Origin of the sequence: Nocardia sp. NPDC051030 (assembly GCF_040683015.1) — a bacterium.
GTDB lineage: Bacteria > Actinomycetota > Actinomycetes > Mycobacteriales > Mycobacteriaceae > Nocardia.
This window is the reverse complement of sequence record NZ_JBFBCD010000007.1, coordinates 270,510-385,852: the sequence shown is the minus strand read 5'-3', so window position 1 is coordinate 385,852 and position 115,343 is coordinate 270,510. Positions and strand designations below refer to the sequence as shown.

74 protein-coding genes and 1 tRNA gene (2 of these 75 cut by a window edge) are annotated in these 115,343 nt (G+C 66.9%); 35 read left to right on the top strand and 40 right to left on the bottom strand.

What is annotated here, in order from left to right; translation table 11 throughout:
- The 6 genes from AB0N05_RS25290 to orn form a co-directional block, all read right to left on the bottom strand.
- Positions 1-2,163 carry the 5' end (the start) of a type I polyketide synthase gene (locus AB0N05_RS25290; protein WP_364698312.1) on the bottom strand. Its footprint begins 3,993 nt before the window's first position, so only the first 2,163 of its 6,156 coding nucleotides appear in the window; its start codon is at positions 2,161-2,163; its stop codon lies beyond the left edge, outside the window.
- 7 nt (positions 2,164-2,170) lie between these two features.
- The gene (locus AB0N05_RS25285) at positions 2,171-18,037 is read right to left on the bottom strand and encodes a type I polyketide synthase (protein WP_364698311.1); all 15,867 of its coding nucleotides are present in this window, start codon (positions 18,035-18,037) and stop codon (positions 2,171-2,173) included.
- The gene (locus tag AB0N05_RS25280) at positions 18,034-28,905 is read right to left on the bottom strand and encodes a type I polyketide synthase (RefSeq protein ID WP_364698310.1); all 10,872 of its coding nucleotides are present in this window, start codon (positions 28,903-28,905) and stop codon (positions 18,034-18,036) included. The genes AB0N05_RS25285 and AB0N05_RS25280 overlap by 4 nt, the downstream gene beginning before the upstream one ends.
- A gap of 24 nt (positions 28,906-28,929) precedes the next feature.
- Positions 28,930-42,828, bottom strand: coding sequence for an SDR family NAD(P)-dependent oxidoreductase (locus AB0N05_RS25275; RefSeq protein WP_364698309.1), 13,899 nt, complete (start codon positions 42,826-42,828; stop codon positions 28,930-28,932).
- Positions 42,829-43,531: 703 nt separating this feature from the next.
- Positions 43,532-43,604: transfer RNA gene (locus AB0N05_RS25270), tRNA-His, on the bottom strand.
- A gap of 73 nt (positions 43,605-43,677) precedes the next feature.
- The gene (gene orn / locus AB0N05_RS25265; RefSeq protein WP_364698308.1) at positions 43,678-44,286 is read right to left on the bottom strand and encodes an oligoribonuclease; all 609 of its coding nucleotides are present in this window, start codon (positions 44,284-44,286) and stop codon (positions 43,678-43,680) included.
- 179 nt (positions 44,287-44,465) lie between these two features.
- Here orn and AB0N05_RS25260 point away from each other — a divergent pair, with 179 nt between their 5' ends.
- A complete protein-coding gene (locus tag AB0N05_RS25260; RefSeq protein ID WP_364698307.1) occupies positions 44,466-46,217 on the top strand; it encodes a helicase HerA-like domain-containing protein in 1,752 nt (583 codons plus the stop codon).
- Positions 46,218-46,265: 48 nt separating this feature from the next.
- Here the strand turns inward: AB0N05_RS25260 and lysA are convergent, their stop codons facing one another.
- Together lysA and cmrA are read right to left on the bottom strand one after the other, a co-directional pair.
- The gene (gene lysA / locus AB0N05_RS25255) at positions 46,266-47,612 is read right to left on the bottom strand and encodes a diaminopimelate decarboxylase (protein WP_364698306.1); all 1,347 of its coding nucleotides are present in this window, start codon (positions 47,610-47,612) and stop codon (positions 46,266-46,268) included.
- Positions 47,613-47,829: 217 nt separating this feature from the next.
- Positions 47,830-48,627: a mycolate reductase gene (gene cmrA, locus AB0N05_RS25250; RefSeq protein ID WP_364698305.1), complete on the bottom strand. Its 798-nt coding sequence runs from the start codon at positions 48,625-48,627 to the stop codon at positions 47,830-47,832.
- A 126-nt stretch (positions 48,628-48,753) separates the two neighbouring features.
- Here cmrA and AB0N05_RS25245 point away from each other — a divergent pair, with 126 nt between their 5' ends.
- The 4 genes from AB0N05_RS25245 (at position 48,754) to AB0N05_RS25230 (ending at position 52,550) form a co-directional block, all read left to right on the top strand.
- Complete coding sequence (locus AB0N05_RS25245; RefSeq protein ID WP_364698304.1) at positions 48,754-49,353, top strand: PadR family transcriptional regulator; 600 nt, start codon at positions 48,754-48,756, stop codon at positions 49,351-49,353.
- Entirely contained in the window at positions 49,350-51,377 is a 2,028-nt protein-coding gene (locus tag AB0N05_RS25240; protein ID WP_364698303.1) for an NADPH-dependent 2,4-dienoyl-CoA reductase, read from the top strand. The genes AB0N05_RS25245 and AB0N05_RS25240 overlap by 4 nt, the downstream gene beginning before the upstream one ends.
- Entirely contained in the window at positions 51,377-51,970 is a 594-nt protein-coding gene (locus tag AB0N05_RS25235) for a VOC family protein (protein ID WP_364698302.1), read from the top strand. Before AB0N05_RS25240 ends, AB0N05_RS25235 begins: the two co-directional genes overlap by 1 nt.
- 148 nt (positions 51,971-52,118) lie before the next feature.
- Complete coding sequence (locus tag AB0N05_RS25230) at positions 52,119-52,550, top strand: DUF4189 domain-containing protein (protein WP_364698301.1); 432 nt, start codon at positions 52,119-52,121, stop codon at positions 52,548-52,550.
- A 74-nt stretch (positions 52,551-52,624) separates the two neighbouring features.
- Here the strand turns inward: AB0N05_RS25230 and msrA are convergent, their stop codons facing one another.
- The 5 genes from msrA to AB0N05_RS25205 all read right to left on the bottom strand — a co-directional run bounded on the left by msrA (position 52,625) and on the right by AB0N05_RS25205 (position 57,181).
- Positions 52,625-53,140 carry a peptide-methionine (S)-S-oxide reductase MsrA gene (gene msrA, locus AB0N05_RS25225; protein ID WP_364698300.1) on the bottom strand — a complete coding sequence of 172 codons (516 nt, stop codon included), beginning with the start codon at positions 53,138-53,140 and terminating at the stop codon, positions 52,625-52,627.
- Positions 53,137-53,592 (bottom strand): peptide-methionine (R)-S-oxide reductase MsrB, encoded by a 456-nt coding sequence (gene msrB / locus AB0N05_RS25220; RefSeq protein WP_364698299.1) that lies wholly within the window; start codon positions 53,590-53,592, stop codon positions 53,137-53,139. Before msrB ends, msrA begins: the two co-directional genes overlap by 4 nt.
- 117 nt (positions 53,593-53,709) lie before the next feature.
- Entirely contained in the window at positions 53,710-55,137 is a 1,428-nt protein-coding gene (locus tag AB0N05_RS25215) for an MFS transporter (protein WP_364698298.1), read from the bottom strand.
- A 116-nt stretch (positions 55,138-55,253) separates the two neighbouring features.
- Positions 55,254-55,847, bottom strand: coding sequence for a GNAT family N-acetyltransferase (locus tag AB0N05_RS25210; protein WP_364698297.1), 594 nt, complete (start codon positions 55,845-55,847; stop codon positions 55,254-55,256).
- Positions 55,844-57,181 carry a hypothetical protein gene (locus tag AB0N05_RS25205; protein WP_364698296.1) on the bottom strand — a complete coding sequence of 446 codons (1,338 nt, stop codon included), beginning with the start codon at positions 57,179-57,181 and terminating at the stop codon, positions 55,844-55,846. The genes AB0N05_RS25210 and AB0N05_RS25205 overlap by 4 nt, the downstream gene beginning before the upstream one ends.
- A 249-nt stretch (positions 57,182-57,430) precedes the next feature.
- Here AB0N05_RS25205 and AB0N05_RS25200 point away from each other — a divergent pair, with 249 nt between their 5' ends.
- From AB0N05_RS25200 to AB0N05_RS25190, 3 genes are all read left to right on the top strand, one after another.
- Positions 57,431-58,006 carry a hypothetical protein gene (locus AB0N05_RS25200; protein WP_364698295.1) on the top strand — a complete coding sequence of 192 codons (576 nt, stop codon included), beginning with the start codon at positions 57,431-57,433 and terminating at the stop codon, positions 58,004-58,006.
- Between the two features lie 557 nt (positions 58,007-58,563).
- Positions 58,564-59,514 carry a helix-turn-helix transcriptional regulator gene (locus AB0N05_RS25195; protein ID WP_364698294.1) on the top strand — a complete coding sequence of 317 codons (951 nt, stop codon included), beginning with the start codon at positions 58,564-58,566 and terminating at the stop codon, positions 59,512-59,514.
- 46 nt (positions 59,515-59,560) lie between these two features.
- Positions 59,561-60,910, top strand: a complete 1,350-nt coding sequence (locus AB0N05_RS25190; RefSeq protein WP_364698293.1) for an MFS transporter — start codon at positions 59,561-59,563, stop codon at positions 60,908-60,910.
- A 4-nt stretch (positions 60,911-60,914) separates the two neighbouring features.
- Here AB0N05_RS25190 and AB0N05_RS25185 read toward each other — a convergent pair whose 3' ends face one another.
- Positions 60,915-61,523, bottom strand: a complete 609-nt coding sequence (locus tag AB0N05_RS25185; protein ID WP_364698292.1) for a TetR family transcriptional regulator — start codon at positions 61,521-61,523, stop codon at positions 60,915-60,917.
- A 138-nt stretch (positions 61,524-61,661) separates the two neighbouring features.
- Between AB0N05_RS25185 and AB0N05_RS25180 the strand changes: the two genes are divergently transcribed.
- From AB0N05_RS25180 to AB0N05_RS25170, 3 genes are read left to right on the top strand one after another with little or no spacing between them, the layout of a single operon-like run.
- Positions 61,662-62,723, top strand: coding sequence for a ferredoxin reductase (locus tag AB0N05_RS25180; protein ID WP_364698291.1), 1,062 nt, complete (start codon positions 61,662-61,664; stop codon positions 62,721-62,723).
- A 12-nt stretch (positions 62,724-62,735) separates the two neighbouring features.
- Complete coding sequence (locus AB0N05_RS25175; RefSeq protein ID WP_364698290.1) at positions 62,736-63,884, top strand: acyl-CoA desaturase; 1,149 nt, start codon at positions 62,736-62,738, stop codon at positions 63,882-63,884.
- Positions 63,885-64,232, top strand: coding sequence for a hypothetical protein (locus tag AB0N05_RS25170; protein ID WP_364698289.1), 348 nt, complete (start codon positions 63,885-63,887; stop codon positions 64,230-64,232).
- Between the two features lie 111 nt (positions 64,233-64,343).
- Here AB0N05_RS25170 and AB0N05_RS25165 read toward each other — a convergent pair whose 3' ends face one another.
- Positions 64,344-64,940 (bottom strand): DUF4254 domain-containing protein, encoded by a 597-nt coding sequence (locus AB0N05_RS25165; RefSeq protein WP_364698288.1) that lies wholly within the window; start codon positions 64,938-64,940, stop codon positions 64,344-64,346.
- A 507-nt stretch (positions 64,941-65,447) separates the two neighbouring features.
- Here AB0N05_RS25165 and AB0N05_RS25160 point away from each other — a divergent pair.
- Positions 65,448-65,732, top strand: coding sequence for a hypothetical protein (locus AB0N05_RS25160; protein WP_364698287.1), 285 nt, complete (start codon positions 65,448-65,450; stop codon positions 65,730-65,732).
- Positions 65,733-66,103: 371 nt separating this feature from the next.
- Here AB0N05_RS25160 and AB0N05_RS25155 read toward each other — a convergent pair whose 3' ends face one another.
- From AB0N05_RS25155 to AB0N05_RS25140, 4 genes are read right to left on the bottom strand one after another with little or no spacing between them, the layout of a single operon-like run.
- A complete protein-coding gene (locus AB0N05_RS25155; RefSeq protein WP_364698286.1) occupies positions 66,104-66,679 on the bottom strand; it encodes an ATP/GTP-binding protein in 576 nt (191 codons plus the stop codon).
- A 4-nt stretch (positions 66,680-66,683) separates the two neighbouring features.
- The gene (locus AB0N05_RS25150; protein WP_364698285.1) at positions 66,684-67,079 is read right to left on the bottom strand and encodes a DUF742 domain-containing protein; all 396 of its coding nucleotides are present in this window, start codon (positions 67,077-67,079) and stop codon (positions 66,684-66,686) included.
- A gap of 29 nt (positions 67,080-67,108) precedes the next feature.
- Positions 67,109-67,537 carry a roadblock/LC7 domain-containing protein gene (locus AB0N05_RS25145; RefSeq protein ID WP_364698284.1) on the bottom strand — a complete coding sequence of 143 codons (429 nt, stop codon included), beginning with the start codon at positions 67,535-67,537 and terminating at the stop codon, positions 67,109-67,111.
- The gene (locus tag AB0N05_RS25140; RefSeq protein WP_364698283.1) at positions 67,534-70,029 is read right to left on the bottom strand and encodes a nitrate- and nitrite sensing domain-containing protein; all 2,496 of its coding nucleotides are present in this window, start codon (positions 70,027-70,029) and stop codon (positions 67,534-67,536) included. Before AB0N05_RS25140 ends, AB0N05_RS25145 begins: the two co-directional genes overlap by 4 nt.
- A gap of 315 nt (positions 70,030-70,344) precedes the next feature.
- On the opposite strand from AB0N05_RS25140, the gene AB0N05_RS25135 reads away from it, so the two are divergent.
- Complete coding sequence (locus AB0N05_RS25135) at positions 70,345-71,004, top strand: DUF4389 domain-containing protein (RefSeq protein WP_364698282.1); 660 nt, start codon at positions 70,345-70,347, stop codon at positions 71,002-71,004.
- 7 nt (positions 71,005-71,011) lie between these two features.
- On the opposite strand, the gene AB0N05_RS25130 is transcribed toward AB0N05_RS25135, so the two are convergent.
- The 3 genes from AB0N05_RS25130 to AB0N05_RS25120 form a co-directional block, all read right to left on the bottom strand.
- Positions 71,012-71,887 carry an ATP-binding cassette domain-containing protein gene (locus AB0N05_RS25130; RefSeq protein WP_364698408.1) on the bottom strand — a complete coding sequence of 292 codons (876 nt, stop codon included), beginning with the start codon at positions 71,885-71,887 and terminating at the stop codon, positions 71,012-71,014.
- A 104-nt stretch (positions 71,888-71,991) separates the two neighbouring features.
- On the bottom strand, positions 71,992-72,819 hold the full coding sequence (locus AB0N05_RS25125; RefSeq protein ID WP_364698281.1) for an ABC-2 family transporter protein: 828 nt from the start codon (positions 72,817-72,819) through the stop codon (positions 71,992-71,994).
- On the bottom strand, positions 72,812-73,615 hold the full coding sequence (locus tag AB0N05_RS25120) for an ABC-2 family transporter protein (protein WP_364698280.1): 804 nt from the start codon (positions 73,613-73,615) through the stop codon (positions 72,812-72,814). The genes AB0N05_RS25125 and AB0N05_RS25120 overlap by 8 nt, the downstream gene beginning before the upstream one ends.
- 239 nt (positions 73,616-73,854) lie before the next feature.
- Here AB0N05_RS25120 and ectB point away from each other — a divergent pair, with 239 nt between their 5' ends.
- Positions 73,855-75,117, top strand: coding sequence for a diaminobutyrate--2-oxoglutarate transaminase (gene ectB, locus AB0N05_RS25115; protein ID WP_364698279.1), 1,263 nt, complete (start codon positions 73,855-73,857; stop codon positions 75,115-75,117).
- Between the two features lie 161 nt (positions 75,118-75,278).
- Here ectB and AB0N05_RS25110 read toward each other — a convergent pair whose 3' ends face one another.
- Positions 75,279-77,663: a protein kinase gene (locus AB0N05_RS25110; protein WP_364698278.1), complete on the bottom strand. Its 2,385-nt coding sequence runs from the start codon at positions 77,661-77,663 to the stop codon at positions 75,279-75,281.
- Positions 77,664-77,827: 164 nt separating this feature from the next.
- On the opposite strand from AB0N05_RS25110, the gene AB0N05_RS25105 reads away from it, so the two are divergent.
- From AB0N05_RS25105 to AB0N05_RS25090, 4 genes are read left to right on the top strand one after another with little or no spacing between them, the layout of a single operon-like run.
- A complete protein-coding gene (locus AB0N05_RS25105; protein ID WP_364698277.1) occupies positions 77,828-78,640 on the top strand; it encodes an ABC transporter permease subunit in 813 nt (270 codons plus the stop codon).
- A complete protein-coding gene (locus tag AB0N05_RS25100; protein ID WP_364698276.1) occupies positions 78,613-79,386 on the top strand; it encodes an ABC transporter ATP-binding protein in 774 nt (257 codons plus the stop codon). Before AB0N05_RS25105 ends, AB0N05_RS25100 begins: the two co-directional genes overlap by 28 nt.
- Entirely contained in the window at positions 79,383-80,378 is a 996-nt protein-coding gene (locus AB0N05_RS25095) for an ABC transporter substrate-binding protein (RefSeq protein WP_364698275.1), read from the top strand. Before AB0N05_RS25100 ends, AB0N05_RS25095 begins: the two co-directional genes overlap by 4 nt.
- Before the next feature lie 11 nt (positions 80,379-80,389).
- Positions 80,390-81,535: an LLM class flavin-dependent oxidoreductase gene (locus AB0N05_RS25090; RefSeq protein WP_364698274.1), complete on the top strand. Its 1,146-nt coding sequence runs from the start codon at positions 80,390-80,392 to the stop codon at positions 81,533-81,535.
- Positions 81,536-81,816: 281 nt separating this feature from the next.
- Here the strand turns inward: AB0N05_RS25090 and AB0N05_RS25085 are convergent, their stop codons facing one another.
- Both AB0N05_RS25085 and AB0N05_RS25080 read right to left on the bottom strand, forming a co-directional pair.
- Entirely contained in the window at positions 81,817-82,461 is a 645-nt protein-coding gene (locus AB0N05_RS25085) for a cysteine hydrolase (RefSeq protein WP_364698273.1), read from the bottom strand.
- 4 nt (positions 82,462-82,465) lie between these two features.
- The gene (locus AB0N05_RS25080; RefSeq protein ID WP_364698272.1) at positions 82,466-82,792 is read right to left on the bottom strand and encodes a hypothetical protein; all 327 of its coding nucleotides are present in this window, start codon (positions 82,790-82,792) and stop codon (positions 82,466-82,468) included.
- Positions 82,793-82,901: 109 nt separating this feature from the next.
- On the opposite strand from AB0N05_RS25080, the gene AB0N05_RS25075 reads away from it, so the two are divergent.
- Together AB0N05_RS25075 and AB0N05_RS25070 are read left to right on the top strand one after the other, a co-directional pair.
- Positions 82,902-83,234, top strand: a complete 333-nt coding sequence (locus tag AB0N05_RS25075; protein WP_364698271.1) for a helix-turn-helix domain-containing protein — start codon at positions 82,902-82,904, stop codon at positions 83,232-83,234.
- A 68-nt stretch (positions 83,235-83,302) separates the two neighbouring features.
- Positions 83,303-84,991, top strand: coding sequence for a bifunctional metallophosphatase/5'-nucleotidase (locus AB0N05_RS25070; RefSeq protein ID WP_364698270.1), 1,689 nt, complete (start codon positions 83,303-83,305; stop codon positions 84,989-84,991).
- Here AB0N05_RS25070 and AB0N05_RS25065 read toward each other — a convergent pair whose 3' ends face one another.
- Positions 84,992-86,251 (bottom strand): oxygenase MpaB family protein, encoded by a 1,260-nt coding sequence (locus tag AB0N05_RS25065; RefSeq protein ID WP_364698269.1) that lies wholly within the window; start codon positions 86,249-86,251, stop codon positions 84,992-84,994.
- Between the two features lie 62 nt (positions 86,252-86,313).
- On the opposite strand from AB0N05_RS25065, the gene AB0N05_RS25060 reads away from it, so the two are divergent.
- Both AB0N05_RS25060 and AB0N05_RS25055 read left to right on the top strand, forming a co-directional pair.
- The gene (locus AB0N05_RS25060; protein WP_364698268.1) at positions 86,314-86,922 is read left to right on the top strand and encodes a TetR/AcrR family transcriptional regulator; all 609 of its coding nucleotides are present in this window, start codon (positions 86,314-86,316) and stop codon (positions 86,920-86,922) included.
- A 1,361-nt stretch (positions 86,923-88,283) separates the two neighbouring features.
- Entirely contained in the window at positions 88,284-88,847 is a 564-nt protein-coding gene (locus AB0N05_RS25055; protein ID WP_364698267.1) for an HD domain-containing protein, read from the top strand.
- On the opposite strand, the gene AB0N05_RS25050 is transcribed toward AB0N05_RS25055, so the two are convergent.
- Positions 88,844-89,614, bottom strand: a complete 771-nt coding sequence (locus tag AB0N05_RS25050) for an alpha/beta hydrolase (protein WP_364698266.1) — start codon at positions 89,612-89,614, stop codon at positions 88,844-88,846. The genes AB0N05_RS25055 and AB0N05_RS25050 overlap by 4 nt on opposite strands.
- 150 nt (positions 89,615-89,764) lie before the next feature.
- Between AB0N05_RS25050 and AB0N05_RS25045 the strand changes: the two genes are divergently transcribed.
- The 7 genes from AB0N05_RS25045 (at position 89,765) to AB0N05_RS25015 (ending at position 96,783) form a co-directional block, all read left to right on the top strand.
- Positions 89,765-90,673: a LysR family transcriptional regulator gene (locus AB0N05_RS25045; protein ID WP_364698265.1), complete on the top strand. Its 909-nt coding sequence runs from the start codon at positions 89,765-89,767 to the stop codon at positions 90,671-90,673.
- Positions 90,674-90,784: 111 nt separating this feature from the next.
- Positions 90,785-92,041 carry an oxygenase MpaB family protein gene (locus tag AB0N05_RS25040; protein WP_364698264.1) on the top strand — a complete coding sequence of 419 codons (1,257 nt, stop codon included), beginning with the start codon at positions 90,785-90,787 and terminating at the stop codon, positions 92,039-92,041.
- Between the two features lie 62 nt (positions 92,042-92,103).
- The gene (locus AB0N05_RS25035) at positions 92,104-93,486 is read left to right on the top strand and encodes a lipase family protein (RefSeq protein ID WP_364698263.1); all 1,383 of its coding nucleotides are present in this window, start codon (positions 92,104-92,106) and stop codon (positions 93,484-93,486) included.
- 137 nt (positions 93,487-93,623) lie between these two features.
- Positions 93,624-93,899 carry a hypothetical protein gene (locus AB0N05_RS25030; protein WP_364698262.1) on the top strand — a complete coding sequence of 92 codons (276 nt, stop codon included), beginning with the start codon at positions 93,624-93,626 and terminating at the stop codon, positions 93,897-93,899.
- Between the two features lie 176 nt (positions 93,900-94,075).
- Positions 94,076-95,695, top strand: a complete 1,620-nt coding sequence (locus tag AB0N05_RS25025; protein WP_364698261.1) for a hypothetical protein — start codon at positions 94,076-94,078, stop codon at positions 95,693-95,695.
- A 36-nt stretch (positions 95,696-95,731) separates the two neighbouring features.
- Positions 95,732-96,244 carry a DUF3558 family protein gene (locus tag AB0N05_RS25020; RefSeq protein WP_364698260.1) on the top strand — a complete coding sequence of 171 codons (513 nt, stop codon included), beginning with the start codon at positions 95,732-95,734 and terminating at the stop codon, positions 96,242-96,244.
- 5 nt (positions 96,245-96,249) lie between these two features.
- Entirely contained in the window at positions 96,250-96,783 is a 534-nt protein-coding gene (locus AB0N05_RS25015; protein ID WP_364698259.1) for a DUF3558 domain-containing protein, read from the top strand.
- A 183-nt stretch (positions 96,784-96,966) separates the two neighbouring features.
- Here AB0N05_RS25015 and AB0N05_RS25010 read toward each other — a convergent pair whose 3' ends face one another.
- The 7 genes from AB0N05_RS25010 to AB0N05_RS24980 all read right to left on the bottom strand — a co-directional run bounded on the left by AB0N05_RS25010 (position 96,967) and on the right by AB0N05_RS24980 (position 106,802).
- Complete coding sequence (locus tag AB0N05_RS25010; protein ID WP_364698258.1) at positions 96,967-98,403, bottom strand: DHA2 family efflux MFS transporter permease subunit; 1,437 nt, start codon at positions 98,401-98,403, stop codon at positions 96,967-96,969.
- 159 nt (positions 98,404-98,562) lie between these two features.
- A complete protein-coding gene (locus AB0N05_RS25005) occupies positions 98,563-100,158 on the bottom strand; it encodes an alpha/beta hydrolase (protein ID WP_364698257.1) in 1,596 nt (531 codons plus the stop codon).
- Positions 100,159-100,238: 80 nt separating this feature from the next.
- Positions 100,239-101,453 (bottom strand): FAD-dependent monooxygenase, encoded by a 1,215-nt coding sequence (locus AB0N05_RS25000; protein ID WP_364698256.1) that lies wholly within the window; start codon positions 101,451-101,453, stop codon positions 100,239-100,241.
- Between the two features lie 162 nt (positions 101,454-101,615).
- Positions 101,616-104,927, bottom strand: coding sequence for a BTAD domain-containing putative transcriptional regulator (locus tag AB0N05_RS24995; protein ID WP_364698255.1), 3,312 nt, complete (start codon positions 104,925-104,927; stop codon positions 101,616-101,618).
- Between the two features lie 276 nt (positions 104,928-105,203).
- Positions 105,204-105,974, bottom strand: a complete 771-nt coding sequence (locus AB0N05_RS24990; protein WP_364698254.1) for a glucose 1-dehydrogenase — start codon at positions 105,972-105,974, stop codon at positions 105,204-105,206.
- A 95-nt stretch (positions 105,975-106,069) separates the two neighbouring features.
- Positions 106,070-106,495, bottom strand: coding sequence for a DUF6636 domain-containing protein (locus tag AB0N05_RS24985; RefSeq protein WP_364698253.1), 426 nt, complete (start codon positions 106,493-106,495; stop codon positions 106,070-106,072).
- Positions 106,496-106,568: 73 nt separating this feature from the next.
- A complete protein-coding gene (locus AB0N05_RS24980) occupies positions 106,569-106,802 on the bottom strand; it encodes a hypothetical protein (protein ID WP_364698252.1) in 234 nt (77 codons plus the stop codon).
- 378 nt (positions 106,803-107,180) lie between these two features.
- Here AB0N05_RS24980 and AB0N05_RS24975 point away from each other — a divergent pair, with 378 nt between their 5' ends.
- Positions 107,181-108,032: an alpha/beta hydrolase gene (locus tag AB0N05_RS24975; RefSeq protein WP_364698251.1), complete on the top strand. Its 852-nt coding sequence runs from the start codon at positions 107,181-107,183 to the stop codon at positions 108,030-108,032.
- A gap of 64 nt (positions 108,033-108,096) precedes the next feature.
- Here the strand turns inward: AB0N05_RS24975 and cynS are convergent, their stop codons facing one another.
- Entirely contained in the window at positions 108,097-108,567 is a 471-nt protein-coding gene (gene cynS, locus AB0N05_RS24970) for a cyanase (RefSeq protein WP_364698250.1), read from the bottom strand.
- A 41-nt stretch (positions 108,568-108,608) separates the two neighbouring features.
- Positions 108,609-109,223: a carbonic anhydrase gene (locus AB0N05_RS24965; protein WP_364698249.1), complete on the bottom strand. Its 615-nt coding sequence runs from the start codon at positions 109,221-109,223 to the stop codon at positions 108,609-108,611.
- 124 nt (positions 109,224-109,347) lie between these two features.
- On the opposite strand from AB0N05_RS24965, the gene cynR reads away from it, so the two are divergent.
- The 4 genes from cynR (at position 109,348) to AB0N05_RS24945 (ending at position 112,151) form a co-directional block, all read left to right on the top strand.
- Positions 109,348-110,229 carry a transcriptional regulator CynR gene (gene cynR / locus AB0N05_RS24960; RefSeq protein ID WP_364698248.1) on the top strand — a complete coding sequence of 294 codons (882 nt, stop codon included), beginning with the start codon at positions 109,348-109,350 and terminating at the stop codon, positions 110,227-110,229.
- 121 nt (positions 110,230-110,350) lie between these two features.
- Entirely contained in the window at positions 110,351-110,632 is a 282-nt protein-coding gene (locus AB0N05_RS24955) for a hypothetical protein (RefSeq protein WP_364698247.1), read from the top strand.
- Positions 110,633-110,723: 91 nt separating this feature from the next.
- Positions 110,724-111,317, top strand: a complete 594-nt coding sequence (locus AB0N05_RS24950; protein ID WP_364698246.1) for a hypothetical protein — start codon at positions 110,724-110,726, stop codon at positions 111,315-111,317.
- A 381-nt stretch (positions 111,318-111,698) separates the two neighbouring features.
- Complete coding sequence (locus AB0N05_RS24945) at positions 111,699-112,151, top strand: hypothetical protein (protein WP_364698245.1); 453 nt, start codon at positions 111,699-111,701, stop codon at positions 112,149-112,151.
- Between the two features lie 18 nt (positions 112,152-112,169).
- Here the strand turns inward: AB0N05_RS24945 and AB0N05_RS24940 are convergent, their stop codons facing one another.
- Complete coding sequence (locus AB0N05_RS24940) at positions 112,170-112,586, bottom strand: DoxX family protein (RefSeq protein ID WP_364698244.1); 417 nt, start codon at positions 112,584-112,586, stop codon at positions 112,170-112,172.
- A 103-nt stretch (positions 112,587-112,689) separates the two neighbouring features.
- On the opposite strand from AB0N05_RS24940, the gene AB0N05_RS24935 reads away from it, so the two are divergent.
- A complete protein-coding gene (locus AB0N05_RS24935) occupies positions 112,690-113,172 on the top strand; it encodes a DUF4189 domain-containing protein (protein ID WP_364698243.1) in 483 nt (160 codons plus the stop codon).
- A 315-nt stretch (positions 113,173-113,487) separates the two neighbouring features.
- On the opposite strand, the gene AB0N05_RS24930 is transcribed toward AB0N05_RS24935, so the two are convergent.
- The 3 genes from AB0N05_RS24930 to AB0N05_RS24920 all read right to left on the bottom strand — a co-directional run.
- Positions 113,488-114,042 carry a hypothetical protein gene (locus AB0N05_RS24930; protein WP_364698242.1) on the bottom strand — a complete coding sequence of 185 codons (555 nt, stop codon included), beginning with the start codon at positions 114,040-114,042 and terminating at the stop codon, positions 113,488-113,490.
- A gap of 19 nt (positions 114,043-114,061) precedes the next feature.
- Positions 114,062-114,457 (bottom strand): hypothetical protein, encoded by a 396-nt coding sequence (locus tag AB0N05_RS24925; protein WP_364698241.1) that lies wholly within the window; start codon positions 114,455-114,457, stop codon positions 114,062-114,064.
- 199 nt (positions 114,458-114,656) lie between these two features.
- On the bottom strand, positions 114,657-115,343 hold the 3' portion of the coding sequence (locus tag AB0N05_RS24920; RefSeq protein ID WP_364698240.1) for a cutinase family protein. Its footprint extends 234 nt past the window's final position; 687 of the gene's 921 nt are visible here — the last part of the coding sequence; its start codon lies beyond the right edge, outside the window — the gene reads right to left on this strand; it ends in the stop codon at positions 114,657-114,659.

The window sequence follows — 115,343 nt, the reverse complement described above, 5'->3', positions numbered from 1 at the left end:
GACCACCACCGAGGTGGGGCTGTTCACCGCCGCGATCGATACGCCGTCGGTCAACAGCGGGGCCACGGCGGATTCCGGCGCTCCCACCGCGAGCATCGCTCCACCCGCGGGGAGCGCTTGCATCAACCGGCCGCGCGCCGCCACCAAGGTGCAGGCGTCCGAGAGCGACAGCACCCCGGCGATATGCGCGGCGGCGATTTCGCCGATCGAGTGGCCCGCCACCAGGTTGGGGCGCAGACCCCACGCCTCGAGCAGGCGATACAGCGCGACCTCGAAGGCGAACAGTCCGGCCTGCGCGAAGACCGTCTGGTTGATCAGGTCCGTCGCGGTCAGCGCCTCGTCGAGCGAAATCGGCTGGTCCAGAATCGGATTCAGCTCCGCGACGACCTTGTCGAACGTTTCCGCGAAAACCGGGTGCGTACGCAGCTGCTCGGCCATACCGGCCCACTGCGCACCCTGACCCGAGAAGACGAACCCCGTCGAGCCCGAAGCCACGCGACCCGACACCACACCGGGTAGGGAGTCTCCGCGACCCAATGCCTCGAGACCTGCCAACAGTTCGTCGCGATCGGCGCCGAGGACCACCGCTCGATGGCCGAGAGTGGCGCGCGTGGCGGCAAGGGAGTATCCGACATCGTGTGCTGCGACGGCGTTTTCGCGGCTGGATTGTCTAAAGATGTAGGACCCCAAGCGAACGGCCTGATTGCCGAGCGCACGGGAACTGGCAGCCGACAGCACCCAGGGCAGGACCGCCCCGATGGGCTCGGCCGGGGCCGTCGCGGCGGCGGGCGCCTGTTCGAGGGCGGGAGCCTCTTCGAGAATGACGTGTGCGTTGGTGCCGCTGATGCCGAATGACGACACGCCCGCGCGCCGTGGGCGATCGAGCAGCGGCCACGGCACCGGTTCGGTCAGCAGCCGCACCTCGCCCGCGGACCAGTCGACCTTGGTCGACGGCCGGTCCACATGCAGTGTGCGCGGCAGTGTTCCGTGCCGCATGGCCATCACCATCTTGATCACGCCGCCCACGCCCGCGGCGGCCTGTGCGTGTCCGATGTTCGATTTCAGCGATCCGAGCCACAGCGGCCGTTCCGGCGCGCGATCGCGGCCGTAGGTGCCCAGCAATGCCTGCGCTTCGATCGGGTCGCCCAAAGTTGTTCCGGTGCCGTGTCCGTCGACCGCGTCGACGTCGGCGGCGGAGATTCCGGCACTGGCCAATGCCTGCTCGATGACGCGCCGCTGTGCGGGGCCGTTGGGCGCGGTCAGCCCATTGGAGGCGCCATCGGAGTTCACCGCCGAACCGGCCAGCACGGCGAGAATTCGATGGCCGTTGCGTTGCGCGTCGGACAGTCGTTCCAGCACCAGCACACCGGCGCCCTCCGCCCAGCCGACGCCATCGGCGCTGTCGGAGAACGACTTACAGCGGCCGTCGATGGCCAGTCCGCGTTGCCGACTGAACTCCACCAACGTATCCGGGCCCGCCATCACGGTCACACCGCCCGCCAGGGCCAACTCGCACTCGCCCGAGCGCAGTGCGGCGGCCGCCGAATGCATGGCCACCAGCGAGGACGAACATGCGGTATCGACGGTGACCGACGGTCCCTGGAGTCCGAAGGTGTAGGAGACCCGGCCCGAGGCCAGCGATCCCGCGTTCGTATTGGCCGGGTAGTCGTGGTACATCATGCCGACCCAGACGCCGGTCGCGCTGCCGCGCAGGGTCGCCGGGTCGATTCCGGCGCGTTCGAAGGCCTCCCAGGAGGTTTCGAGCAGGAGGAACTGCTGTGGATCCATGGTGGCGGCTTCGTTCGGGCTGATGCCGAAGAGCGTGGGATCGAAATCGCCTGCGGTGTGCAGGAATCCGCCCGAGCGGGTGTGGGAGCGGCCGGGTTGCTCGCCGGTGGGGTCGTAGATGCGTTCGATATCCCAGCCGCGGTTGGCGGGGAGATCGCTGGTGGCGTCGACGCCATCGGAGACCAGTCGCCACAGGTCTTCCGGTGACTCGACGCCGCCGGGGTATCGGCAGGCCATGCCCACGATCGCGATGGGCTCCCGCAGGGCCGCGTCGAGCTGACGATTGCGCGTCCGCAATCGATCGGTTTCCTTCAGTGAGGCCCGTAGCGCGGCGGCGAGTTTTGCTGTGCCCTCAGGCGTTTCGGCGTTCGTCATATCGCTGTCAGTCCTCGGAGTTGTAAGCCAAATTGATCAAGTCGTCGAGATCGAGTTCGTCTATGGACTCGTCCGCACTGGGCTCTGCTGTTTCTTCGGGGCGTTCGGGCCCGTGAGTGAGTCGCATGAGCGCCTCCAGTAGCCCGGCTTCGCGGAGCTGGGTCAGCGAAATCGTCTGGAGCGCATTGCGAATCTCGTCTTCCGACGCATCCGTCAACGCATCTGCCGACGCGTCGGGGTGGTCGTCGCCGGTGAACTCTTCGGCCAGGTATTCGGCCAGCACCTGCGGTGACGGGTAATCGAATACCAGCGTCGCTGGTAACGCCAAGCCGGTAGCGGTTTTGAGGGAGTTCCGGAATTCGATGGCGGTGATCGAATCGAAGCCCAGCTCATTGAAGGCCCGGTCGGCCGCAATGGCCTTCGCGTTCTGGTGACCCAGCACCGCGGCAACCTGGTCACGAACCAGATCGACGAGCACACCGAGGCGCTCGCCCTCGGGTGTGTCGGCCAGCCGGGCGCGCAGTGCGGCCGGGGCGGCCGATACCGGGCGAGCGGGGACGAGCCCGGACAGCAGGGCCGTCGCGAACCCCGCGCCGCGCAGTCCCTCCTTGTCGAGCCTGGCGAGAACGGGTGCCGCCGTATCGATTTCGGCGGCGGCGTCGAACAGCGCCAAGCCCTGCTCCGCCGACAGCGGCAGCATCCCCGAACGGGCCATGCGGCGCCGGTCGAGGTCACCGAGCTCGTCGCCCATGCCGCCGTCGCCGCTCCACAGCCCCCACGCGAGGGACTGCCCGCGACGCCCGGATGCCCGGCGGTGCGTCGCCACCGCGTCCAGGCAGGCATTGGCCGCGGCATAGTTGCCCTGCCCCGGATTGCCGAGCGCTCCGGCCGCCGAGCTGAACAGCGCGAACGCCTTCAGCGGCAGTTCGGCGGTCAGCTCGTGCAGGTGCAGGGCGGCATCGACCTTGGGCCGCAATACCGCATCCATCCGATCCGGGGTCAGCGCGGCGACGGCGCCATCGTCGAGCACACCGGCCGTGTGGAACACGCCGGTGAGCGGACGGCTCGCGGGGATGGCGGACAGGACCTCGGCGAGCGCGGCACGATCGGCGACATCGCAGGCGACGAAGTCGATGTCGGCACCACCACCGCGTAGCTCGGCCGCCAGCTCGGCCGCGCCGGGCGCGGACTCGCCACGCCGACTCAGCAGCAGCAGGTGCCGGACACCGCGGGTGTTCACCAGGTGCCGGGCGAACAATCCGCCCAGGAAGCCACTGGCGCCGGTGATGAGCACGGTCTCGTCCGGACCGAACGCGACGCCCGGGGCCACCGTGGCGGTCGCGCGCGCCGTGGTCGTCGCTCGGACCAGTCGCGCGCTGTGCACTTGCCCGCCGCGCACGGCCACCTGCGGTTCCCCGGAGGCCAGGATCCCGCCCAACGGCGCAGCGACGTCGGAATCGGTGTCCACCAGGACGATTCGACCCGTGCTCTCCGCCTGAGCGGAGCGAACCAGACCGGCCACCGCGGCACCGGCGAGGTTCGTAATGTCCTCCCCGGCAATGGAAACCGCGCCGCTGGTCCGGATCGCCAGCGCCGACCGGCTGGATCGGTGGTCGGCGATCCAGGTCTGAAGCACGTGCAGCACAGTGTGAGTCGCGGCGCGAACGGCGTCGGGATCATTCCCCGCCGGGGCATCCAGCACTACCGCGTCCGGGACCTCGTCACCGAGATCCGCCCACGACACGGTGCGTATCTCGCTGTCGGACACCGATATCGGTGTCCACTCGACCTGGTACAGCGCATTGTCGACCGAGGATGTGATTGCCGCGAGCTGTGCGGCATCGATGGGCCGGGCGGCCAGTCGGCGCACCGTCGCCACCGGAGCGCCGGTCGGATCGGTGAGGTCCACCCGCACCGTATGGTCGCCGAGGCGGGTCGCGCGAACGCGCAAGGCGTCGGCTCCCGTCGCGTGCACGGTGACCCCGGACCATTCGAACGGCAATACCGGCCCGGCCTCGTCGGCGTGCCCCGAGTCGCCGATGAGCAGGGCATGCAGGGCGGAGTCGAGCAGTGCGGGATGGAGTCCGTATTCTGCGGCTTCCCGTGGGTCGGGCAGCGCGACCTCGGCGAACACTTCGTCGCCGCGCTGCCATGCCGCTCGCAAACCTTGGAAGGCGGGCCCGTACTCGTACCCACCGGCGCGGAGGTCGTCATAGACGCCGCCGACCGGCAGCGGCTGCGCGCCGATCGGAGGCCACGCGGTGAGGTCCGCAGCCGCCCGGTGTTCTTCGGGATCAGCAGCCGCGTCACCGGCGGTGAGCGTGCCTTCGGCGTGCAGCGTCCACGACGATCCCGGGCCGCTCTCGCCTTCGGGGCAGGAGTAGATCCGCACCGTGCGCTGACCCGTCTCGTCCTCGGCGCCGACGACACCGCGCACCGCGACCCCGACCGCATCCGGCAGTACCAGCGGCGCGTGCAGGACGAAGTCCGCCAGGGTCGAAAGGCTCACCTCGCTACCGGCCCGCAGGGCGAGTTCGACCAGACCGGCTCCCGGGAACAGCACGGTGCCGAGCACGCCGTGATCGGCCAGCCAGGGATGCGTCTGGACCGACAGGCGGCCGGTCAGCATCACACCGCCGGTGTCCGGTTGTGCGATCACCGTGGGAACCAGCGGGTGTCCGGTGGTAGCGAGGCCCATCGATCGGGCATCACCCCTACCGGTGGATCCCTCGGGCATCCAATACCGGCTTCGCTGGAAGGCATAGGTGGGCAGGGGGATTCGCCGGGCTCCGGTGCCGTCGTACAACGCGGCCCAGTCCAGGTCGGCACCGGAGACGAACAATCCGGCCGCCCCATGCGACACCGACACGGCGTCGGCCTTGCCGCGGCGTGCCAGCGGCACCACCGTGGCGGCCGGGTGCTCGCCGTCGAGGGTTTGCACGATCATCGGGGTCAAGACCGCGTCGGGGCCGATCTCGGCGAACCGGGAGACACCCGAATCCACCATCGCGGCAACAGCATCCGCGAACCGCACCGTCTCCCGCACCTGACCGACCCAGTACGACGGATCACACATCTCGTCGCCGACCCGCGCACCCGTCACCGTCGACACCAAGGCGATACTCGGTCGCTCGAACGTCAGATTCTCGATCGCCGTGGTGAATTCGGCCAGCATCGGTTCCATCAATGCCGAATGGAACGCATGCGAAACCCGCAAACGATTCGTCCGCCAACCCTTCTCGGCGCACACGTCGGCAATAGCCGCGACCGCGTCCGCGGCACCGGCGATCACCACCGACGAGGGACCGTTCACCGCCGCCACCGACACCTCGCCCGACAACAATGGCAGCACATCGCCTTCGGCGGCACCGATCGCGACCATCGCCCCACCGGCGGGCAGGGCTTGCATCAACCGGCCGCGCGCGGCCACCAGCACACACGCGTCGGTCAGCGACAAGACTCCGGCTACATGTGCCGCGGCGACCTCACCGATGGAGTGACCAGCCACCACATCGGCACGCAGACCCCAGGATTCGAGCAGCCGGAACAATGCCACCTCGAAGGCGAACAACCCCGCCTGCGCGAACACCGTCCGGTCGACGAGCTCCTCGGAGGTCAACGCCGCCTCCAGCGAAACCGGCTGTGCCAGCAGCGGATTCAGCTCGTCCACGATGGCGTCGAAATGGTCCGCGAACACCGGGTACGCCTTGCGCAACTCGGTCGCCATCCCGGCCCACTGCGCGCCCTGCCCCGAGAACACCAGCGCCGTCGAGCCCGCCACCGCTCGACCCGATACCACGCCGGGCGCGTCCGTGCCCGCGGCCGCTGCAAGCACGCCCGCGGTCAGGTCCGCACGGCCCTCGGCCAGCACGACGGCCCGATGGGTGAACACGCCGCGCGTCGACGCCAGCGAGAAGCCGACATCGATCGGATCATGCTCTGCCACCGGCGCATCTACCTGCGCGGCCAGTCGGGCCGCCTGGCCGACCAGCGCCGCGTCACTGCGCGCCGACAGCACCCACGGCAGCAGTCCTCCCGCCGGAATCGCCTGCACCGGAAGCTGTTCCGCCGCAGGTTCGGGCATCGGCGCCTGTTCGATGATGACGTGCGCATTGGTACCGCTGATACCGAACGACGACACGGCCGCCCGCCGCGCCCGACCGACCTCCGGCCACGGCACCGCCTCGGTCAGCAACCGCACGTGGCCCTCGGTCCAGTCGACCTTGGTGCTGGGATGATCCGCGTGCAGCGTCCGCGGCAGCAGCCCGTGCCGCATGGCCATCACCATCTTGATCACACCGCCCACACCCGCCGCGGCCTGCGCGTGACCGATATTCGACTTCAGCGACCCCAGCCACAGCGGACGGTCCGCGGCGCGCTCCTGTCCGTAAGTGGCAAGCAGCGCTTGGGCTTCGATCGGATCGCCCAGGGTCGTTCCGGTGCCGTGCGCCTCCACCGCGTCGACCTCGACGGGTGCGAGACCGGCATTGGCCAGGGCTTGGCGGATCACCCGCCGCTGCGACGGACCGTTCGGCGCGGCCAGACCATTCGACGCACCATCCTGGTTCACCGCCGAACCGGCGATGACCGCGAGGACTTCATGCCCATTGCGGCGCGCATCGGACAACCGCTCCAGGACCAGGACGCCGACACCTTCGGCCCAGCCCACCCCATCGGCGGTGTCGGAGAACGACTTACACCGCCCGTCCGGCGACAACCCGCGCTGGCGACCGAACTCGAGGAACATATCCGGCGTCCCCATGACCGCGGCGCCACCCGCCAGGGCCAGATCGCACTCGCCCGAGCGCAAGGACTGCCCGGCCAGGTGCATGGCCACCAGCGACGACGAACACGCCGTATCCACCGTCACCGACGGCCCCTCCAGGCCGAACACATACGACACCCGGCCCGAGACCAAACTGCCCGCGGAACCGCTGCCGGTACCGGTGGCCCGGGCGTAGTCGTGATACATCAGACCGGTGAACACGCCGGTCGAGCTGCCACGCAGCGCCGCCGGATCCATGCCCGCGCGTTCGAAAGCCTCCCAGGAGACCTCCAGCAGCAACCGCTGCTGAGGGTCCATCATCGTGGCCTCGTTCGGGCTGATCCCGAAGAAATCGGCATCGAATTCCGCTGCGGAGTACAGGAATCCACCGCTGCGCGTATAGGTCTTACCCGCCTTGCCGGGTTCGGGATCGTAGATGCCCTCGAGGTCCCAGCCTCGATCCACCGGCATGCCCCCGGTGGTATCGCCGCCCTCGACGACCAGCTGCCACAGGTCCTCCGGCGACGCGACCCCGCCCGGATAACGGCAGGCCATCGCCACCACGGCGATCGGCTCGTCGTCGGTCCGAACCCGACGCACCGCGCGCTCCTCGACTGCGGCGCTGCCGGTGAGTTGCGCACCGATGAATTCGGCGACGCCCTGCGGGGTCGGGTAATCGAAGATCAGCGTGGCCGGTAGTTGCAGCCCGGTCGCGGTGTTGAGCTTGTTACGGAATTCGATGGCGCTCAACGAGTCGAACCCGAGCTGCTGGAAGGCCTGCTGCGGTGCGACGGCCGCACTGGAGGCGTGGCCGAGGATCCCGGCCGCCACGGTGCGGACGAAATCGACCAGCGCACCGTCGCGATCGGCTTGCGAGAGGCCCGCCAGCTGTTGCAGGAGTGCCTGACCCGCCGGGGTCCGGTTGACCCGGCGCGCCGGTGTCGGGACGAGTCCCCGGACCAGGGGCGGAATCTGGTCGCCCCGGGTGCGCAGCACCGACGGATCGATCCGCAGCGCCACCATTTGCGGGCTCTCGGCGGCTACCGCCGCGTCGAACAGTGCCAGCCCCTCGGTCTCGGACAGCGGCGGGAAGCCCTGCCTGCGCATCCGATCGAAGTCATCCTCGGACAGCTCCGCACCGAGCCCGCTCGACCGCTCCCACATGCCGTAGTCGAGCGCGGTCGCGGGCAATCCCAGGGAGTGCCTATGCGCGGCGAGGGCGTCCAGGAAGACGTTCGCCGCAGCATAATTCGCCTGACCCGCGGCCAGCACCAACCCGCCCGCGGAGGACAACAGCACGAACAATGACAACGACTTGTCACGCGTGAGCTCGTGCAGATGCCACGCGGCATCCACCTTGGGGCGGAACACGGCGTCGATGCGATCCGCCGACATCGATTCGATCACACCGTTATCGGCGATTCCCGCCGCGTGCACCACGCCCACCAGTGGATGCTCCTCGGCGATGCCCGCCAGCAGCGCCGTCAATGCCGACCGATCCGACACGTCGCACGCCGCCACGGTGACCTCGGCACCGAGTTCGGCCAGTTCGTCACGCAAGGCGACGGCACCGGGGGCATGCGGGCCGCGCCGGGATGTCAAAAGGAGTTGGCGCACACCGTATTCGGTCACCAGATGGCGGGCGATCACCGCACCGAGACCGCCGGTGCCACCGGTCACCAGCACAGTGCCGGACTCGATCGACTTGGCACTCGTGCCCGGTGTCCGGCGGGTCAACCGCGGCACGAGCACGGTCGAGCCGCGCAGTGCGGCCTCGGGTTCCCCGGCAATGGCCGCCAAGGTGTCCGCGGCGACAGCGCCGCCGCCCTGCTCCACATCCAGCAGCTGGAATCGACCCGGATGTTCGGCCTGCGCGGCACGCAGCAGACCCCATACCGGCGCTTGGTCCAGGCCGACGAGCTCGGAATCGCCCACTGTCACAGCCTGTTCGGTGACGACCACCAAACGGGAAGCGGCGAAGCGAGTTTCGGTCAGCCACCGCTGAACGGTGTCGAGCACACCGCGCAGCACCTGCCGCGCCGCGTCTGTCGGCGAGCCGTCGTGGCGCGGGCATTCGAGCAGCACCAGATCGGGAACGACCGGTTCCGGGGCCTCGTCCAGATCGGTGATCAAGGCCGCGAGGTCGCGGTAATGCCGCATCGCACCGGTATCGCCGCGGTCGGCACCGAGAATCGCGATGCGGTCCGGTTCGATACTGTCCGACGACAACTGCGCCGCAACCCATTCCACGGCGAACAAGACGTCCGGCACCCGGTCGGCGCTCAGGCGTTCGACCGACACCGGCCGAGATACCAACGCGCCCACCGACACGACGGGTCGACCCTGCTCATCGGCGATCTGTACCGCGAAGTCGTCGCCCACGGGAACACTGCGTACCCGCACGGTGGCGGCCCCGGCCGAGTGCAGTACCACCCGGTTCCAGGCGAACGGCAATACCGCCTCACCGGCCTTGCGACCGTGCAGGATTCCCGCATGCAGGGCCGCGTCGAACAGCGCGGGATGGATCCCGAAACCGTCGGCGTCCTGCGGATCCGGCAGCGCGACCTCGGCGAACAGTTCCTCGCCACGTCGCCACGCCGCCCGCAGCCCCTGGAAGAACGGACCGTACCCGTATCCGAGCGCGAACAGATCGTCATAGGCGCCGTCGACATCCAGCGGCTGCGCGCCGACCGGAGGCCAGGTGGCCAAGTCGAAATCGGCGGCCACGTCATGAGATACAGCGTCCACAGCGAGGATTCCCTCGGCGTGCAGCATCCACGGACCCTCAGCCGCCTGCCGCGAATGCACCCGCAGCCCTCGACGACCGGCGTCATCCGCGTCAGCCACCACGACCTGCACCGCGACGCTGCCCTCGGCGGGCAGGGTCAGCGGGGTGTGCAGGATGAGTTCGTCGACGACGTCGCAGCCCAGCAGGCCGCCGACGTGGGCGGCCAGCTCGACGAATCCGGTACCCGGCAGCAGCACCGTGCCGTGCACGCTGTGGTCGGCCAGCCATTCCACCGAGTCCAGGGACCACCGGCCGGTGAAGCTCACCTGACCCGAATCCGGATGCGGCACAACAGCACCCAGCAGCGGATGGTCCACCGTCTCGAGCCCGGCGTCGGTCACTCCGCCCAGTTCGGTACCCATCCACGACTGCGCGAGCAGTTTCCGGGCATCGAGCCAGTACCTCTCGTACTGGAAGGCATAGGTAGGCAGGTCGATTCGCCGCGCGGAGGTACCGGCGTAGAACCCGGCCCAGTCCACCTCGGCACCGGACACGAACAATCCGGCCACTCCGGTCAGCACGGTGGCGGCATCGGCACGGTCTCGCCGTACCAGCGCCACCGCGCCCTCGGTGATCTGCGCGACCATCGGGGTCAGTACCGCGTCGGGACCGATCTCGGCGAACCTCGACACACCCGAATCCACCATCGCGGCAACGGCATCGGCGAACCGCACCGTGTCGCGGACCTGACCCACCCAGTACTGCGGATCGATCATCTCGTCGGTGACAAGCGCACCGGTCACGGTCGATACCAGTGGAATCTTCGGCTCGGCGAAGGTCAAACCCTCGATCGCCGACGCGAATTCGGCCAGCATGGGCTCCATCAGCGCCGAGTGGAAGGCGTGCGAAACCCGCAAGCGATGTGTGCGCCAGCCACGTTCGACGCATGTCTCGACAATGGCGAGGACTTCATCCTCGATACCGGAGAGCACCACCGACGACGGCCCGTTCACCGCCGCGATCGCGACCCCTGCGGTCAGCAGGGGTTCCACCTCGGCGTGCGAGGCACCGACGGCAACCATCGCGCCGCCGCCGGGCAGGGCTTGCATCAACCGGCCACGCGCGGCCACCAGCACACACGCGTCGGTCAGCGACAGCACCCCCGACACATGCGCGGCGGCCACCTCACCGATCGAATGGCCCGCGACCATATCGGTTCGCACGCCCCACGATTCGAGCAATCGGTAAAGCGCGACCTCGAAGGCGAACAACCCGGCCTGCGCGTACACCGTCCGATCGACGAGGTCCTGCGACGCCAGCGCGACACTCAACGAATCCGGCTGCCCCAGCAGCGGATCGATCTCGGCGACGATCGCATCGAACTGCTCGGCGAACACCGGATACGCCCGACGCAACTCGCTCGCCATCCCGGCCCACTGCGCACCCTGACCGGAGAACACCAGCCCGGTCGAACCCGGAATCACGCGACCGGTCACCACACCCGCGGACTGCGCGCCCTCGGCGAGTGCCCGGGTCCCCGACAGCAGGGCGCCGAGGTTGTCCCCGAGAACGACGGCGCGATGCTCGAAGACGCCGCGCGTGGAGGCCAGCGAGAAGCCGACATCCGCCGGATCCGGATCGTGCCCGACCACCGCCGACACCAGCCGTCCGGCCTGACCGGCCAGCGCCGCAGCGCTGCGCGCCGAGACCACCCACGGCAGCACCTCTGCGACCCGAACGGCCTCGCCTCGGACCGAGGTCCGTACCGGTTCCGCCGCCGCTTCGATGACGACGTGCGCATTGGTGCCGCTGATACCGAAGGACGACACCCCGGCGCGCCGCGGCCGATCCGCTTCCGGCCACGCCACCGGCTCGGTCAGCAATTCGACATGCCCCGCGGACCAATCCACCTTGCTCGACGGCCGATCCACGTGCAGCGTCCGCGGCAGTACCCCGTGCCGCATGGCCATCACCATCTTGATGACGCCACCCACACCCGCGGCGGCCTGCGCATGCCCGATATTGGATTTCAACGACCCCAGCCACAATGGCCGGTCCGCGGCGCGCTCCTGACCGTAGGTGTCCAGCAGTGCCTGGGCCTCGATCGGATCACCCAGCGTGGTACCGGTGCCGTGCGCCTCCACCACGTCGACATCGCTCGGCGCGATCCGCGCATTCGCGAGCGCCTGCCGGATCACCCGCCGCTGCGAGGGACCGTTCGGCGCCGTCAAACCATTCGACGCACCATCTTGATTCACCGCCGAACCGGCGATCACCGCGAGCACTTCGTGCCCATTGCGCCGGGCGTCGGACAATCGCTCCAACACCAGCACACCGGCGCCCTCGGACCACGCCACACCGTCGGCGGCGTCGGCGAACGACTTGCTCCGCCCGTCCGGGGCCAACCCCCGCTGGCGACTGAATTCCACGAAGACCTCCGGCGTCGCCATCACGGCCACACCGCCCGCCAGGGCCAGGTCGGACTCTCCCGACCGGAGGGACTGCCCGGCCAGATGCATGGCCACCAGTGATGACGAACACGCCGTGTCCACGGTGACCGACGGCCCTTCCAGTCCGAGCACATACGAAACTCGGCCGGAGGCAATGGATCCCGAGTTCGCATTGGCCGGGTAGTCGTGGTACATCATGCCCGCGAAGACTCCGGTGGCACTGCCCCGCAGCGCGGCCGGATCGATCCCGGCCCGTTCGAGGGCCTCCCACGAGGTCTCCAGCAGCAGGAACTGCTGCGGATCCATCGATGCCGCCTCATTGGGGCTGATCCCGAAGAACGCCGGATCGAATTCGCCTGCGGTGTGCAGGAATCCACCCTCACGGGTGTAGGTGGTGTTCGGCCGCTCGCCGGTGGGATCGTAGATCCGCTCGGTATCCCACCCACGATTAGCCGGGAACTCGGACGTCGCGTCGACGCCGTCGAAGACCAATCTCCAGAGGTCCTCGGGCGAGGTGACGCCACCGGGGTACCGGCACGCCATGCCGACGATCGCGATCGGCTCGTCGGCAACGACTTTCGCGGTGACCGCGGTGTCTTTCGCGGTGCCGGTCAACTTGTCGGCCAGGTGCTCGGCGAGCGCCTGCGGCGTGGGGTAGTCGAAGATGACGGCGGCGGGAAGCGCTAGTCCGGTGGCGGTTTTGAGACGATTACGCAGTTCGACGGCGCTCAGGGAGTCGAATCCCAGGTCCTGGAACGTGCGACCGGGCTCGATCGCGGACCCACTGTCGTTGCCGCGCACGGCCGCGATATTGGAGCGCACGGTATCGAAGATCAGCTGCCGCTGCCGTTCACCGTCCAGTCCCGAAAGCCGTTGCCGCAGACCGGTAACCGGCGAGGAGACCACCGCACTGCGGCGGGCCGTCGGGGCCAGTTCCCGCAGCAGGGCGGGTAGCAGCCCGGCTTCGGCCTGGCCGCGGAGCGCGGCGGTGTCGAGGGTCGCGATCACCGTGTGCGGCGCGTTCCGTCGCAGCGCCGCGGCCCAGCCGCTCAGCGCCTGTTCGTCGGTGAGCGCGGTGAATCCGCCCCGGCTCAGCCGCGCCACGTCGGACTCCTGCAGGTGCGCGGTCATGCCGCGAGACCGGGCCCACGGACCCCACGCCAGCGATTGACCGGCGAGCCCGCGTGACCGGCGGTGGGCCATCAGCGCGTCGAGGAAGGTGTTCGCGGCCGCGTAATTGCCCTGCCCGGGACCACCGAGGGTGCCCGAAACCGACGAGAACACCACGAACGCAGCCAGATTCGAGTCCGCGGTCGCTTCGTGTAGATACCAGGCGGCGTCGGCCTTCGGGGCCAGCACCGCATTCATCCGCTGCGGGGTCAATGACGCGATGGTCCCGTCGTCGAGCACACCCGCGGCATGGATGACACCGGTCAGGGGCCGCTCGACCGGTATCCCGGTGATCAGCTCGGCTACCGCTGCGGCGTCCGCGACGTCACAGGCCACGACCGTCACCTGGGCCCCGAGCTGCTCCAGTTCGGCGCACAGGGCTGCCGCTCCCTCGGCCTGCGGGCCGCTGCGGCTGGCGAGCAGCAACGATCGCACGCCGTGCTCGACCACCACGTGCCGGGCCAGCACCGCGCCCAAACCACCGGTGCCGCCGGTGATCAACACGGTCCCCGCGCCGAACGCGGCTACCTCGTCGCCGCTGTCCGTGCGTTCATTCGCGGGTCGAACAAGGCGAGCGGTGTGGGTGATGCCGTCGCGCACGACCACCTGCGGTTCGCCCACCGCCACGACGGCGGACGCGAGTTGCGCGTCGATGCCGGTGTCGGTGTCCACCAGGATGATTCGGCCCGGTTCCTCGGCCTGGGCGGCACGCACCAAGCCCCATACCGCCGCACCGGGGAGGTCGGTGAGTTCCGCATCGGGCAGGGCGACCGCGCCGCTGGTGGCGATCAGCAGCGTGCTCGCCGCGAACCGTTCCTCGGCCGACCATGCCTGCAATACCGTGAGGATTCGCGCGATTTCGTCATGGGTGGCGCTCACCACGTCGGTGCCGTCGGTGTCATTCCACCCGGCACCGGCTTCGAGGAGCACCACCGGAGGTACCTGCGCGGCTTCATCCAGCCTGTCCCAGCGCCCCACCTCGACCTCGATGGCGGGCTGCTCGGTCGTGGCGGGTGACCACACGAGTTCCAGGACCGGGTCGGCCACGCCACCCGAGGCGGCCGCGACGAGCTGCTTGAGCGGCATCGGCCGGGCCGCAACCGATCCCGACAGGACCGGTTGCCCGTATTCGTCGGCCACTCGCACCGTCATCGATGATCCGGCCGGGGTCAGCCGCACCCGCAGCACGGCGGCCTCCGAGGTGTGCAGTTCCACCGAGTCCCACGCGAACGGCAGCGCGACCTGCCCTGCCGTGACCGTGAACGGCGACTCCGGTTGTCCCGCATCACCTTCGAACGCACCGACCAGGTACCCGGCGTGCAAGGCGGCGTCCAGCAGCGCCGGATGGATTCCGAAACCTTCGACGCGCACCCCGGTGTCCGCATCGGCGGCGATCTCGGCGAACACCTCATCGCCGCGCCGCCACAGCGCCCGCACACCTTGGAAGGCCGGTCCGTACTCGTAACCACGGGCGAACAAGCTCGAATATGCTGCGGTGATATCGATTTCGGTCGCCGCGGTCGGCGGCCACGCCTCGGTCGCGGGTTCGGCCGCACCGTCGGCGACGGTCAGTGTGCCTCGCGCATGCAATACCCACTCGTCGTCATGGTCGTGTTCACCACGGGAGTAGACGGCGACCGGCCGCTGCCCCTGCTCATGCCCGCCGACGACGACCTGGATCTGCACACCGCCCGTCGCGGGCAGCAGCAGTGGAGCCTGCAGGGTCAGCTCCTCGATCACCGGGCAGCCGACCTCGATTCCGGCCCGCAGGACCAGCTCCGCGAAACCGGTTCCCGGCAAGAGTGCCGCGCCGCCGATCACATGATCGGCGAGCCACGGCTGGGCCGTGAGCGACAGGCGCCCGGTCAACAGGACCTCGCCAGACTCCGGTGCCGACAACACCGCGCCCAGCAGCGAATGCTGGACCGCGCCCAGACCCGCGGCTTCGACTCCGGCATTACCTCCGACCGGGTCGATCCAATAGCGGCGACGCTGGAACGCGTAGGTAGGCAACGGGACTCGCGCAACCGGACGTCCGGTGAACAGTGCCGTCCACTCGACGTCGGTGCCGACGGCATGCGCCTGCGCGAGACAGGTCACGAACTGCTCGACCTCGGCCCGCCCGCGGCGAGCTCCGGCCAGCACAGTCGCCTGTGATTCGACCTGCTCCGGCAGAGACTGCCTGGTCATCGCGGTCAGTACCGCATCGGGGCCGATCTCGAGGAATCGGCGGATGCCCGAAGCCACCAGGGTGTCCACGCCGCGAGCGAACCGAACGGCCTCGCGTACCTGCCGTACCCAGTAGGCGGGCTCGAGAATCTCGGCACCGGCCATCTGGCCGGAAAGGTTCGATACCAGTGGAATGTTCGGGCGATGGTAGGTCAACGACCCTGCGACGGTGGCGAATTCGGCCAGCATCGGATCCATCAGGTGGGAATGGAACGCATGCGATACCCGCAGTCGCGAGGTCTGCCAGCCGCGCTCGGTGCACCGCTGCGCGAGCGCCGTCACCGCCTCCTCGTCGCCCGAGACCACCACGGCCACCGGCGAATTCACGGCGGCAATGGCCAATCGCCCCGCCTCGTCGGCGAGCAGACCGGAGACCTCGCCCTCGCTCGCCGCTATGGCGAGCATCGCGCCCCCGGCCGGGAGCCGCCCCATGAGTCGGCCGCGCGCCGCGACCAGGCGGCACGCGTCCGGCAGCGACCACACTCCGGCGAGGTGCGCGGCGGCCAACTCGCCGATCGAATGCCCGATCAGCGCGTCCGGTGTCACTCCGAAGGATTCGAGGAGCCGGTACAGCGTGACTTCGTACGCGAACAGCGCGGGCTGGGTGAACTCGGTCCGATGCAGCGTCTCCGCATCCTCGGGACCGTCGCCGAACATCAGCTGTCGCAGCGAAGTGCCCAATAGCGGGTCGAACTGCGCGCAGAGCTCGTCCAGCGCGGCCGCGAACACCGGAAACGCCTCGTACAGTTCGCGACCCATGCCGACCCGCTGGGCACCCTGTCCGGTACACAGGAAGGCGGTCTTGCGCGTCACCGCCCGGCCCGTGACGCCCTCGCCCGCCGAGCCGTGTTCCGCGAGCTCCGCCAGTCCGGCGAGCATGGTGTCCCGATCGCCCGCCACCACCGCGGCCCGCCACTCCAATTGGGCGCGGCCGGTGACCAGTGAATAGCCGATATCGCCGACCGTCAGGTCGGGACGTTCGCGCACCCACTCCAGCAGCTTGGCCGCTTGCGCGCGCACACCCTCCTCGGTCTTCGCGGAGAGCGGCAATGCGGCGATCTCGGAGACCACCGCGGCGGGACCCGTACCGGCCTCATCCGTCGGGGAGTCCGTGGGCTCCACCGGGGCGGGCGGCTCCTCCAAGATCACGTGAGCATTGGTGCCGCTCGCGCCGAAGGATGACACACCGGCACGCCGCACCCGCTCGCCCGCTGCCCACGGCTCGGCCGAGGTCAGCAGCCGCACGGTGCCCGCGGACCAGTCCACATGTGGTGTCGGGGCATCGACATGCAGTGTCGCGGGCAATGTTTCGTGCCGCATCGCCTGCACCATCTTGATCACGCCACCGACGCCCGCCGCGGCGGAGGTGTGTCCGATGTTCGATTTGAGCGATCCGATCCGCAATGGCTCGCCGACGCGATCGCGACCGTAGGTGGCGATCAATGCCCGCGCCTCGATCGGATCGCCGAGTTGGGTACCGGTGCCGTGCGCCTCGACCGCGTCGATATCGGCGGGGGTCAGACCGGCATCGGCGAGCGCCTGCGCGATCACCTTCTCCTGCGAGGGGCCGTTCGGTGCCGTCAGCCGAGAGCTGGTCCCGTCCTGGTTCACCGCGCTGCCGCGCACCACCGCGAGAACGGGGTGGCCGTGGCGACGGGCATCCGACAGCCGCTCGACCACGAGCATGCCGAGACCATCGGAGAATCCGGTCCCATTGGCCGCCGCCCCGAACGCCCGGCACCGGCCGTCCGGGGACAGTGCGCGTTGCCGGGCGAAGCTGATGAGCTGGGCGGGATCCGACATCACGGTGACACCGCCGACCAGGGCGAGCGACGTCTCGCCCCGGCGCAATGCCTGGCCTGCGAGATGCAGGGCAACCAGCGACGACGAGCACGCGGTGTCCACCGACAGCGCCGGACCCTTGAAACCGAGGCTGAACGACACCCGCCCGGACAGGATGCTGGCCGAAACACCGGGGTGCGCATTGCCTTCGGATTCAGCGGTGTGACCGGGCGCACCGACGCGGCGACCGTAGTCGAAGTGCATCACGCCCGCGTAGACACCGGTATCGCTGTCCCGCAGCGACACCGGATCGATGCCCGCGTTTTCCAAAGCCTCCCAGGACGCTTCGAGGAACAGCCGCTGCTGCGGATCCATCGCCTCCGCCGTGCGGGGTCCGAGACCGAAGAATCCGGCATCGAAATCGCCTATCGCATCGAGGAATCCACCCTCCCGGGTGTACACGGTCCCGGGCGTGTCCGGGTCGGTGTCGAACAGGCGCTCGAGATCCCAGCCGCGGTCGGTGGGGAACGGGCCGATCGCGTCGGTTCCGGAGGCGACCAATTCCCACAGCCGGTCCGGAGTGTCGACACCGCCCGGGTACCGGCAGCTCATGCCGATGATCGCGAGTGGCTCCCCGGCCTGTTCCTCCAGCTGCTGGATTCGCTTATTGGCGGTGCGGAGATCCCCGGTGACCTTCCGCAGGTACCGGCTGAGGCGTTCCTCGTTGCTGCCGCTGCTCGGATTGCTCATGCTGGGCCGAACTCCTCGTCGATCAGGGAAAAAAGTTCATCGTCGGAATGGGATTCGAGGTCGTCGTAGACGCCCTCGGACCACGCGTCACCCAGATGGGCGTGCAGACGGTCGGTGATGCCCCGCAATGCCGCGATGGTTTCGTCGGTATTGCCGCCCTCGGCGATGATCCGCTCGACCATGGCCTCGAGCTGTGCGACCTCGGGCGGGACGGCCGCGGCGGACGGCGTGGCTGCGGCCGTCTGCGCCGGTGCCCCCGCCAGGGCCTGCTCCAGCAGGTAGCCCGCCAAAGCTCCCGCGGTGGGGTAGTCGAACACCAGGGTCGAGGGCAGCGACAGCCCCGTCACCTTCGACAGTCGGTTGCGGAACTCCACGCCGCCAAGGGAATCGAAGCCCAGTTCGTCGAAGCCGCGATCGGGACCTATGTCGTCGATCGATTCGTAACCCAGCACCGTGGCCGCGTGTTCGCGCACCAGGTCGAGGACGACTCCGCGCCGCTTGGATTCCGTCACCCCCTGCAGCCGCTCCCCGAGCGAGGGTCCTTCACTCACCCTCGTGGCAGTCCGGCCGCCCGCGCGAACGAATCCGCGCAGCACCGCCGGAACCGATCCGGCGTGTGCTTCGACGCGCAGCTTGTCGGTGTCGAGATGCAGCAGCGCCGGGACCGGCTCCGCCGTGGTCAGCGATTCGTCGAACAACCGCAGGCCGTCCTCGTGGTCCAGCGGCGCCAGGCCCAGTCGGTCCAGTCGGCTCATGGCGGCGTGATCCAAGGTGCCGGTCATGCCGAGGTCCTGTCGCCACGGACCCCAGGCGAGCGCGAGCCCCGGCAGCCCTTCGGCACGGCGGCGCAGCGCGAGCGCGTCCAGGAAGCCGTTGGCGGCAACGTAATTCGCCTGGCCGGCCGAACCGATCATGCCCGCGATCGAGGAGAACATGACGAACGCCGACAGGTTCAGCTCCCGGGTGAGCTCGTGCAGGTGCCACGCGGCCTCGGCCTTCGGAGCGAACACCTGGTCGATCCGGTCGGTCGTGAGGCCGTCGAAGGTGCCGTCCACGAGCACACCGGCGGCGTGCACGACGCCGGTGAGCGGATGCTCGTCCGGCAGGTCCGCCAGCAGTTCCCGCAGGGCGTCGCGGTCGGTGACATCGCACGCGGCGATGCGCACGTGTGCGCCGTACCCGGACAGTTCCGCCGCGAGTTCCGTCGCGCCGTCGGCACTTTCACCGCGCCGTGAGACCAGCAGCAGTCGATCGACACCGTGCGCGGTGACCAGGTGCCGGGCCAGCAGTGCGCCCAATCCACCGGTTCCACCCGTGATCAGCACGGTTCCGGTGCCGAAGGAAATCGGTTCACCCGCAGCGGATGTCACCGGCTCCAGCCGCGGCGTCAGGATGCTGTCGCCCCGCACCGCCACCTGTGGCTCACCGGCCGCCATGGCGGCTCGTATCTCGTCGGCCGAAAGTTGGTGCGTACCAACGGATCGGTCCACGTCGAGCAGTACGATTCGATCCGGATATTCGGCCTGAGCGCTGCGGATCATTCCCGCGACGGCGGCCGCCGCCGGATCCGGTTCAGAATCAGGCAAAGTCGCCGCGCCTTCGGTCACGACAACCAGCTGCGACCGTCCGAACTGTTCGCCGGTCAGCCAGCCCCGGACCAGAACCCACGCGGCATGTACGCGAGCACGCGCGGACTGCGGGGAAGCACCCTGTAGCCCGGCAATCTCGGCCCAGACCACGACGTCCGGAACGGTCGGGCTGGCAGCCAGCGCCGCCAGATCCGGATACCGCTCCTCGATTCCGGCCACGACCGCCGCGCCGAGCACGGCCGCGCTCCCGAGCGGGGCGAGTGCGTCCGGTACTTCGACTGCTGCCCAACGCAACCCGTACCGGCCCGCGCCTCCTCCCGACAGCGTGGCGCGGAACTGGTCGACATCGTAGGAACGCATGACGACCTCGTCGATGGACACCACCGGGTTGCCGTCCTGGTCCACGGCCACCACGGCGATGGCCTCGCTGCTGCGCCGTACCGCCATCACCCGCATCGAGGTGACCGGGGCGCTCGTGTGGAATTGCGTTGCACCCCAGCGGAACAGGAGTTTGCCCTCGGTGGGGTTGCTGTCGAGATCCGACCAGATCAAACTGACGAGCCCGGCGTGCATCACCATGTCGAACAGGCCCGGATGCATCTGGAACCCGTCGCCGGGCACCTCCGGGTTCAGGGTGATCTCGGAGAACGACGTGTCACCGCTGTGCCAGGCGGCGCCGATTCCGCGGAACGAAGGGCCGTATGCCAGCCCGGCGACCACCGTCGCATGCTCCGGAATCCAGTCGGTATCAACCGGTTCGGCACCGAGCGGCGGCCAGGACGTACTGCGCAGCATCTCCATCAGGCCGAGGTCGATCAGCCCTCGCCCACTCAGTATGCCGCTGGCATTGCGCGCCCATTCACCGTCGGGAAGGCGGTAGTGGAACGTGAAGGACCGACGTCCCGCGGTATCCGGTTCCCGCACCAGCACTTGGAGTTCGACCTCGCCGTCCGCCGGTGGCAGGATCGGCCGTTCGAGAATGAGTTCGTCGACGACCTCGCAGCCGATGCGCCGACCGGCGACCAGCAGCATCTCCATGAGCGCGGCACTGGGGACGACCACCACACCGTAGGTGGTGTGGTCGGTCACCCACGGGTGCGTGCGCAGCGAGAATCGACCCGTGAACATCCACTCGTCTCGATCGGCCACCCGCACCACATCGGTGAGCAGGGGGTGTTCCGAAGCGTCGGACCGCCGCTGACCGAGGCCGGGTTCGAGCCAGAAGCGCTGGTGTTGGAAGGCGTAGGTGGGCAGGGGAATTCGTGGTACCGAGCGGTCGCCGAACAATGGCGTCCAGTCGACGGTCATTCCCGCGGTGTGCGCCTGGGCGAGCATGGTCACGAATTGCTCGACCTCGTCGTGGTCCCGGCGGGCCGCCGCCGCGACCACCGCACGCGACTCGATATCGGTGGGCAGGGTCTGCCGGGTCATGGCCGCCAGGACGGCGTCCGGCCCGATTTCGAGGAAGCGGCGAACACCCGAAGCCACCAGCGTCTGTATGCCGGGTGCGTAACGCACCGCGGCGCGCACCTGCGCCACCCAGTAATCCGGTTTCAGGATCTCGTCTCCGGCGATCTCGCCGGAGATATTGGATACCAAGGGAATCCGCGGGGTATGGAAAGTGGCTGCGGCAGCGACGGTCTCGAACTCGCCGAGCATGGGCTCCATCAGGTGCGAATGGAAGGCGTGTGACACCCGCAGCCGGTTCGTCCTGCGGCCCTGCTCGGTGAATTGCCGGTTGAGGATGTCGATGGCGTCGGCGTCACCGGAGATGACCACGGCAGCAGGGGCATTCACCGCCGCGATCGAGACCCGATCACGGTACTCGGCAATCGCGGCGTCGATTTCCTCCTCGGGTGCGGCGACCGCGAGCATCGCACCGCCCTCGGGCAGTGCCTCCATCAGGCGGCCGCGGGCCGCGACCAGCGCGCAGGCATCCTCCAGGGACCACACGCCCGCCAGGTACGCCGCGGTCAGCTCGCCGATCGAATGGCCCACCAGGACATCGGGTGTCACACCGAAGGACTCCAGCAGCCGGTACAGCGCCACCTCGAATGCGAACAGCGCGGGCTGAGTGAAGCGGGTGCGATCGAGATTCGCCGCTTGTCCGGTGAACATCGTTTGCCGCAGCGAACAGTCGAGCAGCGGATCGAATTGCGCGCACACCTCGTCGAGCGCGGCGTCGAATACCGGGAAGGCCGCGGCGAGTCCCGCACCCATCCCGACCCGCTGCGCGCCCTGGCCGGTGCACAAGAAGGCGGTCTTCCCGGTGCCCACGGTGCCGGAAACGACTCCGGCAGTTGCGGATCCGGCAGCCAATTGCGCCAGCCGGGCGAGCAGTTCGTCGCGATCGGCACCCAAGACGGCAGCCCGCGCCTCGTGCTGGGCGCGGGTGGTGGCGAGCGCGTGCGCGACCTGCGCCGGATCGGTGTCGGGGTGGTCGATCAGCCACCGCTGGAGCTTCGCGGCCTGCGCCCGCAGTGCGGTGTCGTTCTTGGCCGACAGCAGCCAGGGCACCGTACCGAGCGGGTGGCTACCGGCTTCCGCCGGAATCACGAGGCGGGGTGCCTCTTCGAGGATGGCGTGTGCGTTGGTGCCGCTGACACCGAACGACGACACGCCCGCGCGACGCGGCCGGTCACCGCGCGGCCACGGGTGCGGCTCGGTCAGCAGCGCGACGTCTGCCGCGGACCAGTCCACGTGCGGGCTCGGTGCGTCGACATGCAGTGTCTTGGGCAGAGTTTCGTGTCGCAGCGCCTGCACCATCTTGATGACGCCGCCGACACCCGCGGCGGCGACGGTGTGGCCGATATTCGACTTGAGCGAGCCGATCCGCAGCGGGCGCTCCGCGCGGTCGCGCCCATAGACCGCCATCAGCGCCTGCGCCTCGATCGGATCACCCAGCGGGGTGCCGGTGCCGTGCGCTTCGACCGCGTCGATATCCGACGGCGACAGCCCGGCATTCGCCAACGCCGCGGTGATTACGCGTTCCTGGGACGGACCGTTCGGCGCGGTCAGGCCATTGCTCGCCCCGTCGGAGTTGATCGCCGTGCCACGCACCAGGGCAAGAATGTTGTGCCCCAGGCGTTTCGCGTCGGAGAGCCGCTCGAGCACCAGCACCCCGACACCCTCGGAGAAGGCGACGCCGTCGGCCGCCGCGGAGAACGCCTTGCATCGGCCGTCCGGCGACAGTCCGCGCTGCCGCGCGAAATCGACGGACAGATACGGGCTGGCCGCGACCGTCACGCCGCTCGCCATCACGAGGGAGCTCTCCCCATTGCGCAGTGCCTGAGCGGCCAGATGCAGCGAGACCAGTGAGGAGGAGCAGGCGGTGTCCACGGTGAGCGTCGGACCCTCCAGCCCCAGCGCGTAGGACACCCGCCCCGACATCACGCTGCTCGTGGTGCCGGTGAGCCGATAACCCTCCAGATCACCGCCGACCAGGTCGACGTAACCGGATGCGCCCGCACCGACGAACACCCCGGTATCGGTGCCCCGCAATGAGTTCGGGTCGATACCGGCGTCCTCGAGTGCCTCCCAGGACGTTTCGAGGAGCAGACGCTGCTGCGGGTCCATCGCGGACGCCTCGCGGGGACCGATCCCGAAGAATCCCGGATCGAAATCAGCCGCGCTGTCGAGGAATCCGGCGCGCCGCGAGTAGACGGTCCCGGGCTTGTCCGGATTCGCGTCGAACAGTCGCTCCAGATCCCAGCCCCGATCGGTCGGGAAATCGCCGGTCGCGTCGATCCCGGCGGAAACGAGATCCCATAGCTCATCGGGTGATTCGACGCCGCCGGGGAACCGGCATGCCATGCCGACAATGGCGATCGGTTCGTCGGCCTTAACGCGGCGGACCGTCTTCTTGACGGGTTCGCCCGCCGTCGGTTCGACGCGGGACAGCACCAGCTTCGCCACGGCTGCCGGGGTCGGATGATCGAATACCAGCGTCGACGGCAGTTGCAGACCGGTGGCCTTCCCCAGCCGGTTGCGGAACTCCACGCCGCCCAGCGAATCGAAACCGATCTCGTCGAAACGCTGATCCGACCGAATATCGGCCGCGGAGTCGTGACCCAATACCTCCGCGGCTGCGGACAGCACGACCTCCAGCACCACTTCTCCGTGCCGTGCCGGGGGTATTTCGGCCAGGCGAGCACCGAGCGTCCCGGCCGCCGCGACGGCGGTCGGCGTGGCGGCACGCGCCCGGCGGGGGAGGAATCCGCGCAAGATCTCGGGCACCTCGGACTCGTCACCGGTGCGCAGTGCACCGGCGTCGAACCGGATCGGTGCCAGTCGCGCCGAGCCGTGTGCGAGTGCTTCGTCGAACAGGCGCACACCGTCGGCGTCGGCGAGTGGGCTCAGCCCCAGCCGTTCCCAGCGCGCCAGCGCACCACGATCCAGTCCGCCGGTCATACCGCTGGACTGATTCCACGGACCCCACGCCAACGAGGTCGCCGCGAGACCGGCGTCGCGACGGCGCTGGGCCAGGGCGTCCAGTGCGGCATTGGCCGCGGCGTAGTTCGCCTGGCCCGAGGTGCCGAGGACGGCCGCGATCGAGGAGAACAGGACGAATGCCCGGACATCTCTGCCCTGGGTCAGTTCGTCCAAATGCCAAGCGCCGTCGACCTTCGGCGCGAGGACGCGGTCGATTTGTGCGTCGGTCAACGCGGAGATGGTTCCGTCATCGAGCACACCGGCGGTGTGCACCACCGCGATCGGAGTGTCACCGGAGATGTCCTCGAGCAGCGTGCGCACGGTCTCGCGATCGGCCACATCACACGCGACGACCCGAGCCTGCGCCCCCAGCCGCGCCAGCTCCGCCACCAGCTCGGCGGCTCCCGCCGCATCCGGGCCACGGCGTGAGGTCAGAACCAGGTCGCGCACACCGTATTCGGCAACCAGGTGCCGGGCGAACAGCGAGCCGAGGCCGCCCGTGCCGCCGGTGACGAGTACGGTCGCTCCGTCGAAGGTGGCCGAAAGGGCGACCGGCTCCGTTGCGGCGCTGCCCGTTTCGGCCGCGCGCCTGAGCCGGGGCGCCAGAATACGGTCGTCACGCACCGCGACCTGTGGCGCGCGTGCGGTCAGCACGGCGGCGATCCTGTCGGGGCTCAGCGACTGGACAGAAGTTCCACGTGGAGAACCTTCCGCCTGACGCACTGCTGGTGTGGCGGGGTCCTCGTCGATCAGGACGAATCGATCGGGATGCTCCGACTGCGCGCTGCGCAGCAGCCCCCACACCGCTGCGGCCGCCGGATCGACGGCTCCCCCGGGAATGCCGGCACCGCCCGAAGTCACCACTACCAGCTGGGTGTCGGCCAATCGCGGCTGTGCGAGCCACGAGCGCAGTAGTGCCAAGGCCGAGTGCACCCCTGCGCGTATCACGCTTGGTTCATCGGAATCCTTTGCGGCTGAAGACGAAACGGCACGCCATACCACTGCGCGGGGAAGGTCGACGGCGGCGACGAGATCTGTGACCGATGAGTATCGCTTACCGAAATCCAGTGCCGTGTCGGTTGATTCCGCATCCGTGAGCAGCGCGAGGGTGGGCACGGACTCGGCGACCGCCGCGCCGGGATTGAGATCCTCCTCCCAGCGCATCTCGTAGAGCGCGGCGTCGTCGGCCGACAGCGCACTGCGGAATTCCCTGACGTCATAGGGCCGCATCACCACGGCGTCCACCGACACCACCGGATTGCCATCCGGGTCGACAGCCGCGACCGCCACCGCTTCCGGCCCCTGGGCGACCGCGATGACCCGCAGGGCCGACACCTCGGTCGACGCATGGTGGAACCGCGCCCCGCCCCAGCGGAAGAGCAGTTTGCCGGTGTTTGGATCCGGATTGCCGTCACGCCAGATCAGCCGGGAGAAGGCGGCGTGCATCACCATGTCGAGCAGCGCGGGATGCAGGGTGTGGCGTCCGGAATGCGCTGCGGCAGTGCTGAGATCGGAGTTCAGGGCGATCTCGGAGAAGACGGCGTCGTCGCGCTCCCACACCTGCTGTACCCCGAGGAACGCCGGACCGTATTCGAGTCCCGCGTCCGCGGCGATCTGCGCGGGTAGACCGGCACTGTCGAGGTGTTGTGCGTCGGCAGGTGGCCACGATTCCGCCCGCAGCCGGGAGAGCACTTCCGGTTCGCGCCCGGCGGCCACGGCGAGCGAGCCCGTCGCGTTGTGGATCCATTCATCGGAAGTCGATGTGCGGAAATAGAATTCGAACGGGCGATGCCCGGTCGCATCGGGGGCCTGCACCAGCACCTGGAGTTCGATCTCATCGCCCGGGGTGGGCACGATCGGTGCTTGCAGTGTGAGTTCTTCGATTGCCGCGCAGCCGATTCGGCCACCCGCGACCAGCAGGAACTCGATCAGCGTGGCACTCGGCAGGACCACGACGCCGTACGACATGTGGTCGGCGATCCACGGATGCGTCGCCGCCGATAGTCGGCCGGTGAAGAGCCACTCGTCCGAACCGGCCAATCCAAGTACTCCGGTGAGGATCGGATGGTCCGACAGGTCCGCGGCCGCACCGTGGTCGGGGTTCAGCCAGTAGCGGCGACGTTGAAAAGCGTACTTGGGCAGGGTGATAGGAGACGTACCGCGCTTGGTGAAGGTCGAGCGCCAGTCGACGCGCGCGCCGGTGATCTGGATCTGTGCCAAGGCCGCGACGAACTGCCCGATCTCTTCGGACGACCGTCGCGCCAGGGCGACTGTCGCCGGTGTAGCCGCGAGATCGGTGTTCTCGCCAAGGCATTCGCGGGTCATGGCGGTCAGTACCGCGTCGGGTCCGACCTCGACGAAGCGGCGGACCCCGTCGGCGCGCAGGGTGTCGATGGCGGGCGCGAAGCGAACGGTGGCGCGGACCTGCTGCACCCAGTACTCGGGATCGGTCACCGAATCACCGGCCGGTTCGCCGGTCACGGTCGAGACGATCGGCAGGTTGGGTGCGTGGTAGGTGAGTTTCTGTGCGACCGAGCGGAACTTGTCGAGCATCGGCGTCATCAGCGCCGAATGGAAGGCATGGCTCACCCGCAGCCGCTTGGTCCGGATGCCTTGGGCGGCGAGTTCGCGTTCCAGGCTCTCGATCGCCTCGGCTGCGCCGGACAAGACCGTCGAGGTGGGGCCGTTCTCGGCGGCCACCGAGACTCGATCGGCCACTGCCGCAACAATTTCGATTGCGCGCGCCGCATCGACGTCGACGGCGAGCATCGCGCCGCCCGCGGGCAGTGCGCCCATCAACCGGCCGCGGGCCGCCACGAGCGCGCAGGCGTGCGGCAGTGACAGCACTCCGGCGACATGCGCCGCCGCCAGCTCGCCGATCGAGTGACCGACCAGCACATCCGGTGCGACACCGAAGGATTCCAGCAGCCGGAACAATGCCACTTCGAAGGCGAACAGCGCGGGTTGTGTCCATTCGGTGCGGTCCAGCACGCCTTCGTGGTCGGTGAACATCACCTCCCGCAGCGACCGTCCCAGTACCCGATCCAATACCGCGCACACCTCGTCCAGTGCGGTGGCGAAGGCCGGGTACGCGTTATAGAGGTCGGCACCCATCCCGACGCGTTGCGCACCCTGACCGGTGAACAGGAATGCAGTCGCACCGGAATCAGCCTTCGCTACAACGGTATTCGGCCCATCCGAGGCCAAATCCGCCAAACCGGTCAGCAGTTCGGCACGGTCGCGGCCGGTGACCGCGCCGCGCCAGTCGAGCAGAGCCCGCGAGCTCGCTAGCGCCTGTGCCATCTCGTGCACGTCCACGTCGGGATGCCCGATCAGCCACTGCCGCAGCCGATCCGCTTGGGCACGCAGAGCGGCTTCGGATTTGGCCGAGACAACCAGCGCGACGCTGTCGGCCGCGACGCGCGGCAAGGTATCCGCTTCGGCCGCGACCTCCGCCGGGGCAGGAGCTTCCTCGAGAATGAGGTGCGCATTGGTGCCGCTGGCGCCGAAGGACGACACACCGGCCCGGCGCACGCGTTCCCCGTGCGGCCACGGGTGGCTGTCCTGAAGCAGGCTGACCGTACCGGCGGACCAATCCACGTGCGGTGTGGGTTCATCCACGTGCAGCGTTCTCGGCAGCTCACCGTGGCGCATGGCCTGCACCATCTTGATCACGCCGCCGACACCCGCGGCGGCCGAGGTGTGGCCGATATTGGATTTCAGCGAGCCCAGCCGGAGCGGCTCGCCCTGGCGACTCGCGCCGTATACGCCGATGAGTGCCTGCGCCTCGATCGGATCGCCGAGCATGGTGCCCGTTCCGTGTGCCTCGACCGCATCGATGTCGGCGGGATCCAGTCCGGCATTGGCCAGCGCCTGGGCGATGACCCGCTCCTGCGACGGGCCGTTCGGCGCGGTGAGGCCATTGCTCGCACCGTCCTGATTGACCGCGCTCCCTCGAATGACCGCCAGCACCTGGTGGCCCGCGCGCTGGGCGTCCGAGAGCCGTTCCAGCACCAGCATTCCGAGTCCCTCGGAGAAACCGGTGCCATCGGCGGCGGCCGCGAACGCCTTGCACCGGGCGTCGCTGGACAAGGCCCGCTGCCGGGCGAAAGCGATCAAGAGCGACGGGTCCGACATGACTGTGACGCCACCGGCCAGCGCCACGTCCGTATCGCCCTGACGCAAGGCCTGGCAGGCCAGGTGGATGGCCACCAGTGAGGACGAACACGCGGTGTCGACCGCGATCGCCGGGCCGGTGAACCCGAAGGTGTAGGCGATGCGACCGGCCAGAACGCTATTCGAAACACCCAGGTAGGCATGGCCTTCGGTCTCCGCACCGATGGTGGCCGAACCGATGCGGGGGCCGTAGTGCTGATGGATGACACCGGCGAATACACCGGTTTGACTGCCACGCAGCGAGATCGGGTCGATACCGGCGTCCTCGAGGGCTTCCCAGGAAGCCTCCAGCATGAGCCGCTGCTGCGGATCCATTGCCGCCGCCTCGCGGGGGCCGATGCCGAAGAAGGCGGCATCGAAATCACCGATATCGTCGAGGAATCCACCGTCGCGCGTGTAGATGGTGCCCGCCGCGTCGGGGTTCGGGTCGAACAGCCGCGCGAGGTCCCAGCCGCGATCGGTCGGATAGCCGCCGATGGCGTCGACGCCGTCCGCGGTCAGCTGCCACAGCTGCTCGGGGGAGCGCACGCCGCCCGGGTACCGGCACGCCATACCGACAATGGCGATCGGTTCCCGCATCCGATCGGTGAGCGTGCGCAGCTGCTGTTTGGTGTCGTACAGCTCCTTGGCCGTCTTCTTGAGGTACCGGCGCAGTTCGTCGTCGTCAGCCATCAGTGAAACTCCTGGTCTATCAGCTCAGAGGCTGTCGATGAATTCGAAAAGCTCGTCGTCGTCGGCGGATTCGAGATCCTCGGCGCCATCCACCCCCGGTGGGTGAAGTGGGCCGCGATCGGTTCGATCGGCCGCTACGTCCTCGAGCTTGCGTAGTAGCGCGGACAACTTCTCGGCCAGGCCGGAACGCTCCGACGAGGTCAGTTCCGCCGCGGCGAAACTTCTGGTGAGCGAGTCGACTTCGGCGGCGAGCGCTCGCGCGGCCGCGTCGGCGGGCACCAACTCCTGACGGAGGAACTCGGCCAGGGCCGCAGGGGTCGGGTGATCGAACATCGCGGTGGCCGACACCTGCACTCCCGCAGCCGATTTCAACCTATTGCGGAATTCCATCACCCCGAGCGAGTCGAACCCGATCGCGCTGAACGGTTTATCCGGCTCCATCGCGTCGGCACCGGTATGCCCGAGCACGGCCGCGGCGTGCACGCCGATCACGCCGAGCAGGACACGCTTCTGCTCCTGCGCCGAACGACCGAGCAGGCGAGTAACCAGCTGTCCCGAATCGGCGGCGATCTCCGCCGTCGCCGATTCGGTGACCGGCCCGCGCCGCGCTGCCGGTTTGGACAGTGCTCGCATGATCGGGCGGACTCCAGCCGGATCGCCGCCGCCGAGCGCGTCGCGGTCTATGCGGACCGCCACGGAAGTGGGATGGCCCGCGGTCGTCGCCGCGTCGAAAAGGTCCATGCCCTCATCCGCATTCAACGGGAGCAGGCCCTCTCGTCGCAGCCGCGCCAGATCGGCTTCGGTCAGATCGCCGGTCATACCGCTGCTCTGCTGCCATGGTCCCCACGCGATGGAGGTCGCGGGGAGTCCCTCGGCGCGCCGGTGGTGCGCCAGCGCGTCGAGGAAGGTGTTGGCGGCGGCGTAGTTGGCCTGGCCCGCCGTACCGAGCACTCCCGCGATCGAGGAGTAGAGCACGAAGGCCGAGAGGTCCATGCCCGCGGTCGCTTCGTGCAGATTCCAGGCGGCGTCGACCTTGGGACGCAGGACCCGTGCGATCTGCTCGTCGGTCATGGTGGCGAGCAGGCCATCGGCCAGCACACCCGCCGCGTGCACGACCGCGGTCAGCGGGTGCTGGGCCGGGATCGTGGCGAGCAGCCGGTCGAGCGCCGCCCGGTCCGCCGCGTCGCACGCGACGACGTCCACGTGCGCACCGAGTGCGGTGAGTTCGGCGACCGTTTCCGCCACGCCGGGCGTCTCCGCACCGCGCCGACTCGCGAGCACGAGCCTGCGCACACCGTGGGCGGTGATGAGGTGGCGTGCAGCCACCACACCCAAACCGCCGGTGCCGCCGGTGATCAGCACGGTGCCGTCGGTTCGCAGCGGTGTCGGGACGGTCAGCACGTTCTTGCCGACACCCCGGGCCTGGCTGAGGTAGCGGAAGGCCTCCGGGGCACGCCGCAGATCCCAGGTGGTGATCGGATAGGACGCCAGCTCGCCGCCGTCGAACAGGGCCACGAGGGCTTCCAGAATCTCCCGCAGCCGGTCAGGTCCCGCTTCCATGAGCATGAAGCTGGCGTAGCGCACGCCGGGGTGCAGTGCGCCGACCTCGACGGGGTCGCGACGATCGATCATCCCCATCTCGACGAATCGGCCGCCGTGGGGGAGTAGACGCAGGGAAGCGTCCACGAATTCGCCTGCCAGCGAATCGAGCACGATATCCACGCCGTCGCCGCCGGTGCGGTCGGAGAACTTCCGTTCGAAATCCAGGGTGCGCGAATCGGCGATGTCCGAGTCGTCGAAACCCATGTCCCGCAGCACGTTCCACTTGGGTTTACTCGCCGTCGCCAGGACGCGAAGCCCCAGGTGCCGGGCGAGTTGCACCGCGGCCATGCCGACGCCGCCGGTCGCGGCGTGCAACAGCAGGGTCTCCCCGGAGCGCGCCTCGGCTAGGTCGACCAGACCGTAGTAGGCGGTCGCGTACACAATCGGAACGGCTGCGGCTTGTGCGAACGACCAGCCCCGTGGCATCGGTGCGAGCAGTCGACGGTCCACCACGACCACCGAACCCATACCGGGGGTGAAGCCGAAAACGCGATCACCGACGGCGAATTCGCTGACGTCGGCCGCGACTTCGAGCACGACGCCCGCGCCCTCGCCGCCGATTCGACCGAGCGGATCCGGATAGTTGCCCAACGCCATGAGCACATCTCGGAAATTCAGGCCCACCGCTCGCATGCTCACCCGGACCTGGCCGGGCTCGAGAGCGGTTGTCGCGCCCGAGGTTTCGTCGATTCCGAAGTTCTCCGTGGCCAGGGTTCCCTTGTCACGGAGGGTCAGCGCCCAGGCCCCACCGTCGGGGGCGGTCAGGGCGCCGGAGTCGCGGGTGACTCGCGGGACGTACACCGCCGAACCCCGCACAGCCAGCTGGGATTCGTCGGCGATCGCCGCCGCCGACTCCACACCTGCGCGATGGTCGCGCTCCCGGCCGATGTCCACGAGCCTGATCCGGTCCGGGTTCTCGCTCTGCGCGGTACGCAGCAGACCCCACACCGCGGCGCTCGCCGGATCGATGTGCTCGCCGGGCTCGGCCGCGACGGCCCGGCTGGTGACGATCACGACGGGATCATCACCCTCCACCAGGCGCCGCACTCGCGCGGCAGCGTCGATGACGGTCTGGCGCACCGAATCCGGGAGGCTCGGCGCCTGGACGGAAGTCTCTCTTGTCATCCCGGCGTGCTTTTGGCCGGGATCTCCCTCGCCGTGGTGGATTCCGGCCAAAAGCACGCCGGAATGACGGGGGGAACTTTCGGTCGCCGGTTCGATGCGAGCGACCCTGTGCCTGCGCCCGCCGATCGTGGCGGTCTCGTAGTCCCTGTCGGGTGCGGCGTCTTGCGGTGTTCCAGCGTCCCAGACGACATCCACTGTGTCGCCGTTCGGTTGCGGCGCGGCCACCCACTCGACGTGGTAACCGAGGCGGTCCCGCCGGGATTCGGTGAGCGCCCCCGTTGCGATTGCGCGCAGGGTCAGTGCCCGTACCTCGCCCACGGGAATGCCCGCCTGGTCGGTGAAGGTCAGGGCGATGCGTTGGGTCCCGGAGTCGGAAACCCTCGCGTGCACCCGGAGCGCGGTCGATCCGATGCCGCGCAGGTCGACCTGTTCCCAGGAAAATGGCACGGCGACAGAACCATTCGGCGGCGTGGGAAGCAGTCCACCGAGCAGGATCGCGTGGAGCGCCGAATCCAGGAGGGCGGGGTGCATCCCGTACTCCCCGGCCTGGTCGCGTACCGAATCCGGCAGTGCGATCTCGGCGAACGCCTCACCGGTACGCGCCCACAATGACCGCACACCGCGGAAGGCGGGTCCGTATCGGTAGCCGCGTTCCGCCAGTGCCGCGTAGCCGTCTTCGACGGCGATCGCCGCGGCGTCCGCTGGCGGCCACTCGTGTGAGCCATCCGGGTTCGACGGTGCGGACGCGTCGTCGGTGAGGGTCGCGGTGGCGTGGCGCACCCACTGCGATTCGCCGTCGGGTCCGGCGTTCTCGATTCGCGAATAGAACTGTGCCGTCACGCTGTTCGAGTCATCCGGTGCATCCGCCACCAGGCGCAGCTGGACCCCCGCGTCCGCCGGTATCGGCAGCGGCGCCTCGATCACCAGTTCGGCCAAATGCGGCCGCCCGGTGACCGCACCGGCATGCAGCGCGAGTTCTGCCAAGGCCGCGCCGGGCAAGAGCACCGTGCCCGCGACCGCGTGGTCTTCGAGCCACGGATGCGTGCTTCGCGACAGTCGGCCGGTGAACACCACCTGCTCCGAGCCGGGTAGCCGGACGATCGCGCCGAGCAGCGGATGGTCGGCGTCCTCCAGTCCCGAACGCCGGACATCGTTCGCCACGACGGGCCGGGCCCAATAGCGCTGACGCTGGAATGCGTAGGTGGGCAGGGCGACACGGACAGCAGGCCGGTCCTGACCCTGCGACCAGTCGACGGGAATACCGGCGGCGTCCGCTCGCGCCAATGCGGTCATGAACGCGGTCGGCTCGTCCATCGACCGCCGCGATGCCGCCACCGCAATGGATTTCGGCTCCACCTCCGGGTACTGCGCCAAACAGGCCGATGTCATGGCGGTGAGCACCGCGTCCGGGCCGACCTCGAGGAACTTGCGCACACCGCTCTCGATCAGGGTGTCCACTCCCGGCGCGAAACGTACACAGCCACGCACCTGCGCCACCCAATATTCCGGGTCGCGGACGGCATCGCCCGCCTCGGTGCCGGTGACGTTCGAAACGATCGGCAGCAGCGGCTGCCGATAGCTCAATCCCTGCGCGACAGTGCGGAATTCGGCCAGCATCGGGTCCATCCGCGCCGAATGGAACGCATGGCTGACTCGTAGTCGACTCGTCCGGACACCGCGCTGCTCGAATAGCCGGTCGACCTCGGCGACGGCGTCCTCATCACCCGAGAGCACCACTGCGGCAGGCCCATTGACCGCCGCCACCGAGAGGCGATCGGCGTAGTCGGCCACCACCGCGACCGCCTCTTCCTCGGAGACTGCCACCGCGAGCATGGCGCCGCCTTCGGGCAGGCCACCCATCAACCGTCCGCGTGCCGCCACCAGGGCGCACGCATCCGACAGTGACCACACGCCCGCGACATACGCCGCGGCGAGCTCACCGATGGAATGCCCGGCGACCACGTCCGGGACGACGCCGAAGGACTCCAGCAGCCGGAACAGCGCCACTTCGAACGCGAACAGTGCGGGCTGCGTGAATTCCGTTCGGTTCAGCCCGCTTTCGGGCGCATCGAACATCACCGCGCGCAGCGATCCGCCGAGACGGCCGTCGAATTCGGCGCACACTTCGTCGAGGGCGCTCGCGAAGGCCGGGTAGTCGCGGTAGAGCCCGGCACCCATGCCGCGCCGCTGCGCACCCTGCCCGGTGAAAAGGAACGCCAATCGCCCCGGTGTCGCCGTGCCCGCAATGGCGGTCGCGGTGGCCTGCCCGTCGGCGAGGGCCGCCAATCCGGCGAGTAGTTCGTCACGGTCGCGGCCGATGACCCCGCCGCGCCAGTCCAGTCGCGCCCGGGTGCCGACCAGGGCCGAGGCGATATCCCGCGCGGCGAGCGCCGGGCGTTCGATCATCCACTGCCGCAACCGATCCGCCTGCTCGCGCAGTGCCGCCTCGGAGCGCCCCGAGATCATCAGGGCATCGACGTTCGGATTCGCCGGGGCGACAGCGGGTTCGGCCGCGGTCACGGGCGGCTCCTCGAGAATGACGTGCGCGTTCGTCCCGCTGATGCCGAACGACGAGACACCGGCGCGGCGTAGCCGGTCACCGCTGGGCCACGGCTCGGCGTCGGTGAGCACCCGCACGGCTCCCGCTGACCAATCGACATGCGGTGAAAGCTCTTCCGCGTGCAGCGTGCGCGGCAGCACGCCATGGCGCATGGCTTGCACCATCTTGATGATTCCGCCGACGCCCGCGGCCGCTTGCGCATGCCCGATATTGGATTTGAGCGAGCCGATCCGCAGGGGTTCCCGGTCGCCGCGAGCCTGTCCGTAGGTGGCGATGAGCGCTTGCGCCTCGATCGGGTCGCCCAGGGTGGTTCCGGTGCCGTGCGCCTCGACGGCGTCCACCTCGGCGGGTGTCACACCGGCATCGGCCAGCGCCTCGGCGATCACCCGCTCTTGCGCCGGTCCATTGGGCGCGGTCAGGCCATTGCTGGCACCGTCCTGATTGATCGCGCTGCCACGCACGACCGCGAGCACCGTGTGGCCGAGCCGCTGTGCGTCCGAGAGCCGTTCGACGACCAGCACGGCCGCACCCTCCGACCACGCCACGCCGTCGGCGGCCGCGGAGAACGATTTGCAGCGCCCGTCCGAGGCGAGACCGCGCTGCCGGGAGAAGTCGAGGAAGACCGTGGGCGTGGCCATGACCGTGGCCCCGCCGACCAGGGCCAGGGAACTTTCCCCGTCCCGCAGCGCACGGCACGCCAGATGCAGCGCCACCAGCGAGGACGAGCATGCGGTATCCACCGTCAGCGCGGGGCCTTCCAGTCCCAAGGCGTAGCCGATACGCCCCGAGACCACGCTGCCCAGCGATCCGGTGAGCGCGTAACCCTCGACCTCCGGACCCGCATTGCGGGTCAACGATTCATAGTCCTGGTACATCACGCCCGAATAGACACCGGTATCACTGCCGCGCAAGGAGATCGGGTCGATTCCCGCGTGTTCGAGTGCCTCCCAGGACACTTCGAGCAGCAACCGCTGCTGCGGATCCATGGCGACGGCCTCGCGGGGGCCGATTCCGAAGAAGCCCGCATCGAAATCGGCCGCGCCGGTGACGAATCCGCCCCGGCCCGAATACGTGGTGCCCGGGTTGTCGGGGTCCGGATCGATCAGCCGGTCCAGCTCCCAGCCGCGATCGGAGGGGAAGTCGCTGGTGGCGTCCGTTCCCGTGAACACCAGATCCCAGAGTGCGTCGGGGGATTCGACACCACCCGGGTAACGGCAGGCCATGCCGACGATCGCGATCGGCTCATCGGTGCGTGCGTGGCTCGACGCCACCGGCTTCGCCGCTCGGGTCGCCGTCGGCGCGATTCTCGACTGGACCAGCTTCGCCACCGCCGCGGGCGTCGGATAGTCGAAGACCAGGGTCGAGGGCAGAGACAGGCCGGTGGCCTTACCGAGCCGATTCCGCAGCTCCACTCCGCCCAGTGAATCGAGGCCCAGTTCCCGGAACGGCGTCTCGGCATCGATCGAGTCACCGGAATCATGTCCGAGGACGGCGGCGACCTGGGCGCGCACCGTCTGCAGGGTCAGGTCGGCACTGCGGTCCGAACCCGCCTCGGCCAGCCTCGCGGCCAATGTCTCCACCGCACCAACGGATTTCGCGACCTCGGCGGCGCGGCGTCCATACCCGCGCAGGACCGACGGCAGCGCGCGAGCATCGGATCCGCGACGCACTGCGGTGGCATCGAAACGAAGCGGAACCAGGCGCGCCGCACGATGCGTGAGCGCGGCATCGAACAGGCGCAATCCCTCGGCGCGTTCAATTTGCCCGAGCCCGAGGCGATCCCACCGCGCGACGGCGACGTGGTCCAACTCGCCCGTCATTCCGCCCGCTTCACCCCACGGCCCCCACGCCAAGGACGTCGCAGCCAAACCGGTAGCGCGTCGCCGCTCGGCCAGCGCGTCCAGGAAGCTGTTCGCGGCGGCGTAGTTGCCCTGCCCGGCCGAACCGATCACTCCCGCGACCGAGGAGAACAGCATGAATGCGGAGAGGTCGAGACCCTCGGTCGCTTCATGTAGATTCCACGCGCCCGCGACCTTCGGCGCCAAGACCCGGTCGACCTGCTCGGCGGTCAGGGAACCGATGGTGCCGTCGTCGAGGACACCCGCGGTGTGAATCACCGCGGTCAGCTCCAGACCGCTCACCAGCTGTCGTACCGATTCACGGTCGGCGACGTCGCAGGCGATGATCCGAGCGTGGGCACCCAGGGCGGCCAGTTCTTCGACCAGAGCCGCCGCACCGGGAGCGTCGGGGCCTCGGCGGGAGGTCAACGCCAGGTCCCGGACGCCGTATTCGGTCACGAGATGCCGGGCGAACAATGCGCCCAATCCGCCTGTGCCGCCGGTGATCAGCACCGTACCGGTGCCGAACGGGGTGGCGTCGACCTCGGCGTCGGCGGTCTCGGCGCGAACCAAGCGCGGTACGAGCACGTCGGCACCGCGAATCGCGATCTGCGGTTCATTGGTGCGCATGACGGCGGCGAGCGCTTGGTCATCCAGCGGTGCCGCCGGGTCCTCGTCGACGAGGACGAAACGATCCGGATTCTCCGACTGCGCGGTGCGCACCACACCCCACACCGCCGCCGCGAGGAGATCAGGGGTTTCGTCGGCGACTCCCACTCCGCCACGGGTGACGACGACCAGCCGCGAATCCGACTGCTCTTCGTCTCGCAGCCACGAATTCAGCAGGGCGAGCGTCTCGTGCACGGCCCGCCGGGTCGTCGAATAGATGTCGGCCGGTTCATCACTCGGGAACTCCGCACGGTATACCACCGCGGTCGGAACCTGCTCGCCGATGACCGCGGCACCCGCGCGTTCCCAGCGCACTTGATATAGATCGGCCGGGTTGTCGGACAGGCCTGCGAAGAATCCCTGCACGTCATAGGGACGCATGACGACGGCATCCACCGAGATGATCGGCCGCCCAGCGGAATCGACCGCGGCGACGGAGATGGTCTCCGGTCCCGTCGCGACGGCGGCGACTCGAAGCGAGGTCAGCCGCGCCGATCGGTCGGCCATCGGCCGGTGGAATCGCGCACCGCCCCAGCGGAACAACAATTTCCCGGAGCCCGGCTCGTGATCCAGTCCGTGCCAGAGCAATTCGGCGAGTCCGGCGTGCACCGTCATATCTACCAACGTCGGGTGCACACCGAAAGCGCGTGCGGTGCTATCCACCTCGGCGCGCAGGGTGATCTCGGAGAAGACCGCGTCCGCCTGTCGCCATACGGTGTGGACGCCGCCGAACGCCGGGCCGTATTCGAGCCCGGAGCCCTCCGTCATCAGGCTTGGAATACGCGTCGCGTCGAGCGCTTCCGCATCGGCGGGCGGCCAGGCCTGGCCGAGCAACCGCAATGCCTTCGAGTCGCCCGAATGTTCCCGTGCGAGTGAACCGGTCGCGTTGAGTACCCACGGGGCATCCCCGGACTTCCGGAAATAGAAATCGAAAGGTCGACGCCCGGACTCGAATGCCCGAACGGCGACCTGGAGCTCGATCTCATCGTCTTCGGCCGGGACGATCGGAACCTGCAGCGTGAGTTCCTCGAGCACACCGCAGTCGATCCGTTCGCCCGCGATGAGCAGGAATTCCACCAGGACCGCACTCGGGACGACCACGACACCGTGTGCCGCATGGTCGGTGATCCACGGGTGTTCGCGCAGGGACAGTCGACCGGTGAACAACCATTCATCGGTGCCCGCGATACCGACGACACCGGTGAGAATCGGGTGATCACCGGACGTAGCTGCGGCGAGGCTCGGGCGCAGCCAGAACCGTTGATGCTGGAATGCATAGGTCGGCAACGGAATTCGTCGATCGGAGACGGGAAGCAGGGGCCGCCAGTCGACCGGTCCACCGGTGACATGGAGCCGCGCCAGGGCGGAGAGCAGCTGCGGTACTTGATCATTCGACCGTCGCGAGGTGGCCACGACCGAGGTCGACGACTCGAGGGCCTGGTCGGTCGCCAGGTACCGGTTGATCGCCGCGCTGAGAATGGCATCCGGTCCCACTTCTACGAATCGCCGCACTCCGCTCGCGAGCAGGGTGGCGATCGCGGGCGCGAAGCGGACGGTGTCCCGCACCTGCCACTCCCAGTATTCGGGGGTAGTGATGCTCTCGCCCGCGACCTCTCCGGTGACGGTGGAAACGATGGGGATCCGGGGCGGGTGGTAGGTGAGGCGCTCCGCGATCGCACGGAATTCCGCCAGCATCGGATCCATTCGCGCCGAATGGAAAGCGTGGCTGACGCGCAGTCGGGTGGTCTGAATTCCCTCGGCGGTCAGCTCTCGTTCGACGGCGTCGATCGCGTCCGAGTCACCGGAAAGCACTGTCGCGGAAGGGGTATTAACCGCGGCGAGCGAGAGGCGACCATCGAATCCGGCGATGAGGCCGTTCGCTCGCGCCTCGTCTACGGCGACGGCGAGCATCGCCCCGCCCTCGGGAAGTTCGCCCATCAACCGGCCGCGGGCCGCCACGAGTGCGCAGGCGTCGGGTAGCGACAGCACTCCGGCCACGTGGGCGGCCGACAGTTCGCCGATGGAGTGGCCCGCGAGGACGTCCGGTGCCGTTCCGAACGATTCCAGCAGCCGGTACAGCGCGACTTCGAAGGCGAAGAGCGCGGGTTGCGTCCATTCGGTGCGATCGAGCACGCCGCTGGCATCGGTGAACATCACTTCGCGCAGCGATCCGCCGAGGAGCGGATCGAGGTGTGCGCACACCTCGTCCAGCGCGGTCGCGAAGGCAGGGAAGGCGCTGTAGAGGTCGGCACCCATGCCGACTCGTTGGGCACCCTGTCCGGTGAACAGAAACGCGGTCTGGCCCGCGACGAGGGTTCCGGTGACGATGTCGGTGCCAGTGCCCGCATCGGCGAGGACATGCAACCGTTCGAGCAGCTCGTCCCGGTCGCGTCCGAACACCACCGCGCGCGAATCCAGTTGTGCCCGTGTCGAAGTCAGCGCACCGGCAACCTCGGCGACATCCAGCTGCGGACTCTCCGACAACCACATGCGCAAGCGGGCGGCCTGTGCACACAGAGCCGCCTCGCTCTTACCCGAGACGACCAGCGGCACCGGGATCTCGTTCGGGAGATCCGAGCCGCTGCGAGCAGTATCCGATGTCGCCGCGTCGATGGGCGCTTCCTCGAGGATCACATGGGCGTTCGTTCCGCTGATCCCGAACGACGACACCCCCGCCCGACGCGGCCGATCCCCGCGCTCCCACGGTTCTGCCTTGGTCAGCAGCCGCACCGCCCCCGCATTCCAATCCACATGCGGGGAAGGCGTTTCCGCATGCAGTGTGCGCGGCAGTCGTCCATGCCGCATCGATTGGACGGTCTTGATCACACCGGCGACGCCCGCGGCGGCGACGGTATGGCCGATATTCGATTTGAGCGAACCGATGCGCAGCGGTTCGCGGTCGCCGCGAGCCTGTCCGTACACGGCGATCAGCGCCTGTGCCTCGATCGGATCGCCCAGTCTCGTCCCGGTGCCGTGCGCCTCGACGGCGTCCACATCGGCCGCCGATATTCCGGCGTCGGCGAGGGCCTGTTCGATCACGCGTTGCTGCGACGGCCCATTGGGTGCGGTGAGCCCATTGCTCGCACCGTCCTGGTTGACCGCGCTACCCCGCACCACCGCCAGGACGTGGTGTCCGAGTCGGCGAGCATCGGAGAGTCGCTCCAACACGAGCACGCCCGATCCCTCGGACCAGCCGACACCGTCGGCGGCGGCGGAGAAGGCCTTGCAGCGGCCATCGCGCGACAGCCCGCGCTGCCGAGCGAAATCGACATACAGGTCGGGGGTCCCGGCAATGGTCACGCCTCCGGCCAGAACCAGAGAGCTCTCGCCCCTGCGCAAGGCCTGACACGCCGAGTGCAGCGCCACCAGCGATGAGGAGCACGCGGTGTCCACCGTCACCGCGGGCCCCTCCAGGCCGAGGACGTAGGCGAGCCGCCCCGAGATGACGCTGTGCGAGGTGCCGGTCAGCCGGAAGCCCTCCAGGTCGCCGGTGACGAGACCGGAATACCCTGACGCGCAGGCTCCTACGAAGACGCCGGTATCACTGCCGCGCAGTGTGGTCGGGTCGATTCCGGCGTCTTCGAGGGCCTCCCAGGCGGTTTCGAGGAACACCCGCTGCTGCGGGTCCATCGCCAGTGCCTCACGCGGGCTGATCCCGAAGAAGCCGGGGTCGAAATCGCCTGCGCCGCTGAGGAAGCCACCCCGGCGCGTGTAGACGGTACCCGCCTTGCCGGCGTCGGGATCGTAGAGGCGATCGAGATCCCACCCGCGATCGTCGGGGAAATCACCGATCGCGTCGCGTCCCGCCGCGACCAGGTCCCACAGCTCCTCGGCGGAGGAGATACCGCCCGGGAACCGCGCACCCATGCCGACGATCGCGATCGGCTCCTCCGAGGAGGTTCGCCGCGTGACCCGGCCGCGCTTCTCACCGGCCGCGGTGGCGCGTGACCTCAGCAGATCGGCCACCGAGGTGGCGGTGGGGTGATCGAAGATGAGCGAGGGCGGCAATTCCACACCCGTCGCCCGGGTCAGGCGTTTTTGCAGTTCCACGCCGCTGAGCGAGTCGAACCCGAGATCGGTGAACGGCAGGTCGCCGCGAATCGACTCGGCCGATTCGTATCCGAGCACCGCGGCGGCCTGCTCGCGGACCACGGCGAGAACCGCTGCGCGGTGCTGAAATTCGGGTATCGCTCGCAGATTGCGCGACAGGATGCTGTCGGAAGGCGTGTGATGGTCGGTGTCGTCACCGGCATCGCTAACCGCATTGACAGAAGTTCCGCTCGTCATCCCGGCATGCTTTTGGCCGGGATCTCTGACAGTGCGGTGGATTCCGGCCAAAAGCGCGCCGGAATGACGAGGAGGACCTTCGACCAGTCGCTTAGTCCGCTCCGTCGGGGCGGGTGCTACCGGCGGTGACTCGACGGACTCGAGATCCGTGAAGTTCTCCCGGCGGCGAAATGCGTACGGCGGCAGATCTACCCGGACACCTGTAATCGCCCAGGCGCTCGAATCCACCGGCTGCCCAGCGCGATACGCCTGAAGGAGTGACTCCCGAACCTGCCGGGCGCTGTCGTTCGGCAATGATTCGACGCTCGGCGCGACGGCTTCCGAACCGCCCTCGCGTTCGATGAGCGCCCCCAGCTCGGACAGGAGCTGCTCGCGACTCGACGCGTAAAAGCCTGCACGCCAGGACATATGGGCGCGGGTCGTGAGCAGCGAATGTGCTACATCGGCAAGGGCGAGCTCCGGGTGGCGCGCCAGCCAGTCGCGGAGCCGACTCGCTTGCGCGCGGAGGCCGACCTCATCGCGCGCGGAGAGCACGATCGGCACCTCGTCGGCGTCTTCGGGCTCGAAGGTTGTTGTCGCAATATCCGCGATCGGAGCCTCGTCGAGGATCAAGTGAACGTTCGAACCGCCCATGCCGAATGCGGAGACGCCCGCCCGCCGGATGGTGGTCGCGGCCCACTGTTCGGGTTCGCTGACCACACGCAAGCGCAGATCATCCAGCGGAATCGCCGGATTGGGCCGCTCGAAGTTGAGGCTGGCCACGAGTTCGCGGTGCCGCAGACACAGCGCGGTCTTGATGAGGCCGATGATCCCGGCAGCGCCCTCCAGATGGCCGACATTCGTCTTGACCGACCCCACCGCCAGCGGCGAATCCGGCGCGCGATCGGCGCCATAGGTCGCGCCGAGTGCGGCGGCCTCGACCGGATCGCCCGCCGGGGTTCCGGTGCCGTGCAACTCGACGTACTGCACGGAATCGGCGGGCACATCGGCCGCTTCTAGGGCGGAGCGAATCGCGGCGACCTGCGCTTCGCGACTCGGCGCACTCAATACCCGCCGCTCATTGCCGGTATTGACCGCGCTACCACGGATGACGGCGTGAATGCGGTCGCCATCGTCGATCGCCTGTGCCAGCGGCTTCAGCACGATCACGCCACCGCCTTCGCCGCGCACGAATCCGTCCGCGCGCGAGTCGAAGGTGTAGCACCGCCCCTGTGCCGAGTGCGCACCGAAGTGTTCGATCCGTTCACCACTGGTCGGCGAGAGGATCAGATTGACGCCACCGGCCAATGCGATATCGGTTTCGCCCGCGCGCAGGCTCTCGCACGCCAGGTGCACCGCGACGAGTGAGGAGGCCTGCGCGCTGTCGACCAGGAGGCTGGGGCCGGTGAAACCGAAATAGTTGGAAACCCGGTTGGCGATGATTCCGCGCGTCGCACCCCACAGGGAGTGGCGCGTAATGCCGGGCCCCTCGGCGGCCGTGACGAGTTCCGCGAAGTCACCGCCGGTGCAACCGAGAAATACCCCGCCCCGGCGCGATTCGCGTGCCACCTCGGCCAGCCCCGCATCTTCGAGGGCCTCCCAGCTCAGCTCCAATGCGAGCAATTGCTGTGGATCGATCGATCGGGCCTCATTGGGGGCGATACCGAAGAACTCCGCGTCGAAATCGCTCACCGAATCGAGGAAACTCGCGCGTTCGCTGAGATTCGCGCGCGGCGCCGGGGCGGCGCCGACGGTGGCGCGTCCCTCGCCGAGCAGCCGCCAGAAACCGTCGAGATCAGCAACTCCCGGCAGCCGGCACGCCATTCCTACGACAGCTACGGGGAAATCTGATCGGGTTACCACTCGAGAACCTTCCTCACAACGAGCACGCACCTGCGCGCATTGGCATCGCGCCTGTGCGAAATGTGTACTACACCAAGAGCTTCAGAGATTGTTGGAGGTTCCCCGATAGGGCGGGATGCCGAAGAAGTCGGGATCGCCGGTAGTTCGATCGTTCCGCTGGGATATGTCAGCAGTGGCAACGTAAGACACAGAGTCTCCTCGGTAACTCGAATCCCCCCGAGAAGTGATGTGCGGGATCGCACCCCGCGGGTTTGCTACGCTGCGATGTTCCACATCGGTTCGCGCGCAACGACATTCAAGTCCAGTCCGGTGTGGCTCGTCGATAACATGCCGCGCCGCATGGCGAATGGCAACCTCAACCAGCTGATCAACACCTGCACCCTCAACCTGCCTTGCCGCGCCCGACCTGCCCGCCGGAACGCCCCTCGAGCCCGCGCTGGGCCATAACCTGAACGACTACTAGCGGGTAGCTTACCCGGGGGTAGAGATGGACGCTTGGCTATTTTTGTGCCGTATCGCATTTCGACTGCCATTGATTTGCGACAGATCATCACCTATAGCGCCGCCTCGCGGCCATTGCCGCCAAGGCATATTGACTCAGACAGTCGAATGCCTTGTCGCGAGCCATCGAATTCATGGTCATATCGGATTACGTCGGCCAACGAAAGAGGCCCCGATCCAATGGATCGGGGCCTCTTCTCAGGGTGACCGACGGGACTCGAACCCGCGACAGCCAGGATCACAACCTGGTGCTCTACCAACTGAACTACGGTCACCATTGCCGGGAAGCGGTAACTTCCGGCGCGATAGATCGTAACGTGTGTCGGTGGTCAGTACCTAATCGGCTGGTTAGGCCGGTTTTTGGCCCAGTTCGGCGGCTACCGCCGCGATTTCCGCGGTGGACGGGCCGGGGGGCGCGACGAAGGCGGTGCGGCGGTAGTACTGGAGTTCCTTGATGGACTCCTGGATATCGGCCAGGGCGCGGTGGGCCAGGCCCTTCTCGGGCTGGCCGAAGTAGATGCGGGGGTACCAGCGGCGGGCCAGTTCCTTGATGGAGCTGACGTCGATCATGCGGTAGTGCAGGTGCGCGTCCAGGGCGGGCATATCGCGGGCGATGAAGCCGCGATCGGTGGCGATCGAGTTGCCTGCCAGGGGGACGGTGCGCGGGGTGGGGACGTACTGCTTGATGTAGTCGAGGATCTGCTGTTCGGCCTCTTCCATCGTGACGGTGGAGCGGCGAACCTCCTCGGTGAGACCGGAGCGGGCGTGCATATCGGTCACGACCGGCGGCATCGAGGCCAGGGCGGCGTCGTCGGCGTGAATGACGATGTCCACGCCCTCACCGAGGATATTGAGGTCACTGTCGGTCACGAGCGCGGCCACCTCGATCAGCTTGTCGCTGTCGAGCCGTAGGCCGGTCATCTCGCAATCCATCCACACCACGTATTTGTCGCTCACCGAGAAGAGGTTAGTCGTTTCGCCGCTGCCGTCCGGATCGCCCGGCCGCGTCGGGGCGGCTTTGCCGTCCGACCGGGCAGTATCGTTTGGCGTATCCGCGCGCGTGAATGCGGTCGGCATGTTGGCAGGGCAGTTCGTAGAGCAGTCGCAGTTGGCAGAGCAGACGGAGGAAGAGCGCGATGACCACCCCTCAGGAAAAGGCAGCGGCGGCCCGTAAGGCCGCGGAGGACGCCGCGCGGATCGCGGCGGAGGCAGCGGCAGCCGCGGAGGCCGCCGAAAAGGAAGCCGCCGCCGAAGAAGCAGCCGAGAAGGCCAAAACGGAAGCTGCCGACGCGGCGGAGACAAAGGCCGCCCCGGCGAAGGCGAAGGCGGATTCGGCCGCCGCCGGTGACCCGGGCGAGGCGGCCGCGCAGCAGATCGCGGCCGGGTACGCCATGGAGGGGCTGGCGCTCGAGCTCGGCACCGTCATGATCGACGGACAGGTGCATCCCGATGCGCGCGTACGGATTCCGATGAAGACCATGAACCGGCACGGCCTCGTCGCGGGAGCCACCGGTACCGGTAAGACGAAGACCGTGCAGGGGATCGCCGAGCAGTTGTCGGCGGCGGGCGTGCCGGTGGTGCTGGCCGATATCAAGGGCGACCTCTCGGGGCTCGCGCAGCCCGGTGCCTCCAACGACAAGCTCTTGGCGCGCGCCAAGGAAACCGGTGACCCGGACTGGAAGCCGACCGGATTCCCGTGTGAATTCGTGTCATTGGGCACCGAGGGCATCGGCATCCCGATTCGCGCCACCATCACCTCGTTCGGCCCGATCCTGCTGTCGAAGGTGCTGGGGCTCAATGAGACTCAGGAATCCACGCTGGGCCTGATCTTCCACTGGTCGGACAAGGCCGGACTCCCGCTACTGGATCTCAAGGACCTGCGCGCGGTCATCCAGTTCCTCACCAGCCCGGAGGGCAAGGAGGATCTGAAGGGCATTGGCGGCGTCTCGGCGACGACGGCGGGCGTAATCCTGCGCTCCCTGGTGAATTTGGAGGCCGAGGGCGGCGACACCTTCTTCGGTGAACCGGAAATGGATCCGGCCGATCTCATGCGCGTCGCGGGCGGACAAGGTGTCATCACCCTGTTCGAGCTGGGCGCGCAGGCCGCGCGGCCGCAGATGTTCTCCACCTTCCTCATGTGGGTGCTCGCGGATCTGTTCCAGACCCTGCCCGAGATCGGCGATATGGATAAACCCAAGCTGGTCTTCATCTTCGACGAGGCGCACCTGCTGTTCAATGGCGCGTCCAAGGCCTTCCTGAGCCAGGTCGAGCAGACGGTGAAGCTGATTCGCTCCAAGGGCGTCGGCGTGTTCTTCTGCACACAGCTGCCCACCGATATCCCGAATGCTGTTCTCTCCCAGTTGGGTGCGCGCATCCAGCACGCGCTGCGCGCCTTCACCCCGGAGGATCAGCAAGCGCTGTCCAAGACCGTGCGCACCTACCCCAAGACCGCCAACTATGACCTCGAGAAGGCGCTCACCTCGCTGGGCATCGGTGAGGCGGTGGTGACGGTGCTGTCGGAGAAGGGTGCGCCGACACCGGTCGCCTGGGCGCGCATGCAGCCGCCGCGCTCGCTCATGGACACCATCGGTGATGAGGGAATCCGTTCGCGGGCAAAGCAATCCACGCTGTACGGCAAGTACGGGCAGACCATCGACCGGGATTCGGCCTACGAGATCATGGCGGAAAAGCTGGAAGCCGCCGCGCAAGCGCAGGCCGAAGCGCCTCCGGCCAAGACTTCGTCACGTTCGTCGAAGCCCGCGCCGGAGGACGAGTCGGTGGCCGAGAAGATCGTCAACAATGCGGCCTTCAAGAACTTCCTGCGCTCGGCCGCCACCGTGGCCGGGCGGGAAATCGGCCGCAGCATCTTCGGCACCCGCAAGCGCTAGAGACCAACTCGAAGGGCTTCGGAGGCAGGACGCCTCCGAAGCCCTTTTTCAGCAGCCGATATCGCGGCTCATCAGGTCGTCGATGGTTTCGCGGCGGACGATTTCCCGGGATTCGCCGTCGCGGACCGCGACGATCGGCGGGCGGCCGATGCCGTTGTAGGACGAGGCAAGGCTGTGGTGATAGGCCCCGGTGCAGGGCATGGCGATGATCTCGCCGGGGCGCAGGTCGGCGGGCAGGCGGATATCGCGGGCGAGGATGTCGCCCGCCTCACAGTGGCGTCCGGCGAGGGTCACGGTCATATGCGGGCCGGTGGGGTGCCGGTTGGCGACGACGGCTTCGTAGCCCGCGCCGTAGAGGGCGACGCGCGGGTTGTCGCTCATGCCGCCGTCGACGGTGACATAGGTGTGCCCGTTCTCGACATGCTTGACCGACAGCACCCGGTACAGGGTGACACCGGCGCGCGCCACAATGGCCCGGCCGGGCTCCAAAGAGAGTGCGGGCCGCGGGAATCCGTGCCGCGCGCAGGCCGCGTCGAGCGAGTCCTCGATAATGTCGGCCAACTCCGGCAGGTTCATCTCGGCATCGCCGCTGCGATAGGCGACGGCATGCCCGCCACCCAGGTCGAGATCGGTGAGTGTGACGCCGAGATCGTCACGCAGGCGCGCCATTTCGGCGATCATGCGGCGCACCGCCTCGCCGTACGGGAAGGTGTCGTAGATCTGCGAGCCGATATGGCAGTGCAGGCCGACCAATTCCAGATTCGGTTGCCGCACAATGCGATCCACCGCATCGGTGAGCGCGTCGCTGCCGATCGGGAAGCCGAACTTCTGATCGGTGACGCCGGTGCGCACCGCGGGATGCCCGTGCACATCGATATCCGGGGTCACCCGCACCAGCACCCGCTGCGGTTCGGCGGCCAGCGCGGCCAGCAGGTTGATCTCGGTCACCGAGTCGACGACGATCCGCCCGACCCCGCAATTGATCGCCGTCTCCAACTCGGCGAACGGTTTACCGTTGCCGTGCAGCACGATTCGCGCCGGATCCACCCAGGATGCGAGCGCCACGGCCAGCTCCCCGGCCGAGCACACATCGAGCGATAGCCCCTCATCGGCGATCCACTCGGCCACCGCCCGGGTGAGCAGCGCCTTGCCCGCGTAGATGATCTCCGCATCCGGGAAGCGTTTGCGATACGCCCGGCACCGGTCCCGCACCTCGTTCTCGTCGAGCACATAGGTGGGTGTGCCGTGCTGATCGGCGATATCGGCCAGGGCCACGCCGCCGACGGTGATCCGCCCCTCGGCGTCATAGTGCGTATCACGCGGCCAGACCGCCGGATCGAGGCGAGGAAGCAAACCCCCCGACCGCAGCGACGGGAAGATGTCGAGCAGCGTCACGTTGTCTCCTGAGTCGCCCCCGCTTTCCTTTCTGCGGGGCCCTTTCTCAGGACTACGCCGCTTCCGGCACCCGGTGCACCACCGGCTACGCGCCCTTGACGAGGGTCCGTTCGATCTTGACGGAATCCGAGCGGACCGAGTGACGTGACCCACGAAAAACGCTCTTCACCCCCGCAACCGCAGGATGAAGAGCGCAATCGGTGTGTGAAGAGACTTCTTACTGCTCGCCGAGCTTCTTGTAGGCGGCACCGGCGACGACCGAGGTGATTGCCCGGGGTGCGAATTGGCCCGCCAGGCTCATGCCCTTGCTGAGGACGCCCGGGACGATGCGCATCTTATTGCGGGCCAGCCCGTCGATGGAGATCTTGGCGGCGTGCGCGGCGGAGACCCAGATGAACTCCGGGATCTTATTGCTCACTTCTTCCTGGTCCGGGTTGTCCGTACGGACCGGGCCGGGGGCGAGCAGCGTGACATTGACGCCGGTGTTCTTGAGCTCCCCGCGCAGGGATTCGGCGAAGGTATTGGTGAACGCCTTCGAGGCGGCGTAGGTGGTGTTGTTCGGGATGGGCATATTGCCCGCGGCCGACCCGGTGATGAGGATGCCACCGCCGCGCCGCTCCAACATGCCGGGCAGCACGGCCAGGCTCAGGTCATGCACCGCAACGGCATTGAGTTCCATGATGTCGCGCTCGTACTGCAGATCCAGCTTGGCCAGTGGCCCGAATGTGGCCACGCCCGCGTTATTGCACAGGATCGCGATATCCCGCTTGGCCAGCTCGTCCGCCAACGGCGCGCGCTGCTCCCGATTGGACAGGTCGACCGCGCGCACCTCGGCGGTGATCCCGTAGCGCTCGGTCAGCTTCTGCGCCAGAGCGGTCAGCAGGTCGCCGCGCCGGGCGACGAGAATCAGCGAGTAGCCCCGCGAAGCGAGCTCCTCGGCGAGGGCGGTGCCGATCCCGGAGGAGGCTCCGGTGACGACGGCACGATTGTCGGCGGTGGGTGCAGGCAAGCTCACGATCAGGCAGCCTACCCATGAGTGCCCGAAGCCGGGGGAACGGTGGCCGCCCGGTCCGGCGAAACATTCAGCAAACTGTTATGCACTGAATTGCATAGTACGGGTCGTCTCAGTTACCCTGGCCGCATGGCCCTGGAGCATGCGTTGCTGGTATCGCTGACCGAACGCGCAAGTTCGGGGTATGACCTTGCCCGGCGGTTCGACAAGTCGATCGGGTTCTTCTGGAACGCTACCCACCAGCAGATCTATCGCGTGCTCAAGCGTATGGAAGAGCAGGGGTGGGTGACCGCCGAGGCCGTGCTGCAAGAGGGACGGCCCGATAAGAAGGTCTATACGGTCAGCGACGCCGGGCGGGGGGAGCTCACTCGGTGGATCGCCGAGCCCAGCGATGTCGGGCCGATGCGCAATGAGCTCGGCGTGAAGCTGCGGGCCGCCTCCCTGGGCGATGTTCCCGCGCTGGCCGCCGACGTGCAGCGGCATCGGGATCAGCACGCCTATCGGCTGGATCTGTATCGGACCTTCGAGAAGAAGGACTATCCCGCACCGGATCAGCTCTCCGGCCGGAAACTCCACCAATACCTCGTCCTGCGCGGGGGCATCCGTATCGAGGAGGGATTCCTCGATTGGTGCGATGAAGTGATCGCAGCCCTGACTCGTGACACCGCACAATCCGAAGGCGGCTCAGCCCAGTCGCCGGCGTCCGACCCGAAAGGCACTCAGCGATGAGCGCATTCCCGCATCTCTTCGAACCTCTGGACCTGGGATTCACCACACTGCGCAATCGCGTGGTCATGGGTTCCATGCACACCGGCCTCGAGGACCGGGCCTGGCATACCAACCGGCTCGCGGCGTACTTCGCCGAACGTGCCCGCGGCGGTGTGGGTCTCATCATCACCGGCGGTTACGCCCCCAATCGCGTTGGCTGGCTGCTGCCGTTCGGTGCGAAGCTGACCAATAAGACCGAGGCGTTCCGGCATCGCGCCATCACCAAGGCGGTGCATGCCGAGGGCGGCAAGATCGCCTTGCAGATCCTGCACGCGGGCCGCTATTCCTATGTGCCCGGCAGTGTGTCGGCGTCCTCGATCAAGGCCCCCATCAACCCCTTCCGGCCGCGCGCGCTGTCGAGCAAGGGTGTCGAATCCACCATCGACGATTACGCCCGCTGCGCCTATCTCGCCAAGTTCGCCGGGTACGACGGCGTCGAGATCATGGGTGGTGAAGGCTATTTCATCAACCAGTTCCTGGCGCCGCGTACCAATAAGCGCAAGGACAAGTGGGGCGGCACCGCCGAGAATCGCCGTCGCATCGCGAGCGAGATCGTGAAGCGCGTGCGCAAGGCGGTCGGCCCGGACTTCATCATCGTATTCCGTTTGTCCATGGCCGATTTCGTGGAGAACGGGCAGACCTGGGACGAGATCGCGGCTGTCGCCAAGGATGTGGAGGCCGCCGGGGCCACCATCATCAATACCGATATCGGCTGGCATGAGGCGCGGGTGCCCACCATCGTCACCTCGGTCCCGCGCGCGGCGTTCGTGGAATGGACCGCGAAAGTCAAAGACGTGGTGAGCATTCCGGTGTGCGCGTCGAACCGCATCAATATGCCGGAGACCGCGGAGGAGATTCTCACCCGCGAGGACGCCGACCTGATCTCCCTGGCCCGCCCGCTGCTGGCCGACCCGGACTGGACGCGCAAGGCGCAGGAAGCCCGCGTCGATGAGATCAATACCTGCATCGCCTGCAACCAGGCCTGCCTCGACCATGCCTTCCAGGCGAAAACCGTGTCCTGCCTGCTGAATCCGCGCGCGGGTCACGAGACCGACCTGCAACTGCTGCCGACCCGGCGCACCCGCAGGTTCGCGGTCGTGGGCGCGGGACCGGCCGGACTGTCCGCCGCGGTGAGCCTGGCGCAGCGCGGTCACCACGTCGACCTGTACGAGGCCGATGACAAGATCGGCGGCCAGTTCGATATCGCCCGCCGCATCCCCGGCAAGGAAGAGTTCAGCGAGACCATCCGCTACTACACGCGGCAGATCGAAGTCACCGGCGTCCGACTACATCTGGGCACCCGGGCCACCGCGCAGCAGCTCATCGAGGGCCGCTACGACGAGGTCATCCTGGCCACCGGCGTGAAGCCGCGCATCCCGAACATCCCCGGCATCGACCACCCCAAGGTGCTCACCTATTCCGAACTGGTGCGCGAGGGCAAGCCGGTCGGCAAGAAGGTCGCGGTCATCGGCGCGGGCGGTATCGGCTTCGATGTGAGCGAATTCCTCACCGTCGAAGGGCATCCCAGCCTGAAGCTCGACGAGTGGAAGGAAGAGTGGGGCGTCTCCGACGATCCCGACATGCGTGGTTTCCTCACCGCACCCAAGCCTTCCCCGGCCGCCCGCGAAGTCGTCCTGCTGCAACGCAAGTCGTCCTCGTTCGGTAAGGATCTGGGCAAGACGTCGGGCTGGGTGCACCGCGCCGCCGTCAAGGCCAAGGGTGTGGAGCAGATCGGCGGCGTCAACTACGAGCGCATCGACGACCGCGGCCTGCACATCAGCTTCGGCGAGAAGCGGCAGCGCCCGCAGATCATCGAATGCGACAATGTGATCCTCTGTGCCGGACAGGAATCCGTCCGCGACCTGGAAGAGCCATTGAAGGCCGCGGGCGTCGAACTACACATTATCGGCGGAGCCGACCTGGCCGCCGAACTCGACGCCAAGCGCGCCATCAACCAGGGCACCCGGCTGGCGGCGGCCCTGTAATGCCGAACCTCACCCGCCTGGGACTGCCCGGAGACGAGCAGTCCTGGGCGGCACTGGGTTTCACCGTTACCGACGGCGGCTTCCGGATCGGCCACGTCGAGTGCACGCTCGGCGCGGCCGCCTGGGGGTTCGATGAAATCCAGGCCGCCCCGGACGAACTCGGCGTGCCCTACCTCGATTCGACCGCCGAGGGCAATACCCAGGAATTGGCGGCGCACCCCAATGGGGTCACGATTGTCGACCACGTCGTCTACTGGGTTCCCGAACTCGATGCGGCGGTCACCAATCTGGATGCTGTACTGGGCATCCCACCCCGCCGCCGATTCTTCCCGCGCGGCCCCGAAGGCCCGGAAATGGCTTTCTATCGCGTCGGTGAACCCTTCATCGAAGTGGTCGGCTCCGGTCTCGATCCGGCCCTGGTCGGCGTCGCCTTCCTGACTCCCGACCTGGATGCCGCCGTCGCGGCCGTACGCGCCGCGGGCGGCCCTCTCGGCGACCCCAAACCGGCCGTCCAGGGTGGCCGGATCGCCAGTGTCTGGCGCGGTCACCTGAATTGGGGAATCGCCTTCATGGAGCCGAAGCCCAAAGCCTGACGGTCATCCGTCGAATCCATTGGTGGAGAGCGAAATCACGTTTAGGTCGCAGATCTTCTGATACTCGCAGTTGGCAATGTCGTACCCCCCTGTCATGATCTCGAGGTACCGATCTCGGTACGTTGCTTCATTATTGGGGAGAATGTCTATGTCACTGTCGCGTAAGGCTGCTCTGGGAGTGGCCGTCTGTGCTGCGGCAGCACTGTTCACCGGCGGAATGGGTACCGCCAACGCCGCGGGCGACCTGTACGGGTCGTTCGCCATGGCCGATCTCGGGGATGCCTGGCAGGTCGGCGTCGCCTGGGACGCGCCGGACCAGGCCCGGGCCGAACGGAGCGCGCTGGACGAGTGCGGCTACTCGTTCTGCGCCACCTCGGTGAGCTGGTCGAACGGCTGCGCCGCCCTCGCCGCCCGCGGCGATGACGTGTGGTATGCCATCGCCTCCACCAAGGCCGCGGCCGAGCGCAATGCCCTCGCCGCCACCGGTCCCGACCCGAACCCGCTCCTGGTGAGCTTCGGCAGCTCCAAGCCGAGCTCGGCGCACATCGTCGGCTCTCAGTGCACCTCCAACGCGGGCTGACCTAGGCGCTGCGTAGCACTGTGCCCCCGCTGCCCGAAGGCAGCGGGGGCACAGTGCTTTACATGTTCACCGGGTTACTGGGTGGCGGTTTGGCGCTTGGGGAGCTTCCAGTTGGGGCGGGGGAAGTGGCAGGTGTAGCCGTTGGGGTAGCGCTGGAGGTAGTCCTGGTGCTCCGGCTCGGCTTCCCAGAAGGTGCTGGACGGGGTTACCTCGGTGACCACCTTGCCGGGCCAGATGCCGGAGGCGTCGACGTCGGCGATGGTGTCGAGGGCCACGCGCTTCTGGTCGTCATCGAGGTAGAAGATGGCGGAGCGGTAGGAGGAGCCGATGTCGTTGCCCTGGCGGTCCTTGGTGGTCGGATCGTGGATTTGGAAGAGGAATTCCAGGAGGGCCCGGTAGTCGGTGACGGCCGGGTCGTAGACGATTTCCACGGCTTCTGCGTGACCCGGATGGTTGCGGTAGGTGGGGTGGTCGTTCTGGCCGCCGGTGTAGCCGACCCGGGTCGAGAGGACGCCGGGCTGCTTGCGGATCAGGTCTTCCATGCCCCAGAAACATCCGCCGGCCAGGATGGCTTTACGGGTGTCGGTCACGCTTCCTCCTTGGTGAACAGGGTCTGGTACTCGCCGTAGCCTTCCGCCTCGAGTTCGTCGAGGGGGATGAAGCGCAGGGATGCGGAGTTGATGCAGTAGCGGAGGCCGCCCTCGGCACGCGGGCCGTCGGGGAAGACGTGGCCCAGGTGGCTGTCACCGTGCAGGGAGCGGACCTCGGTGCGGACCATCAAATGGCTGAGGTCGCGCTTCTCGACCACATTGGTCTTGTCGATCGGCTTGGTGAAGCTCGGCCAGCCGGATCCGCTGTCGAACTTGTCCGTCGAGGCGAACAGTGGTTCGCCGGACACCACGTCGACGTAGATGCCGGGCTCGTGGTTGTCCCAGTACTCGCCCGTGAACGCGCGCTCGGTGCCGTTCTTCTGGGTGACTTGGTACTGCTCGGGCGACAGCGCATCGAGCGCCGCCGGGTTCCGGATGTACTCCTTGGCCACTTTGACCTCCTCGTGATGGCTATCCGTTCAACGCCCGGCCGGGCGGGAAAATCCCCACTCGGCCGGGCGTCATACTTCGGTCACCTTTACCCAGGATGTCACCCTGCTATCCGCGTGTCACCGGGCGGCACGCGCCGCGAGGGCGGCCGCGGCCAGGACGGTCACCCCCTCGGCAATGGCGGTGATGCCGACCGCGTGGGCGGCGGACAGGACACTGCTTCCGGCGAGGCTGAGGAAGACCGAGCCGAAGGTCGCGATGCCCACCACGACGCCGAGCTGGACATTGGTCACCAGGATGCCGCTGGCATCGGCGGCCAATGCCAGGGGGATCTTGCTGGTGGTGCGGGCCATGAGCGGGCTGAAGGACAGACCGAATCCGATGCCCATGATGCCGAAGACGATCAGTTCCACCGGACCCATACCGCGGCCGTCGCGCAGCAGCACCCCCATGATGACCATGGTCGAGGCCGCCAGCACCAGGCCGAGCGGAATCATGACGGCGTGGAAGCGGGCCGGGATGCGGCTCCAGTTCAGGCTCGCCAGTGCGAAAGTCGCGCCATTGGGCAGGAACATGAGTCCGGCGTGCAACGCGCTGTAGCCGAGGGTGCCCTGCAGGTGGATGGCCATGACGAACAGCCAGCCGCTGAAGGTGCACATGACGGTGAACAGTGTTGCGGCGGTGAGGATCAGGCCGGGAGCGCGGAGTACGCGATCGGCGAAGAGCGGCTCGCCGCCCCGACGATGCACCCAGCGCTCCACCAGGGCGAAGCCCGCGAATCCCGCTACGGCACCGGCCAATGCGAGCCAGGTCCACACCGGCCAATCCTGTTCATGGCCGAGCACCAAGGGCACGACCAGCAGCAGGACCGCCGGAGTCAGCACGGCCAGGCCCGCGAGATCCAGCTTGCGGTCATTGCGCACGGTGACGGGCAGGATCTGCGGTGCGACGGCCAGCAAGGCCAAGCCGATCGGCACATTCACGAGAAACACTCCACGCCAGGTGGTTCCGCCCAGATCGGCGCTGACAATGAGCCCGCCGACGATCTGCCCGATCACCATGCCGCCGGAGATCACCGCCGCATAGGCCGAAAGTGCCCGCGCCCGTGTGGTTCCGGTGAAGGTGCGCTGAATCAGCGTCATGACCTGCGGCACCATGGCCGCCGATCCGACACCCTGAAGGAAGCGGAAGACGATGAGCGTCCCCGTATTCCAGGCCAGCCCGCAGGCCAGCGAGGCCACCGTGAACCCGATCAGCCCGGCGACGAACATATTCCGCTGTCCGAATCGATCACCCAGCCGCGCGCCGGTGACCAGCAGCACGGCGTAGGCGATCACATATCCGGAGACGATCAATTGGAGCCCGGAACCCGAGGCGTGCAAGGAGGTCCGGATCGACGGGATGGCGACATTGACGATGGAGGCATCCAGCACGGCCATGAACTGGCCGAGCAGGATGACGGCCAGAATGGCCAGTGGACGACGGGGACTGGAAGGAGCGGCTGGGGGAGCCGCCACTGATGGCGCTTGGGTCAGGCTCTGAGACATGTGAATGAGCCTGCGCCGGGGCCGATCCTGGTAACAGGAGCCTGCTTATTCTGGTACTGGCACCACCTGGATACGGTGCGCGATCGGCGCGACGATGGGGAACGTGAACCGACGTTCTATTCCAGGGCCGCCCCGAGGTCGCGAATCAGGACGTCAAGGCGCGGGGCCTCGGGCCATCGCGGGCGCAGAGTGCCGATTCGATGCCAGCCCCACTTGAGATATTTCGTATAGGCGCGCGAGTTGTCCGGCTCGACAAGCAATGTCGCCCGTTCCTCCGGGCGGCCCGCGAGCAGGTCATCGTGAAGTGCCCGCGCGATTCCGTGGTTTTGGTACTCGGCGCACACCATGAGTTCGCTGAGTGCGAATGTGCGACTACCGGTTTCGGTGATGAACTCGGCGCGGTCGGCATCTGGATCGTCGAGTTCGAGATTTCCCCACCACGCGGCGTTGGGGCGAAGTGGCCAGCCCCAAGTCTGTCCGACTGGTTCGCCATCGATTCGCGCGATAACCAGCTCGAGCCGGGCTGATTGGGCTGGGTTGGTGTAGGCATCGAACCTGGCCATGAATGACTCGGGGTCGTCGAACGTGTCGCCGGATGCGATCGCCTCGACGTATGACCGACGGTAGATCTGTTCGACGACGTTGCGCAGGTCGCGAGCCTGTGCCTTGTCGTAGTGCTCGAATTCCAGGCCGACGGGCAGGGTAGTCATGCTGTGGTTGCTTTCGTCAGGAGGGCGTCGAACTTGTCGGAAAACTCGCCGCCGACAGGGTTTTGATCGACGGACGCACGGATGGGTTCCAGGTTACGCAGCGTGCGAATCGACGTCAGACCGGTCAGTGTGTCGAGGACGGGCACGGCCTCGGCGACAGCTTCGCGAAGATCGCCCGCCCGCGCCCGGATGACGGCTCGCCAGGCGGCGATGTTGATCACGTTTCGCGGAAAGCGTTCGACGTCGGCGACAGAGTCGAACAGTGCAATCGCGCGGTCGTACTGCTCGAATTCGGCGCGGCCCCGCGCCTCGTGGGCGGCGATCTCGGCCGGGGTGACGGCCCAGAGCCAGCGCGGGCACTCGTCGAGCGGCTCGAAATTGGACGCCTGATCCATCTCACGCCATGCGGTGGCGATGGCACGCTCGAATGCCGAACGCTCGCACAGCAGTCCGTACGCCTGGGCTTCGCGTACGGCGATGAGCGCGTGAATTCGACCGGGCGGCGTGCCGCGCATGAGGTCTCGGGCGCGGGTCGCGAGTTTCAGTGCGACCTGCGGGCGGGCCTTGCCGCCCCGCGCGAGCCCGAGCAATTGTCCGCCGCCAATCAGGCAGGTACGTGCGATGAGGCCGGGGTCGTTGGCCTCGCATCCGAGGGCCATGGCATCGGCGTAGCAGCGTCGTGCGAGTGACTGCCGGTCGGCGTCGTAGGCCAGCCATCCGGCCATGACCGCCAATTCCCCTGTGGCGATGGTGAATGCGTCGCCGACGGCGGTGTCATAGGTGCCGATCTCGCGCCAGTGCTTGGCCTTGGCCAATTCCGTTACCGCGAAATCCACCAGACGCCCACCACCGAGACGCTGATCCTCCGATTCCAGCGCCACGACCCCCTCGCGCAACCGGGTCACATCGGACATACCGAGCTGCCCGGGTTTCGTCCCCAACAGCACGATCGACGCACCTGCCAACGCCGCCTTACCAAAGTCTCTTCTTCTCACGTCGTCCTCGTCGACTTCCCAGGAATACAGACCGAGCCTGCTACCGCCGGAATCTGTTTCGCTGGCAACACCTTCTGCGGCTTGCCCATCGATGCCCGGGGCAGGTGTCCCCTTGCGAACCAGTTCCCAGAACCGTGCTCGTTGCTCGGGCTCGGCATCGGCGAGAACTTCGAACAGCTGTCGGCGGTTGGCCTCACGCATGTTCTGGGTCTGTCCGGTCAGCCAGTCCCGATGGGCGCGCGCGGTGACCCCGATTCGCTTGCAGAACTCGACTTTGTTCATGCGCAGCGCTGCACGAAGGGCTTCGAGTTCGTCGGGTGTCCATTCGATATCGACCATTGGGTCCTCCGGGGCCCTCGGTTGGGGACGGTACGGGCGGCGCGAAACTACCCCCATTCTTCCGCTTTCTTCTCTGGAAGTTCCCCGATCGTTGCGCGCAGGCTCAGATCAGCCCCGGGCCGAGGCAGAACACCCATTTACAGGGTTGGCCGTTCGGACTGACCCCAGAACTTGAAACCGTCCGGTTTCTCTGGCTGCTCGGCACGGGTGCTCTTGAACCGCAAGGCAAGCAAGAGAGGCAACCCCGCCATGGAACCCACTCCCACGGTCGAGAGGCTCGCGCTCGGGTGCATCGATCCGCCGGACCAGGCGGAAGAGCCCGCGCCGCGTACACGGTTGTTCCAGTTCCCGGGCGGCGTGTTTGAACTCCAGAGCCACGGTGACGAATCAGATGACTACTCGGGGTTCTACCTCGAAATTCACGGACACATCGCACTTGACGGACACGAGGACAGAGGGGCTGTAATGCGTTACAAGCCAACGTGTTTGGGATACCTTCGGACCGACGTGTCCGGTGCGGCGCAGTTATGGGATCAGAGCCAAATCCGCAAGCTCGCAACTCGTTTGGGCTACGACTTCGCCGACATGGTGATCTACGATCCCCGATTCGGTCGGCCGCCATTGGCGCGTTTGAAGGCGCAAGCGACCCGTTTGGACGCCGAGGCGGTCATTGTCCCCAGTCCCGAGCATTTCGAGGGCGCGGAGATACCGGGGACGCTCGTGCAGCAGTTCGACGTGATTACCGTGACCCCAGAAGAGACCTACGCCCGGCGCATGATGCCGCCCCTTCGAGACCTCCCGCCCGCCCGTGCGGACGGCGCGTAGGCAGGGCGGACCGGCCCCCTGGAGCCATTCCGATGCGCGGGACCTCGAGAGGGGGTGGTTGATCGACGTAGCGATTCAGGACAAATCGATGGCGTTGTTCCACAACGCATTTCGCGATGGACCCTCGGCTAACCGCAACCGTGCCGGGGGTTTCCGCATCCCACGGGGGAATGGGTCCCAGTCCACCGGAGACGGATTGGGGCCACTCCCTCATCTACACCTGATGAGGAATCTTTGTGATGGCTGTTGATTTGAGGACCTGGGTCCGAGTGGGGGCGCGTGAACGTTCTGGATGCGTTCAACGACGACTGCGGCCGTACCGGTCGCGCGTTGACCCGAGTCACCCACCGTTCCGGGTACGCGCTGGCGGCGTGCGTGGTCGGCTGGTTCTTGGACTCGTGGTGGCTTACGGTTCCGGTCCTGGCGGTGTGTGTCGTGTTCAACGGCGCGGTGACGGTAGCAACCCACGTACGGGCTGATCCTGGTAACAGGAGCCTGCTTATTCTGGTATTGGCACCACCTGGATACGGTGCGCGAATGGGGAGACGATGGGGGACGTGAACGTGGTACGCATCAGCGATGTCAAGGCCGAGAGCGGTCCCGCGGTACGGGCGGAGGCCCGCTCCTTGCGAAAGGCCAAGCGCGAAGAGCTGTCGGCGTTCCTGAAGACGCGGCGGGCGCGGATCAGTCCCGAGGATATGGGCCTGGTCCCGGGTACTCGGCGGCGGACGCCGGGGCTGCGGCGCGAGGAAGTGGCGCAGCTGGCCGGGGTCGGTGTCACCTGGTACACGTGGCTGGAGCAGGGCCGCGACATCAATGTGAGTGTGCAGGTGCTGGATGCGATCGCGCGGGCCCTGTGCCTGGACGGCGCGGAACGGGCGCACCTGTATCAGCTGGCGAATGTGCCGACCGTCCCGACGGCGCAGCTGGACGGGCCGGTTCCGGGGGAGTTGCAGGTGATTCTCGATCATCTGCACCCGCTGCCGGGTGTGGTGATGACCGCCCGTTACGACATCCTGGCGCACAACGACGCCTATGCCGCCATGTGCCCCGGCTTCCTGTCCGAGGACCGCAATGTCCTGCGCAAGGTGTTCCTCACCCCGGCATGCTGCAATCCGTATGCCTCCGCGGAGGCCGAGCATTTGGCCCGGATGGTCGGCTATCTGCGGGCGGCGTACGTGAAGCATCTACAGAATCCGGACTGGACCGTGTTCATCGATGATCTGTGTGCGAAGAGTCCGGAGTTCGCGACCATGTGGGCGCGCAATGATGTCGCCATCCCGGTCGGCCGGCTCCGGCGCATTCGGCAACTCGCGGTCGGCGATCTGGAGATGGTGATGACCTCGATGTCGATGCCGTCCATCGCCGGTGCGTGGGTGCAGATTTGGACACCGGCGGACGAGGATGCCTGGGCGCGCCTGCGGCGGTTGCTCGCTATGTCCGAGGAGGAACGCCAGGCCCCGTGGCAGGAGCATTACGAGCGAGATCACGGCGGGATTCCGGCCTGAGCGTTTCACCCGGCCCGGCCGGGATTATTCGCCTAGTCTGCGCAGCATGACCGAGGTGCCGGGACAGGCGACGATCGGACAGGCCACCGGACGCGGGCCGGTATGGGCGTGGGGTTCCTGGGATTGCGGTGCTTCGGCATTCAATGCCGTGATCCTCACCTTCGTGTTCTCGGTGTATCTCACCGACAAGGTGGGTGAACATCTGCCGGGCGGGGTGTCGCCGAGCGCCTGGCTGGGCTGGGCGCTCGGGCTGGCCGGGCTGGCGGTGGCCGTGACCGCCCCGGTGAGCGGGCAGTGGTTCGACGCCTCCGCGAAACGCAAACTGTCCCTGGGCATTCTGACCGCCATCACTGTGCTGCTCATGGCGAGCATGTTCTTCGTGCGCAAGGACTACCACTATCTGTGGTTCGGATTGTTGCTGCTGGCACTGGGTTCGACGACCTTCGAGCTGGCGCATGTTCCGTACAACGCCATGCTGCGCCAGGTGTCCACGCCCGCCACCGTGGGCCGGGTTTCCGGATTCGGTTGGTCCATGGGCTATTTCGGCGGCATTATCCTGCTGCTGACCTGCTACTTCGGCTTCATCTCCGGGAAGGGTGACTATCGCGGCCTGCTCGGCGTGCCGATCGACGACGGCTTGAATATTCGCCTGGTCGCGGTGCTGGCGGCGGTCTGGTTCGCGGCCTTCGCGATTCCGCTGTTCCTGTATGTGCCGGAGGTGCCGCACACCGATGCCGATCCGGGAGCGGCGATTTCGGTGCGGGAGCGAGGCGTGTTCCGCGCGATCGGCAATGCCTACCGGGTGCTGTGGCGCGATGTGCGCGAGTTGTGGCAAGAGGATCGCCGCACCGTCGGATTCCTCATCGCGAGCGCCATCTTCCGCGATGGACTGGCGGGTGTGTTCACCTTCGGTGCGATCCTGGCCGTGCGTGTGTACGGCATCGCCGACTCCGATGTGCTGCTGTTCGGTATCGCCGCGAATGTGTTTGCGGCACTGGGCGCTCTGGCGGGCGGCCGCCTGGACGATCGGATCGGTCCCAAGGCCGTGATCGTCGGCTCGCTGGTCGCCATGATTGTGGCCGGTCTGTTCTTGCTGGTGGTCTCGGGCCCGCTCATGTTCTGGATCTTCGGCCTGTTGCTGACCATATTCGTCGGCCCGGCCCAATCCTCGGCCCGCTCATTCCTGACAAGGGTGGCTCCACCCGGTCGCGAGGGCCAGCTGTTCGGCCTCTACGCCACCACGGGGCGCGCCGTATCCTTCTTGGCCCCTATGCTTTTCGGCTTCTTCGTCTGGGCCTTCGACGCCGATCGCGCGGGCATAGTCGGCATCCTGCTGGTATTGATCGCGGGCCTGCTCGCCTTGCTTCCGGTGAAAACCCCAAGGGCCACACCGTAATTCGTCAGGGCTTCCAGGTCCCCATGCCGAGGGCGATCAATCGCACCTGGAGCACCGCGCGTTCGATGATCCGCGCGGGTTCACGGGCATCGATGACCAGATAGTCCGCGATCCGGTCCGCCACGGTCGACACGATGAGGTCGGCCGCGAGCTCCAGATCATCGGTCGACCAGTCGTCCAGGGCGCGCACCCGGGAAAGGTCCACCACCAATTCCCGCACAATGAGCTGCATTTCGACCGAAATGGCCCCGCGCATTGCGGCCGACCCGCCGTGGCGTTCCCGAATCAGGAATCCCCACAGATCGCGTTTGCCGTCCACCTGCTCGAAGACGAAGCGCACGGTATCGCCGAGCTTGGCATTGGGTGTGCGGCGCATTTCCCGTAGCGCCAAGCGCAATTGGCGCACGCCCTCCTCGACCAGGCTGGTACCGAGTTCGTCGAGTGAGGAAAAGTGCCGGTAGAAGGCGGTAGGCACGATGCCGGCCGAGCGGGCGATCTCACGCAGGCTCAGGGCGGCGAACCCGCGGTCCGCGGCCATGGAGAGGGTGCCGTCCAGGAGCGCGGAGCGGGTGCGTTCCTTGCGCTCGACTCGGGTTGCTGCCTGCTCGCTCACGTCGATGAGCATACATGCGTTCACATTCGTTCCAATCGAGATATGTCGTGTGGGTCACACGAGCTGCCGGTTGAACTGGGATGCCTCCACACGGCAGACTAGCTCAGTGTACAGATGTGCACCGAAATGGAGGCCCGCATGGTTGGACTCATCGACCTCGTGCAAACACTGACCACCCCGCACCCGCTGGACCGGTATCTGGAACTGGTCCACCCGACCCTCACCCTGCGCGATATGCGCGCCGAGATCACACACGTGCGACGCAGCGCGGTCGGCTCGGTGACGCTCACGCTGCGGCCCAATCGCAAGTGGGCCGGGCATCAGGCCGGGCAGTACGTGCAGGTCGGCGTGGTCATCGACGGTGTGCGACAGACCCGCTGCTATTCACCGGTGAATGCGCAGGGCCGGCGGGACCGGCATATCGAGCTCACGATCAAGGCACACCCGGGCGGCCTGGTCTCGAATTACCTGCACGAGGAAGCCATCCCGGGCATGACGGTGGATCTCGCGCCCGCCTCGGGCGTCTTCCACCTGCCCGAACAGCGCCCGGACAAGCTGGTCCTGATCAGCGGCGGCAGCGGCATTACGCCGGTGCTGTCCATGCTGCGCACCCTGGCCAATGAGGGCCACCGGGGGCGCGTGCTGTTCCTGCATTACAACCGATCTCCGGAATGGGTGCCGCATCGCGCCGAACTGGAGGCGATCGCCATGCAGCACAGCAATATCCAGGTCGAATTCCGTTATCCGGAACTACAGCGGGACCCGAGCTTCAGCTATGACGAGCTGGAACGACTGGCCCCCTGGTTCTCCTCGGCCCACACCTACCTGTGCGGCCCGGGCGGCCTGATGAAGGCGGTCCGCACCGTCTATGAGGCTGAACAACTCAGTGAACGACTGCACATGGAGGAGTTCACCCTCACCGCCGCGCCCGCCGATCCGGCCACCGTCGAAGGCGACGTGACCTTCTCCGGCAGCGTCATCACCACCGCCAACACCGGCGCGAGCCTGCTCGAGCAGGCCGAATCCGCCGGTCTCACCCCGGATTACGGCTGCCGCATGGGGATCTGCTTCTCCTGCACGGCCGTCAAGCGCAGCGGCTGCACCCGCAATCTGCGCACCGGCGAACTGGACGCCGATCCGGACCAGTCCATCCAGCTCTGCATCAATGCCCCTGTCGGCGACGTCGACATCGCGATCTGACCAGGAGTCATCATGGCAATTCTCACCGAAACACCCGACGGCCCGCTCGTGCTGAGCGTCGAACAGGTCGAGGAGATCGGCCGCGAGCTCGATGCGCTGCGCGCCCGGATCACCGACGATCTGGGCGAGCGCGACCGCGAATACATCTACTCGATCATCAAGGCGCAGCGCGGTTTCGAGGTCGCCGGGCGCGGTCTGGCGTACCTGGGCTTCCTGCCGCCGTTCTGGCTGGCGAGCGTGGCCGCGCTGAGCGTGTCGAAGATTCTCGACAATATGGAGATCGGCCACAATGTCATGCACGGCCAGTACGACTGGATGCGTGAGCCGGACCTGAATTCCCGTGAGTTCGAATGGGATACGGTCTGCCCGGCCGATCAGTGGCGGCACTCGCACAACTACATGCACCACACCTTCACCAATATCCACGGCATGGACCGCGATATCGGCTACGGCATCCTGCGTGTGGACGAGGCGCAGGCCTGGAACCCGCTGCGCCTGGGCAACCCGGTGTACGCGTTCTTCCTCATGCTGGCCTTCGAGTGGGGCGTGATGGGCCACGACCTGGAGGTGGAGAACATCGTCCGGGGCAAGCGCAAGTGGTCGGATGTGAAGGCGCTGCTCAAGGGGCAGTGGAACAAGGCCGGTAAGCAGGTCCTCAAGGACTACGTGATCTTCCCGGCGCTGACCGGCCCGCTGTTCCTGTCCACCCTGAGCGCCAACTTCACCGCCAATATCGTGCGGAACATCTGGACCTTCTCCATCATCTTCTGCGGGCACTTCCCGACGGGCGTACAGACGTTCACCCAAGAGGAAACCGCCGAGGAGACCCAGGGTGAGTGGTACGTGCGGCAGATGCTGGGCTCGGCGAATATCGACGGTGACCGGCTGTTCCACATCATGTCCGGAAACCTGTCCCACCAGATCGAGCACCACCTGTTCCCGGACCTGCCCGCCAACCGCTACCCGGAGATCGCCCCCGAGGTGAAGGCCCTGTGCGAGAAGCACGGCCTGCCCTACAACACGGGCAGCTTCGGCAAGCAGATCGGCTCGGTCTGGGCGAAGCTCTTCAAGCTGGCCGTACCCCCGTTCCTCACGGGGAATTCGCAACCCAGCGGTGTTATCGTGATGCGCCGGGGGCAGGCTAGCGAAGTGGGCGTGTAGATGATCGGAAAATTCGAAAGCAATAAGGATCTGATCCAGGAACTGACGTCGTCCGGAGCGCGGCACGTCGGCAATATCGCAACGATCATCACCGGAACGGTCGCCGAGGTGACCCGGGAGATCGGCGACTGGATCACCGACGCCATCGAAATGCGTGAAGCGGCGGCCGCCGCCGAACAGGATGCCCGCGCGCAACGCGCCGCGGACGCCGACGATTTCGACGACTTCGATGAGCCGGAAACCGCTGGCGCGCAGGCTGATCCGGCCTCGAAGCCGGTAGTCGAGCCGCCGCGAGTCGACGGTGCGGATGTCATCGACGCCGAAGTCGTCTATCCGCGTCAGTCCTGATCAAGGGTTGAGGGGTCTGGGGGCGCAGCCCCCAAGACCCCCCGATCGCTCAGGGGGTTTGGGGCGCAGCCCCAAGACCCCGCGTCAGCGGGACTCCGCGTCAGCGGCTTCTCACCACACGGGTAGGCGGCGTCGATGCTGCGCTACGTCGGTGATCAGATCCTTATACCCGTCGGCGAGTTCGGCGAGGCGATACCACTGTAAGTGCGCCTCGCTATCCACGCCCCGGTGTGGGCGGTCTTCGCTCACCCGGTGCAGCGTGGTGTGTCGCCGAGCTCGTCCGTCGGAGCCTTTCGAAGCCCGCGCAACAGGTGTGCTCACGCCCAAAGCCTGTTGTGCGGCAACCCATTTCGCCGCCATCCGGTCGATGACCGCGCCGAGGGTCTCGGTATGCAGGGAGGCCCCGGTGCGGTGCGGGATGTTCACCGCCACCCAGTCGTCGATGCGGCCCACCAGATCCGTGCGTCGTTCGTCGATGTCCTCGACCACGCGGCTGCATTCGGCCACCCGGTCCGGGGTGGCCTCGGCGGCGTGTGCCGCCTCCTGCGCCCGGTGCCTGCCTTCGTGGCACAGCACCAGTTCGTGGGCGGATTCGAGTACGTCGCGGTCGCGACGTTCGGCGGTGACGGGCTCCCGGAAAGCGCGCAGTAGCGTTGATGGCGATGGGAGCTCGACCCCGAAACCCTGTTCGGTGTAGTCGACTGTCATGTTTCCCACCCTTGGAAGTTTCTGTTGTGGATGCGCCAGGGCCGAGGGGGTTTCGGGGAGGGGCTCCCCTCGGCTCCGGCGCAGCCCCGCACCCCGGAACGCACAGCTCATCACCGGCGGCGCGGTGAAGAAACCGGGAAATTCGCGACGATGCGATGAGAAGACTGTCCGTTGATGCGGGACATATTCAGGAAAGCGCGATAGTCGGACGGGCGCAACCATCCGGCGCTTGATCGGCGAAGCTGCCGGAAAATCGTTATACACCATTACAGCTCGGTTACGTGGGCGCGGCTTTTGGTGGCGGATCGACATCTGTGCGGCCGCCGTATGGGACGGCGCGGCCCGGCCCTCGCGCGCGCCGGACCACCGACTCCCTGCCCAAAGCGGTTACCGAGGCTTATCAACAGCTACCCGTGCGGCGTGCCCGGGGGAAATGCCGGGCGTAGTCCGTTAGCCTCGGTATTCGTGCCCGCATATGCTTCTTCGCCGGAGCTAGGCTTCGGTTTCATGTTCGCTCTGGAAGACCCCGAGCGAATCGCGGAAGTCGTGCGCACCCTGATTGTTCGCCGCAGGGTGTCGGTGTTCCGGCTGGCTCACCTCTCCGACGACGGTGGCCCGCCCGAACGGTACGTCGTGAACTGGGCTGCGGTGCCGCAGATTTCCGTGACCACCGCCGCGCCGAGCGTCGAGGAATTGCGTTCCAGCGGAACGATGCTGGTCAATGCGTTCCTGGGGGAGGACGGCGAAGTGAGCCTCTACTCCGCAGAGGGAAACGTGCCGCCACAGCCATAGCGGGCCGCTATGCATGTGTCCGGTGTCATGAAGGTAATTCAGCAACCTCTCAGCAACGGGCCAGGACTCTGTAAGGGAGTCTCGGCAAGGTGGGTCACGTCGCCGATCGGAAATCCTGATCGTCGATGTCATCCACTAGAGAGGTTGAAACATGATCCCGGTTATCATCGATACTGGTTCTGCTGCGCTCAACGGCCTGTTCAACACCGGTAGCGCTGCGTTCAGCGGTATTCTCAACACCCTCTTCACCGGCTCTTTCGGCGGCCGCTAAAACCAGCTGATACGAAGGGTTTTCGGGCAACCGCTCCGGGTGTACGCACCCGGGGCGGTTTTGGGTCTCGAGGGTTTCGGCCGCTGGTCACGGACCGGCCTCAGCTGACCAGCGCCGGGGCGCGCCGTGCCCGCAGAATCTGCTCCAGCAGCTCCACCAGCACCTGCTTCACCGATTCCCGGTCGCGCGCATCGCATTCCATGAGGTGCACGCCCGCGTGCAGGTCGAGCGCCTCGCGCACCTCGTCGAGTTCGAAGCCGGGCCCGCTGTCGAATCGGTTGACCGCCACCACGAATGGCGTGCCGCGCTGTTCGAAGAAGTCGAGCACCGGATAGCAGTCCTCGACCCGTGAGGTGTCCAGCAGCACGATGCCGCCGAGCGCGCCGTCCAGCAGGTCGTCCCACAGGAATTCGAACCGTTCCTGCCCGGGCGTACCGAACAGGTAGAGCACCAGGCTTTTATCCAGGGTGATGCGGCCGAAATCCAGGGCGACGGTGGTGGTGGTCTTACCGGTGGCCAGGCCGGGATGGTCGACGCCCACCGACACCTCGGTCATGGCGGCTTCGGTCGCGAGGGGTTCGATTTCGGAGATGGCTCCGATGAAGGTGGTCTTGCCGACGCCGAATCCGCCACTGATCACGATCTTCACCGAGGAGGCCAGGGGCGCGGGGGCCATGGGTTCAGAGTGCCCGAACAAGATCCCGGATCCTTTCGAGTGAGGTGGTGGACAGGTCATCGACCTGGCTCACCGCGACGTGGCCGGCGCTGAGCAGATCGCTGACCAGTACCCGGGCGACGCCGATCGGAACCCGCAGGGTGGCACCGATTTCGGCGATCGAGAGCGGGCTCTGGCACAGCCGCACCACACGCTCGAGTTCGAATCGCAGCGGCGCGGACAGGGCGGCGGGCGTGGCGCGGACCAGGGTTTCGATGCGCAGGCCGTCCACCACGGGGGTGGTTCGACCCGAGGTCATCATGAACGGCCGGACCACCTCCTCCTCGAATTCCGCTGCGGGCGGTGCGGATTGGGCTACATCGTTCGCGGCCCAGCGGTGCGGCCGGGGTAGCGCTATCATGCGCGGATCCGGCAGCCTATGCGAATCATTCATCGGCTCAACGACTCTCGCAATTCGGTGATCAGCGTCGGGGTGAGCAGTGCGCCGGCGCGCTCGGCCAGGACCGCCATCTGATAGCCGACCAGGCCGACATCGGCGTCATTGCCCGCGATGACGCCGATGCAGCTGCCATTGGCCATGGCGGAGACCAGCAGGAAGCCCCGGCCCATCTCGATCATGATCAGGCGCAGGCCGTCGAAATCGTAACTGCGCGAAGCGCTGCGGCCGAGGCTCGTGAGTCCGGACACCATGGCCGCGAGCCGGTCGGCCCCGGTCCGGTCCAGCCCTTCGGACTTGGCCATGAGCAGGCCGTCGGAGGACACCGCCACCGCATCGCGCACACCGTCGGTGGTGCGTACGAAATCGGCCAGCAGCCAGTTGAAGGTGTGCGGATCGGTGTCGGTGTAGTGGGTCGTCACCTGTTGTCCTCCTGTGCAATCGATCCGGGGTGTCGCGGTTCCCCGCGTTCGCCCCGTTGATGCCCGGCGCGGAACCCGGTGAGCAGGCCGCGCACCGCATCGGGTGAGCGTTCGGCGGGCGGGGCGGGGCGGGCGGCCGTGCTGGGCTGTGGGACGCCGCCCGGCGCGACGCCCGCATTCTCGTGAGTCTTGCGGGTGCGCTTGACGAGACCGTTTCGCGTGCGTTGCGCGGTGGGTTCGGCTTCCGCACCATTCGGTGCGGCGAGACGAGAACCGTTGGGTGCGGCGGGGTGGGAACCGTTGGGTGCTGCGGGATGGGAACCGTTGGGTGCTTCCGGCAGCGGGACGAGCTTGATCGGCCGGGCGTTCTGGGGTGCGATGCCCGGTCGGGCCGATGCACCGCCCCGTGAGCCTTCGGGCTGCTCGATGACCTTGGCGTTCGTGATTCCGCTCGAGCTCGCGGCCCGGGGCGTCTGGGTGAGGTGCGCGGAATGGCGTCCGGCGGTGGGTTCGGCCATATCGTCGGATGGGCCGTCCGTGCCCGGAAGCTGGCTTGCCGCACCGTGTTTGGCACTGTCTGGCAGCTGTGGCATGGGTGCGGCCGGATCGCCGAGCAGTTCCTCGGGGAGCAGCAGCCGGGCCACCACGCCGCTGGTGGGGGCGACGGTGAGCTCGACCTCGATGCCGAGTCGTTTGGCCAGGCGGCCGACCACGAAGTGTCCGAGGAATCGGGTCGGGGCGACCAGGAAGTCGGCCTCACCGCGCAGGCGGGCATTGGCGGTGCCGAGTTGATCGGGGGGCATGCCCACGCCGTGGTCGACAATGGCGACCATGTACCTGCGGCCCATCTTGCGGCCGTAGATCTCCACTTCCAGATCCGGTGGGGAGAAGGACAATCCGTTCTCGATGAGCTCGGCCAGCATATGCGCGAGCTCGCTGACGTGGGCCCCGGCAATGGCGGCCTCGTCGACCCGGCGGAGCACCACGCGGCGGTAGTCGTCCACTTCGGACAGGCCCGCGCGGATCACATCGCTCAGCGGAATGGGTGTGGACCAGCGCCGCGGGCTCGTCTCACCGACCAGCACCAGCAGGCTCTCGGCATTGCGCCGCATGCGGGTGGCCAGGTGGTCGAGTTCGAACAGATTGGACAGCGCGCTGGGATCGAGTTCCTCGCGCTCGAATTCGCTGATCAGGCCGAGCTGGCGGCGCACGAGGTTCTGATTGCGCCGAGCCAGGTTGGCCATGGACTCGGTGGTGTTGCGGCGCAGTCGAGCCTGTGCGGAGGCGAGGTCGAAGGCAGTGGTCTGGACGCGGTCGAGGGCGTGCGCCACCGAGACGATCTCCTGTCCGGCGCTCGCATCGGCCCGGACCGGTTCGGGCGGGGCGGGTTCGACGCCGTCGCTGTCGTGCCAGGCGGCGATGAGTTGCGGCAGCCGCTCCTCGGCGACCGCGTGGGCCTCCTCGGCCAGGTCGGCCAGCGGCCGCACGATGGCGCGCACGCTGGCGATCACCAGTGACACCTGGGCGGCCACGGCGAGCAGTGCGGCCAGGACATAGACGCCGAGCACCAGCGCGGCGGCCTTGCGCAATTCGTCCGCGCGATGGTGGATCTGTGCACCGATCGTCCGCTGCACGGTGCGTTCGGAATCGATGACCGAGGTCATCTGCTGCCACCATTCGGCGGGGTTCACCGGTTCCAGCACAGGTCCGCGGATCGAGTCCATCGCCACCGACTCCGATTGGGCCGCCCGCATCGACTGGTCGGTGCGCATGGCGGTGTAGAGCTGGGCGCGCTGCTCGGCAGTGGCATCGCGTTCGAAGGCGGCGGTGGCGGCCTGCTTGGCGGCACGAATATCGAGGAACTGCACGTATTCGCCGGAACCGAAAGCGCCCGCGGCGAATACGCCATTGAGGAAGCCGCGCTCCTGCCCGGTGGCTTCCTTGACGTCACCGAGCGCGTAGAGCGCCTGCAATCCGCGCCACAGCTCGGAATCCTGCGCGTGGTCCAGGCCGGGCCGGGTCTGGTTCAGGGCGGTGATCGCGCCGGTATAGAACTGGAACGACGTCGAGCGGTCCACGCGGCGGGCGTCCACATCGCTGCGATTGGCGCTGACTCCGGCGAACTGGTTCAGCGCCGAGCGGACCTGATCGGTACCGGGGGCCTGCCGCGACAATGCCTGATTCAGCGCTTGCAGGGCGAAGTCGGTGGCGGCGCGCTGATCGGTGACGGGCTGGCGCAGTGAGCCGTCGCCGCCGAGCAGGCCGTTGGTGAGGCCGCGCTCGCGCTGCACCTCGTGCACCAGATCCTGGACGGCCAGGGCGAGATTCACCGCGCCTGCGGTGTCTCCGGTCTGCCGATACCCGTTGGTCTCCCTGACGATGATGACCGTCAGCAGCGCGAGCACCAGGGCCACCGAGACGATGAGGATGCGTCGCAGCCGGGCGCGAATGGTGCGGGGCCGGATGAATTCGGTTGCGGCCGTGAGCTTCATGTTACTTCGCGGCAACAATTCAGCCGGACGTAAATTCACGGTCGCTCCTGGTAGTCGGTTTTAGTCCCGACCGACGCCGAGCACACGGGCAATGGTCAGCAACTTCGCACACGACGCCGACTCCCGCAATTCGAAACCGGACACTGTGGCGTGCGGAACTCCTTGCCGTGTGCGCTATTACAAATGTGGTCACATTCCATGAGAAGGAGATGTGATCTTCGCGTCCTAGGGGAAACAATGGGATGAACAACGGCTCACTGCTGTTCCGGCGGCGGCCGAGAGGGCTGCCGTCGGCACTCGAGAGGAGTGACGGTCATGCAGCCGAGTTCCACGGGTTACCCCGTACGAGTGCGCGGAGATCTGGATGCGGGCCTGTCCCGCTGGATGTGGCTGGTCAAGTGGATTCTGGCCATCCCGCACGTGATAGTGCTGATCTTCCTGCACATCGCCTATCTACTGGTCACGATCGGGGCGTTCTTCGCCATTCTCATTACCGGCGGCTATCCGCGCGTCCTGTTCGATTTCAATGTCGGCGTGATGCGCTGGGCGTGGCGGGTGCGGTTCTATGCCTACTCGGCGTTGGGGACCGACCGGTATCCGCCGTTCAGCCTGCAACCGGACCCCGACTATCCCGCCGATCTGGAGGTCGACTATCCGCAGCAGTTGCATCGAGGTCTGGTATTGATCAAATGGTGGCTGCTGGCCATTCCGCACTACTTGATCGCGGCGGTGTTCGTCGGTGCGGGCCGCTATCAGATGCCGCTGCTGCCAATTCTGGTGGTGATCGGCGTGATCGGGTTGCTTTTCACCGGACAGTATCCGCGCGGGCTGTTCGATTTCGTCATAGGTATCAATCGGTGGCTGTACCGAGTTCGCGTGTACGCATCGCTCATGACCGACGAATATCCGCCGTTCCGGTTGGATCAGGGTCCGCGTGAGCCCGAACAGCCTGTGGCCGCAACGCCTTCCGCGTAATTCGCGGTCAGCGCAAAGAGTTGGCCGCGGCCTCGTAGATGCGGCGGACCACGTCCTCGATATCGGGTTCCTCGATGGACAGGTCGCGGACCTCCGCACGCGCCGAGACCGCGGCCAATAACTGTGCGGCGGTGGTGATCTCGGTATCGAAGGCCAGCCGCTGTCGCATGCCCGCGCCCTCGGTGCCGAGCAGCTTCGCACCGGGCAGATCGGTGAGATCGGGTGTGGGCTCGGCCAGATCGACGGTCAGCACCCGGTGCGCGCCCACGGTGGCGGCGAGCCCGGCGAGCGAGCCGTCGTAGACCAGCCGCCCGTGGTCGACCACCAGCACGCGTTCGCAGAGCCGCTCGATATCGCCCATATCGTGGGTGGTGAGCAGCAGGGTGGTGCCGCGCTGGGTGCGCTCATACCGCAGGAACTCGCGTAATCGCTGCTTGGACAGCACATCCAGGCCGATGGTGGGCTCGTCCAGGATCACCAGCTCGGGCGAATGCAGCAGTGCCGCCGCGACTTCCGCACGCATGCGCTGCCCCAGCGACAGCTGCCGTACGGGGGTGTCCAAGGTGCCGCCCATCTCCAGCTGTTCCACCAGTTCGCCGGTGCGCCGGGTGGCCGCGCGCGGGTCCAGGCGGTGGATGGCCGACAGGATCGAAAACGATTCGCGCAGTGGCAGATCCCACCACAGCTGTGAGCGCTGCCCGAACACCACCCCGATCCGCCCGGCCAGTTCGCGCCGCTGTCGCACCGGGTCCAGGCCGCAGGTGCGCAGCCGCCCGGTGGTCGGGACCAGGATTCCGGTGATCATCTTGATGGTGGTGGACTTGCCCGCGCCGTTCGCGCCGATGTAGCCGACCGCCGCGCCGCGTTCGATGCGGAAGCTCATATCGTCGACGGCGGTCAGTTGCTCGCGTCGCCGCCGCCAGCGTCCCTCTTTGCGGCTGAGCACGAAAGTGCGTGTCAGGCCTTCGATATCGATGATCGGTTCGCTCACCCACCGCCTCCTTGATAGTGCCTGGTGCCCTGCCGCCACAGGTACAGCGCCGCGATCCACACCCAGGACGCGGCCAGTGGCGAGGCCCAGGCCAGCCAGTTGGGCAGCAGGTCCGGGCCGGGCAGGCCCAGCAGTGCCACGGCGGGCAGATATGAGGTGAAGGCGACCGGTATGAGGAATCCGAAGACGAGTTTCATCGGGGTGGGGAATACCGAGGCGGGCTGCATGGAGGCGTAGGAGCCGCCGTAGGTGAAGGCATTGGTCAGCTCGGACCCGTCGATGAGGAAGAACTGGAGCCCCGCCGCACACACGAACAGCCCGGCGAAGATGGCGATGCCCGAGGCCAGGGTGAGGGTGATCAGCGTCAGATGCGCTGGGGTCCAGTCGATGTCATTGCGCGCGATGCCGAAGCCCAGGACGGTGGCGGCCACGGCGATGCGGGCCACCCGGCGCAGGGCGATATCACTGGTCATGAGCTGTAACAGCAATGGTTGCGGTCTCAGGTAGAAGGCGTCCAGCTTGCCCATCCGGATATACGTGGGCAGCGTGTCGGCGTGCCCGACGAGCATGTCGGCCACGGCGAAGGCGGTATTGCTGAGCCCGAACAGCAGCAGCATGGCGTTGAGGTCCAGGCCGCCCAGGTGCGGGACATTGCGGAAGATCACCCACATTTCGGCGAACTCGACCAGGCCGATCAGGAAGGCGCTGAACAGGTCGGTGGCGAAGGAAACCGGATAGGCCCGTTGCGCGCGCAGCCGCGAGGCCAGCACCGCGCGGTAGGGGGCGAGTCGCCCGGGCCGGTCCGGCGCCAGTGTCTCAACCACCCTGCACCTCCAGCTTGCGGCGACCGGCGCGCAACAGCAGCTGTCCCGCGCCCACCAGAACTGTCAACCAGAAGCATTGCACAGCAACGATTTCCACCGCCGCGAGACCGGTGGTGCGACCGGACAGCACATCGATCGGCCATTGCAGCATGGAGGGGAACGGCGTGGCATAGGCGATGGCCCGCAACCACTCCGGGAACAGGTGCACCGGCGCGAACAGCCCGGCCAGGAAGGTCCCGCAGATCATGTGCAGCGAGCGCAGGCCGCGGGTTTCCACGAACCAGAAGCCGGACAGGCAGACGGCGAACATGGACAGGAATGACAGCGCCATGGCCAGCAGCACGCTGATCGCGCCCAGCACATAGGGTCCCGGCGTGGTGGGTATGGCGAGTCCGAAGGTGAGCGCGCCGATCAGCACGCTGGGCACGCCGCGCGGAATGAGGGTGCAGCTGGCGCGCCCGAGATATTCGGCCAGATGGGCGAACTGGACGTCTATGGGCCGCAGGAAGTCGATGGCCACGTCACCGGTTCGGATGCGTTCCACGATATCGGGCATGGTCCAGAAGGCGATGGCGCCGAGCAGGCCCTGCGAGAGCCAGGTGTAGGTGCCGATGGTGCCGCGGTCATAACCTCCGAAGCCATTGTTGGCGTGCACGGCCGACATGAGCACGGCGGCGCGGACGAAACCGAAGGTGACATTGCTGATCAGGCCCGCGAGCATGGCGAGCCGGTAGTACGACTGTCTGCGAAATCCGGCCTTGACCAGTTGCCAATAGACCCCCACATCGGCGCGCACAAGAAGTTGACACTACGGGCGGCGCGGGTGTGCGGCAAACGAATCCGTGCGGTCTGCTCTAAAGGGGTCATGCGGTCGGTTCGCTGGAGCTATGCTCGGCGCGGTCTGAAAGAGGTTCGGGTCACAAATCGCAGGTGGCGAGTTGCGGGCCGGTCGGATTCATGGAAAACGGTTCCCCCGGCTGCTCGTCAGTGATAGAAACATCAACGTTTCACTTTGCTGCGACGCTAGGACCACCGATGACCATTGCCGAGACGACCGTTTTCGAGGCGCTCGAATCCAATGTGCGTGGCTACTGCCGGTCCTGGCCCGCCGTCTTCGACACCGCCCGCGGCGCCTGGCTCACCGACGAGAACGGCAAGGAATACCTCGACTTCTTCGCCGGGGCGGGGGCCCTCAACTACGGGCACAACAATCCGGTCCTCAAGCAATCGCTCATCGACTACCTGCTCGCCGACGGCATCACCCACGGCCTGGACATGTCCACCACCGCCAAACGCCGTCTGCTGGAAAGCATTCGCGACCTGCTGCTCACCCCGCGCGGCCTGGACTACAAGGTGCAGTTCCCCGGACCCACCGGCGCGAACGCCGTCGAGGCCGCACTCAAGCTGGCGCGCAAGGTGACCGGCCGCACCACCGTCCTGAACTTCACCAATGCCTTCCACGGCATGACGTTGGGCGCGCTCTCGGTCACCGGCAATGCCGCCAAGCGGGCCGGGGCCGGAGTGCCGCTGGTACACGCCCACCCGATGCCCTTCGACGGGTATCTCGAAGAGGCCGAGGACTTCTCGTGGATGCGGCGCGCGCTCGACGACAATTCCTCGGGGCTGGACAAACCCGCCGCCGTCATCGTCGAGACCGTACAGGGCGAGGGCGGGGTGAATGTGGCGCGTGCCGAATGGTTGCGGCAGCTCGCCGAACTGTGCTCGGACCGTGGCATTCTGCTCATTGTCGACGATGTGCAGATGGGTTGCGGGCGCACCGGGCCGTTCTTCTCCTTCGAGGTCGCGGGCATCATCCCCGACATCATCACGCTGTCCAAATCGATTGGCGGCTACGGGCTTCCGATGGCCTTGGTGCTCATGCGGCCCGAACTCGACCAATGGGCTCCGGGTGAGCACAATGGCACCTTCCGCGGCAATAACGCGGCCTTCGTCACCGCCGAGGCCGCATTGCGGCACTACTGGTCCGACGGCCGGTTGGAGGCCTCGACCGTGGCCAAGGGCGAACGTATCCGCCAGCACCTGCTCGGGATCACCGAAGGCTTCCAAGGCATTTCGACCCGCGGCCGCGGCCTGGTGCAGGGCCTGGTCTTCGACGACGCCTCCCAGGCCGCCAAGGTCTGCCGGATGGCCTTCGAGGACGGACTGCTGGTGGAGACCTCCGGAACCGCCGACCAAGTGGTGAAGCTGATGCCGCCGCTGACCATCACCGACGATGAAATCACCACCGGCTTGGGCATTTTGACCCGCGCGGTGGAGGTCGTACGCGATGCTCACTGAGCACAACCGCGGCGCGCACTGACGCGCCGCCCCCGAACAGCGCCCGCGGGCGCGAAAGATGTCGGCTCCGCCCACACCGGAGCCGACCGGCGCCGGGTTCCCAGCTGCGGAGGGAACCCGGCACCACCTAACGGCGCGGGTGGTAACGCGGTGAGCCGGGCTCAGCCGAAGTTCTTCTGGAACCAGGCCAGCAGGGCCGCCTCGGTTTTCGGCGCGTTGGCGGGATAGGTGGGGTCCGAGGCGCAGCTCAGGACCATCAGGTGCAGTTCGTCGTGCATGGCGATCAGGCAGGGTTCCTTGAAATCGCTATTGGCGTCGGTGAAGCAGAACAGTCGTCCGGCGGCCCCGGTGCCCTTGTGCCAGACATCATCGGAGGCGGTGCCGCCACCGCACTGATGACCCGGGAATTGGCCGAGGTCGGCCTGATACAGGACGTTGGCGGCGCGGCGGTCCGGAAAGCCGTAGAAGCTGGCCCCCGGCTCGTCGACCGCGCCATTGCAATCGATCACCGCATTGGTCTGACCGGTCGGCGGATCGACATGGCGGCAGACATCGGCGCGGTAGCTGTCGCCGGTGTGCTTCAGGAGCTCGCGGTCGGCGTCGGTCCAGGCGTCCGGGTCCTGCGCCTGATCGGCATTGCGGAACTGCCCGCCATTGCTTGTGGCCCGGAAGTCGCGCAGCGGTTCCTCGCTCGGATCGGCCCAGATGTAGAGGGCCACGGCCATGGCGGCCTCATTGGTCAGCACCAGAGTCGGTTTCGGCGAGTTCGGGGTCTCGGTCTTATTCGTGAAGCACGCCTTGCGGCCCACCTCCTTGCCGTCCACCAGCGAGGGTGCGTCCGCACCGGTCGGATCGCCGGGGCAGCTGGCGGCGTGCAGGCCGTTCAGGATGACGGTCTTGAAGTAGGTGTGCAGCGAGTCCGCAGTGCGGAAGCGAATGAACCGCGCCACCGGTGCGGAAGCCCCCGCGGTCGCGCCGCACAGGAAGATCGCGGTCATCGAGGAATCCGGGTTCTCGTGCGTACAGTTCCGGCGCTTGTATCCGGTGCCATTCGTGATCGACAGCAACTCGATATCGGCCGCCACCAGCGCGCTACTGTCCCCGGTCGCCGTCCCCGGCTTGGTCTGCTGCCACTTCGCCCACCCCGCGAATCCGATTGCGGCAGCGACCAGGACGAGCACCCCCAGCACACTCGCGATCCGCCGCGGACCGCCGCCGCGCGTGGTGGAACCGCCGCCGCCGGTGTCGTCACCCTGGCCCGAGCCCGATGTCGAGTATCCCGGCCCCGTGCCGGTCTGCCCCGGATTCGTATGCGGCCGGGGCGGATTCGTGCCGGTCGCATCGGAAGGGGAGACGACCGGCTGTTGTCCTCCGGTGGTTCGCGTCAACGCGGATTCGTGTGAGCCGGTTCCCGGTCCAGTGGTGTCGCCTTGCCGAGGCGTGCTGGTCCACCACTGTGCGGGAGCAACCGATTCCGGCGTCTGTCCCGAGTTCGATTGGGGCTGCGAAGGATTCGTCCCTCCCGCCCGTTGCTGCCCGCCGGTGCCCGGTGGGGTCGGATCCGGTGCGGGCGGGCCACCTTGGGGACGACGGGGGCCCATCTCGGCCAACGTGGTGCTCCATGGCGCGGAACCGCCACCGGGCTGCGAGGTTCGGCTCGCGCCCGAGGCGACCGTGGGCGGGTCGGGTTCCGGCGGGGCTGTGGTGCCGGGGAGTAGCGCGTCGCGGGCCGCCTGGGCCAAGTCACCGGCGGTGGGGTAGCGGTCGTCCGGATCCTTGGCCATGCCGCGCGCGATCACCGCGTCGAAGGTGGTGGGGATGGTGGAGCGGACCTGGCTGGGGCGGGGGATGGGGTCGAAGAGGTGGGCCGCCATGATCTGGGCGTCGGTCTCGCCGGAGAAGGGGCGGGTGCCGGTGAGGCATTCGAAGAGCACGCAGGCCAGCGCGTAGACATCGCTGGCGGGGGAGAGGTCTCGGGTGGAGAAGCGTTCGGGGGCCATATAGCGGAAGGAGCCGACCGCGCCGCCGTCACTGGTCAGGGTCTCGTCGGTGGCGGATTGGGCAATGCCGAAATCCACCAGATAGGCGAAGCCGCCGCGGCTGAGCAGAATATTGTCCGGCTTCACATCGCGGTGCAGCAGGCCGTCCGCGTGCGCGGCGTCCAGGGCCGCAGCCACCTGTTCGATGAGTCCGACTGTGCGCTCGGGTGATCCGGGCCCGGCGCGATGCAGCAGCGAGCGCAGGCTGTCGCCGTCGACCAGGCGCATATCGATGAACAGCCGCCCGTCGATCTCGCCATAGTCGTGAATGGGAATGACGTGCGCCTCGCGCAACCGGGCCGCCGCATGCGATTCGCGCTGGAAACGCGCTCGGTACACCGGGTCCTGCGCCATGCGTTCCGGCAGCACCTTGATGGCCACCGTACGGTCCTTGACCGTGTCGTAGGCCTGGTACACCTCGCCCATGCCCCCGCGCCCGATCAACCGGTCGAGCCGATACGGCCCGAACCGGGATCCGACGCTGAGCGGGTGATCTGGACTGGTCATTTCGTCCTCGGCTCCTCGTCGCGGATCCATTGTGTCAGTCAGCGAATCCGGCGGATCAAGAATCACATGGATTACAACCGGTGACGAGCCGGTTTGCGCGCGGCACTCTCGAACCCGGCGATCAGGCCCGATCGCCATGGTCCCCGTCCCCCTCCGAGGTTCCCGTGTCTTCAGTTGCCGTGCCCGCCAGGCCCATTGCGGGCCGCTTGCGGCTGCCCCGCGCCTCGGCGTGGACCCGACTGATCAGTCCGCTGGTCCTGGTCGCGATCTGGCAGGTGGCGAGTTCCACCGGACTGCTGTCCGAACGTCTGCTGGCCTCGCCGGTCACCGTGCTGCACACCGCCGTCGACCTGATCCAGGACGGCACACTCACCTCGGCCCTGACGGTCTCGCTGCAACGCGCCGCGCTGGGGTTTCTGATCGGCGCGGTCTTCGGCATCGGCCTGGCGCTGGTGGCCGGGCTGAGCCGGGTCGGCGAGCACATCGTGGACCCGATCCTGCAGATGCTGCGCACGCTGCCGTTCTACGGGCTGATTCCACTGTTCATTCTGTGGTTCGGCATCGGTGAACTGCCCAAGATCGTGCTGGTGGCGTTCGGGGTGGCGATTCCGTTGTACCTCAACACCTTTGCCGGAATCCGCGATGTGGACCAGAAGCTCGCCGAACTCGCGCGGGTGCAGCGGCTGGGCTGGTTCGCGCTGGTTCGGCACATTGTGCTGCCGGGCGCGCTGCCGCAGACGCTGGTCGGATTGCGGCAGTCGCTGGGTGTGGCCTGGCTCGCGCTCATTGTCGCCGAGCAGATCAATGCCGATGCCGGACTCGGCTATCTGATCAATAACGCCCGGGAATTCCTGCGCACCGACGTCATCGTCGTCGGACTGCTCGTCTACAGCGTCCTCGGCCTGATCACCGACGCGCTGGTCCGCTTGATCGAGAGGAGAGCATTGACATGGCGACGCGGCTTCCTGGCGCAGTGACCCGAATCCGGGGTCTGGTCAAGGACTTCGACGAACGGCGGGTCCTGCACGGTATCGATCTCGATATTCAGCGTGGCGAATTCGTCGCCCTGCTCGGGCGCAGCGGATCCGGGAAATCCACCCTGCTGCGGGCCCTGGCCGGACTCGATGGGGCGACGGCGGATGAGTTCACCGTCTCCGGGGATGTGGCGGTCGCCTTCCAGGAACCGCGGCTGGTGCCGTGGAAGCGCGTGCTGGCCAATCTCACGCTCGGACTGCGGCACGACGATCCGAAGGCCGCGGCCCGCGCCGCGCTCGCCGAGGTCGGGCTGAGCGAACGCGCCGAGGCCTGGCCGCTCACCCTGTCCGGGGGTGAGGCGCAACGAGCCTCCCTGGCACGAGCGTTGGTCCGCGAACCGGATCTGCTCTTGCTGGACGAACCCTTCAGCGCCCTGGATGCCTTGACCCGCATCACCATTCACAAGCTTGTGCTCGAACTGTGGGCCCGGCACCGCCCCGGCGTACTGCTGGTCACCCACGATGTGGACGAGGCGCTGCTCCTGGCGGACCGCGCGCTGGTGTTGGCCGACGGCCGCATCGCCCGCGACATCCGCATCGACCTGCCGCGCCCGCGCCGCCGCGAGCACCCCGACTTCGTGGCACTGCGCGGCGAACTGCTCGCCGAACTCGGTGTCGTCCCGGACGACGAATCCTCGGAAGACCTTGTCCCCCTGAAGGACAGCGTTCTATTGAAAGGCATCGCATGATCACCAGACGCCTATTCGCCGCGCTCGCGGTCACCACCGCCCTCGCCGCGGCGGCGTGCGGGTCCGGTGATGACAACACCAAGGGCGTGAATGCCGATGGCTCGGTGGACCTTTCGCAGGTGACGCTGCATGTGGGCGATCAGAAGGGGCAGGCGCTGCAAGCCCTGCTCGAGGTGTCCGGCGAGGGCAAGGGCGCGCCGTACAAGATCGAATGGTCGCAGTTCACCGCCGGACCGCCCATTCTGGAGGCCATCAATGCCGGATCCGTCGATATCGGCGGCGTCGGCGACGCCCCACCGGTGTTCGCGGCGGCGGCCAAATCCAGGATCACCATTGTCGCCAGTTATGAGGGTAAGAACGAGGGCCAGGCCGTCCTGGTGCCCAAGGACTCCACGCTGAAGGATCCGAAAGACCTGCGCGGCAAGAAGATCGCCGTCACCAAGGGCAGTTCGGCGCACTACCACCTGCTTTCGGTGCTGACCAAGAACGGGCTGAGCTTCGCCGATATCGAGCCCCAATACCTGCAACCCGCCGACGCGCTCGCCGCGCTGTCCACCGGCCGGGTCGATGCCTGGGCGGTGTGGGATCCCTATGTGGCACAGGCGGAAAAGGACGGCAATCGAGTCCTGGTGGACGGCACCGGGTATGTGAAACCGGACTCCTTCTTCGTTGCATCCCCCAAGGCGCTGGACAACAAGGCCAGTTCCGCGGCCATCCGGGATCTGCTGACTCGGATTCAGCGGGCGCACGCCTGGATCAAGGGCAACGAACAGGACTGGGCCAAGCAGTCCTCCCAGATCACCGGTGTGCCTTATGACGTCACCCTGGCCGCGGTGAAACGCGGTATCTATCAGCATCATCCGCTCGACGAGGCGACCATCGCCGCCGAGCAGGGGGTGGCCGACGCCTTCGCCGAAGCCAAGCTGATCCCGAACAAGGTGAACATCAAGGACTTCATCGACACCCGCTACAACGACCGCTTCACCGCATAGGAGCATTTCGAATGAGCTTGTCGTTCCATTGGTTCCTACCCACCTCGGGTGACTCGCGCGGTCTCGTGGTCGGCGGGCACGGCACCGCCATGTCGGGCGACCGCCCGGCCTCACTGCACTACCTCAATCAGATTTCGGCCGCCGCCGAGACCAATGGCTTCGAAGCCGTGCTCACGCCGACGGGTTCCTGGTGCGAGGACGCCTGGCTGACCACCGCCATGCTCGTGGAGACCACCGAGACGCTGAAATTCCTGGTCGCCCTGCGCCCCGGTCTGATCAGCCCGACCCTCGCCGCCCAGATGGCGGGCACCTTCCAACGGCATTCCCGGGGCAGGCTGCTGCTCAATGTGGTGACCGGCGGCGAGCCGATCGAACAGAAGGCCTTCGGCGACTTCGCCGACAAGGAATCCCGCTACGCCCGCACCGGCGAATTCCTGCACGTGGTGAAGTCCCTCTGGAACTCCCACGAGCCGATCACCTTCGAGGGCGAGCACATTCGCGTCGAGAACGCCCTCCTGAGCAATCACCCCGACCCGATCCCTCCGGTCTTCTTCGGCGGCTCCTCCGGCCCCGCCGGTCCCGTCGCCGCCCGCTACGCCGACACCTACCTCACCTGGGGCGAACCGGTCCTCGCGGTGAGCCGCAAACTCGAATGGATCCGCGGCCTGGCCGTCGACAATGGCCGCCGCCTCGACTACGGCCTCCGCATCCACGTCATCTCCCGCGACACCTCGGAAGAAGCCTGGGCGGTGGCCGACAAACTCCTGGCGGGCATCGACCCCGCCGATATCGAGCGCGTCCAAGCCAGCCTGGCGAAGAGTGAATCCGAAGGCCAGCGCCGCATGAGCGAACTCCACAATGGCAATACCGATCGCCTGGAAATCGCCCCCAACCTCTGGGCCGGTGTAGGCCTGGTCCGAGGCGGCGCGGGCACCGCCCTGGTCGGCTCCCATGCAGAGGTGGCCGAACGCCTCCTCGAATACTCCCGAGTCGGCATCACCCACTTCGTCCTCTCCGGCTATCCCCACCTCGAAGAGGCCTACCACTTCGGCGAGGGCGTCCTCCCCATCCTCGAGCGAAAGGGCGTGTGGCAGCACCCAACCCGCCGCCCCGCCCGACCCGCCGCCATCCCCTTCGCCGGGGCCTCCAGCAGCTGACCGCACACCCGGCCGCCGTGGAAATGAGGGGCGGCAGCCGGAAGCACCGCAAACCGGTGAGGGAGCTCTGGTGGCGGAAATCCGTGTGTGTCTCCGCCATGAGAGCTCCCTCGCCGGTTCATCTAGCGGCGCTACTAGCAGCTGCGGCTATGCCTGCCTCCCGAGAGTGAGGGGGCGGGATTCGGAATCGCGCGGTTGGCGACTCGGCTTGCGCGCGTTGATCTGTGGTGAGGGAGCCGTGGTGGCGGGAATGTGCGTGCTTTCGCGCCGTGGGAGCTCCCTCAGCTGCCTTTGCTCATCAATTCGGCCAGGGTGGCCGTGTCGGTGGTGAGGGAGCCGCCCGCGAAAGCCAATGTGGCATGCGAACGTTCGGCTGCCTCGGCGTGACCCGCGCCGCAGGCGTCGGTGACCATGATCGGCAGGTAGCCGAGGTCCGTGGCGTGCCGCACGGTCGGTTCGATGCCGACCTCCATGGCGATGCCCGCGATGGCGAAGGAGTCGATTCCCAAGTCGCGCAGGGCGATATCGAGCGGCGTTCCGGCGAAGGCCGACATGGTGATCTTGTCGAACACCACCTCGTCGGGTCCGGGGGTGAGTTCCGGCGTCAGCTGATACTGCGGCGAGCCCTGCGGAAAACTCGAGCGGACTTCGCTGGGATCGTCCACCCGCTGCCATGCCATGGCCGTGCGCAGCTGAGAAACTCCGGACGCGGCGGGCGGCAGCGACATGTGCCGGGTATAGAAGACGCGAAATCCACCGGACCGTGCGGCATCTCGCAGTTGCACGCAGGCCTGCACGACCTTGTCGCTATCCGGTATCTGACGGACGATCCCGACCTGCATGTCATAGATGATCAGCGCCATCGCGGCCGGATCGCAGGCCTCCGCGACCGTCTGCGGAATGTTCAGGCCGAAAGCCTCTCGCATGGGCTCACTTCGTCCGATCGTAGGGTTCGGCCACATCGACCGACGGATCCATCAGCGCTTCCAGCGGCAGCGGTGCCATGACCGGCACGTACGTCCACTCCAGGAAGCCCTTCTTGCTCAGCGGGAAATCGTCGATATAGCGCTTGGCCTCCTCGACGCTCTCCACCTCCCACACGATGACCACACCGGTTTCATCGGAGCGCGCATAGTTCTCCCGCACGATCCCGGCCTTCCACAGCCGCCACACATTGGCGACCTCCTCCGGCAGGAACGGTTGGATCGTCTCCAGCGTCACACCGGGCTTGAAACGATCAAAGGTGATGACTTTCATTGGATTTGGCTCCATTCGAGATTTCGAAAACGAGTACGCCCTCCATAGAAGTCCGATGATTACAGTGTTACAAGGACGCACTTTTTAGTTAGTACCTCGGAGGCGCACGGTGACGGAGAAGCATTACTACTGCGCGGTGGAGGTGACCGTCGAGCTCATCGGCGGCAAGTGGAAGCCGGTGATCCTGGCGCATCTGAAGGAGGGCGTCCGCCGCTACGGCGAGCTGCGCAGGCTCATGCCGGACACCAGCGAGAAAATGCTGGTGCAGCAACTGCGCGAACTGGAGTCCGATGGGCTGGTCCGCCGGACCGCGTTTCCCACCGTCCCGCCGCAGGTCGAATACGACCTGACCGAGGAGGGTTGGAGCCTGGTGCCGGTGCTGACCGCCCTGTACGAGTGGGGTGAGAAGCGCAGCGAGCGGGTGGGAATCACCATCGGCTGAGTCGCGGACCGCCGGAATTCACTTGGTCGTTGCACATGCGCCAACGGCGACTGGCACAGTCAACGGTCATGACTGCGCGTCGACGTGTCCTCGGAATGTGTGCGGCCGTGCTGAGCCTGGCGCTGGTCGCCGGATGCGGCGGGTCCGGTGATTCCGGCCCGGCCACCACCACCGCGTCCGGTGTCGCGCCACTGGTTTCGACCGGTGACCTGCCCAAGGCGGAACCGGGCGAGGTGCACCTGTTCGGGTTGAACGACCTGCACGGCAATCTGCAACCGCCGGAGGGCTCCAATGGCAAGATCGGCGGCTATGTCGCGGGTGGGGCCGCCTATCTGGCCGCGCATCTGGCCAGGTTGAAGGCGGCCTATCCGGCGAGCGCGATTCTGGCCGCGGGGGATGATGTCGGCGCGAGCCCGCTGGTCTCGGCGCTGTTCCACGATGAGCCGACCATCGAATTCCTGAACTCGATCGGTACGGCCGCCTCCTCGGTCGGCAATCACGAGTTCGACCATGGTGTTCCCGAGTTGCGCCGCCTGCAACAGGGCGGCTGCGCGGCCGATGGCTGCTCGCCGGGCGAACCGTTCACCGGAGCGAAGTTCCCGTACCTGGCCGCCAATGTCACCGATGGCAATGGTCAGCTGCCGCAGGGGCTGAAGCCGTGGACCATGCTCGAGGTGGGCGGGCATAAGATCGGCGTGGTCGGCACCGTCACCACCGATACCGCGAATATCGTGATGCCCGAAGGCATTCGGGGCTACAGCTTCGGTGATGAGACCGATGCGATCAATAAGTACGTGCCCGAGATGAAGGCGGCCGGTGCGGAAACGGTTGTCGCACTGCTGCATGACGGCGGGTCGCAGCAGGCCAAAGGCCCCGTCGACTACAACGGCTGCGCCGATATCTCACCGAATGTCACCGCCTTGGCCAAGAAGACCGATGCCGCCGTGAAGGTTTTGATCACCGCGCATTCTCACCAGGCCTACAACTGCACCATCGACGGCAAGCTGGTCACCCAGGCGGCTTCCTTCGGCCGCTTGATCACCGATATCACGCTCCGCTTCCAAGACGGCAAGGTCGAGGCCAAGGCCGTCAACCGGGTGGTCACCCGCGATATCACCGCCGACCCGGCCGCCACCCAGCTCGTCGACTTCTTCACCGCCCAGGCACAGCCGCTGGCCAAACGAGTGATCGGATCCGCCTCCGGTGCACTGCCCAATGATCCTGAGCGCGCCGATGATTCACCCCTCGGCGATGTGATCGCCGATGCCATGCTCACCGCCATGGCACCCGGTCAAGCGGTGGTGGCCTTCATGAATCCCGGTGGCGTGCGCGCGGGTCTGGCCGGTGGCCCGATCACCTATGAGCAGGCATACACCGTGCAGCCCTTCGGCAATCAAGTCGTGTCGGTCACGCTGACCGGCCAGCAGATCCTGAATCTGCTGGAACAGCAATGGGATAACCCGAGCAAGACCGCGGTGCTGTCGATCGCGGGCATCACCTACGCCTACACCCCGTCCGCGCCCAAGAGCCGCAAAGTGGTCGCCGATACCGTCCGCATCGGCGGCCAGCCGCTGAATCCGGTCGCCGTCTACCGGGTGGCGACCAATAGCTTCCTGGCTTCCGGCGGTGACGGATTCAGCGTGTTCAAACAGGGCGGCGACAGCCTGATCGGCCCGATCGACCTGGACGCCTTCGAGTCCTACCTGAGCTCGCACGCCGCCGTCGAACCCCCGGCGAGCCGGGTCGAACGCCGCTGACTACCGCCGGAACTCCTCCACCGGACTGAACTCGGCCGCCCGATCGCCGACCTCATTGCGGTACCACTGTTCCCGGCGATGGCGTTGCACGCGATCGGCCATGGCATCGAGGCCGGGAATGGTGCGGCGCAGCGTCTCCGCGCCGAAGATGATGGGGGCCTGGACAATCGGGTGCAGCACCCAGGGGAAACGGCCGGGCATGGTGTGGCGCGAATAGGTGCTGGGTAGCAGCCACACTCCCGTATAGCCGATCTGAACCCGATAGTTGATTTCGTCGCGAATCCTTTTGCGCCAAGGGGTTCCGGGCTTGGGTGCGAACGCCGGAAGGTACGACTCGACGAGCTCCTCCCCATCCTCCCCGGCGGTGTACGCGCGCTTGACGAACGCTGCGAACATGAGCTGCACCGACTCCCGGAAATCGCGCGGATACCATTGCGGCTGCACCCCCAGCAGATGTCCGACATACCGCCAAAAATGCAGTGTCGCTTCAATTTCCCGAACCGTCGTCTGATACCCCAGGCTCCACAAGGCCAGCCCCGGCACCACACTCCCGCCCATCAACGTGAGCGTCGCGTCCCCGATGCTGATCGGCACGCCCCACGCGTCGTACTCCCATTCGGGCCGCTGCATGAGCTTGCGCCGAATGAACACATGCATGATCCGCACCCGCATGGCCGTCTGCCGCCCCCGGGCCCCAGCATCCAGCCCGCCGGGCTCGGACACATCGATCCAGAACCGCACCGTCTCCAACTGCCGCTTATGCGCCTTGTCCCCGGCATACCCGCCCGCATACGACAGCGGCTTGGTAATCGAACTCTCCGAATACATCTCCAGCGTGCTGGTGGTGGCGAAGCTGAAAACCGAAGTCCCCCAACGTCGGAACACCTTCGCCCCGAGTGCCACCAGCTCCGGATCCAACCACTCCGGAGCGGTCTCGAACTCCTCGAACAACCTGATCAGCGACGGCGGCGCATCCGCCACCGACTCCACCCCGTGCGCGAGCGCCCGATCCAGCATGGCCCGCCCCGCCTTCGGCCCGGCCGACCCCAGATAAACCTCGTCCACGAACGCCTCGGCCACCGGATCGGCGTGGTAATACGCCTCCCCGAACGCCCTGACCAGTTCCTCCGACGGCTGCGGATCGAATCGGAACACGCTCCGGAACACCTGTCGAGCCCGCTGCACCCTCGGAGCCCCGACCTTGTCCCAATAACGGAACTCGCCCGGAATCTTCCCCGCCGCAGCCATTTCCAGCGTCATACAAGCAGCGTAAGTTGAGCAAGTGCTCACCTTCTACTCACTTCTAGCCCTCGATACCGCGAATGCCTGAAACCCGCCCCATCAGGCGAAAGAAGCCCACCCAAGACCGCGCCCGCGAATCCCGAGAACGAGTCCTCGCCTCGGCCGCTCACCTTTTCGCCGCCCGAGGCATCCCCGACACCTCCACCAACCGCATTGCCGCCCACGCCAATATGAGCATCGGCACCCTCTACCGCTACTTCAACGACAAACACGAAATAGTCGAGATCCTCCGCACCCGCTTCCTCGCCGAAGTAGAGGAAACCTTCACAGCCGCAGTCCTCTCCGCCGTCCCCCTCCCGCCCCGAGAAGCAGTAGCAACCGGCCTCCACGCCATAGTAGAAACCCTCTCCGCCAGAGAATCCCTGGTCCGAGCCCTCTCCGCCGACGCCACCCTCTCCGGCATCGGCCTCCAAGGCCTGGAACGCCGCCTACTCCTCCTGACCCAAGCCTTTCTCCTCCATCACCTGACCGCCGTTTCCACCGAAGACCTCGAAACTCGAGCCTTCGTAATGGTCAACGCAGGCCTATCCACCTGTCTCCGAATAGCACTCGATCCCCCGAGTGGCCTAGACCGCGACCACTTGGTCCAAGAAACCGCCAACCTCATCGGAGGGTGGATCGCTTCCTGACTTCCCCTGGTTCGGCTCGGCCTTCGGCCATCGCTGTCATTAACCGCACCGGTCAAAACCAGCGTCTCGGCCGCTCGTGTCCGAAGCGCACGGCAGTACGGATATAGCGTGGTCGCCTCGCCTGCCGTACCCGACTTTGGCTCCCCAGCCCGGAGCCGTCACCTCTCGTCCCAGCCTGGCTGAAAGGCTGTGGTCCCGTTCCGGGACCAACCCCAAAGAACAAGACCTGAAAGACCAAAAGACAAAGACGCCCGGACAAGAAGAGACAAACCTCAAAGAACTCGAGACGACCCGGACCGTGGAGGTCTCCCCCTGGCTCGCTGCGCTTCGCATCCCGAACCTCGCTGCGCTTCGCATCCCGAACCTCGCTGCGCTTCGCATCCCGGGCCTCGTTGCGCTGCGCTTCGCATCCCGGGCCTCGTTGCGCTGCGCTTCGCATCCCGGGCCTCGTTGCGCTGCGCTTCGCATCCCGGGCGTCGCGGTGCTTCGATCTCCAGCGGCTCATTCTCCAAGGGGGACCTGCGGGTGCGTCGCGTTGCGGCTGGCGGGAGTCGAGTTGCGACTGGCAGGTGGCGAGGGAGCTGTGGTGGCGAGATTTCCGGCGTGTCCCCACCACCACAGCTCCCTCACCGGCGCCGCCCGGCGTGTCGGTCCGCGTCACACGCGTGTCGGGGTCGCTGGTTCATCGAGTGGGACATGAGCCGGGGTTTTGTCCGGATCGACCAGCCTCATGTCCCACTGAACGTGTTCCACCCTCGGGATGCGCGATCGGAGGTGCCTTCCCGGTGGCGACACGCTGGGGCGGTCGGTGGGGAAGCCCCTCGAGGGCGTGCCCGGCAAGGGAATCCGGCGAATCGGGCATGAACGCGCACGGGCCGGGGGTGGGCGTCGGTGTGTTGCGGCGTGTCGGGTGGCCCGTTCATCGAGAGGGGACATGAGCCGGGGTTTTGTCCGGTTAGACCAGCCTCATGTCCCTCCTGAACGTGTTCTACCCCTAAGGCGCGCAGCGGCGGGGCCATCGGAGGCTTCACGGCTGCTCGTTGGTCGTTGTTCTTGTCTTGTATCTCTTGTTTTGTCTCTTCTTGTCCAGGCGTCCTTGTCTTTTGTCTTGAATCTCTTGTCTTTTCGTGTTTTGTTCTTGGTTGTTGGTCCCGGAACGGGACCACAGCCATCCAGCCAGGCTGGGACGAGAGGTAACGGCTCCCAACGGGGGAGCCAACGTCGGGTACGGCAGGCGAGGTAACCACGCTATATCCGTACTGCCGTGCGCTTCGGGCACGAGCGTCCCGAGTCGTGTTTCTGACCGGTGCGGTTAGTGGCAGCGATGGCCGAAGGCCGAGCCGTCCCATAGGGTGCGCAATATGAGCCAGGAGCGGCGGGTGCCGGTCGCGACTGTGGATGAGTTGATGTCCCTGCTGGGCAACTGCGCCGACGCCTGGGATATGCCGGATCGGAGTGGGGATCCGGTGGACATCCTGGATCACGACCGCCAGTGCGCCGAGTTGCTGCGGCGGGAGTTTCCGGAGGACGAGGAGCTTCAGGTCGCCGGGCTCGTGCACGACATCGGGCATGTGCTGGTGCCGGGGGATGATGCCGGGCATGGGAGGCATGGGGCCGAGGCGGTGCGGGGGCTGTTGGGGGAGCGGGTGGCCCGGTTGATTGAGTTGCATGTGACGGCTAAACGGTATTTGGCGGCTACGGATTCGGTGCATGCCGCTGCGCTGTCGGCTTCCAGTCAGCGGACTTTGGTGGCGCAGGGCGGGCCGATGACGGCGGCCGAAGTTGCTGCGTTCGAGAGTGATTCGGATTTCGATGCCGCCATTGCACTTCGGCGCGCGGATGATGCGGGCAAGGTTGTCGGGCTCACCGTGCATCCGCTGGAATGGTGGCGACCGGTCATCGAGCGGGTTGCCGCGGCCCGTTAGAGCGTCCCGAGGAATACGCGGACGGCCTTGGCGAAGGCGATCGGGTCACCCTTGTGGGCGAAGTGATCCGTGTCGAGGGTGACCAGGGTGGTGCCGGGGCGCTTCGCCGACATTTCCTGGGCGAGGACGGGGTCGACGCAGGGCCGTTGGTTGCCGATCACGAGTAGCGCGGGGCAGTCGCTGCCGAGCCAGTCGGCCCAGTGGTCGCCGGAGACCTGTGCTTCGGAATCGACCATGTCCTGCGGCACGAAGGGGAGTCGCCAAGTGCCGTCAGGGTTTTCGCGCAGGCTGTCGCCGAACATGGGGGCAGCGAAGCCGAGGGCGTCGAGGAGTTCCTGCTGGGTGGCGGCCTGGTGCGGCCAGCCGAGGATGAAATTCAGTGCGCCGGTGCTGGTGTGGACCGCACCGAGTTCTTCGACGATCAGCCCGTTGACGAGTTCCGGGTATTGCGCGGCCAATTGCATGGCGGTGAGCGCACGGCCTGAGTGGCCGAGCACGGTCACCGGGCCGAGATTCAGGTGCTTCAGGAGTGCCACCGCGTCGGCGACGTAGCCCTCGGGGGAGTAGTCGGGGCCGCGATCGGAGTCGCCATGGCCGCGCTGATCCGGCGCGATGACTCGCCATTCGGGTGCCAGGCGTTCGGCCAGATCGGCCCAGCCGGCGCCTTCTTCGAGGTGTCCGTGGAGAGCGAGTACTGGCATTCCGTCGCCGCCGGCGTCGAGGTAGGAGATCCGGCGGCCGTTGGCGGTGAATTCGTTGCGCTGCATGGGGAAGACGCTAGAGGAGATTGAACAAATGTGCAAGACATATGTATCAGACACACGTGCAATCAGGAGTGAGCGGCTCGAATCGGCTGTCGACACGGCCCGCCGCGTGCGGGTGAGCGGTTCGGCAAGATCGGGGCATAGTCTCGATCTATGCCGCTTTCACCTCGTGTGCCTGACCTGGCCGCTCTCGACCTGCTGCTGTCGGTGATCGAGTTGGGCAGTCTGGGGCGGGCGGCTAAGGCGCATGGGATAAGTCAGCCTTCGGCGAGTTCGCGGATTCGGTATCTCGAGCAACTGGTGGGCGTGCCGGTGTTGGAGCGGACCACGCTCGGGTCGCGGGCGACACCGGCCGGGGCGCTGATCGCGGAGTGGGCGCGGGATGTGGTGGAGGCGGCCGCGCGATTGGATGCGGGGATCGACACGCTTCGGGTGCAACGGGATTCGAGGCTGCGGGTCGCGGCAAGTCAGACCGTGGCGGAGTACCTGTTCCCGAAATGGCTTATGGCGCTGCGGGTTCGGATGCCCGATACGTCCATCGCGCTGGAGTCGGGGAACTCGGCCGAGGTGGCTAAGGCCGTGCTGGAGGGGCGGGCGGGCATCGGGTTCGTGGAGAGCCCCAAGGTGCCGCGCGATCTGGAAAGCCATGTGGTGGCGCGGGATCGGCTCGTCGTGGTGGTCGCGCCCGGGCATCGGTGGGCCAAGCGGACCGAGATCACCGTGCAGGAGCTGGCGAATACGCCGCTCATCTATCGGGAGCCGGGATCGGGAACCCGGATTTCCTTCGAGCGGGCCATGGCCGCGGGCATGCCGGATTGGGAGCCGAGCGTGGTGCTGGAGTTGTCGTCCACCACGGCGATCAAGACGGCGGTCGCGGAGGGTATTGCCCCGGCGGTACTCAGTTCCTTGGCGGTGGCGAGTGAACTGGCCGAGGGTGCGCTGGTTTCGCCGACCGTGACCGGCCTGGACCTGGACCGGCAGTTGTGTGCGGTGTGGCCGAGTGGGCAGCGTCCGACCGGCCCGGCGCGGGACCTTTACGCCATCGCACGCCGTCCGATCTGAGCCCAGACGCAAATCTGGTGGATGGTCTTGCCAGATTTGAGAGACTGATGGAGACTTTCTCTCAGATGGTTCTGGTAGAGACCGCTGCCAGACTTGTGAAGGAGAAGCTCGATGACGCGCTCTCACGGCCCTGCTGCCAATGGCCCAGCCATTCCCACGCGCCACCCCGTCGAACGCGCCGATGTCCCGGTGCTCGGCCCGCTGATCAAACTGCTCGGGATCAAGCCGCCGAACGATCGCGAATGGGCGGCCATGGGCGAGGCGCTCACCATTGGTGACGAGCCGATGGACGCACTCGTCGCATGGATGTACACCGCGGGTATGGGTCAGGTCCGGCCGCTCTTCGATCAGGCCCTCGAGCACGGCATCGACAGCATTCCGGATGCGCCCGAACCGCTGCGCACCTTCTTCCACTCCGTCGAGAACCCGCCCGCCTGGGTGGACTGGGACCGGATCAAGCTGGGGGAGAAGATCTATCAATCCTCCGGTATCGACGGCGTCTACATGGCGCGCGATGTGCCGTTCCTGGGCGGATTCGTGGCCTCCGGCATCAATCACACACTGCTGCTGACCAATACGGGTAAGAGCGGTGCCACCGGCGGCGGGCAGCGCTTCGCCGAAACCTTGCAATGGGCGCTCGACATCATGTCCGACGACGGAATGCGGCCGGGCGGCAAGGGATTCAAATCCACCCTGCATGTGCGCCTGATTCACACCTTCGTGCGCCGCCACGTCGCGAAGCTGCCCGAATGGGATGCCGAGGAGTGGGGCGTGCCGGTCAATCAGACCGATATGGCGGTGACCATGCTGGGTGCCCTCTACGCTCCCGCGGTGATCGGCATGCTGATGGGAAACCTGTACACGCCAAGGGAACTCGATGCCATCGCCCATCTGACCCGCTATACCGGATGGCTCATGGGCATCGAGGAACGCTATCTGCCGAACAGCTTCCTCGACGCGGCCAAGATGCTGTACCACTACCTCACCGCCCTCAGTACTCCCGATGAGACCAGCGCGCAGCTGGCCAAGCCCATGGCCTCCGATCCGCTCACCTGGCACTACTCGAACCTGGTCACGGTCCGCCGCACTATCGCTTGGGCGCAGCATCTTTCGATCAGCACTGCATTCCTGGGGCGGCAGCGCATGCGGGAACTCGGGCTGCCCGGCTATATGCCGCCCTGGTATCCGGTGCTGCGAATCCCCGTCAATGTGGTGCGCTCCGGCGCTGCCCTGCTGCTGCCCGGTGGGCGTGAGCGCCAGGCCCGGGCGGGGTCGCGCGCGCAGCACGGCTTCATGGACACCCTCATCGGCCCGAAGCGGGACGGTGCCATCGGTGGTTCGGTGAACTACATCAACCACGCCGCCTGACCCATTCGAACTGGCGACTCCGGCCATTGACGGGTGATGGCCGTCACCCTAGCGTTTAGGAAGTGATCACTTCCTTACTTCGCCTCGGTGCACTGTTCGCACTGCTGGGCGTCATCGCGACCGGTGGTGCGCAGGCCGCGCCGAAGCCGTATGACGGACAGATCCAGCCACTTCCGGTGATCGTGGTGCCGCCGGAAATGGATCCGTTCTACAAGGCCCCGGCGAATGTCATCGCCGAGACCGAACCGGGCGGCATCATCAAGGCCCGGCAGATCACCCCGGCGTTCCTGTCGGTGCTGCCGTTCAATATCGACGCCTGGCAGGTGCTCTATCGCACCGACGACAGTCACGGCAATGCCATTGCCACGGTGACCACGCTGGTCAAACCGCGTGGTCCCGCACCGGACGAGGGGCTGAAACTGCTGTCGTACCAGGTGGCGGAGGATTCCACCGCGCAGTACTGCACCATGTCCTATGTCGCGCAGCAAGGTTCGATTCCGGTGGACTACGTGAACTCGGCCGAGACGGCCCTGGCCATGCTGCTCGGCGTCTCGCAGGGCTGGGCGGTGTCCATTCCGGACTACGAGGGACCCAATTCCGCTTACGGCGCATCGATTCTGGGTGGTCAGGCGACCCTGGACGGTATTCGGGCTGCGGAGAACTTCGCACCCTTGCAACTGGCGGGGGAGCGGACTCCGGTCGGGCTGATGGGCTACTCCGGTGGCACCATCCCGACCGGTTGGGTTGCCGAGCATCACGGGGAGTACGCGCCCGAGCTCAATATTGTCGGCGTTTCCATCGGCGGCGTGGTCATGGGTGATCTGAAAGCCGTGCTGCGCAGCAATAATTCGAACCTCGGCGCGGGCCTGATCGGTGCCGCACTACACGGCTTCGCCACCGAATACCCCGAGGTACAGCAGGTATTCGATACCAAGTACGACTGGTTCGGCCGATTCATGACCTCGATCAAGGGCATCCTGTGCCATCCGCAGGGCGCGGCGCTGTTCCCGTTCTGGAACTACCTGGGCTCCTTCACCGGCCCGGGTGATCCGCTCGAAATCCCCGAGCTGAGTGCGGCGATCACGGCCCAGCAGCTGGGGCAGCGGACGCCGGATGTCCCGATGTACATGTACCACGCGCAGAATGACGAATTCATTCCGAATACTGGGACAGATCGGGTGGTGGACGGGTACTGTCGCGATCCGCGCGCGAGTGTCACCTACACGCGAGAATTCCTGGCCGAGCATATAGTCGGCATCCCGGGCTGGCTGCCGGATGGGTATCGGTTCATCATCGACCGGATGAACGGCGTTCCCGCGCCTACGGGATGCACGATCACCAGCCCGTTCAGCACTCTCACCGAGGGTGATTTCACGAATCTGCTGATCACGGAATGGCCTGCGCTGAGCGGTTTGCTGACCGGATTTCCAGTGGGCGCACGCTGATCCGCAAATGTCCGGCGGCCGATTTGTGACCCGCAGATTCCCGCCGGGCGTTACCTTTCCTCCGCAAAATTTGCAGTTCGAAGGCTCAAGTGCGCCAACGGCTCCGGAGTACGGCATCCAGGCGTTATCGTAACGTTATGGTGCGAACTGCTGTCGCCGCCGAGGAGCCGGACGAACAAGACCGTCCGGGATCGCTCTCGCGGCCACACCTAGAGGTTGTTCCTGAGTCACCCGATCCCGATGCGCCCCAGACTCACTCCTTCGGCGCGAACGTCCTGGCGGAAGTCGATATCGACCGTCTCCCGTCCTCCGTCCGACACCGCATCGCCGCGTTCATTCACTTGCAGGTAGCGACCCTGGAAGAGATGCCCGAGCCGGTCCTGCCTATATTGCCCGCCACCGAGGATCTGTAAACCTTTAGTTGCGGCAATCTTCAACTACTCGAACGTGATTCGGGTGCGAGTTCGCTGAAACTTGTGCACCGGGACAGTGGGGGTCCCGTTTTCCTGGCATTTTGCCGGATGGACGGTTTTCGGTGTGCCCTGGCAGGGTGCTTCTCAGTTAGGCATCGACTGCACACCGGAGCGTCATGATCACGAATAGCCCTGCGCGCGGCCCTTTCGGGCGCGCTTCGGTATTACTGTTCGCCCTCCTCGCCTGCGGTGCGCACACCGCGGCAAGCGCTGCGGCCGAACCGGATTCGACGACCTGGTACGTGAGCGCGGGGGCGGCTCCCGGGAGTGTCGGCAGCGCCGAGGCGCCATTCGATTCACTGGCCCGGGTGGAGGCCGCATCCCGAGACGGCGACACCATTGTGGTGCAGGCGGCCGCGGCGGCATTGGACGGCGGGATCGCGCTCAAGCCCGGACAGCAGCTCATCGGTGACCCGGTGCCCAATGGTGCTGGACTGCCTCGGATTACGAACACCACCTCCGCACACGATGGTGACGCGGTCCGCCTGGCCACGGGTGCACAGGTGCGCAATCTGGTGATCGCCGGGGCGCGGCGAGGCGGGATCTACGGTTCCGACGCAGCCGATGTCGTGATCAGCGGCAATGATGTGAGTGCCACCAATCAGCAGTGCGCCGACGGCTTCATGATCGGACCCTTCGGCCTGCCACCCACGCTGCCTCTGGGGTTGGCCGCGCCCGCGCTGCCCGACTTCATCACGCTCAATAATGGCTGGGCCGCGATCATGACCGACTTCTCCGCCGCTGCGGGGAGTGTGCGCATCGAAGGAAATACCGTGCACGACACCGCGTGCGGCGACGGCATAGACGTGCGCGCGCACGGGAACAGCCAGGTCACGGCGCAATTGACCGGAAATACGCTGCGCACCATCAACCTGGGCCTGGTCAAGCTGTCAGTGCTGGCCATCGGCATTCAGGCCGGTGATACCGCGAGGCTCACCGCCGATCTCGTGAACAACACCGAGACCGATATCGCCGCACCCACCGCATCGGTGCTCAATGCGGTCGCCGACAGCGAGGGCGTCTTCCTCAATGCCCTCGGCCGAGCACGCATGGATATCACCATCTCCGGCAACGACTTCCGCAATGGCTCCGGAAACTTCTCCGCCAACGGCCTGGAATACGTCACCACCAGCGGCAGCCCGCAGAGCGAAGTCCACGTCACCGACAGCACTTTCGAGAACGTCACCGGCGACCTCATCGAAAACTACAACCTGTCCACCGGCGGAGCGCACCAATCCCTCACCCTCGACAATGTCCGCGCCCACCACTCAACCTTCCCCGGAGCCCTCCTCAACTCCCTCGTCCCCGCCAACCTCGGAACCTGTGTGGTCACCACCAATTTCGGCCGCACCGCCCACACCGACCTCACCATCACCAACTCCGACCTGGCCGATTGCAGCGCCGACGGCATCGGCCTCATCGCCTACACCCCCACCGGTTCGAACCCGTCCACATCCGAGCTGATATTCGACATCCGCGACACCACCCTCAACGGCGCAGCAGCCAACGGCATCAACATCATCAACGTCGGCGACACCGCCGCCTTGCGAGGCTCGCTCACCCGAGTAGCCATCTCCGCGGCGCAACAAGCCCTCCTGCACACCAGCAACAGCGGCGGAACCATCGCCACCGCCTCCCTCGACCTGAGCGCGGTCACCCTCGACGGCGCCGCCCTGGACTGCCTCACCGGACATCCGCGAGTCGCCCTCTCCGGCCTCCCCGCGACCTGCCACTGACCCTCGCTTGCTGCTGGGAGGCGGGGGTGGGCGGGCATGGCTATCATCGCGTTCGTGCGTGTGGTGGCGGTGGCCTCGGGGGTGGTGCTGGGTATCGCCATGCTTTCGGGGTGTGGGGGACAGCAGCAAGAAACCGCTTCAGCACCGGTGACTTCGACTGTGCGGGCGGTGGTCGAATCGGTGCATGTGGGCCGATGTGGCTCGGTCGCGGACTCGGAGGTAGGGGCGGTCGCGGGCTTCGGGGCGGTGCGTTTGGTTTCGGGGGATGCGTTGTTGTGCCGATGGGAAGGCGGGGGCGGCGCGAGTGTGACGTTCCGGTGGTTTCGGGGGAGTCCGCTCGAGGCGTATCACTCGGAGGACGGGACGCGGGCCGCGGTCCAAGTGGATGGGCGGGCCGGGTTCAGCTGGCAGGGGCAGCAGGTGTGTGAGGAGGCGGTGCCCAGTGGGGATGGGGACTTCGTCGATTGGTTGATCGAGGCTCCGGGGCAGCCCGCCGCAGCGGACTGTACGGCCGCCAACCGACTCATCGATATGACTTTGACGAGGTAGGGGCGATGGCGCGCAACCGGATTCGGGTCGGGGCGACCATGTTCGCCGCCATCGGTGTGCTCGCGGGCGGGTCGGGCCTGATCGCCGGATGCTCGGCCGCGACCGGCGGGCAGGCGCAGACCGCGCCGGTGGAGGACAACGGGCTGGCCGGGTGCGGACCGCTGGCGGACGCCAAGATCGAGAAGTTCGCGGGTGTCACCCGGTTGCATAGGCAGGCGTCGCCGACCATTTGCGAGTGGACCGCCGTGTCGAACACCGGCGGAACCGTGGACATCACCTATGGATGGCTACGCAAGAACTCGCTCATGATGGATCGGCAGACCGCCATCGACCTCGGGTACACCACCGAGAACCTGGTGGTGAAGAGCTTCGGCGGCTTCTACTGGCGGGATCCGCAGGATCCGGGCGTGTGCGGGGTCTCGGCCGCCGACTCCGGGACGGTCAGCTGGTGGATTCACAATCGCGACCACGCCGCGCAGCCCGACCCGTGCGCCGCCGCCTTCCAGCTGATGCTCGGAACCGTGCAGCTGGACGGCTGATTCCACTACCCAAGCCTGGGTCGACGATGTCGCGACCCTCATCGGCCGCGCCCGGGACGCGAGCCGCACCGGCCCCGACCTGGACCCCGCCGTCCCTGAGTCGGCGGACGCAAAAAGGGAAGTGCGCAAAAAGAATCGGGCGGTGGATACCGGCCCGATTCTGTATGCGGTTGAGTGGGTGGGTCAGATCGCCAGTGCGACAGGCTCGTTCACCGGAGCGGACACCGCCTGGACTGCGGGCTTGCGCAATACGGTGAAGCTCACGGCCAAGGCGGCGACCAGCAGTCCGGTCGCGACCATGAAGGCGAGGCGGTAGCCGCTGGTCAATGCCTCGGCCTCAGAAGCGCCCGCGGTGAGCTGGCTTCCGGTGCGGGAGGCGGCCAGGGTGGACAGCACCGCGATGCCGAGCGCCATACCGATCTGCTGAGTGGTGTTGAACAGCCCGGACGCCAGTCCCGCGTCATCGGCCTTCGCGCCGGACATGCCCAGCGTGGTCAGCATCGGAAGCACCAGTCCGCCACCGGCGATCAGCACCATCATCGGCAGCAGATCGACGACATAGGTGGCGTGCACCGGCAGCCGGGTCAGCCAGGCCATGCCGACCAGCAGCAGCACCAGACCCGCGATCAAGACATTCCGCGCCCCGAACCGAGTGCTGAGCGGAGCCGACACGAACAGCGACACACCACCGATCGCGACCGCCGCGGGCAGCATGGCCAGCCCGGTCTGCAGCGCGCCGTAGCCGAGCACCTTCTGCATGTACAGCGCGACAATGATCTGGAAGGCGAACATGGCCGACAGGGTCAGCATCTGCACGACATTCGCGCCGGACACATTGCGGGAGCGGAAGATACGCAGCGGCAGCAGGGGAGTCGCGGCGGTCGCCTGCCGAACCAGGAAGCCCGCGATCAAACCGGCCGACACCGCGGCCCCGCCGAGCGTACGGCCCGACAGCCAGCCGTATTCCGCGATCTGAACGACGGTGTAGATGCCCAGCATCAGTCCCGAAGTCACCAGCACCGCACCGAGAACGTCCGCGCCCGCGGCCATTCCGATACCCCGGTCATTCGGCAGCGCCTTCAGCGCCAACGCCACGGTGACCAGCCCGATCGGCACATTGATGAAGAACACCCAGTGCCAGTTCAGCGCATCGGTGAGCACGCCACCGAGCACCTGCCCGATCGAAGCGCCCGCGGCCCCGGTGAAACTGAACACCCCGATGGCCTTGGCCCGCTCCCCGTCCTCGGTGAACATGGTGACCAGGATCCCGAGCACCACCGACGCCGCCAGCGCACTACCCACACCTTGCAGGAACCGTGCCGCGATCAACTGCCCCGGCCCGGAGGCGACACCCGCGAACAGCGAAGCAGCGGTGAACACGGTGTTCCCGGCCAGGAACATCGACCGCCGTCCGATCAAATCCCCGAGCCGCCCGGCCAGCAGCAGCAACCCACCGAACGCGATCAGGTACGCATTGACCGTCCAGCTCAACCCGGCCGGACTGAACCCCAGATCCTGCTGAATCGCAGGCATGGCCACGGTCACGATGCTGCCGTCCAGGATGGTCATCAGCATTGCGGCCGACAGCACCCCGAGCGCAAGGACTTTGGAATTCGACAAGGTCTTCTCCTATGAGAGCGTGCGTGATTCGCCGGTCCGAAGACCGGCGCTCCCAGCAGTTGATCTGTCGATAACGTTATGCGCTCACTGTGAGCGTTCCAATGTCCCAATTACTCGCTGTTATGCCCGTCCCGCTCACAGATGACTTGAGTCTGCGAGCTACTGGCAGGTCTTGTTCTGTACCGAGTGCGGATCCCGAAGGTAGCGGACCACCTCGGCGTCGATGCAGGGATCCACGTCGCCGAAGACGAAGGTGTGGCCGTCGCCCTCGCGGATCAGCAGGGGGCTGCGCATGTAATCGGCCATACGCTGGGCGTTTACGAGAGGCGTGGTCGGGTCGTGGCTCTGGGCTACGAAGAGCAAAGGGGCCGCGCTGTCCGGGCGGGAGGGGACGGAAGGGTGCACCGCGCCGGGGAAGGGCCACAGGTCGCAGACGTCGAGGGGGAATTCGGTGGGGCGGGGCTCGTAGTTCTCGTAGGTCGAGGCGTTGTAGCGGGCTTGTGCATCGCGTTGCCGGGCGGCGCGATCGGTGGTCGGGTCGGCGGTGTCCGTGCAGGTGATGGCGGTGATGGCATTGGGGTCGCTGGGCTGGGCGGAGCTGTCGCGACCCGCCCGGTGACGCGGGGCTGGAGTGCCCGATTCTTCTGTGACACTGCCGGTTTCGGCGAGTTCGTGAATCGCGGTGCCGTCGCCGTGCCGGACTCCTTGCAGAGCGTTCAGGTAGGGCACCCAGCTCGACTTCCACAGCAGGCCCTTGGTGGTCGCGGTGAGGATTTCCCCGCCCGTGACCGGGTTGGTGGCCCCCGCGGGCACGGGGTGTGCGTCGGCGTCGCGCAGTAGCTGCTGGAATGACGTCGTCGCCGTGGCGGGGTCATTGCCGAGCGGGCATTCGGTGTGCTCGGTGGCGCGGTATTCGCCTGTGCAGTAGGCGATTACGCGGTCGAACGTGCTCTGGTAGCCGCGCTTCTGGCCGATCAGCATGTCATTCTGCGATTCCGCGATATTCACCACGCCGTCGAGCACCGCAGCGCGGTAGCCGTCCGGGTAGCGCACGGCGTACATGCCCGCGATCTGCGTGCCGTACGAGGCGGCGAGCAGGTTGATCCGCTGTTCGCCCAGGACGGCCCGGATGAGGTCGACGTCGTCCGTGGCTTCGTTGGAACCGATGTGGCGCAGCACATCCACGCCGGTGCCCGCTACGCAGGCTGCGACCGTAGCGCGGTTCGCCTGTTCGGCGCTATCGGTGTCGGTGCCGGTCTCGGCATTCTCGCCTTGTGAGGTGCATTTGATGGTGGGCGTCGACTTGCCGACGCCGCGCGGGTCGTAGGAGACGATGTCGAAATCGGTGCGGACGGCTTCCGGGAACGACATTTCGATCATCTCGAGGCCCGGATCGCCGGGCCCGCCGCTGATGGCCAGCAGCGATCCCGTCTTCTGACCGGTCGCTGGCCGCCGCGCCACCGCCAGTTGCACCGTCGGGGTGTCGCCGAGTCCCTTGCCGCGCGCGGCCGAATAGTCGAGCGGGGCCACGATCTGCCCGCACTGCTGATCGGCCGGGATCTCGCCGGTGAACCATCCGGCCGTATCGCCCTGACCGCAGGGCCCCCAATGGACCGTTTGGGCGTCGAACGCCTGGAGGTCCTTGTCCTGGGACCCCGAGTCCTTCGAACATCCGGTGACGCAGAGGGCGGCGGTCAGGACCGGCACCGCGACTGCGGCGACGGTCCTGACGGCATCAATGAAGGTCCTCGGCATGACAGCTCCTCGAATTCGTGATTCGACGACGGTAGGCCAACCTTTATGAACGTCCTATGAGCAAACCAGATGGCGGTTGATCAGTAGGTTTCGAGGTGGATGGCGTTCGAGGCGTGTGCCAGCGGCTTGATGATCGGACGCAGGGCCAGACCCTTCCAGGGCATCCGGCGCAGCATCCGCAACATGGTGGTCTGCATGCGGATCGCACGCTTGCCGCCGGCCACCATCTGGGTGGCATTGCTCCAACCCAGGGTCAGATTCAGGTCGATGTACTCCCGCATCTTCTCCTGATACGCGGCGAACGCGACACGATGATCACCGGCCGCCGCCTTCAACTCGCCCGCCAGCACATACGCGCCGACCAGGGCCATGCTGGTGCCCTGCCCCGACAGCGGCGACGGGCAGTACGCGGCATCGCCGACCAGCGCCACCCGGCCCTCCGACCACCGATCCAAGTGAATCTGACTGACCGTGTCGAAATAGAAGTCCGGAGATTCCGGTATGGCCCGCAGGAGATTCGCCGTCTCCCAGCCCCCATCGGCGAATGCCTCCGCGACCAGCCGCTGCTGCCCCGCCACATCCCGGCGATCCGGCAGCTGCCCTGGTTCGGCAAAGATGAACTGCGCCTTGGCCGCCGACCGATGCGTGCTGTACATCTGCACGATCCGTCCCGGCGTCGGATGCACCAGCTCCCAATGATCGAGATCAAGAAAGTTCGGCACGGAGATCACGCAAGCCGCCATCCCCGTATGCCGGGCAAACTGCTCCTCCGAGCCAAAAATATTGTGCCGCACCGTCGAATGCATCCCATCCGCACCGATCACGAGATCGAACACCCGCGGCGGCGAATTCCGAAACCCGACCTCGACACCCTCGGCTAGCTGCCGCAGCCCGGTGATCGAATCCCCGAAGATGTACTCCACCCCACTCTTACTGGCATCGAACAGAATTCGAGCCAAATCACCGCGCAAAACCTCGTCATCTCCCGGCGACCGCAACCCGATCAGATCCGGCCCGAGCGTGGCCAACGCCTTCCCCGACTCATCAACCCAAGCCCCGCCCCGCATATCGGTCGAAGCCCGCTCGATCTCCGCTGACAACCCCATCCGCGCAATGACATCCATGGCAACGCCCCGAATATCGACCTTGTACCCGCCCTCCCGCAATGTCGAAGCCTGTTCGACAACGGTCACGCTGAACCCATACCGATGCAGCCAGTAAGCGAGCGCGGGCCCCGCGACGCTGGCGCCAGAGATAAGAACCGTCTTATTGGTGAACTGCTGTGTGCTGGTCATGAAAAGAGCATCGGCTGGACCCCTCACCACACCCTCACCATCGGCTCACCACCCCAACCATGCCAGTGATAACCCCGGCTCAGACGTCATTTCGGCATCGTCGACAGCCGCTCGAACCGCTCCCGCCCCCGCGAAATGAGGTCGCATCTGCGTTCTATCGGTTCACCCGACCCACGCGAGCGATAGCACCTCTGCCGGGGGCATCTCGGTGCCGAGGCGGTAGGCGTTCTCGAATCGCTTGTCGCCCAGTACTGCCCGCGCCGCGGCGGTCACCGTTGCGATATCGGTGTCACCCTCCAGCGCCAGACCGCGCATACCGGTCGCTGCTCCCAGCAGCGTTGCCGCCCGCTCGGCATTGCGGTCTGCCGATTGGTCGGCACGGGTGTCCATGGCGTGGTCGGCGGTTGTGGCGAAGGCCGTTGGTATGGATGCGCCCGCGAGTCCCACGGCTGCACCGGCCGCGATGTGCCGGAGGCGGTGGTCGAGCGCCAGTTGGAGAGCTGTGCGGTGATCGTAGAGGGCTTGTGCCACAGCGCCATCGCTGATGTTTATCCAGCCCAGGCCGATCAGGCTGCGAGCGCGGGCTTCGACCGCGCCGACCGACTCGTCGGGGGGGAGTGCTAGTGCGGCCATGTAGTGGCCGCGAGCCTCGTCGCGATCGGTGGTGCGCGCTATATCACCGAGACCGCGTAAGGCGTTGGCCCGCAGATCCATTACGCCGATGGACCGGGCCAGGTCGGCGGCGCGCTCGTAGTCGGCGCGAGCGGCATCGAGGTCACACTCGGACAGGCCGCCTCGCGCGAGGATGTCGCCGTGACGGTTGAGCAGGTCAGCGCTATCGGCCACCGCACCCAGCTCGTCATTGAGAGTGAGTGCCTCCTCGATAAGCGCCAGTGATGTCTGCCGATCGCCGCGCCAGTCCGCGATGGCAGCCAGCTTGTCCAGCGTGGAGGCGATCGCCCAGCGGTCTCCAGTAACACGGAAATCCTCTAGGGCCGTGCGCAATTCGGGCTCAGCATCGATCGGATTCCCGGACATGAGCATGCGCAGACCTTCACCCAGCCGCGTGAAGGCCTGCGACCAGGCGTCGGGCCCGAACAGTCGGCGCTGCTGTTCAGCACTGGAGGTGAGCAGCCCACCGGCAACAGCGAGCAGGAAAACCAGATACGGCCGCCGCAATGGAGTCTCCAGCCGCCCGACCGCCGCCGTGGCCCGTTCCACCTCAGCACCGGAGAGCGCTCCACCGCGTGCGCCCACCGCAACACACAAGGCATACGCTTCCACCGCCTCGGCATCGTTCAGCCGCGTCACCGGGCTCGAATCAGGCTGGGGCAGTCCCGTATCCAGCTGGAGGGTGGGACCCCGCTGAGGCGGTTGCCTCGAGTCCGACGGGGGCATTGGACCCGGGTTCGGGCGAGGCTGTAGGTCTGAATCCAGGTGGGGGAGTAGGTCTCGGGCGAGTTGGGGGGCGTCGCCGGGGCGGCCGCTCAGCCACCAATACCAGGCTTGGGCGGCGATGAGGCGGAGGGCCAGGTGGGGGGCGGAGTGGACTGACCAGCGGAGGGCGGCTTGGAGGTTGTCGTGGTGGGTGCCGAGGCGGGTGAGGTGGGTCAGTTGGTGGTTGCCTCGGAGGAGGGGTTCGGAGTGTTCGGCGAGGGCGGTGAAGTATTCGGCGTGGGCGCGCAGGAGGGGGTCGGGTGCGCCGGATTCGGTGAGGCGGGTGTGGGCGAATTCTCGAATGGTCTCGAGCATGCGGTAGCGGTTGCCGGTGACCTGGAGTAGTGACTTTTCGGCCAGGCTGGGGAGTAGTTCGTCGGCGTCGTCCAGGGCGCAGACGTGTTGGACGTCTTCGGCGGTCGCACCGCCCGCGAAGACCGTGAAGCGTTGGGCCAGTAGCTGTTCCGCGGGGTCGAGTAGATCCCAGCTCCATGCCACGACGGCTTGCAGGGTTTGGTGGCGGGGTTCGGCGGTGCGGTCGCCACGGCCCAGGAGGCGGAAGCGGTCGCTGAGGCGGGCGTCGATCTCCTCGAGGTCGAGGGAGCGCAGGCGGGCGGCGGCCAATTCGATGGCGAGAGGGAGTCCGTCCAGCCGGGCGCAGATTCGTCGCACCGTGCCGATGGTGCCCGCGTCGACGGTGAATCCGGGCCGCGCCGCGGTGGCCCGGTCGGCGAACAGGTGGACCGCGGGGCTGCGTAGTTGTTCGGTGAGCGCCGCATCGGTGTCGGCAACCGGCAATTGCCCGACTTGCAGGACGGTCTCGCCGGTAATGCTCAAAGCCTCTCGGCTGGTGGCCAATACGCGCAGTCCGGGGCAGCCGAGCAGGAGCCGATGGGTCAGCCGGGCGGCGTCCAGGATCACCTGTTCGCAATTGTCGAGGATGAGGAGCAGCGGCCGGTCGGCGAGCGCGGCGAGCACTCGAGTCTCAGCGTCGCGCGGCCCAGAAGTGGAGTGCGCCAGAGTGTCTCGGCTGCCGAGTGCGTCCGCGATCGCCTCGGCGATATCCGCGCCGTCGGCCAGCGGAGCCAGCGCGACGAAACACACCTCACCACGGAACTGCGTGCCCGCCTCGAGCGCCAACCGCGTCTTGCCGGTTCCGCCCGGACCGGTCAGTGTCACCAATCGGGTCTGCGCGAGCAAGGGCACCAGCTGGGCGATTTCGGCATCACGGCCGACGAAACTCGTGAATTGTGCTGGCAGCCTGCGTGTCTGAGCGGCCCCGGAACTCGGGGCATCCGCGCGCAGGATGGTCATATGCGCTTCGGCCAACTCCGCCCCGGGGTCAGCGCCGAGCTCCTCCGCGAACAGCCGCCGCCCCTGCTCGAACAGCTCCAGCGCCTCGGCTTGCCGCCCCGCCGCGTACAGCCCCCGCATAAGCAGCGCCCGAGTCCGCTCCCGCAACGGATGCGCGGCAACCAGATCGGGAAGTTCGGCAACCACCCCCTGATGCTCACCCAGCGCCAGCCCCACCTCCGCCCGATCCTCCGCTGCCGCCAGCCGAGCCTCGGTCAGCCGGGCAACCTGAACATCGGCGAACGGCGCATCCCGCACATCCGCCAACGCCGCCCCCCGCCACAACGCCATAGCCTCATCCAACAGTGCCGCAGCGGCCGCAAAATCCTTCTCCCGCAAAGCCTTTCGCCCGCCCTCGGCCAGCCGCGCAAACCGATGCGCGTCCACCGCCTCCGGTTCGACCGCCAACCGATACCCCGCCGCCGACGACTCGACAAGCTCGCCCCCCTCCACCCCATTCCGCAACGCCCGCCGCAATCGCGACACCTGCGATTGCAGCGCATGCCCCGCATCCCCCGGCGGCTCCTCCCCATACAGCCCGTCGATCAATCGCTCCCGCGACACCACCCGCCCGGCATCGACCGCCAGCAAAGCCAGCAATGACCGCACCTGCGGCCCACCGACCGCAAGCGGACTCCCATCCCCCCGCCGCACCTCAACCGGACCCAAAATCCCGAACCGCACGCCGCCAGTATGCCCGGGTAACCCCCACCGAACTGATCACCATGCAGCGGTGCAGGCAAAACGCGAGTATGGCCCACCACCACTGCATGGTGGTTGCTATCAGCCGGGCCCACGCCGAGGCGCGGGCGGCCCGCAATGGCCTGGCTTGCATGGCAACTGACGATGGGGAACCGCAGGGGGACGGAGACCATGGTGATCGGCCTGATCGCTCTGGTCGAGAGGCGCCCGGCAGCCGCGGGCGGGCCGCAATGGCCTGGCTTGCACGGCAACCGATCCTCAGCCGCCGAGAGCCGGGCTGATGGCGGTGCCGCCGCTGACGTCGATCACATTGGCGGTGATCCAGCGGGCGTCCTCGGAGGCCAGGAAGCCGACCACGTCGGCGATATCGGCGGGCTGGCCGACTCGGCCCAGTGCGGTCATGGCGCTCATGGACGCCCGCATCTGCGGGTTGGCGTTCAGGAACATGGCCATGCCCTCGGTCTCCGTCGCACCCGGTGCGACCGCGTTCACTGTGATGCCGCGCGGACCGAGTTGCACCGCAAGGGTTTTGGTGAGCACGTCGATCGCGCCCTTGCTCATCGCATACGCCACCTGCGACGGAGCCGCTACCCGCGGGGCGCACGAGGAGATGTTCACGATGCGGCCACCATCACGCAGCACCGGCAGCGCGCGCTGGGTAATGAACAGCGGCGCAGACACATTCACCGCGAACAGCGCGTCGACCTGCTCCGGGGTCAGCTCCTCGAGGGAACCGGCACCGCCGCCGCCACCCGCATTGTTGACCAGAATGTCCAGCCCGCCGGGCAATTCGGCGCTCAATCCCTCGAACAGTGCGTCGATCCCGGCCGGATCGCCGAGCTGGGCTTGAATCGCGAACGCCTGCCCGCCCGCCGCCTTGATCTCGGCCACGGTCTGCTCGGCCGCTTCCGCATTGCTGCCGTAGTGCACCGCGACCACGGCCCCATCCTTCGCCAGTCGCAAGGCGATGGCGCGGCCGATGCCCCGCGAAGCGCCGGTGACGACGGCGGTCTTATTGGTGAGAGACATGGTGAACTCCTGTGCTGAGCAGTGGTTTCCGGTACGTCACCTACCGTGGCCGGAACTGCTCACCGATCGCTCACCATGCCCTCACCGGCACGGGCTCAGCTGGTTGTGTAGAACGTGCGAGCAACCCGGAACGAATGTCCGGGCCCGGCGCATTCGACATAATCCACGGTGCTCAGGCAGCTGAATTGGCCGATCGAGGCACGGCTCCCATAGTCGAGCACCGGCGCGGTCGCCTCGACCATGCGATCACCGTGGCAGTGGAACTGCGTCCCGCCCGATTCCACGGTGATCCGATCGCCCCACGCCCCATAACAGTCGGCGGGCTTGACCGGTGCCGAATAGGAGTAGTTGTAGATCTCGCACGCCGCCATCCCGTCGGACACAAGGCACCCGATATTTCCGGTAGGCGTCCGGAACGAAGTACTCGGACCCTGTGCCTGCCCCACCGCCTGCGTGAAAACCGACGCCCCGACAAGCGCCGCGATCGAAACCGCCGCCCCCAGTGCCACAGTGCTTCTCATAGCTTCCCCTTGCGCAGACCAACGTGCGATGTACTGCCACGTATTCGCGCACACGGGTGTTCTTGTTAATGCCTCAGGAATTGATCCCGGTAGCGAGCTTCACCACGACCTTGTCCCCGGTGATCTCCTGCACCGACACCTTCAGCCCGTCCGCAGGCCGCGTATCCCCCACCGGCACACTGACCTCCCGCCCCGCCACCTTCAACGTCACGGTGTCCCCATTAACCGCCATCAACTCGGCATCGACCCCCAACACACTGGCCTTGGCATTCACCCCGCGATCAAAGGTGACGGTGCACCCACTCACAGTGCAATCAGACTTCGTCCCCGCCCCCTCACTAGAACACGCGACCACCCCGAGCGGGACGATCGCGGCGAACACGGACACAGTCAACACTCTTCGGATTCGCACGGCCGCCAGTCTAGAGAAGCTCCGCCATCTCCCGCGGAAATCGCGACCCGGGACCTAGGGACACGGCAGGAACGGGAAACACGCGGGAGCTACCGTGGTGTACGGGATGGTCGGATCGGTCGTGGTGGTCACCAGGACCGTGCTGCTGGAGTTCGGGGACAGAGGCTGAGCAGCGCGTTGGGTCGGCATTGAGCAAACGTTGAGCGTGTTCGCCCAGGCTCTGGATCTGTGCGAGCGAGGCATGTCTCGCACCGGATTCGAGGCGAGGGAACGATGAGCAACAAGGGTAGTAAGCGATCGATGCGTGCGGTCGCCACTGTGGCTACGACGGTGGCGACACTGGTACTCGGAATGACCGCCGCGGCGTGCACGGTCAAGGCCGACAATGGCTCGCACGGCGAACAGCCGGTGGGGGAGAAGCCGGGAGTGCTGTTGGTACATGGCGCATTTGCGGACGGCTCTAGTTGGAGCAAGGTGGTGGATCGTCTGCAGCGCGACGGCTATCGAGTCACCACAGCGGCGGTGCCCTTGCGCGGGCTGGTCTACGACGCGGCATACATTCGCGGTGTGCTGGATGGGATGCCGGGCAAGGCCATCGTGGTCGGCCATTCCTACGGCGGTGCCGTCATCACCAATGCCGCGACGGGGTCGGACAAGGCGGCCGGGCTGGTCTATATCGCCGCATTCGCTCCCGATGAGGGCGAGAGCCTCGGTGCGCTCGATGGCCGCTTCGGCGGTCCGGCCACCAAGATCGGCGTACCGCGCGAATACCCGCAGGCGGACGGCAAGGGCCCTTCGGTCGAATTGACCGTGGCGGCCGACAAATTCCCCGAATTCTTCGCGCAGGACCTGCCGCAGGCCGAGGCCGCCGTCCTGGCCGCCTCGCAGCGTCCGATCGCGGCGGCCGCATTCGCCGAGCCGTCGGCCGTACCGGCGTGGAAGACGCTGCCGAGCTGGACGCTGATCAGCCGCGACGACCGGATGATCCCCGCGGCCGGGCAGCGGGAGATGGCAACTCGGGCGCACGCCACCATCGTGGAGGAATCCGCCAGCCACGCGGTCACGCTGTCGCAGCCGCAGGCCGTCACCGATCTGATCGAAACCGCTGCGCGGTCGGCCAAGTAATTCCGTTCCCCGCCAATAAGATCCGGCTCTGCCGGGCAGCCTGTCGGGTGCCCGGCGTCTCGGATCAGAAAGGCCTGGTGGGCAAGTACTTTCCATCGAGCGTGATGACGGCGCGCTCGCCGCCTTCAGGGTCGGCGACCTTCTTGATGTCGAGTGTGAAGTTGATCGCGCTGATGACGCCATCGCCGAACTGCTCGTGGACCAGGGCCTTGAGGGTGGTGCCGTAGACCTGGAGCATTTCGTAGAAGCGGTAGATGGTCGGGTCGGTGGGGACGCCGCCGGGGATGCTGCCGCGCACCGGGACGCTTTGGAGAAGCAGCGAGGTATCGCCGGGCAGGCCGAGCTTATCGACGACGGCTCCGGCGGCCTCGGCGGGCAGCGGGTGCTGGCCGAGCAGGGCCGCGGTGACGAAGGCGACCGAAAGCCCTGCGGTGTCGGCCAATTCCTGCCAGCTGAGGTTCTTGCGGGCCTTGGCGTCGAGGATTCGGGTGGTGAGTTCCACGCGGGCATTCTGGTCGGCCTGGGTGTGCAGCATTGTTTGATGTCCTTTCAGGAGTGGATATTTCGGAGAGGTATTCAGGCGGCGATGCCGACGAATTGACCCGTGGCGGAGTCGAATTCCTCGGCGGTACCGGAGGCGATGTCGTAGCACCAGCCGTGCAGGCGCACCGAACGCTGCGCCATGGCCCGCACCACCGACGGGTGCGTGGTCAGATTGATCAACTGGCTGCGCACGTTGTCGCGAACCAGCGCAGCGACTTTCAGCGGTCCGGAAGCGTGATTTCCCGCCTCGGTGCGGGCCTTGGACGCCTCCGCGTGACGCAGCCAGCCGGCGACGGCGGGCAGCTGATCGAGCGGCCGATCGGATGCCATCGCCGTCATCGCGCCGCAATCGGAATGGCCGCACACGATCACGTCGGAGACTTCCAGCACGCTCAGCGCGTATTCGATGCTCGCCGCGATGCCGTCCGCGCCGGGCGCATAGGGCGGCACCAGATTTCCGGCCGTGCGAATGACGAACAGTTCGCCGGGCTTGCGCTGCGTGATCAGCTCGGGCACCACCCGGCTGTCGGAGCAGCCGATGAACAGCGCGGTCGGCTGATGCGTGGTCGCGAGGTGCTGAAACAGCTCGGCCTGGGCCGGGAACACCTCCTGCCGGAAGCGCCGGAACCCGTCCGCGATGTCATTCATGGGGACCTCCTTCTGCCGTGATCGGTTTCGGTTTCCCGATGAGATCCACCCTGCCCGACCTGCATGCATAGTGTCCAAGACGCAGTTTCCATCGCTTCTATTGGTTTCATCTATGGTTGTGGGTATGGGCGTAGAACTCCGGCATGTCCGCTATCTCCTCGCGGTCGCCGAGCACGGCAACTTCACCCGGGCCGCCGAAGACCTGCACATCTCCCAGCCCACCCTGTCGCAGCAGATCAAACAGCTCGAGCGAGCGGTCGGCGCGCAACTGCTGGACCGCACCGGCCGCACCGTGCGACTCACCGATGCGGGCGAGGCCTACACCCGCTTCGCCCGCCGCGCCCTGCGCGACCTGGCCGCCGCCGACCGCGCCGTCCACGACGTAGCCGACCTCACCCGCGGCCACCTCCGTCTCGGTGTGACGCCCACTTTCACGGCCTATCTCATCGGCCCGCTGTTCGCCGAGATGCATGACAGGCACCCCGGAATCACCCTGCAATTACAGGAGATGTCGCAAGACAACCTCGAATCCGCCTTGCTGGCAGACGAACTCGACCTGGGCATCGCCTTCGACAGACCGCACCCGCCGGGCATTACCGCCGCCACCCTCTTCACCGAAGCGCTGGCCCTGGTCGCCGCCTCTGGTCCCGACATCGATCCCGCCCGCCCGCTTCCCGTCCGCAATCTCCCGGGCCTCGCATTGCTCACCGGCGATTTCGCCACGCGCGCGCACATCGACGCATACCTCTCCGACAACCGGGCTCGGCCTCGAATCATGATGGAAGCCAACTCGATTCAGGCCCTCACCGAAATCATCGAGCGCACGCCCCTCGCCACCATCCTCCCCGAGGCGGTCGCCACCGATCACCCCACGCTGACCACCCTCGCGCTCGACCCACCCCTGCCCACCCGCACGGTCGTCCTGCTCGCTCGCGAGAACACCTACCGAAGCGCCGCCGCCCGAGCCTTCACCGAGTTGATCGAGAAATACGAGCTCCCGGCGTAGTCGAAACGATCGACATTCGTAACCGTAACCAACATATAGCTCATAGCTATTCATGCAGGTAGAGGAGTAGCCTGGGCACTGCCGAGATCACGGCGTCAGGTCTTTACTGGAGATGAGTCCCATGTCTCCGACATCCGGAAAATGGTGGCGCAATGCCGCCATAACCCAACTCTCCCGCTCGGGAGCCGGTGCGGCGGTGCTGTTCCTGGTTCTCGACGACGGCGACGAAGTCATCACCTTCCCCCGCCTCAACTGGGCCATTTTCCTCATAATTTTCACCGCGATCCTCACCGCCGCAACGGCAGTCATGATCCTGGTCAGCACCGCCCACTTCGACGATTCGCCGACCCCGACCACGATCCCACCCGCAACCTGCGACCTCTTCTGCCCGCAACCCACCTGAATCCTCCGCGCCCTAGGATCGAAACGTGGTGAGGCGCAAGGTGGGGGATAAGTCGGTCCCGCAGTGACAGGGCAGCGACGAGGAACGGGCCATGCTCGAGCAGCAGAGGGTGCGGGCGGAAGAAGAAGCGCGGCTTCGGGAAATCCGGCTCGCGGTCGCGGACTTCTCGGCCCCCGGAGCGGAGGCTCCTGGTGTGCGGCGGCTGGCCGAACTCAATGCCGAATTCCCGGGCGGCGATCCGGCCTGGCTCGCCAAGCAACTGAACGAGGACGGCAATCGCGGCGAACCCTGGACCCACGCCGACGTCACTCGCGTCATCGGATTGCTATGGCCCCCAGCAGGATACAAATCTTGGGATCGTGATGCCCACGGCCCCTATCCCGGCTATGTGGGCTCCCTGCGCGATACCCCGTTCTTCCTGAAGGTCGGCAGTAAGGACGATCGAATCGGCCGTCCCCCGGAACAGATTTCATGCCTGCGCTGTAGCGCCGAATGGCCCACCGGCTGGCCCGGCAGCGAAGCGGTCGTGAACGGCAAATCCCGCCCGGTCTGCCCCGACTGCGGCGGCCTCTCCATCCGCTGGACCGCCCCCACTCGCGCTCACAGCATCATCGATCTGCACCGACCTTCCACCCGGAGCCATCTACACCCCTCTCGACCGGCATCCTCTCGATGGCGACGGTGACCCTTGGATCTACAAGGGCCCAACTGAAGGCTTCCGCCGTGTGAACCCCATCCCGTTGCCGCCACCGCCGCCCTGGGTCGAGCCGAAACCCGACCCCGGACCCTTCTGCTGACCTGGGCGTCCGAGCCGGACGGTTATCGTTGGACTCGTCACCTGGGTGACGGCGTGCGGGCCTGAGGGAGAATACGGACATGAGCAACACCAGCAGGAAGTCAAGAGAACAGCCCGGAGTATCCGCGGTCATGGATCCGGCGGGTACCACGGCACCCGCCGGCGGCTAGTTCGATGTCGAACCGGGAAGAGCCTGGACGGGAATCATTGCCGGGGCCCGGTCCCAAGCGTTTCGATGCGGTGGAACGGTTGCGCAAGAAGCTGGAAAGCATGAAGCCTGCCGAAACCCGTTCCCCGGAGGCGGGGGAGGACACGCCGAATCTCGTCCGGCTGCCCCGTCGTCCACGGCGCATGACGGAAGAAACCAGCGAGCGTCCCCAACCGGCTTGGCGTCCGGAAGGCGGCTCTGTCTACGACCCCGCGCCGACCAGGCCCGTGCTGCGCTCCGAACTCCAGCGCGAGACGGGATGGTGGCTGGCCGACCCAGGCTCCGCGCTTCCGGCTCCGGAGCACGACCAGCGCGGTGCCGAGCATGACGGCAGTGTCACCGACCTCGGCGCATTGCGAAGGAAGCGTGCCGGTGACGATGCCCCGGCCGCGGGCATCCGGCGCATGCCCAGGCCGCGCAGAATTGGACCTGTCGCAGGTCAAGGACCCGACACCGCCGGGGATCAGGACGACGGCCCCGATTCTCCCCGGCCGGACGGACCTGTTCGGCGGTAATGACTTTCGCGATGGGCGCTACGACCACTGCCCAGGCTGAAACACGTCAGTCCACTCGGCGGGCCAAGTGGCGAGAGCAATGATCGCCACGACGACCAAATGCACCGGCGCGGAAAAGCTTTCCTTGAGCCCATGATGGTTGACGATGTGCGTGACCACCGCGCCGGTCAACACGAGCACCAAGACCGCAGCCCCGAGAAACCGCGCCTCCTGATACGGGATCGCCAGCAAAACCGCACACACCCCCTCGATCCCACCGACAACGAACCGGAACCACCCCGGCCACCCCCAGTCCGGAAATTTGACCGAATACGCGGGCCCGAAAAACGTTGGCCCAGGCCAAAACTTGGTAGCCGCCCCCATCAGAAACTCGAAGGCGACAAACCAAAGAAACCCGGTAGCGACCCATCCGGGCCAGGTGTGCGCAATACCCATACCCCCACGACCATCCCCGCCCCCGCAATGTGACACGGGACTGGACAGGGCGGCCCGATGCAACCATGATCGTCCAGATATCGAGGTTCTCGGGGGTCGTGGCATGTCGTTGTTGGGAAAGTCCGCGCTGGCAATGGTGGTTCCCGCCGCCGCAGTGCTCGTGATCACCGGAGCCGGAACCGCGCATGCGAGCGGTGATCTCTACGGCGCGATCGCCGAGCAGTCGGATGGTGGCTTCCTAGGAGCCTCAGGAATCGGCGAGGCGATCGACTATCCCACCCAGGACGCCGCGAACCAGGCCGCCCTCACCGCATGCGAACGCCAGAACCCGCACTGCTTCGTCGGCATGGAGATTCACAACGAGTGCGGCGCGGTCGTCGAATTCGACATCCGGTCGGATCTGCTGAACACCGTCAGACCCGCCTACACCTTCGGAAAAGGCTCCACCGCCGCAGCCGCGGAACAAGCCGCGACCGATCAAGCGAACCGTATCGCGAACGACAACCCCGTCACCCCGCTGACCCTGTCCCGAGTCATCAAGCCACCCTTCGTCCTGGACACCCTCTGCACTTCGAACGCCGAATAAATGCTTCACACCCCTGCTCGGGGTGGTTCACGGGTTCGAATTTCGGGGGTCGAGCTGTAACAGTGATGCGGATCACCGGGGTGAATCGACGCGATTTTCGGGCCCATGACCTGTGGAAACCCAGGTGTGACAGAGGGTTTCCAAACGGTGTGACAGGCACACGACTTCCGTTTACAGCGGGTCGGCGCCGGATTCCAACCCGTATGAACAGCAATGGCGAAGGCGGTCACACCACGAGCCGACCGGATTCCTGTCTGCTCTGGTTGCTCGCTCCACGGTCTGGCCTTGCTGACCGGCTGAGGATCTTTCGGCCGGTCACGCCGTCGGCCCGGTGAGCCAATTGCCGTATCCGCGTTCGGTTCCCTGTTGGGCCAACGTCTCGAGCGCTGCGAGGACGCGCGGGTTGGCGAACCGGATCCAGGCGAAACCGGAGATGGCGATCACCACCGCGAGGGGCATGGTGAGGCCAACCTTGTAGCCCTTGTGGGGCGAGGTCAAGGCGATGAGTACGGGCAGGGTCAGACCGAGGGTCGCGAGTGCCAAGTAGAACCAGGACATCGCGAGCCCGGCGCGGCGGTGGGCACGTTCGTCGATGATCAGGCGATTCCAGCGGATGGCTTCGTCTGTGGTGGTCAGCGGAGGCAATTGCCGTGCACGCAGGCATTCGTAGAATTCGCGCATCCGCTCGCGGCCACCGAAACGTCTGCGTTCCCGCGCGAGGCTCACCGAGAAAACGGGCGTGAATATGACGATCAGAGGTACGCCGAACCAGCCGACCCCGGTCACCATCGCGATTCCCCATAGCACCGCGCATGCCATCGGCACGATTACCCAGAGCGGGGCAAAACGCAACTCTCGCAATCGCTCCATCGGGATGTCCGTCCTGGGATCAGTACTGGCGCATTTGAATGAGGGTGCCGTCGTAAGCGGCGGGGTCGGTGAGCCACAAGCTGACGGAGCCGCCGGGATGCGCGGCCGCTTCGCGCCACAGTTGAGCGAAGGAATAGCCGCTGTACCAGTCGCCGTTCGGACCCTGGAAGGCCGGGCTGTTCGAGTACCACGCGGGGTCGACGAATTGGTTTTGCGGCGTGGAGGTTTGGTCGATCCAGTCGGGAATCCCGGTGTTCGCGAGGAGGCTTGTCTCATTGTGGTCGAGCTCGACGTAGACGTAGCCCTCGTCCGCGTTGACCGCCAATTGGGCCGCCGATGCCGACCCGGCACCGAACACCACGGCGGTCGCTCCCGCCGCTATCGCACCGCTGATAATCCATCGTCGTGCAGTCATCTCACTACCGTCCTTTCGGTTGGTTCAGCGAATTTTCTGTATCCCGGAAGACTGTGTGGCCCCGGTTCCCGCGGGGCCACACAGCTGGTTCTCGGCTCGAAGTCCGGTCGTGCTCGAGAACCGTTCTTCTCCCTTCACGGCACATAGCGTGAGGTCTGCGTGCCGTGATGGGGAGTCTCGAGGGAACCGTTCAGCGGTGTCACGTCAGTCCACTGAGCCAGTTGTGCAGCCAGGATGTCGCGGTCTGTCCGTCTGCGACCGGGTAGCTGGCGTAGGACGCGTGCACCTGGGAGCGGTAGAACTGCTCCAGTTGGCTGATTCGGGTTTCGTTCGCTGCCGCGGTGAACTGGTTCTGCAGCGCGGGGAGGCCGCCCGCGGCGAGGAGATCGCCGACGATCGCCTCGGCCTCGAGCTGAATATTCAAGGTGTTCAATGGATTCGGATCCGAGAGTTGAGCCACGAATCCGGCGAACCGGGTGACGAAGTCTTCGGGGGGCGTCGCACAGTAGAGGTCGCCCTCCGCGCAGAAGGTGCGGACTTTCGATGCGAGAGCCCCGAATCCGCCGGGGCGGGGCCCGCTGGCTCCGGCTCCGGCCACGGGTGCGCCCACGAGCATGTCGCCGGGCGAGCGGCGCGGGTCGGAGATCAGGCCGACGGCGGCCATCCGCTCCGGGGCGACAACGCTTGTGCGGCTACCGATTTCCGCGGCGAGGTCGCCTGCGGCATCCGCGCCCTGGCTGTAGCCGAGCAATGCGATGCGGGTCGACGCGCAGGAATTCGCCATGTCGGCGACCATCGCACGCGCATTGCCGATGGCCTCCGCCTTGGACTGCCCGTACACCTCGCCTTCCCACGGGAACGCGGTGGCCGCGTAATTGACGTAATC

Coding starts and splice junctions, on each gene's coding strand:
- AB0N05_RS25285 (WP_364698311.1), bottom strand. CDS start 18,037: ATGAGCAATCCGAGCAGCGGCAGCAACGAGGAACGCCTCAGCCGGTAC.
- AB0N05_RS25280 (WP_364698310.1), bottom strand. CDS start 28,905: ATGGCTGACGACGACGAACTGCGCCGGTACCTCAAGAAGACGGCCAAG.
- AB0N05_RS25260 (WP_364698307.1), top strand. CDS start 44,466: ATGACCACCCCTCAGGAAAAGGCAGCGGCGGCCCGTAAGGCCGCGGAG.
- AB0N05_RS25245 (WP_364698304.1), top strand. CDS start 48,754: ATGGCCCTGGAGCATGCGTTGCTGGTATCGCTGACCGAACGCGCAAGT.
- AB0N05_RS25240 (WP_364698303.1), top strand. CDS start 49,350: ATGAGCGCATTCCCGCATCTCTTCGAACCTCTGGACCTGGGATTCACC.
- AB0N05_RS25235 (WP_364698302.1), top strand. CDS start 51,377: ATGCCGAACCTCACCCGCCTGGGACTGCCCGGAGACGAGCAGTCCTGG.
- AB0N05_RS25230 (WP_364698301.1), top strand. CDS start 52,119: ATGTCACTGTCGCGTAAGGCTGCTCTGGGAGTGGCCGTCTGTGCTGCG.
- AB0N05_RS25215 (WP_364698298.1), bottom strand. CDS start 55,137: ATGTCTCAGAGCCTGACCCAAGCGCCATCAGTGGCGGCTCCCCCAGCC.
- AB0N05_RS25210 (WP_364698297.1), bottom strand. CDS start 55,847: ATGACTACCCTGCCCGTCGGCCTGGAATTCGAGCACTACGACAAGGCA.
- AB0N05_RS25205 (WP_364698296.1), bottom strand. CDS start 57,181: ATGGTCGATATCGAATGGACACCCGACGAACTCGAAGCCCTTCGTGCA.
- AB0N05_RS25200 (WP_364698295.1), top strand. CDS start 57,431: ATGGAACCCACTCCCACGGTCGAGAGGCTCGCGCTCGGGTGCATCGAT.
- AB0N05_RS25190 (WP_364698293.1), top strand. CDS start 59,561: ATGACCGAGGTGCCGGGACAGGCGACGATCGGACAGGCCACCGGACGC.
- AB0N05_RS25180 (WP_364698291.1), top strand. CDS start 61,662: ATGGTTGGACTCATCGACCTCGTGCAAACACTGACCACCCCGCACCCG.
- AB0N05_RS25175 (WP_364698290.1), top strand. CDS start 62,736: ATGGCAATTCTCACCGAAACACCCGACGGCCCGCTCGTGCTGAGCGTC.
- AB0N05_RS25170 (WP_364698289.1), top strand. CDS start 63,885: ATGATCGGAAAATTCGAAAGCAATAAGGATCTGATCCAGGAACTGACG.
- AB0N05_RS25165 (WP_364698288.1), bottom strand. CDS start 64,940: ATGACAGTCGACTACACCGAACAGGGTTTCGGGGTCGAGCTCCCATCG.
- AB0N05_RS25160 (WP_364698287.1), top strand. CDS start 65,448: ATGTTCGCTCTGGAAGACCCCGAGCGAATCGCGGAAGTCGTGCGCACC.
- AB0N05_RS25155 (WP_364698286.1), bottom strand. CDS start 66,679: ATGGCCCCCGCGCCCCTGGCCTCCTCGGTGAAGATCGTGATCAGTGGC.
- AB0N05_RS25150 (WP_364698285.1), bottom strand. CDS start 67,079: ATGATAGCGCTACCCCGGCCGCACCGCTGGGCCGCGAACGATGTAGCC.
- AB0N05_RS25140 (WP_364698283.1), bottom strand. CDS start 70,029: ATGAAGCTCACGGCCGCAACCGAATTCATCCGGCCCCGCACCATTCGC.
- AB0N05_RS25135 (WP_364698282.1), top strand. CDS start 70,345: ATGCAGCCGAGTTCCACGGGTTACCCCGTACGAGTGCGCGGAGATCTG.
- AB0N05_RS25130 (WP_364698408.1), bottom strand. CDS start 71,887: ATGAGCTTCCGCATCGAACGCGGCGCGGCGGTCGGCTACATCGGCGCG.
- ectB (WP_364698279.1), top strand. CDS start 73,855: ATGACCATTGCCGAGACGACCGTTTTCGAGGCGCTCGAATCCAATGTG.
- AB0N05_RS25110 (WP_364698278.1), bottom strand. CDS start 77,663: ATGACCAGTCCAGATCACCCGCTCAGCGTCGGATCCCGGTTCGGGCCG.
- AB0N05_RS25100 (WP_364698276.1), top strand. CDS start 78,613: ATGGCGACGCGGCTTCCTGGCGCAGTGACCCGAATCCGGGGTCTGGTC.
- AB0N05_RS25095 (WP_364698275.1), top strand. CDS start 79,383: ATGATCACCAGACGCCTATTCGCCGCGCTCGCGGTCACCACCGCCCTC.
- AB0N05_RS25090 (WP_364698274.1), top strand. CDS start 80,390: ATGAGCTTGTCGTTCCATTGGTTCCTACCCACCTCGGGTGACTCGCGC.
- AB0N05_RS25085 (WP_364698273.1), bottom strand. CDS start 82,461: ATGCGAGAGGCTTTCGGCCTGAACATTCCGCAGACGGTCGCGGAGGCC.
- AB0N05_RS25080 (WP_364698272.1), bottom strand. CDS start 82,792: ATGAAAGTCATCACCTTTGATCGTTTCAAGCCCGGTGTGACGCTGGAG.
- AB0N05_RS25070 (WP_364698270.1), top strand. CDS start 83,303: ATGACTGCGCGTCGACGTGTCCTCGGAATGTGTGCGGCCGTGCTGAGC.
- AB0N05_RS25065 (WP_364698269.1), bottom strand. CDS start 86,251: ATGACGCTGGAAATGGCTGCGGCGGGGAAGATTCCGGGCGAGTTCCGT.
- AB0N05_RS25060 (WP_364698268.1), top strand. CDS start 86,314: ATGCCTGAAACCCGCCCCATCAGGCGAAAGAAGCCCACCCAAGACCGC.
- AB0N05_RS25055 (WP_364698267.1), top strand. CDS start 88,284: ATGAGCCAGGAGCGGCGGGTGCCGGTCGCGACTGTGGATGAGTTGATG.
- AB0N05_RS25050 (WP_364698266.1), bottom strand. CDS start 89,614: ATGCAGCGCAACGAATTCACCGCCAACGGCCGCCGGATCTCCTACCTC.
- AB0N05_RS25045 (WP_364698265.1), top strand. CDS start 89,765: ATGCCGCTTTCACCTCGTGTGCCTGACCTGGCCGCTCTCGACCTGCTG.
- AB0N05_RS25040 (WP_364698264.1), top strand. CDS start 90,785: ATGACGCGCTCTCACGGCCCTGCTGCCAATGGCCCAGCCATTCCCACG.
- AB0N05_RS25030 (WP_364698262.1), top strand. CDS start 93,624: ATGGTGCGAACTGCTGTCGCCGCCGAGGAGCCGGACGAACAAGACCGT.
- AB0N05_RS25025 (WP_364698261.1), top strand. CDS start 94,076: ATGATCACGAATAGCCCTGCGCGCGGCCCTTTCGGGCGCGCTTCGGTA.
- AB0N05_RS25020 (WP_364698260.1), top strand. CDS start 95,732: ATGGCTATCATCGCGTTCGTGCGTGTGGTGGCGGTGGCCTCGGGGGTG.
- AB0N05_RS25015 (WP_364698259.1), top strand. CDS start 96,250: ATGGCGCGCAACCGGATTCGGGTCGGGGCGACCATGTTCGCCGCCATC.
- AB0N05_RS25005 (WP_364698257.1), bottom strand. CDS start 100,158: ATGCCGAGGACCTTCATTGATGCCGTCAGGACCGTCGCCGCAGTCGCG.
- AB0N05_RS25000 (WP_364698256.1), bottom strand. CDS start 101,453: ATGACCAGCACACAGCAGTTCACCAATAAGACGGTTCTTATCTCTGGC.
- AB0N05_RS24990 (WP_364698254.1), bottom strand. CDS start 105,974: ATGTCTCTCACCAATAAGACCGCCGTCGTCACCGGCGCTTCGCGGGGC.
- AB0N05_RS24985 (WP_364698253.1), bottom strand. CDS start 106,495: ATGAGAAGCACTGTGGCACTGGGGGCGGCGGTTTCGATCGCGGCGCTT.
- AB0N05_RS24975 (WP_364698251.1), top strand. CDS start 107,181: ATGAGCAACAAGGGTAGTAAGCGATCGATGCGTGCGGTCGCCACTGTG.
- cynS (WP_364698250.1), bottom strand. CDS start 108,567: ATGCTGCACACCCAGGCCGACCAGAATGCCCGCGTGGAACTCACCACC.
- AB0N05_RS24965 (WP_364698249.1), bottom strand. CDS start 109,223: ATGAATGACATCGCGGACGGGTTCCGGCGCTTCCGGCAGGAGGTGTTC.
- cynR (WP_364698248.1), top strand. CDS start 109,348: ATGGGCGTAGAACTCCGGCATGTCCGCTATCTCCTCGCGGTCGCCGAG.
- AB0N05_RS24955 (WP_364698247.1), top strand. CDS start 110,351: ATGTCTCCGACATCCGGAAAATGGTGGCGCAATGCCGCCATAACCCAA.
- AB0N05_RS24950 (WP_364698246.1), top strand. CDS start 110,724: ATGCTCGAGCAGCAGAGGGTGCGGGCGGAAGAAGAAGCGCGGCTTCGG.
- AB0N05_RS24945 (WP_364698245.1), top strand. CDS start 111,699: ATGAAGCCTGCCGAAACCCGTTCCCCGGAGGCGGGGGAGGACACGCCG.
- AB0N05_RS24940 (WP_364698244.1), bottom strand. CDS start 112,586: ATGGGTATTGCGCACACCTGGCCCGGATGGGTCGCTACCGGGTTTCTT.
- AB0N05_RS24935 (WP_364698243.1), top strand. CDS start 112,690: ATGTCGTTGTTGGGAAAGTCCGCGCTGGCAATGGTGGTTCCCGCCGCC.
- AB0N05_RS24930 (WP_364698242.1), bottom strand. CDS start 114,042: ATGGAGCGATTGCGAGAGTTGCGTTTTGCCCCGCTCTGGGTAATCGTG.
- AB0N05_RS24925 (WP_364698241.1), bottom strand. CDS start 114,457: ATGACTGCACGACGATGGATTATCAGCGGTGCGATAGCGGCGGGAGCG.